This window comes from Salinisphaera sp. C84B14 (assembly GCF_040361435.1).
Taxonomy (GTDB): Bacteria; Pseudomonadota; Gammaproteobacteria; order Nevskiales; family Salinisphaeraceae; genus Salinisphaera.
The window spans coordinates 1-113,428 of record NZ_APNL01000008.1 but is presented as its reverse complement, the minus strand read 5'-3'; the positions used below and the strand labels follow the sequence as shown (position 1 = coordinate 113,428).

115 protein-coding genes and 3 tRNA genes (1 of these 118 cut by a window edge) are annotated in these 113,428 nt (G+C 62.8%); 26 read left to right on the top strand and 92 right to left on the bottom strand.

Annotation, left to right across the window (positions count from 1 at the left end):
* Positions 1–4,616, bottom strand: the beginning of a protein-coding gene (locus tag C84B14_RS08960; protein ID WP_353223473.1) for a non-ribosomal peptide synthetase/type I polyketide synthase. Its footprint begins 6,658 nt before the window's first position; only the first 4,616 of its 11,274 coding nucleotides appear in the window; its start codon is at positions 4,614–4,616; the stop codon falls past the left edge of the window.
* Between the two features lie 1,005 nt (positions 4,617–5,621).
* Here C84B14_RS08960 and C84B14_RS08955 point away from each other — a divergent pair.
* The 3 genes from C84B14_RS08955 to C84B14_RS08945 all read left to right on the top strand — a co-directional run bounded on the left by C84B14_RS08955 (position 5,622) and on the right by C84B14_RS08945 (position 7,221).
* Positions 5,622–6,008, top strand: a complete 387-nt coding sequence (locus C84B14_RS08955) for a hypothetical protein (protein ID WP_353223471.1) — start codon at positions 5,622–5,624, stop codon at positions 6,006–6,008.
* Between the two features lie 118 nt (positions 6,009–6,126).
* Positions 6,127–6,732, top strand: coding sequence for a type VI secretion system-associated protein TagO (locus C84B14_RS08950; protein WP_353223469.1), 606 nt, complete (start codon positions 6,127–6,129; stop codon positions 6,730–6,732).
* 75 nt (positions 6,733–6,807) lie between these two features.
* A complete protein-coding gene (locus C84B14_RS08945) occupies positions 6,808–7,221 on the top strand; it encodes a type II toxin-antitoxin system PemK/MazF family toxin (protein ID WP_353223467.1) in 414 nt (137 codons plus the stop codon).
* Between the two features lie 334 nt (positions 7,222–7,555).
* Here the strand turns inward: C84B14_RS08945 and C84B14_RS08940 are convergent, their stop codons facing one another.
* The 27 genes from C84B14_RS08940 to C84B14_RS08810 all read right to left on the bottom strand — a co-directional run bounded on the left by C84B14_RS08940 (position 7,556) and on the right by C84B14_RS08810 (position 26,387).
* Entirely contained in the window at positions 7,556–9,796 is a 2,241-nt protein-coding gene (locus C84B14_RS08940; protein WP_353223466.1) for a phage tail tape measure protein, read from the bottom strand.
* Complete coding sequence (locus C84B14_RS08935) at positions 9,796–10,029, bottom strand: phage tail assembly protein T (RefSeq protein ID WP_502949903.1); 234 nt, start codon at positions 10,027–10,029, stop codon at positions 9,796–9,798. The genes C84B14_RS08940 and C84B14_RS08935 overlap by 1 nt, the downstream gene beginning before the upstream one ends.
* Positions 10,026–10,448: a phage tail assembly chaperone family protein, TAC gene (locus tag C84B14_RS08930; RefSeq protein ID WP_353223462.1), complete on the bottom strand. Its 423-nt coding sequence runs from the start codon at positions 10,446–10,448 to the stop codon at positions 10,026–10,028. The genes C84B14_RS08935 and C84B14_RS08930 overlap by 4 nt, the downstream gene beginning before the upstream one ends.
* Positions 10,445–10,894, bottom strand: a complete 450-nt coding sequence (locus C84B14_RS08925) for a phage tail tube protein (RefSeq protein ID WP_353223460.1) — start codon at positions 10,892–10,894, stop codon at positions 10,445–10,447. Before C84B14_RS08925 ends, C84B14_RS08930 begins: the two co-directional genes overlap by 4 nt.
* A gap of 2 nt (positions 10,895–10,896) precedes the next feature.
* A complete protein-coding gene (locus C84B14_RS08920) occupies positions 10,897–11,337 on the bottom strand; it encodes an HK97-gp10 family putative phage morphogenesis protein (RefSeq protein ID WP_353223458.1) in 441 nt (146 codons plus the stop codon).
* Positions 11,337–11,741 carry a tail completion protein gp17 gene (gene gp17, locus C84B14_RS08915; RefSeq protein ID WP_353223456.1) on the bottom strand — a complete coding sequence of 135 codons (405 nt, stop codon included), beginning with the start codon at positions 11,739–11,741 and terminating at the stop codon, positions 11,337–11,339. The genes C84B14_RS08920 and gp17 overlap by 1 nt, the downstream gene beginning before the upstream one ends.
* Positions 11,738–12,067, bottom strand: coding sequence for a phage head closure protein (locus C84B14_RS08910; RefSeq protein WP_353223454.1), 330 nt, complete (start codon positions 12,065–12,067; stop codon positions 11,738–11,740). Before C84B14_RS08910 ends, gp17 begins: the two co-directional genes overlap by 4 nt.
* Positions 12,067–12,387: a head-tail connector protein gene (locus C84B14_RS08905; RefSeq protein ID WP_353223452.1), complete on the bottom strand. Its 321-nt coding sequence runs from the start codon at positions 12,385–12,387 to the stop codon at positions 12,067–12,069. Before C84B14_RS08905 ends, C84B14_RS08910 begins: the two co-directional genes overlap by 1 nt.
* Positions 12,380–13,582, bottom strand: coding sequence for a phage portal protein (locus tag C84B14_RS08900; protein WP_353223450.1), 1,203 nt, complete (start codon positions 13,580–13,582; stop codon positions 12,380–12,382). The genes C84B14_RS08905 and C84B14_RS08900 overlap by 8 nt, the downstream gene beginning before the upstream one ends.
* 2 nt (positions 13,583–13,584) lie before the next feature.
* Positions 13,585–14,958 carry a phage major capsid protein gene (locus C84B14_RS08895; protein WP_353223448.1) on the bottom strand — a complete coding sequence of 458 codons (1,374 nt, stop codon included), beginning with the start codon at positions 14,956–14,958 and terminating at the stop codon, positions 13,585–13,587.
* A gap of 32 nt (positions 14,959–14,990) precedes the next feature.
* Entirely contained in the window at positions 14,991–15,539 is a 549-nt protein-coding gene (locus tag C84B14_RS08890; RefSeq protein WP_353223446.1) for an HK97 family phage prohead protease, read from the bottom strand.
* A 17-nt stretch (positions 15,540–15,556) separates the two neighbouring features.
* On the bottom strand, positions 15,557–17,140 hold the full coding sequence (locus tag C84B14_RS08885; protein ID WP_353223444.1) for a terminase large subunit: 1,584 nt from the start codon (positions 17,138–17,140) through the stop codon (positions 15,557–15,559).
* The gene (locus tag C84B14_RS08880; RefSeq protein ID WP_353223442.1) at positions 17,140–17,349 is read right to left on the bottom strand and encodes a hypothetical protein; all 210 of its coding nucleotides are present in this window, start codon (positions 17,347–17,349) and stop codon (positions 17,140–17,142) included. The genes C84B14_RS08885 and C84B14_RS08880 overlap by 1 nt, the downstream gene beginning before the upstream one ends.
* Before the next feature lie 73 nt (positions 17,350–17,422).
* Positions 17,423–17,638, bottom strand: a complete 216-nt coding sequence (locus C84B14_RS08875) for an HNH endonuclease signature motif containing protein (RefSeq protein WP_353223569.1) — start codon at positions 17,636–17,638, stop codon at positions 17,423–17,425.
* A 232-nt stretch (positions 17,639–17,870) separates the two neighbouring features.
* Positions 17,871–18,095, bottom strand: coding sequence for a hypothetical protein (locus tag C84B14_RS08870; RefSeq protein ID WP_353223441.1), 225 nt, complete (start codon positions 18,093–18,095; stop codon positions 17,871–17,873).
* A gap of 45 nt (positions 18,096–18,140) precedes the next feature.
* Positions 18,141–18,887 carry a hypothetical protein gene (locus tag C84B14_RS08865; protein ID WP_353223439.1) on the bottom strand — a complete coding sequence of 249 codons (747 nt, stop codon included), beginning with the start codon at positions 18,885–18,887 and terminating at the stop codon, positions 18,141–18,143.
* Between the two features lie 113 nt (positions 18,888–19,000).
* On the bottom strand, positions 19,001–19,294 hold the full coding sequence (locus tag C84B14_RS08860; protein ID WP_353223437.1) for a hypothetical protein: 294 nt from the start codon (positions 19,292–19,294) through the stop codon (positions 19,001–19,003).
* A complete protein-coding gene (locus tag C84B14_RS08855) occupies positions 19,291–19,488 on the bottom strand; it encodes a helix-turn-helix transcriptional regulator (RefSeq protein WP_353223435.1) in 198 nt (65 codons plus the stop codon). Before C84B14_RS08855 ends, C84B14_RS08860 begins: the two co-directional genes overlap by 4 nt.
* 83 nt (positions 19,489–19,571) lie before the next feature.
* On the bottom strand, positions 19,572–20,144 hold the full coding sequence (locus C84B14_RS08850) for a hypothetical protein (protein ID WP_353223433.1): 573 nt from the start codon (positions 20,142–20,144) through the stop codon (positions 19,572–19,574).
* A complete protein-coding gene (locus C84B14_RS08845; protein WP_353223431.1) occupies positions 20,141–21,355 on the bottom strand; it encodes a tyrosine-type recombinase/integrase in 1,215 nt (404 codons plus the stop codon). The genes C84B14_RS08850 and C84B14_RS08845 overlap by 4 nt, the downstream gene beginning before the upstream one ends.
* Positions 21,356–21,518: 163 nt before the next feature.
* Positions 21,519–21,592, bottom strand: a tRNA-Cys gene (locus C84B14_RS08840).
* 78 nt (positions 21,593–21,670) lie between these two features.
* Positions 21,671–21,745, bottom strand: a tRNA-Gly gene (locus C84B14_RS08835).
* A gap of 235 nt (positions 21,746–21,980) precedes the next feature.
* Positions 21,981–22,532, bottom strand: a complete 552-nt coding sequence (gene pgsA / locus C84B14_RS08830; protein WP_348767868.1) for a CDP-diacylglycerol--glycerol-3-phosphate 3-phosphatidyltransferase — start codon at positions 22,530–22,532, stop codon at positions 21,981–21,983.
* Between the two features lie 42 nt (positions 22,533–22,574).
* Positions 22,575–24,422 carry an excinuclease ABC subunit UvrC gene (uvrC, locus tag C84B14_RS08825; protein WP_353223429.1) on the bottom strand — a complete coding sequence of 616 codons (1,848 nt, stop codon included), beginning with the start codon at positions 24,420–24,422 and terminating at the stop codon, positions 22,575–22,577.
* Positions 24,423–24,429: 7 nt separating this feature from the next.
* Complete coding sequence (locus C84B14_RS08820) at positions 24,430–25,077, bottom strand: uracil-DNA glycosylase (protein WP_353223427.1); 648 nt, start codon at positions 25,075–25,077, stop codon at positions 24,430–24,432.
* Positions 25,078–25,182: 105 nt separating this feature from the next.
* A complete protein-coding gene (gene rraA / locus C84B14_RS08815; RefSeq protein ID WP_353223426.1) occupies positions 25,183–25,665 on the bottom strand; it encodes a ribonuclease E activity regulator RraA in 483 nt (160 codons plus the stop codon).
* Positions 25,666–25,883: 218 nt separating this feature from the next.
* Positions 25,884–26,387 carry a disulfide bond formation protein B gene (locus C84B14_RS08810; RefSeq protein ID WP_353223424.1) on the bottom strand — a complete coding sequence of 168 codons (504 nt, stop codon included), beginning with the start codon at positions 26,385–26,387 and terminating at the stop codon, positions 25,884–25,886.
* Positions 26,388–26,533: 146 nt separating this feature from the next.
* Between C84B14_RS08810 and C84B14_RS08805 the strand changes: the two genes are divergently transcribed.
* Positions 26,534–28,207, top strand: a complete 1,674-nt coding sequence (locus C84B14_RS08805; RefSeq protein ID WP_353223422.1) for a methyl-accepting chemotaxis protein — start codon at positions 26,534–26,536, stop codon at positions 28,205–28,207.
* A gap of 108 nt (positions 28,208–28,315) precedes the next feature.
* On the opposite strand, the gene C84B14_RS08800 is transcribed toward C84B14_RS08805, so the two are convergent.
* Positions 28,316–29,329: a DNA topoisomerase IB gene (locus tag C84B14_RS08800; RefSeq protein ID WP_353223420.1), complete on the bottom strand. Its 1,014-nt coding sequence runs from the start codon at positions 29,327–29,329 to the stop codon at positions 28,316–28,318.
* A 202-nt stretch (positions 29,330–29,531) separates the two neighbouring features.
* On the opposite strand from C84B14_RS08800, the gene mltF reads away from it, so the two are divergent.
* Positions 29,532–30,896 (top strand): membrane-bound lytic murein transglycosylase MltF, encoded by a 1,365-nt coding sequence (mltF, locus tag C84B14_RS08795; RefSeq protein ID WP_353223418.1) that lies wholly within the window; start codon positions 29,532–29,534, stop codon positions 30,894–30,896.
* A 71-nt stretch (positions 30,897–30,967) separates the two neighbouring features.
* Here mltF and C84B14_RS08790 read toward each other — a convergent pair whose 3' ends face one another.
* From C84B14_RS08790 to C84B14_RS08675, 24 genes are all read right to left on the bottom strand, one after another.
* Positions 30,968–31,174: a hypervirulence associated TUDOR domain-containing protein gene (locus C84B14_RS08790; RefSeq protein ID WP_353223417.1), complete on the bottom strand. Its 207-nt coding sequence runs from the start codon at positions 31,172–31,174 to the stop codon at positions 30,968–30,970.
* Positions 31,175–31,247: 73 nt separating this feature from the next.
* Positions 31,248–31,514, bottom strand: coding sequence for a hypothetical protein (locus C84B14_RS08785; RefSeq protein ID WP_353223415.1), 267 nt, complete (start codon positions 31,512–31,514; stop codon positions 31,248–31,250).
* A 7-nt stretch (positions 31,515–31,521) separates the two neighbouring features.
* A complete protein-coding gene (locus C84B14_RS08780; protein WP_353223413.1) occupies positions 31,522–32,013 on the bottom strand; it encodes a GNAT family N-acetyltransferase in 492 nt (163 codons plus the stop codon).
* Positions 32,014–32,093: 80 nt separating this feature from the next.
* On the bottom strand, positions 32,094–32,426 hold the full coding sequence (locus C84B14_RS08775; protein ID WP_353223411.1) for an AzlD domain-containing protein: 333 nt from the start codon (positions 32,424–32,426) through the stop codon (positions 32,094–32,096).
* A complete protein-coding gene (locus tag C84B14_RS08770) occupies positions 32,419–33,135 on the bottom strand; it encodes an AzlC family ABC transporter permease (protein ID WP_353223410.1) in 717 nt (238 codons plus the stop codon). The genes C84B14_RS08775 and C84B14_RS08770 overlap by 8 nt, the downstream gene beginning before the upstream one ends.
* 99 nt (positions 33,136–33,234) lie before the next feature.
* Positions 33,235–33,678, bottom strand: coding sequence for a thiol-disulfide oxidoreductase DCC family protein (locus C84B14_RS08765; protein WP_353223408.1), 444 nt, complete (start codon positions 33,676–33,678; stop codon positions 33,235–33,237).
* 75 nt (positions 33,679–33,753) lie between these two features.
* On the bottom strand, positions 33,754–34,320 hold the full coding sequence (locus C84B14_RS08760; protein WP_353223406.1) for a hypothetical protein: 567 nt from the start codon (positions 34,318–34,320) through the stop codon (positions 33,754–33,756).
* Positions 34,321–34,368: 48 nt separating this feature from the next.
* Complete coding sequence (locus C84B14_RS08755; protein WP_353223404.1) at positions 34,369–35,739, bottom strand: GntP family permease; 1,371 nt, start codon at positions 35,737–35,739, stop codon at positions 34,369–34,371.
* A gap of 185 nt (positions 35,740–35,924) precedes the next feature.
* The gene (locus C84B14_RS08750) at positions 35,925–37,886 is read right to left on the bottom strand and encodes an EAL domain-containing protein (protein ID WP_353223402.1); all 1,962 of its coding nucleotides are present in this window, start codon (positions 37,884–37,886) and stop codon (positions 35,925–35,927) included.
* Between the two features lie 182 nt (positions 37,887–38,068).
* A complete protein-coding gene (locus C84B14_RS08745) occupies positions 38,069–38,653 on the bottom strand; it encodes a GNAT family N-acetyltransferase (protein WP_353223401.1) in 585 nt (194 codons plus the stop codon).
* Positions 38,654–38,718: 65 nt separating this feature from the next.
* Positions 38,719–39,063: a hypothetical protein gene (locus tag C84B14_RS08740; protein ID WP_353223399.1), complete on the bottom strand. Its 345-nt coding sequence runs from the start codon at positions 39,061–39,063 to the stop codon at positions 38,719–38,721.
* A gap of 314 nt (positions 39,064–39,377) precedes the next feature.
* Positions 39,378–40,142, bottom strand: a complete 765-nt coding sequence (locus tag C84B14_RS08735) for an anti-sigma factor (protein WP_353223397.1) — start codon at positions 40,140–40,142, stop codon at positions 39,378–39,380.
* Complete coding sequence (locus C84B14_RS08730) at positions 40,139–40,705, bottom strand: sigma-70 family RNA polymerase sigma factor (protein ID WP_353223395.1); 567 nt, start codon at positions 40,703–40,705, stop codon at positions 40,139–40,141. Before C84B14_RS08730 ends, C84B14_RS08735 begins: the two co-directional genes overlap by 4 nt.
* Before the next feature lie 421 nt (positions 40,706–41,126).
* Entirely contained in the window at positions 41,127–41,780 is a 654-nt protein-coding gene (locus C84B14_RS08725; protein ID WP_353223393.1) for a hypothetical protein, read from the bottom strand.
* A gap of 291 nt (positions 41,781–42,071) precedes the next feature.
* Positions 42,072–42,407, bottom strand: a complete 336-nt coding sequence (locus C84B14_RS08720) for a zinc ribbon domain-containing protein YjdM (protein WP_353223391.1) — start codon at positions 42,405–42,407, stop codon at positions 42,072–42,074.
* A gap of 180 nt (positions 42,408–42,587) precedes the next feature.
* A complete protein-coding gene (locus tag C84B14_RS08715) occupies positions 42,588–43,229 on the bottom strand; it encodes a Vat family streptogramin A O-acetyltransferase (protein WP_353223389.1) in 642 nt (213 codons plus the stop codon).
* A gap of 87 nt (positions 43,230–43,316) precedes the next feature.
* On the bottom strand, positions 43,317–43,628 hold the full coding sequence (locus C84B14_RS08710; protein WP_353223387.1) for a hypothetical protein: 312 nt from the start codon (positions 43,626–43,628) through the stop codon (positions 43,317–43,319).
* Between the two features lie 98 nt (positions 43,629–43,726).
* The gene (locus C84B14_RS08705) at positions 43,727–44,089 is read right to left on the bottom strand and encodes an HNH endonuclease (RefSeq protein WP_353223385.1); all 363 of its coding nucleotides are present in this window, start codon (positions 44,087–44,089) and stop codon (positions 43,727–43,729) included.
* A gap of 361 nt (positions 44,090–44,450) precedes the next feature.
* Positions 44,451–44,783 (bottom strand): YceK/YidQ family lipoprotein, encoded by a 333-nt coding sequence (locus tag C84B14_RS08700; RefSeq protein WP_353223383.1) that lies wholly within the window; start codon positions 44,781–44,783, stop codon positions 44,451–44,453.
* A 273-nt stretch (positions 44,784–45,056) separates the two neighbouring features.
* On the bottom strand, positions 45,057–45,461 hold the full coding sequence (locus C84B14_RS08695; protein WP_353223381.1) for a hypothetical protein: 405 nt from the start codon (positions 45,459–45,461) through the stop codon (positions 45,057–45,059).
* 72 nt (positions 45,462–45,533) lie between these two features.
* Positions 45,534–45,821, bottom strand: coding sequence for a hypothetical protein (locus tag C84B14_RS08690; RefSeq protein WP_353223379.1), 288 nt, complete (start codon positions 45,819–45,821; stop codon positions 45,534–45,536).
* 99 nt (positions 45,822–45,920) lie between these two features.
* The gene (locus tag C84B14_RS08685) at positions 45,921–46,322 is read right to left on the bottom strand and encodes a GNAT family N-acetyltransferase (protein WP_353223377.1); all 402 of its coding nucleotides are present in this window, start codon (positions 46,320–46,322) and stop codon (positions 45,921–45,923) included.
* A 115-nt stretch (positions 46,323–46,437) separates the two neighbouring features.
* Positions 46,438–46,683, bottom strand: coding sequence for a VOC family protein (locus C84B14_RS08680; protein ID WP_353223375.1), 246 nt, complete (start codon positions 46,681–46,683; stop codon positions 46,438–46,440).
* A 62-nt stretch (positions 46,684–46,745) separates the two neighbouring features.
* A complete protein-coding gene (locus C84B14_RS08675; protein WP_353223373.1) occupies positions 46,746–46,859 on the bottom strand; it encodes a VOC family protein in 114 nt (37 codons plus the stop codon).
* 1,135 nt (positions 46,860–47,994) lie between these two features.
* Here C84B14_RS08675 and C84B14_RS08670 point away from each other — a divergent pair.
* The gene (locus C84B14_RS08670; protein ID WP_353223371.1) at positions 47,995–48,969 is read left to right on the top strand and encodes an integron integrase; all 975 of its coding nucleotides are present in this window, start codon (positions 47,995–47,997) and stop codon (positions 48,967–48,969) included.
* A 48-nt stretch (positions 48,970–49,017) separates the two neighbouring features.
* Here C84B14_RS08670 and C84B14_RS08665 read toward each other — a convergent pair whose 3' ends face one another.
* Positions 49,018–49,521: a hypothetical protein gene (locus C84B14_RS08665; protein WP_353223369.1), complete on the bottom strand. Its 504-nt coding sequence runs from the start codon at positions 49,519–49,521 to the stop codon at positions 49,018–49,020.
* Positions 49,522–49,808: 287 nt separating this feature from the next.
* Entirely contained in the window at positions 49,809–51,200 is a 1,392-nt protein-coding gene (locus tag C84B14_RS08660) for a class II fumarate hydratase (RefSeq protein WP_348765535.1), read from the bottom strand.
* A gap of 270 nt (positions 51,201–51,470) precedes the next feature.
* Between C84B14_RS08660 and purB the strand changes: the two genes are divergently transcribed.
* Positions 51,471–52,853, top strand: coding sequence for an adenylosuccinate lyase (purB, locus tag C84B14_RS08655; RefSeq protein WP_348765565.1), 1,383 nt, complete (start codon positions 51,471–51,473; stop codon positions 52,851–52,853).
* Between the two features lie 17 nt (positions 52,854–52,870).
* Complete coding sequence (locus C84B14_RS08650) at positions 52,871–53,497, top strand: nitroreductase family protein (protein ID WP_353223367.1); 627 nt, start codon at positions 52,871–52,873, stop codon at positions 53,495–53,497.
* A 16-nt stretch (positions 53,498–53,513) separates the two neighbouring features.
* On the opposite strand, the gene C84B14_RS08645 is transcribed toward C84B14_RS08650, so the two are convergent.
* Positions 53,514–53,954 (bottom strand): acyl-CoA thioesterase, encoded by a 441-nt coding sequence (locus C84B14_RS08645; protein WP_348765537.1) that lies wholly within the window; start codon positions 53,952–53,954, stop codon positions 53,514–53,516.
* Between the two features lie 300 nt (positions 53,955–54,254).
* On the opposite strand from C84B14_RS08645, the gene C84B14_RS08640 reads away from it, so the two are divergent.
* From C84B14_RS08640 to C84B14_RS08630, 3 genes are all read left to right on the top strand, one after another.
* Positions 54,255–54,905, top strand: coding sequence for a TetR/AcrR family transcriptional regulator (locus C84B14_RS08640; RefSeq protein ID WP_353223365.1), 651 nt, complete (start codon positions 54,255–54,257; stop codon positions 54,903–54,905).
* Positions 54,906–54,918: 13 nt separating this feature from the next.
* Entirely contained in the window at positions 54,919–57,384 is a 2,466-nt protein-coding gene (locus tag C84B14_RS08635; protein WP_353223363.1) for an acyl-CoA dehydrogenase, read from the top strand.
* A 72-nt stretch (positions 57,385–57,456) separates the two neighbouring features.
* A complete protein-coding gene (locus tag C84B14_RS08630; protein WP_353223361.1) occupies positions 57,457–57,879 on the top strand; it encodes a DUF3293 domain-containing protein in 423 nt (140 codons plus the stop codon).
* Positions 57,880–58,168: 289 nt separating this feature from the next.
* Here C84B14_RS08630 and C84B14_RS08625 read toward each other — a convergent pair whose 3' ends face one another.
* From C84B14_RS08625 to C84B14_RS08615, 3 genes are all read right to left on the bottom strand, one after another.
* The gene (locus C84B14_RS08625; protein WP_348765541.1) at positions 58,169–58,444 is read right to left on the bottom strand and encodes an Rdx family protein; all 276 of its coding nucleotides are present in this window, start codon (positions 58,442–58,444) and stop codon (positions 58,169–58,171) included.
* Positions 58,445–58,446: 2 nt separating this feature from the next.
* Complete coding sequence (locus tag C84B14_RS08620) at positions 58,447–58,890, bottom strand: acyl-CoA thioesterase (RefSeq protein ID WP_353223359.1); 444 nt, start codon at positions 58,888–58,890, stop codon at positions 58,447–58,449.
* 125 nt (positions 58,891–59,015) lie between these two features.
* Positions 59,016–59,456, bottom strand: a complete 441-nt coding sequence (locus tag C84B14_RS08615; RefSeq protein ID WP_348765543.1) for a DUF3015 family protein — start codon at positions 59,454–59,456, stop codon at positions 59,016–59,018.
* A 200-nt stretch (positions 59,457–59,656) separates the two neighbouring features.
* Here C84B14_RS08615 and sufB point away from each other — a divergent pair, with 200 nt between their 5' ends.
* The 6 genes from sufB to C84B14_RS08585 all read left to right on the top strand — a co-directional run bounded on the left by sufB (position 59,657) and on the right by C84B14_RS08585 (position 65,297).
* A complete protein-coding gene (gene sufB / locus C84B14_RS08610) occupies positions 59,657–61,144 on the top strand; it encodes a Fe-S cluster assembly protein SufB (protein WP_348765544.1) in 1,488 nt (495 codons plus the stop codon).
* Between the two features lie 82 nt (positions 61,145–61,226).
* On the top strand, positions 61,227–61,988 hold the full coding sequence (sufC, locus tag C84B14_RS08605) for a Fe-S cluster assembly ATPase SufC (protein WP_348765545.1): 762 nt from the start codon (positions 61,227–61,229) through the stop codon (positions 61,986–61,988).
* Positions 61,985–63,313 carry a Fe-S cluster assembly protein SufD gene (sufD, locus tag C84B14_RS08600; protein WP_353223356.1) on the top strand — a complete coding sequence of 443 codons (1,329 nt, stop codon included), beginning with the start codon at positions 61,985–61,987 and terminating at the stop codon, positions 63,311–63,313. The genes sufC and sufD overlap by 4 nt, the downstream gene beginning before the upstream one ends.
* A gap of 26 nt (positions 63,314–63,339) precedes the next feature.
* Entirely contained in the window at positions 63,340–64,590 is a 1,251-nt protein-coding gene (locus tag C84B14_RS08595; protein ID WP_353223354.1) for a cysteine desulfurase, read from the top strand.
* A 40-nt stretch (positions 64,591–64,630) separates the two neighbouring features.
* Positions 64,631–64,951 (top strand): non-heme iron oxygenase ferredoxin subunit, encoded by a 321-nt coding sequence (locus C84B14_RS08590; protein ID WP_353223352.1) that lies wholly within the window; start codon positions 64,631–64,633, stop codon positions 64,949–64,951.
* Between the two features lie 58 nt (positions 64,952–65,009).
* Positions 65,010–65,297, top strand: a complete 288-nt coding sequence (locus C84B14_RS08585; protein ID WP_353223350.1) for a hypothetical protein — start codon at positions 65,010–65,012, stop codon at positions 65,295–65,297.
* 25 nt (positions 65,298–65,322) lie between these two features.
* Here C84B14_RS08585 and recJ read toward each other — a convergent pair whose 3' ends face one another.
* From recJ to surE, 8 genes are all read right to left on the bottom strand, one after another.
* A complete protein-coding gene (gene recJ / locus C84B14_RS08580; RefSeq protein ID WP_353223348.1) occupies positions 65,323–67,062 on the bottom strand; it encodes a single-stranded-DNA-specific exonuclease RecJ in 1,740 nt (579 codons plus the stop codon).
* A gap of 47 nt (positions 67,063–67,109) precedes the next feature.
* The gene (gene thrC / locus C84B14_RS08575; protein ID WP_353223346.1) at positions 67,110–68,498 is read right to left on the bottom strand and encodes a threonine synthase; all 1,389 of its coding nucleotides are present in this window, start codon (positions 68,496–68,498) and stop codon (positions 67,110–67,112) included.
* A 16-nt stretch (positions 68,499–68,514) separates the two neighbouring features.
* Entirely contained in the window at positions 68,515–69,828 is a 1,314-nt protein-coding gene (locus C84B14_RS08570) for a homoserine dehydrogenase (protein WP_353223345.1), read from the bottom strand.
* A gap of 34 nt (positions 69,829–69,862) precedes the next feature.
* Positions 69,863–71,074 (bottom strand): alanine transaminase, encoded by a 1,212-nt coding sequence (gene alaC / locus C84B14_RS08565; protein ID WP_348765553.1) that lies wholly within the window; start codon positions 71,072–71,074, stop codon positions 69,863–69,865.
* 208 nt (positions 71,075–71,282) lie between these two features.
* Positions 71,283–72,203, bottom strand: coding sequence for a peptidoglycan DD-metalloendopeptidase family protein (locus tag C84B14_RS08560; protein ID WP_353223342.1), 921 nt, complete (start codon positions 72,201–72,203; stop codon positions 71,283–71,285).
* A complete protein-coding gene (locus C84B14_RS08555) occupies positions 72,200–72,775 on the bottom strand; it encodes a YqaA family protein (RefSeq protein WP_353223341.1) in 576 nt (191 codons plus the stop codon). Before C84B14_RS08555 ends, C84B14_RS08560 begins: the two co-directional genes overlap by 4 nt.
* Before the next feature lie 25 nt (positions 72,776–72,800).
* The gene (locus C84B14_RS08550; protein ID WP_353223339.1) at positions 72,801–73,451 is read right to left on the bottom strand and encodes a protein-L-isoaspartate(D-aspartate) O-methyltransferase; all 651 of its coding nucleotides are present in this window, start codon (positions 73,449–73,451) and stop codon (positions 72,801–72,803) included.
* A 178-nt stretch (positions 73,452–73,629) separates the two neighbouring features.
* Positions 73,630–74,379, bottom strand: coding sequence for a 5'/3'-nucleotidase SurE (surE, locus tag C84B14_RS08545; protein ID WP_353223337.1), 750 nt, complete (start codon positions 74,377–74,379; stop codon positions 73,630–73,632).
* 103 nt (positions 74,380–74,482) lie between these two features.
* Between surE and C84B14_RS08540 the strand changes: the two genes are divergently transcribed.
* Complete coding sequence (locus C84B14_RS08540; protein WP_353223335.1) at positions 74,483–75,061, top strand: Smr/MutS family protein; 579 nt, start codon at positions 74,483–74,485, stop codon at positions 75,059–75,061.
* Between the two features lie 5 nt (positions 75,062–75,066).
* A complete protein-coding gene (locus C84B14_RS08535; RefSeq protein ID WP_502949902.1) occupies positions 75,067–75,648 on the top strand; it encodes a DJ-1/PfpI family protein in 582 nt (193 codons plus the stop codon).
* 91 nt (positions 75,649–75,739) lie between these two features.
* Here the strand turns inward: C84B14_RS08535 and truD are convergent, their stop codons facing one another.
* The 22 genes from truD to rpsB all read right to left on the bottom strand — a co-directional run bounded on the left by truD (position 75,740) and on the right by rpsB (position 100,642).
* Entirely contained in the window at positions 75,740–76,801 is a 1,062-nt protein-coding gene (truD, locus tag C84B14_RS08530; protein WP_353223332.1) for a tRNA pseudouridine(13) synthase TruD, read from the bottom strand.
* A complete protein-coding gene (locus C84B14_RS08525) occupies positions 76,798–77,268 on the bottom strand; it encodes a septum formation initiator family protein (RefSeq protein WP_353223330.1) in 471 nt (156 codons plus the stop codon). The genes truD and C84B14_RS08525 overlap by 4 nt, the downstream gene beginning before the upstream one ends.
* A gap of 27 nt (positions 77,269–77,295) precedes the next feature.
* On the bottom strand, positions 77,296–78,579 hold the full coding sequence (gene eno / locus C84B14_RS08520; protein ID WP_353223328.1) for a phosphopyruvate hydratase: 1,284 nt from the start codon (positions 78,577–78,579) through the stop codon (positions 77,296–77,298).
* Positions 78,580–78,603: 24 nt separating this feature from the next.
* Positions 78,604–79,446: a 3-deoxy-8-phosphooctulonate synthase gene (gene kdsA, locus C84B14_RS08515; protein WP_353223567.1), complete on the bottom strand. Its 843-nt coding sequence runs from the start codon at positions 79,444–79,446 to the stop codon at positions 78,604–78,606.
* Between the two features lie 5 nt (positions 79,447–79,451).
* Positions 79,452–81,107 (bottom strand): CTP synthase, encoded by a 1,656-nt coding sequence (gene pyrG / locus C84B14_RS08510; protein ID WP_348765563.1) that lies wholly within the window; start codon positions 81,105–81,107, stop codon positions 79,452–79,454.
* A 78-nt stretch (positions 81,108–81,185) separates the two neighbouring features.
* A complete protein-coding gene (gene tilS / locus C84B14_RS08505; protein ID WP_353223326.1) occupies positions 81,186–82,481 on the bottom strand; it encodes a tRNA lysidine(34) synthetase TilS in 1,296 nt (431 codons plus the stop codon).
* Entirely contained in the window at positions 82,478–83,449 is a 972-nt protein-coding gene (locus C84B14_RS08500) for an acetyl-CoA carboxylase carboxyltransferase subunit alpha (RefSeq protein WP_348765431.1), read from the bottom strand. The genes tilS and C84B14_RS08500 overlap by 4 nt, the downstream gene beginning before the upstream one ends.
* 30 nt (positions 83,450–83,479) lie before the next feature.
* Complete coding sequence (gene dnaE / locus C84B14_RS08495) at positions 83,480–86,980, bottom strand: DNA polymerase III subunit alpha (protein WP_353223324.1); 3,501 nt, start codon at positions 86,978–86,980, stop codon at positions 83,480–83,482.
* Between the two features lie 298 nt (positions 86,981–87,278).
* Positions 87,279–87,902 (bottom strand): ribonuclease HII, encoded by a 624-nt coding sequence (gene rnhB / locus C84B14_RS08490; RefSeq protein WP_353223322.1) that lies wholly within the window; start codon positions 87,900–87,902, stop codon positions 87,279–87,281.
* Entirely contained in the window at positions 87,899–89,059 is a 1,161-nt protein-coding gene (gene lpxB / locus C84B14_RS08485; protein ID WP_353223320.1) for a lipid-A-disaccharide synthase, read from the bottom strand. Before lpxB ends, rnhB begins: the two co-directional genes overlap by 4 nt.
* A gap of 3 nt (positions 89,060–89,062) precedes the next feature.
* On the bottom strand, positions 89,063–89,836 hold the full coding sequence (gene lpxA, locus C84B14_RS08480; protein WP_348765427.1) for an acyl-ACP--UDP-N-acetylglucosamine O-acyltransferase: 774 nt from the start codon (positions 89,834–89,836) through the stop codon (positions 89,063–89,065).
* Complete coding sequence (fabZ, locus tag C84B14_RS08475) at positions 89,826–90,275, bottom strand: 3-hydroxyacyl-ACP dehydratase FabZ (RefSeq protein WP_348765426.1); 450 nt, start codon at positions 90,273–90,275, stop codon at positions 89,826–89,828. The genes lpxA and fabZ overlap by 11 nt, the downstream gene beginning before the upstream one ends.
* Positions 90,272–91,321, bottom strand: a complete 1,050-nt coding sequence (gene lpxD / locus C84B14_RS08470; RefSeq protein WP_353223319.1) for a UDP-3-O-(3-hydroxymyristoyl)glucosamine N-acyltransferase — start codon at positions 91,319–91,321, stop codon at positions 90,272–90,274. Before lpxD ends, fabZ begins: the two co-directional genes overlap by 4 nt.
* Positions 91,322–91,324: 3 nt before the next feature.
* Positions 91,325–91,864 carry an OmpH/Skp family outer membrane protein gene (locus C84B14_RS08465; protein WP_348765424.1) on the bottom strand — a complete coding sequence of 180 codons (540 nt, stop codon included), beginning with the start codon at positions 91,862–91,864 and terminating at the stop codon, positions 91,325–91,327.
* A gap of 22 nt (positions 91,865–91,886) precedes the next feature.
* Positions 91,887–94,250, bottom strand: a complete 2,364-nt coding sequence (bamA, locus tag C84B14_RS08460) for an outer membrane protein assembly factor BamA (RefSeq protein ID WP_348765423.1) — start codon at positions 94,248–94,250, stop codon at positions 91,887–91,889.
* A 16-nt stretch (positions 94,251–94,266) separates the two neighbouring features.
* Positions 94,267–95,628 carry an RIP metalloprotease RseP gene (rseP, locus tag C84B14_RS08455; protein ID WP_353223317.1) on the bottom strand — a complete coding sequence of 454 codons (1,362 nt, stop codon included), beginning with the start codon at positions 95,626–95,628 and terminating at the stop codon, positions 94,267–94,269.
* Positions 95,629–95,757: 129 nt separating this feature from the next.
* Complete coding sequence (locus C84B14_RS08450) at positions 95,758–96,588, bottom strand: phosphatidate cytidylyltransferase (protein WP_353223315.1); 831 nt, start codon at positions 96,586–96,588, stop codon at positions 95,758–95,760.
* Positions 96,589–96,593: 5 nt separating this feature from the next.
* Entirely contained in the window at positions 96,594–97,316 is a 723-nt protein-coding gene (uppS, locus tag C84B14_RS08445) for a polyprenyl diphosphate synthase (RefSeq protein WP_353223313.1), read from the bottom strand.
* Positions 97,317–97,353: 37 nt separating this feature from the next.
* Entirely contained in the window at positions 97,354–97,911 is a 558-nt protein-coding gene (gene frr, locus C84B14_RS08440; protein ID WP_348765419.1) for a ribosome recycling factor, read from the bottom strand.
* Positions 97,908–98,651 carry a UMP kinase gene (gene pyrH / locus C84B14_RS08435; protein ID WP_348765418.1) on the bottom strand — a complete coding sequence of 248 codons (744 nt, stop codon included), beginning with the start codon at positions 98,649–98,651 and terminating at the stop codon, positions 97,908–97,910. The genes frr and pyrH overlap by 4 nt, the downstream gene beginning before the upstream one ends.
* Positions 98,652–98,776: 125 nt before the next feature.
* A complete protein-coding gene (gene tsf, locus C84B14_RS08430) occupies positions 98,777–99,658 on the bottom strand; it encodes a translation elongation factor Ts (RefSeq protein ID WP_353223310.1) in 882 nt (293 codons plus the stop codon).
* Between the two features lie 69 nt (positions 99,659–99,727).
* Entirely contained in the window at positions 99,728–100,642 is a 915-nt protein-coding gene (gene rpsB, locus C84B14_RS08425; protein WP_348765416.1) for a 30S ribosomal protein S2, read from the bottom strand.
* 257 nt (positions 100,643–100,899) lie between these two features.
* Between rpsB and map the strand changes: the two genes are divergently transcribed.
* The 6 genes from map to dapE all read left to right on the top strand — a co-directional run bounded on the left by map (position 100,900) and on the right by dapE (position 107,915).
* Positions 100,900–101,664: a type I methionyl aminopeptidase gene (map, locus tag C84B14_RS08420; RefSeq protein ID WP_353223308.1), complete on the top strand. Its 765-nt coding sequence runs from the start codon at positions 100,900–100,902 to the stop codon at positions 101,662–101,664.
* Complete coding sequence (gene glnD, locus C84B14_RS08415) at positions 101,664–104,336, top strand: [protein-PII] uridylyltransferase (protein ID WP_353223306.1); 2,673 nt, start codon at positions 101,664–101,666, stop codon at positions 104,334–104,336. The genes map and glnD overlap by 1 nt, the downstream gene beginning before the upstream one ends.
* Positions 104,333–105,538, top strand: coding sequence for a succinyldiaminopimelate transaminase (gene dapC / locus C84B14_RS08410; protein WP_353223304.1), 1,206 nt, complete (start codon positions 104,333–104,335; stop codon positions 105,536–105,538). Before glnD ends, dapC begins: the two co-directional genes overlap by 4 nt.
* A gap of 66 nt (positions 105,539–105,604) precedes the next feature.
* On the top strand, positions 105,605–106,426 hold the full coding sequence (dapD, locus tag C84B14_RS08405) for a 2,3,4,5-tetrahydropyridine-2,6-dicarboxylate N-succinyltransferase (RefSeq protein WP_348765412.1): 822 nt from the start codon (positions 105,605–105,607) through the stop codon (positions 106,424–106,426).
* 5 nt (positions 106,427–106,431) lie between these two features.
* Entirely contained in the window at positions 106,432–106,782 is a 351-nt protein-coding gene (locus C84B14_RS08400) for an arsenate reductase family protein (RefSeq protein ID WP_353223303.1), read from the top strand.
* Positions 106,782–107,915 (top strand): succinyl-diaminopimelate desuccinylase, encoded by a 1,134-nt coding sequence (dapE, locus tag C84B14_RS08395; protein WP_353223301.1) that lies wholly within the window; start codon positions 106,782–106,784, stop codon positions 107,913–107,915. The genes C84B14_RS08400 and dapE overlap by 1 nt, the downstream gene beginning before the upstream one ends.
* A 281-nt stretch (positions 107,916–108,196) precedes the next feature.
* Here dapE and C84B14_RS08390 read toward each other — a convergent pair whose 3' ends face one another.
* The 3 genes from C84B14_RS08390 to C84B14_RS08380 form a co-directional block, all read right to left on the bottom strand.
* Positions 108,197–110,017 carry a patatin-like phospholipase family protein gene (locus tag C84B14_RS08390; protein WP_353223299.1) on the bottom strand — a complete coding sequence of 607 codons (1,821 nt, stop codon included), beginning with the start codon at positions 110,015–110,017 and terminating at the stop codon, positions 108,197–108,199.
* A gap of 78 nt (positions 110,018–110,095) precedes the next feature.
* Complete coding sequence (locus C84B14_RS08385) at positions 110,096–111,115, bottom strand: class I fructose-bisphosphate aldolase (RefSeq protein ID WP_353223297.1); 1,020 nt, start codon at positions 111,113–111,115, stop codon at positions 110,096–110,098.
* Between the two features lie 203 nt (positions 111,116–111,318).
* A tRNA-Ser gene (locus C84B14_RS08380) sits at positions 111,319–111,408 on the bottom strand.
* A 221-nt stretch (positions 111,409–111,629) separates the two neighbouring features.
* On the opposite strand from C84B14_RS08380, the gene C84B14_RS08375 reads away from it, so the two are divergent.
* On the top strand, positions 111,630–113,402 hold the full coding sequence (locus C84B14_RS08375; RefSeq protein WP_353223295.1) for an amidase family protein: 1,773 nt from the start codon (positions 111,630–111,632) through the stop codon (positions 113,400–113,402).
* The last annotated feature ends 26 nt before the right edge of the window (positions 113,403–113,428 follow it).

Sequence of the window (113,428 nt, the reverse complement as noted above, 5' to 3'; positions counted from 1 at the left end):
TCGGCCAGCGCGGTGCAGCGCGCCGCCAGTGCCGTGGGCGTACGTGCGGAAAGCACCAGCAGCTGCGGCTCGCGTGGCGGCGCGTGGCTGGCCGCACGCGGCGGGGCTTCGGCAACGATCACGTGGGCGTTGGTGCCGCCGACGCCGAACGACGACACGCCGGCAACACGCGGGCGCTCGGGCTGCGATGGCCAGGGCGTGAGCTGTTCGACCACCTTGAACGCGGTCGATGCGAAATCGATACGCGGATTGGGCCGCCTGTAGTGCAGCGTCGCGGGCAGTCGGCCTTCGCGAACGGCATGCACGGTTTTAACCAGGCCAGCGACGCCGGCCGCGGAATCGAGATGGCCGACGTTGGGCTTGACCGAGCCCAGCCATACCGGCGCGCCCTTGGCGCCGCCGCTGCGCCAGGCCATGGCCAGCCCTTCCACCTCGATCGGATCGCCCAGCGGCGTGCCCGTGCCATGCGCCTCGATATAGCCGATGTCGTCGGGGCTGACCCCGGCCGCCCGCTGTGCCGCATGCACCACCGCCGCCTGGCCGGCCGGGCTCGGCGCGGTGAAACTCATCTTGGCGGCGCCGTCGTTGTTGATGGCGCTGCCACGAATCACGGCCAGAATTTCGCTGCCATCGGCGACGGCATCGTCATAGCGCTTGAGCACCAGTGCGCCCAGGCCGCTGGAGAACACCGTCCCGCAGGCGCCCTCGTCGAAGGTGCGTACATGTCCGTCCTGGGAGGCCATGCCGCCTTCCTGGGCGAAATAGCCCTGCGCCTGCGGCAGACCAATGGACACGCCGCCGGCGATGGCCAGGCGCGATTCACCCGCCAAAAGGCTCATGCAGGCCTGATGAACTGCGACCAGACCGGTAGAACAGGCAGTCTGAATATTGAGCGCCGGGCCGGTCAGGCCGAATTTGTAGGCGGTACGGGTGGGCAGGTAGTCCTTGTCGTTGGACACCATGGCGGTAAAGCTTTCCACCCCGCGAATGCGCACCTGATCCTCGATCGCGGCGCGGTCGTGCAGGATGTTATGGAGCAGATACGGTTCCAGATAGCCGGCGCCGGCGAACACGCCGGCATGCGCGCCGTCGCGGGTCGGGTCGACGCCGGCCTGTTCGAGCGCCGTCCACGCGGTTTCGAGCCACAGCCGTTGCTGCGGATCGATCAACGAGGCTTCGCGCGGGGTGATGCCGAAAAACGCCGCGTCGAAGTATTCGATATCGTCGAGCACGCCACGGGCGGCAACGAAACCGGGCTGCGAGAACAACGCGTCGATATCGGGCTCGTGGGGGCGAAGCGCATCGGCGTCGAAATGGGTGATCGATTCCACACCGGCCACAAGATTCGCCCAGAACGTATCGGTATCGCCCGCGCCGGGAAAACGTCCGGCCATGCCCACGATCGCGATACGCCGGTCCGCGGTCGGCAGCTGCTCGTGAACGGCCGTCTTGGCGGGCGCCTCGGCAGCGGCCGGGGGTGTCGTGGCGCTGGCCAGGCGCTCGCCGAGCTTGCGGATGGTCGCGTACTGGAACAGTTCGGCAATCGACGGCGCCTCGCCGTAGGTCTGGGCGATACGACCGCGGGCAACCACCAAGGACAGCGAATCGCCGCCGATATCGAAGAAGCTGTCGTCGATGCCGGGGCGCGGCACGCCGGTGACCTCGGTCCAGATTTCGGCGAGCGTCTTTTCGATCTCGCTACGCGGCGCGATATAGCTGCGCGCGCTGGCCGAATCCAGGGCCAGATCCGGCAACGGCAGGCTGCGCCGGTCGACCTTGCCGTTCGCGGTCAATGGAAACGAATCCATCGGCATATAAACGTTCGGACACATCACCGACGGCAGGCGCGCGCTCACGTGCGCGCGCAGTGCGTCTTCGTCGAAGGCCGTTTTCAAGCGAACGTAGGCAACCAGCCGCGGGGCCGGGTCGCCCACCAATCGCACCACTGCCTGGGCAACGCTGGCATGTGCGGTAAGCGCGGTCTCGATTTCGCCGGGCTCGATACGGTGGCCGCGGATCTTGATCTGGTCGTCGCTACGCCCCAGACATTTCAGCCGCCCCCGGCCGTCGGCGTCTACGTCCCAGCGCGCCAGATCGCCGGTTCGATAGGTGCGTTCGGGGGCGATGCCGTCGCCGGGCGACCAATTGATGAACGCGGCCGCAGTCCGCTCGGGATCGTCGAGATAGCCCGCGGCCACCCCTGTTCCGCCGATGTAGAGCTCGCCGACGACGCCCGGCGCGACCAGCGCGCCCCGGGCATCGACGACGTGACAGCGCGTATTGGCGATGGGCCGGCCGATACCGATGTCCTCGCTGTCCAGAACACGTTCGCAGGTCGACCACACGGTTGTCTCCGTCGGTCCGTACATGTTCCATAGCGCGAACTCGCCGGTCGCACTGGTCAGCAGATCGCGCGCCAGCACCGCATCCATGGGCTCGCCGCCCACCATCGCGGTAAATCCGTCTGGCGCCGCCCAGTCCGCCAGGCGCAACAGTCGCCATGTCGAGGGCGTGGCCTGCAGTCGATTCACGCCGTTGGTCTCGATCAGCCGTGCCAGGCGCAGACCGTCGAATATGTCCGGATCACGCGCAATCACCACGCGCGCGCCCACCAGCAGCGGGGCGAACAGTTCGAGCACCGCGATATCGAAGGACAGCGTCGTCACCGCGAGCAGGCAATCATCGCGAAAGATGCCCGGACGCTCGATCATCGACTGCAGGAAGTTCATGACGTTGGCGTGGGTGAGCACCACGCCCTTGGGCTGGCCGCTCGAGCCGGAGGTGAAGATCACATAGGCGGTGTCATCGGGCTTGACCGCCACCCGCGCCGGTGTCGGATTCGGCGCGCTGCCCTGCGCCTCGACGTCGATATCGACGCGCGCCGGCGCGTTGTCCGGCAACGCCCCGGCGACCGCGCCCTGGGTGATTACGCACACCGGTCGCGCCACATCGAACACCCGTGCCAGGCGTGAGCTGGGATGGGTCGGATCGCAGGGTACATAAGCCGCGCCCAGGCGTTGTACCGCCAGAGCCGCGATCACCAGGTGCTCGGAGCGCGGCAGAAAGATGGCGACATGATCGCGTGGCTTGACCCCGCGCTGAACCAGCCGCGCCACGAGCGCATCGATGCCGGCGTCGAGCGCGGCGTAACTCAGCTCGCGGTCTTCGCAGCAAAGCGCGATACGCTGAGGCTCTGCCCGGGCCCGCCCGGCCACGGCTTCGTCGATACTGCGTTCGGCCGGCAATGGCGTGGGTTGCGGCTGCCAGTGGGTAACCAGTCGCTCCCGATCGCCGGGCGCGAGCCAGTCCAGCGCGGCCAGCGGGGCATCGCCGCCCTGCTCGCCGGCAGCCTCGGCCAGTCGCACGAGACGCTCGACCAGTCGGTTGGCGGTGTCCGCGTCGAAATGGGCCGGGTCGTAGCTCAGGTCGAGGGTAAGGCGCTCACCACCATAGGCAAACAATGCAAGCGGATAGCCGGTATGGCCGCGTAGGTCGAACTGCCAGTGGTGACCCCGCTTGTACCGCGCGACGGCGGCGTCGATGGTTTGATGATCGTAGATGACGATCGAGTCCATCGACCCGCGGCCGGTGCCCGAGGCGCGCTGAATGCCCAGCAGGCCCAGATGCTGATGCGCATGCGTTAAACGCTGATCCTGGCGGCGCGCGCGCAGAAAATCCCGCAATGTCACGTCCGCGCCCAGGCTTGCGCGCGTAGGCGTGGTATTGATTAACAGCGCGATCATGCGCTTGGGGTCAGGCAGACCGCCCTGGCGGCCGGAGCGGGTCACGCCGAAAGTCAGATCGGTGGCGCCCGTATGACGCCACAACAGAATCGCCCAGAGCGATTCCACCAGCGCCGACCAGCCGATGCCGCGTTCGCCCACCAGCGCGCTCAGGCGCGCCGTCGTCTCGCGACTCAAATAAGCCACGGCCCGTTCTGAACGCGGCGCAATCGCGGCATTCGGCGGCGCCTTGCTATAGAGACTGGTTAACAGCGGTGCATTGGGCACCCCGTTCAGATACTCGCGCCAGAACTGTCGATCGGCCTCGCCATTACGGGCGGCATGCCATTCGAACAGGCGGCGCGGCGGCTGCGGCAGCTCCAGCGTCGGCGCCTCGTCACCGCGCGAAAACGCATCGTAATAGGCGAAGAACTCGTCGATGGCAAGCACAACGCTGCGACCATCCATCACCAGATGATGAAAGGACCACAGCAACCGCCATTCGCCGTCGCCCAGGTTCAGGCAGGCAAAGCGAAACATCGGCGCCGCCGACAGATCGATCGGCGTATGGAAATCGGTTTCCACGAACGCGTCGATTTCAGCCGCCGACCAGTCGCGCGCGTCGTGTACCTGCACCGACAGCGTGGCACTGTCCTGAATGATACAGCGGGCGCTGCCGTCTACCTGCCAGCTGTAGCGGGCACGCAGGGTTTCGTGACGCTCGATGAGCCGACGCCAGGCCGCCGCGAACCGATCCGGATCGAAGCCGCCCTGCACGCGAACGACGAACTGTTCGACGTTGACCGGCGAGTCCGGCGCGGCGATCGCCTGCAGGATCATACCCTGCTGCGTGGGTGTCGGCGCGTATTCGGCAATATCGCGCGGCGCGCTCATGAACGTGCAGCCATGCGTTGGCGTACATCGTCGAACGATGCGCAGTGCGCGCTCGTCAGTGTGGTCATGCCCCCGTCTCCAATGCCCCGCAACAAGCCTGCCAAAACGGCAGACGCAGTCACCAATATCGTTGCAGTGTGCCTGTAGGATATCGACTTACCCAGGCAAGCCTGAAGCCCCGTCTTTCTAACGCCGCATTGCGGTTGTGGCGCGGTGCCTATCCTAGGACATTTTCATACGGACTGGATCGGCCGACGTATTTTTATCGTCAGACCGGTGGCATTCGCACCGTAAAACGCCGTGGCCACGCCTCGCGGCGAAAACGCCGGGCACAAAAAAGCCCGCGTAAACGGGCTTTCGATCGGTATGGGGTACCGCAGACGATATGGAGGCCAGGCCCGGAATCATTGTGGTCTATACAGGGCTGATTATGCGCAGCTTCTACCTGCGGCAATTACCGATGCCCCCACTCGTGCCCCCAGCCAAGTCGGGGTTCGAAATTGACGGCGGTTCGATTACTGCACGATCCGTGGCATTCTTAACTCGCAGTCAATTATAGAGAAGTAAGGAGATGAAATGGCTGACGAAAAACCCGTTCGGGCTGGCGATATTAAAGAGCGTGTCGCGTACGATCTAATGGATAAGATCGCTAGCTCGCTCGGTTATAGCGGTGACGAAACCCTTCGCACGCGCGACGACTACTTTGAGCTCTATAGTCAATGCTTACGTGTGGTTAGAGGCTCAACGCCGCGTCCGCCTGGCAAGTGATGCGATATACCGGCGGTGTAGCGAGGCGATGGTCTAGCGAGTTGGCTCGCGCTTGACGCCAACGATAAGCGGGGGCATCTTCGGTCCTGGCCTTCAACAGCCAGACACGAAGTTATGAAGCATCCAAGTTCTATGGTCGAGGGTCCGCCGGAATACCCAATACGGCGGGGCGCGACTTCGTGTGCGCTGTTGAAGCCCTCGACCACCTACTATTCAACGAAACACGGAGCATGAGCGATGAGTGACGAAACCATCTCGAACATGGATCACGACGAGTTCACTGATTTCATTTTCGACGAAATCGAGAACGCCCCTGCCGCGCTCACACGCGAGTTGGTCGACAGGATCGAGAAGAACGCTCAAGGAATGGGACTAAACAGGCGGATTGCGCTGCTCACCATGACTATATCCGGTAGCGAATTTCTACGCAGTATTCGTGAGGACCGGGAATTGGCGGTCGCATATGCGAGCGCTGCTGAATGCGCAAAGGATGATCCGCAAAACCTGCGCCATTTAGCCGACTTGATAGAGACCTTCAACACGCGAACGATGGTCGCTCTATGTCAGCGCGAGGACATGGAAGAAATCGAAACAGAAGCTAAACGTGACCTGGTGACAGCCTAGGTTGTTGACCTACACGGCCCCGCATAGCGCGGGGCTTTTTGTTGACGCCCGCTTCAGCCCTGTGCAAATTCTTCGCTAGCTATAACGCTAGCGCTTAGGGGGGAATATGCGCAGGGGCATGAGTACGATCGTTTGGAGCGCATTCTTAGCGCTCGCTATTCCTGCTTTTGCGGAGCCAACTAAAGACATCGCGGCATGCGCAGCAGAGAGTGCCGACGCGGAGCGCTTGATCTGCTACGACAATCTAGCCAAGTCGCTAGGAGTCGACGCTCCGAAGCAGACCGTAGAAAATAGCGAAGGGGATTGGCGGGTACACACCGAAACGTCGCCCATAGATGATTCGACAAACGTTTACCTGACCGTTGCCGCCACCGAAGCCGTGCCAGGGCGCTTTGGACAAACACGGCCTACGCTATGGGTGCGATGCCTGAGAAACACGACCGAAGTAATCGTTTCGTGGCAGCTATACCTTGGTCTCGATGAGACGCAAATGCTGACTAGGCTAGATAAAGAGAAAGCCGAAACGCGCACTTGGTCGATATCGACGAACAATCAATCCGTTTTCTATCGCGGTAACGATATCCAATTCACGAAAAAGTTGTTCCAGCACAAGAAGCTCTTGGTGCAGATCACGCCCTACGGCGAAAACCCAGTGATGACCACCTTCAATATCGGCGGACTAGAGGAGTCGATCAAACCGCTTCGCAAAGCGTGCCACTGGTAGCGCGACGGGCCGGGTATAGCGCTTGGTCTAATCAGCAATTGCGGGCTGCGAAGTCTCGTCTTAAGCTTCGTCGCCATGACATTAATGTTTCACCCAGACCAAGGCACGGTCTTAATCTGCGACTTCAGTACGGGCTTCAAGGCTCCCGAGATGGTGAAAAAACGGCCAGTCGTTATTGTGTCGCCGCGCCGTCGCCAAGGGTCACCCTTGTACACAGTGGTCCCGCTCAGCACAACGCCTCCGACCCCGGTAGAGCCGTATCACCATCAGATCGACCCTAAGTCACTGCCGGGACAACTTGGACGCAAGCAAACGTGGGCTAAGTGCGACATGTTGAATACTGTTTCGCTTGATCGGTTAGACAGAGTTTTGATTAGACAGGCAAACGGGAAACGTCTCTACACGAGCGGGATGTTGACTCGCGATGATTGGCAATCGATCCGCCAATGTCTTCGCTATGCGCTTGATCTTGACGCCAGTGCTAGTTAGCGCGATCATGTCGATGTTCCCGGTAAATCGGGCAAGAGAGACTGCCGGAGACGGCAGCAGACCCCGGAAGGCGACAGCAAGCCAACCGGGGTTTTTATTGCGCGACTGAAAGACGAACTGGCCCCTACACGCCTTAAATCCGCCGGTAAGTAAAAAAAGCCCGGGGCCTTGCCCCAGGCTTAGTGCTGGCCACGCGGTCAGGAGGATCGCCCGCAGGCTAAAACCGCTGCCAGCCGTCGGGGTTTTGCTTATGCGCGGCACTCTCCGACTAATCCGCGTCCGTCCTAGAGCTTGCGCTCGGGCGACGGCAGCCCTCTAAACACGCTGAAACTTGCTAACTGCCTCTGTGCTGTAGCGCTGGGAAAGTTCGCTTAAGTCCCTGACTTTGCTTGCCGCGCACTTCTAGATCGTGCAGAAAGTTCGTTTCGACAGCTTTGATGATGAAGTTGATATCCATACCGCCGGTCTGGTTCGGCTGATTCTGTGTCTGTACAGCTTCCAAGCCCGGCGCTGTCTCGATGGTGATGTTGTTCTGCGGCGCCTGGCTTTGGCCCAGCGCATGATTCGGGATAACCGTTGTCGGCGTGCGCGGTACGATCAGCTCCGGGCCGTTCTCGCCGACGATCGAACCTTTCCCGATAGGCGGATTGCCGCCCTTGGCAAAGAATCCGCCGAACGATGGAACGCCGAAGCTCGAACCGCCGATACCCGCATCCGCTAGCGACTGGCCGGCGCTGGCCGAACTGACGCCACCACCGCCAAACATGCCACCGATGGTCTTGATACCGGCGCCAATGAGGCCGCCGAACTTGCCGTCTTTCTCGAAGTTATTGCCTAGTAGCGCACGCGAGAGCTGGGCGGCCTGAGCCTGCGCCACCATCTCCATGAGCATGTCGCCCCAGCTCGCGAGGATGCCGTCGAACTCACCCCGTAGCGTCTGGCTTACCGTGCGTCCAAGCTGATCCTGAATGTTCTCTCCCGCGCGAGTAGCGAACACGCTCATCCGATCGGTATCAGCGTTCATGCGCTCGACCATCTGTGCATGCGCGTTGGCGATCATTTCGTCAGCGAGCTGGTTCTCACCAACAAGGCTTCGAATCCGTGTCACCTGTGCCTGATACCAGCTCTGTGCTGCCTGCTCTCGGCTTCCGAACTGCTGGATCAGGTCGTCAACGCCTTGCTTGCGCTGCTCCTGCAAATCGAGCCATTCGCGGTATTTGTCCTGCGACTTCTGCATCGCCTCAAGATGGCGCTGCTCGGCTTCGGTAATGCCCGCCGGCACAGTGCGATCTGGGACGTTTCTTTGAGTCGACTTGCTGGCCGTTTCGTCCTGCGTGCCGGGCTCATTGGCCGATCGAGTGATATCGATCTTCAACGGGCCTTTGTTCATGGCCCGGTCGATCATCATCGCGGCCTGCCAATATTTATCGGCAGCCTTTTGGTTCGCTTCGTTCAGGTCTGACCCAAGCGGGTACTGCGTCGCGCGCTGTGTGCTGGCCCGTCCGCGTTCTTCATACATCTGCCTGAGAGCGGCTAAGCGCTCCTTGGAGAGACTAGCGAGGTCTTCGTCGGTCGGGTTGCCGCTTTGCAGCCTGCGGCCCATACCGGACGTTGAGCCGGCCATCTGTGCCGTTCCGGTGACGGTGGCCGTCGTGATACCGAACAGCCGGGCAATCAGCGCGTTGCTGCCGAACTTGGCGATATCGCCTAGGGTGTTTTTGATATCGGCAAGCCGTTCGCGCAGGGAATCGAAAAAGCTCTTGATCTTGCCTGTTTCGCCCGAGCGCTTGATGAACCGCTGCATCTCGTCGGCGGCATCTGACAATGCCGGCGCAAGCTCGATCGTGGCCGTGCGGGCCAGACCTTTGATGGCGTCCGCAACGCGATCCCATGCCTGCCAGAACTGGAGAATTTTCTGAACGTCGATCTCGCTGTTGGCAAGATTCAGCTCGCGTGCCCGTTGGGTATAGAGCCGGAGCAACTCGGCGTTGTCCTTCAACAGCGGCCGGAGACGTGACCCTTCGTCGGCCATTGATTCGAGGATGTTGACCTGTGCGGCTGCGGGTAGGCCGCTGATCGCGTTACCGATCTCGGTCAGCATCTCGACCGGCTTCAGCTTGATGAGGTTGTCAGCGGACAGGCCGAGCTTTTCCAGCGGATCGGCTAGTTCACCGCCGCCCGTCAGCGCTACGTCGCCGATCTTGTCGCTCAGATCCTTGAGAATATCGGCAGCCTTATCCGACTCGATGCCGACCTTGCCCGTGGCGAACTGGAACGCCTGAAGCTGTCCGGTCGCGATATCTAGCGCCTGCGCGGATTCGTTCGCCCGCTTGACCATATCCGCCTGGCTTTTCATCACTGCGCCGACAGCGACACTTACGCCCGTTAGACCGGCTGCAAGCTGTGTGGCCGACCGTGCAATATCGCTGAAGTGCCGGTTCATGTTGCGCGAGAAACGCCGCATCTTGCGGTCGAACGTCTCCGTGCGCTTCTGCGCTTGGTCGAGGTTCCGGTCGAAGCCACCGGTTTTGGCGACCAGATCGACGCTCAGCGTGCCGAGAGAGCCGCTCGGCATTACAGCTCACCGATCGATTGGAATGCCGCGATTACTTGCTTCATGTCGATGCCTTCCTCGCTCTGCTCAGGCTCGGCGCCGTATAGGAAGTCCGCCGGCTGCGACTTGCCACCCATGGCCTGCACGATCAGCGCTTGCACGGTGGCTAGATGGCCCTCCAGCTTGCTGCCCGCGTCCAGCGGTCCGGTCTTGGTGCGATACGCCATCCATTGCAGTGCCTCGCGGTACGTCAGACGTTGCTTGGCTTCTGCGATCGGGCAGCCGAAGACCTTCGCGATTTCGAACCAGAATTCGCCGGACGGGGTGATGCTTTTGGGTCGGTGCTGGCCTCTTCATCGCCGACGCCATTAACTCGCATCACATGGTCGGAAAACAGCATCGCCAAACCGGCGTTCAGCTGGTATGCCTGTTCATAGGTCAAGGCTTCGTCGCCGTCATCGCCGAGCCGGATCGCCATGCTGATTAGCTCGGCGGACTGGCTGGCATCCGGGTTGTCGCGGTTGTACACGCGATCGATATCGCCAAAAGCCAGACGCCGGACATAGAACTCGACTTCGTGCTCGTCGCCGCCGTGATGCCACGTACCGGAGCGCTTGACCAGATCAGCGCTGATAATCCCGCCCGATTCGGTGATCTCGCGAATGCTCTTCATGCCTTGGCCTCGACCTGCGGCCGGCCGCTGACCTGAACGCCGACCGATGCGGTCACCACGTCATTCATGGAGAAGTCGAACTCCAGCGACGTGACAAAGCCCTCGAAGGTGATATTCGAGCGATCGGTGAACGCCCAGCCTTCGCTGAACGTCGGCGCATCCGTACCGTCGGAGAAACCAATCGCCCACTGCTTGGTGTCGCCGGTCTTCTGGAGATCCCGAAGCGTGATGTGGCTGGCGTCACTCGGGTCGAAGCGCACGTCGAAGGTGATCTCGCTGGGCGTGGAGAGACCCTTCACATAGGTGCGATCGGTGTCGTCGAGGCTCGTGGTCTCAATCGATTCATTGGTGGCGCCGCCGCCCGAGATGGACGTTGGATGACCGATCTTGGTCACGGTGCCGTCCACGTTCACGAACAGTGCGGTTTTCTGTGCTGCAATGGCCATGCTTACTTACCTTTGGCTGATACTTGCTTGGTGATGCCGTCCCATAAGTCGGCAGAAACGGCAGTGAAAACTTCGGTCCGGGTGTTATCCGCGCTGTTGCGGATAAAAGGCTGCGCCCGCATATGGGCCGTGCCACGCTCCAGAAAGAGCCCGTAGTGATATGGCTGGCCGGGTTTGGAGTCCTTCACGCCTGTGCTTACGCCTTCGTCGAAGTCGAACCGTTTCAATGTCCGCTTCGGAATAGAGCGCGTGGCGATCTGCTTGTAGACGGCCTCGCTGGTTGCCGGATCATCGAACTTGCGCGCGTTACGCTTCATCTCGTTACGCAAGGGCTTCGCACCGGCACGCAGGCTGTGGCGCACGATCTTCTTGGCCGCCTTGCCTTCCAGGCTTTTGAGCTTGGCCAGCACGCCGTCCAATCCTTCTATGCGTTCCCTGGCCATCAGTTCAGTACCCCGTTGGATACGATCGCCACGGCAGGCGCATGCGGCGCCCGTCGGTGGAAGACGCTGCAATCCATGCTGTAACGCGACAGGAACGTATCGGGGTCGCGGCCCATCGCCAGCGGGCCGTCGATAACGCTGTGATAGCGCTCCACGTAGTTGCGGGCCGTCCACATGGCCTCGCGGGCAATCACGGGATCAGCGGCGTACACGTCGATCTGTATGCGCTGCTGGTCGCTGTCGGGCGCGTCGGAAAGCGAGTTGTAAGCCACATTGCTGATCGGCTGCCAAACGACAAACGGCTCGGCGGCGTTCTGGGGCGCGGTCATCATGTAGATGCGGTCGTCGATATACATCGCGAGTGCCGCATCGGCCTGCAAAAGTGCGGTGATGTTCTCGATCACGTCTTCACCTCGGCGCACATGAGCGTGAGATGATCGAAACCCGATCCATCGTCGGGCAGCACCGCCTCGATGTCGTAGGTCTTGCCGCGATGCGTGACTCGCATGGTGGCGTCCACGTCGTCGCGATAGCGGATCGTTACTCGCGTGGAGACCTCGGACTGCACCTGCTGTGCGGCGAAGTATTCACGGCCGGACTGAGGCGCTACGTGCGCCCATACGCTCGCAACTTCGGCCCAGTCGAGCGTGACCTCGCCGTAGTCGCTGCGCGTCTCCTGGCGGGCCTGCAAGGTGATCTTGTGGCGTAGTTGGCCGGCCGATACCTGCATCACGCGATCCTCGGGCAGCGCAACGGCTGGAGTAGCGCCGTGGCGCCGGGACCAAGCGAATAGCCGTTCATGAACCAGTCGATCTGATTCTTCTGTTGCGGGCCTTCACGCTGGATGTACTGACGCGCCAGCTCGACCAGCACGGCCAGCCGAACGCATTCGTGCAGTTCGCCGTTGGCGTCATAGAGTCGGGATTCGGCGCCGCACCAGAGAATGACGGCGTTCTCCACGGTTGGGATCGCCATGTTCAGCCAGGGCATATCCGCATCGTCGAGGCGCAGATGCTCTTTGGCTTCATCGGCCGTGATGAGGCTAGGCATCGTTCACCCCCACGCGGGACAGCGGCACGTCCTGCTGCTGAACGAGTAGCTGGTCACCACCTTTCACCGGAGGCAAGTCGAACTGCGCACGAGCTTCGTTGCGGCTATAGATCCCATCCGTGACCAGACGCCCGTAGACCTCAGCACGGCGGCCCTGATCCATGCGTAGCAGCTGATCGGTGTCGAGCTGGATGTATTGCCCGCGTGGCAGGTTCAGTGCCCGTGTCAGCAGCGTCTCCATGGCGTTGACGTGCTGCTGCAGGCCGAGCACGAAATAGCTGCGCATGTACTCGGCGGGCTTCTGACCGGACGGCAGAGATTCAGCGCCGACGATGAACGGCGGAATGCCGAACGGCTGGCAGATCGATTTATCCGATAGCTGAAGCTGCTCGACTACCTGCGAATCGACCGCTTTGCTGCCGAAGGGCGTGTATTTCGCATCGGCACCGACCACTCGCGTATCGGTGGGCTTGGTGTTTTGCCAATAATCCTTGAGCGCCTTGGCGTCTTCGTCGGACAAGCCGGCGGGCACGGTCAACAGGCCGCCCAGCACCGAGCCGTTGCTGAATAGCTCCGCGTTGTTCCGGGTGATGTGATAGGACTTGAGTGCCGTCCAGTAGGCCGCTGTAACCGGCGGTACGCCAATCAGTTGGTGATACAGGCATGGCCCGCGATCGTGGATCACATCGCTTGCGGGGATGGTGATCTGGCCATCGCCAAAGGCTTCGGGCAGAAGGTTCTGCTTGCTGCCCAGGCTGAGCCGATAGAACACGCTGCCCGACTCGCTGATAAGCGGCTGGACGTTCGCCCAATCAAGAACGAACATCTGGCCGGCGGCTTTCAGGATCAGCGCATTGCCGTGCTGGAGCTTCGACAGAATCCACGCCCGGCGGAAAGCATCGGGCGTCTGGTAGTCGTTGGGGTACTCTAGGGCCTTGGCGTTCGCCGGAATATCGACCGTTCGCGGAATGCCGTGGCTGTCGTTCTGCTTGACGCGCCACGGGAGCTTGCCCACGTCGGAGCTGATCCGATCAAGGCAGGCGAACAGCGTCGGGCTGGACGTAACCAGCGCGTCCTGCTGCACCTCGACATTGCGCTGCCAGGCGCCGCTGAACGGCTCCAGGATGCGACGCCAGCCCCCGGAGTTGAACCCCGAAGGCTGATCGGTCGCGGCCTTGGTGCGAAAAATCCGCATCATTAGCCGCCGTAGGTTGCACCCTTGATGCGAGCCACGACGTTATCGCGCCGCTTGGCCCAGTTCACCGTCTGCTCGACCCGGAAGCCGACAAGGTTCTGCTGCCACAGGCTGACCAGCGATCCGCTGCCCGTCGGGGCGTCGTCCATCTCGAGGCTGGCCTCGGTGCTCATGGACACGTCCACGCCGCCTTCGGTCGCGTAGTAGATGTCCGATGCATTCACCAGAAAGATCTGGTGCTCGACCGGTGCAGTCGTCTTGCTCAGCGGGACATAGTTGGAAACGATCGCCGGCAAGCCCGAAAGAATGCCGCCCTGCATGGTCATGCCGGGGAAAGCGGGCTGATCGTAGGCATTGAGCATCAGGCTCAGCGCCAGCGCCGTGGTGCCGTCCATGATGAACACGCCCGAAGTCGGCGCGTTGTTGGCCGCAATGAAGGTCTGATACATGGCCTTCAGATCCGCGAGCACACCATTTACATCGGTGCCGCTTGCAGTCGTGCCTGTTACGCCGTTGGTGATCGAGGCCGGCTTCACGTCGGCGGTGCCGGCATTGGCCGGATCGATGAAGTCACGGTCGAGGCGTTCAGCCAGTGCGTCGGCCAGGCTGTCGCGAATCAGCGCATCGGCAGCCGGGCTGGAATCGCGCACGACTTCCATCGAAGCCACAGCGATCGATGCGGCTTTCAGCGGTGCCAGAGTCGTGCGGGAGAATCCGAAACTCGTCACCGGCTTGGCTTTCGCTTCGCCGACCCAGCCCGCCGAACCGCCGTTCGTCTGACCGACCAGCGGGGCGCGGAACGGGACATTGCGCAGTGCCGGCCGTCCGTCCGTGCCGAACTGGCCGATGATCGTGCGGGGGCGCAGATAATCGATGAAGTCGGCAAACGCCGCGCCTTCGTCGGATACCAGATTGCCCGCCCAAGTCGCGTTGCCGGTCGTGGCCGGTTCGACCGCCGCCTTGGTCATAAGACTCTTGGTCGTGGCGAGCACGTCGTCGCGGTCGTTGTAACGCTCGCGTGCGATCTCCAGCGCGCTACGGTGCTCCATGCTGCCGAGTGCCAGACAGCGGGCCGCACGAGCGAACACGATGCCCTTGTCGAGCTTCTGTGTGTTTCGGGCAGTACGGAACTGCGTACCCGGCTGCGTCTTGTCTACCGGCTCGGCGTTGGCCTGTTCAGTGGCCAGCATCTTTTCGAGTCGTGCCACGTCGGAATCGATCTGCTCGATCTCGGTCTGTAGCTCGTCAACGCTTTCCTGTTCGTCCGACGAAAGGCTGCGCTCTTCATTCGCCGCCTTGTCGGTCAGCTCGACCTGCTTCTTGAACGCGGCCTTACGAGAATCTCGGTACTGATTGATCTGCTCGGCTAAACCCATGGTCTGTTACCTGTGAAGTTGTGAACAACTCTTCAACTGTTACGCAAAATAAAATGCGTCTTTCGGAGAGAGAAGCCGCGATGCGGCGTTGTGATAGGCGTCGGCGTTGACGCCGAAAGGGTCTTGATCGTCTGGATCGAGGCGTCTTGGTTCGCCGGGATCGTCACGGCTGAGAGCTCAAGCCAGTCCCAAGCGGAAATAGCCATGCCGCCACCCTCGCGAGGCTGCCATTCCTTCGGCACGAAACCGATCGACAAGCCACGGACAAGGCCGCTCTTGATGCTCGCCCAGGCTTCCTGCAAGCGGCCGGTTAGGCCGTTCGGCATGTCGTCGGTGGGTCGCTGGATGCTGGCGCTGATCTCGATACCGGAGTCGGTAAACGTTGCCGTATCAACGTGACCTATCGGTGCGCCGTGATCGTGCTGCCACAACAACGGGATTGGCAATGTGAACTGCGCGCCCTTGGGGTCAACGGTATCTCGCATCCGGTCAGGCGTCGGCGTCGAGGCGATGCCGGTAAAGCTCCAGCTATCGCCGTCAACGGCCTTAACGTGAATCGTCGAATACAGACGGTTGTACATGCTTACAGTTTACCACGTTACAAAGTAAAAAGGGCAAGCGTTTTTGACATTGATTCGGGATTCAGGGCCATTATTGCAGTCGCGTCGAATAGAGCCATTAAAGGATCGATCTTTCCGCGTCCGCTGGCCTGCTTTGTTATCAAGATTGAGTTGGCCCTCGGCTCAACACGGGCGTTACTGACCGCCCAGCGCATAAGCCCCTGATCGGCTGGTATGAATGACCCATCGGCCAGCCATCTTTCAGCCGTGCTGATTGCACTGCCTAACTTCCAGCCCTGACTGATTCCGATGATCTTGTCGCTCGGCACGCCGGCATTCTGGATTGCTTCAACGATCTGTCCGATACCGGCCGGATCACAGCCGATTTGATATAACTTATTCGACGCCTGAACCTTCGCGCACATCGCCGCGAGCTGCTCGATATCCGGCCCGACACTCGGCACGATGGTTAGATCGCCTTCGGACTCGAAGCCCCGCAAGGTCGGTGCGATCTGTTCGCGGCGCTGTAGGGCTATCTCGGCGCACCACGCATGGCCCCATCCGAGTTTGCGCCCCGTGCCGCTCTCGCGGCCGATGGCGTACAAGCCCAGCAGATCATCCAAGCCACCGCCGTCGATACCGACTGTGACGACCTCGCAGCGGTCTATCAGCGCATCCAGCGCCAACGGGGTCTCGTTGTCTTGCCAGTAGTCCGCGCCGGCCCAGCGGTCAGTTCGCAGCGCGAGCCCGATCTCGACGTTCAGATGCTTCGCGAGAAAGCGCTGGAGGCTACCGTCTTGCCGATCCTTTACTTTCCTGTACTCGGCTTGCAGCCAGCGGTGCGATACCGAAGCGTCTAGGTTCGGATTGGTGATCTCGAACGCCTTGTCGATATTGCGGCGCCAGTCGAAGCCATCGGGTAGTTCGTACAAAACGGGCATGAAGGCCGCGTCGTCGATACGGCCGTCGCGTACTTGGCGGGCATACGTGAGCTTGTCGCGGAATACGCCAGCCGGCGGTTCATCGCTCTGCGTCGATAGATAGAGCGCCCAGCCCTCCTTTCGGCTCGCCATGCCGCCCATGGCCTCTTGTAGCGCGCTCTCGGCGCGTGCGATGCCGCCCAATAGCCAAAGCTCGTCTACCAGCACGTAGCTGGCGCGTTTGCCTGCAAGGCTGTTGCTGTCGAGGCTGACGACCTTCAACACGTTGTCGTTGACGCGGTGCTCGATCGACTTGATGTGATCGCGAACATGAAAGACCGCCGACAGGTCGGGATCGGCTCGAACCATGCCCGCCGCGATGCTGAAAGTTGTGTTTGCCGTTTCGCGTGTAGCGGATAGCAACAGAAGTTCGTCGTTCTGGCGTTCATGGAGGATCAGCGCCGTGAGCATGATTCCGGCTGAGATAGTGCTCTTGCTGTTCTTTTTCGGGATCAACAACAGGTACTCGCGGATTTCCTGCTCGCCTGTTTCGGGGTTCAGGCCACCGAACACGGAGCGCACGAAGTCGAACACCCAAGGGCGGCACACTTCGCCCATCGTCGGTTGGCCCGGCATGTCCGGTATGTGCAGCCGTGAGAACAGATCTACGGCGCGTTCGGCCGACTCCGGGTACAAGGCCATCACTTCACGCGAGTCAGGCGCTCAGCAGCCGCTACAGCACTCTTCTGCTTGTCGGTCTTCGCGGTGCTTTCGTACGTCCGTTTTGATTCCTTGTGATACGTCAGCACGATTCGTGCGGCCGATTGCCGATCCTTCGGGTCGAGATTGGTGTCGGCGATCTGCGCGGTTAGCAGTTCGAGCGCCTGGCGTACATCGGTTGCCTTGCTCATGGCGGTTTCTCAGTTGACCGGGGAAGGGGAAAAAATCTCCATGCGATGCTCGGGTGCTGCACAGCGAATGGCCCTAGACATATATCGAAGACCCCGCCCGTCGCTTGGCACGCTCTGTCAGCTCGCTGTTGGTCTTTTCTCGGTGGCAGGGGATGCACAGCGCCTGTGTATTGCTGTCGTCCGTCGAGCCGCCATCTGACAGCGGTGTGATGTGATCCAGCTCGAAGGCTTCGTACGCCACGACAGCGCCACAGCCTGCACAGCGTGGGTCTTGCTGCCATACCCGCATCCGTTGCGAGTTGCGCTCTTTCGTCTTCAGGCGTCGTGCCGTGTTCGCCCGTTGCCCCAGGGTGGGCAGGCGGTGTGGGCTTAGTGTGCTAAGGGCATGAGCGCGCAGCATCTTCATTGTTACATTATAACACTTGAATGGATGTTCAAGTAGCGTGCTCGACTAAGCGCTGCGGCCAAAGATGTGGAAGCGGCCAAGCCCATCGGACGTAAGCAAAGCGTCGGTGGCTGCCTTAGTCTTCGAAAACCGTCTCGCGCATTCCAGCAAACGCCTCCTGAAGCAATGCTTCAGCCTCTTGATCGGTAAGCTCGCCTCGCTGCCTCTTGGAGCGCATATCTGTTGCCGCCGCCATGCAACAAACCATGACCAACTCTTTGAGACTAAAGTCCTGGTTACGCAAAGATTCCGAAACCCTTTTTACTTTCTGACTGAGCAAAGCTTGTGTGAATTCGTCCATATCGATAATCCTATTCGGCTTGGTTTGTAATCGACCGCCCGGGTTTCAGGCGGCTAGCTGTTCGTCTTTCGCCTGCCGCAATCGCTCTTGGTATTTCGCCCGGCTCACTGGATCGCATGAGTGCTTGCCACTATCGAACTCGTAACCGCTAGCAGTGATCCAAACACCACAAATGAGGCAGCAGGCGTTCAGCACGCTCCCATTCCTGCATCGCCATCCCATGTGTTCGGATAGCCAATCAGCACCCCCTACCGTTGGTAACTTATCTGTGTACTGGTCATCCGTACCGTGGGAGTCGTCATTTGAGGGTTCACGGTATTGGTCATCCGTACCGTGAGCGGCTTTTAGGGCTTTTGGGCCGCTGCCTCGGTACTGGTCATCCGTACCGTCGGTATCGGTCATCCGTACCGTGTTTTTTTGGCGCCACCGCATGAAGTCTTTCGGCGCGACCGATCCCATGCCGTTATCTAGCGGTTCGTGAGTCAGCGCATACTCGGTAGCGTGCCGAGCCTTGCGGCTGAAACTGCCGAGCTTCAATTGCCGGATGAAGCCACGCTCAAGTAATTCATCGCGTGCGCGCTCAGCGACTACCTGGCCAACATTCAGCCGGCGCCGCATTTCTCGAACGCTCATCGGGATGCGGTTATCTCTGCCGTTGTAAAGCGCCCGGAACTCCACCAGCAGGGCGCGTCCATCCGTTGACAGCGTGCGGTAGGCTTCCGACTCTAGTTCGTGCCGATACAGCCTGACGTGGGCCTCATGCTTCGTTTTACGCCTCGCCACGCCGCTCACCGTTGCGGCCGCTCTGGGGCGCGTATAGAATCAAGTTTCTGCATAAGCTCTTTCTCTGGTTTCGTCTGCCGAGATTTAGCGAGGCCCCGGGCCACTAACCCGGGGCTTTTCAGTTACGCCACCTGTTCGTCGCGCTGGGCTCGACGTTCCTGCATCGCCACCTCGCACCAAACGCCCGCCATGAAGGCGTCCCTCGGCTCCATGCCCTCGATCAGCGGATCAATCAGCTTGAGCTTGTGCAGGTCGATAGCTCGCACGTACTCGTCGCCGGCTTCGTGGTAGTGCAGGCGCTTATCCTCCACGTCGATCGATACAACGGCGATGCGAGGTTCTGCATCTGCGTCGCGTCGATTAGCGTGACCTTCGCGGGTAAATGGAAAGCGGCCGACGATATGATGATCGTTCATGCCGCCTCCGAACGCCGATCAATCTGACGCTCGATGTAGGCGTCGATTTCGCTTTCTACCCACGCAACGGCTCTAGGGCCGATAGGTACGGATTGCGGGAACTCACCGCGCTGCATAGCGGCATAGATCGCACTACGCGATTGCCCGGTACGGGCTTTTACGGCTGGAAGCCGGATAAGGCTCTGCTTGGCCATGTCTGCACCCCTTTGGCGTGCTGTGGAACATGGCTACTTATTTAATAGCTGTTTTTCACATTGAACGAGGACTCAATACCGCCCTATTCAGTCCGCTTTTTCTGGAGCCGTAGCTTTTGAAACGGGGTATCCCTAACCATTCTCAAAACGCTTTCTGGATCAATTTGCAAGTTCCAGCGCTCTACTAGATCTGTGGCGGCCTGTATGCGGCTTATACCCTCTTTCTCCACTGCGCGAGCTATTTCGCCTGCCCATGCATACGGCTGCATTCCTTTAATTTCTCGCCGCGCGTAGTTACCGGTGCGTCGACGCAACGGCCCGATCATCGCGGTTTCCAAATCCTTCTCACCGACCGATCGCATGTACTCATCCCATCGGCTGAGTAGGGCCAGCATCACTTCTGGGGGCGGATAGAACCCCATTTCAACTGCGTAAATAATTGCAGTTATTGGGCTTTCGAAGTCGTAAAAAGATTCCCGTGTTTTCTCATCGGTCCAAGGAAAATCATAAAGGTCGGACAGCTCTTGCCACGCCGTCTCCAAGCCATCCAGCACCGGGTAGTCTTCACTATCCCTCAATCTTTCGCGCCAGTGCTCGAACTGCTTCCGTGTTTTATCGCGGCCGTACCCGCCTGGGCAGCGTTTACCTTTGCTCATACGGCGCTCGCTGATTTAATTGGTGTGACGTTCGCCCCACGCTTCAGTCCCGCCAAATAGTCGGCCCACGCCTGCATCATCCGCCGGCGTTCGTCCAAGTGCTCGGCGTAGTTGTACGCAGCCCGCACGTTATCGCGCTCAGCGTGCGCCAGTTGCCGCTCGATAGCATCGCGGTTCCAGCCCTGCTCATTCAGCAGCGTCGATGCCATGCTTCGGAATCCGTGGCCGGTCATTTGATCCTTGTCGTATCCCAAGCGCCTCAGCGCGGCGTTGAGCGTGTTTTCGCTCATAGGCCGGTCATCAGATCGCGCACCGGGGAAAACGTAGCGCCCGCACCCTGTCAGCGGGTCTAGCTCTCGCAGCACCTCGATTGCCTGTTCCGACAGCGGCACGATATGCGGCGCGTCCATCTTCATGCGCTCGGCCGGTATCCGCCATTCGGCCTTATCAAGATCGAACTCGATCCACTCCGCCTTGCGTAGCTCTCCGGGCCGCACGAATACCAGCGGCGCAAGTTGCAGCGCGCACCGGGTCACGAACTGACCTTCGTAGCCGTCAATATCGCGCAACAGCGGGCCAATCGCTGCGGGCGTCGTCAGGCTCGCATGATGTTTGGCGCGCTTGGTCTTGAGCGCCCCGGCCAGATCGGGGGTCGGGTCACGCTGCGCCCTACCCGTCGCCACCGCATAGCGCATGACCTGCCCCACCAGATTCTTGACACGGTGCGCCGTCTCGATCGCGCCCCGGCTTTCAGTACGCCGTAGCATCCGCAGCACTTCGGGCGGCTCCAGTTCGTGAACCTTGGTTGTGCCAATCCACGGAAACGCATCGCGTTCTAGTCGCCGGGTAACTTGGTGGCGGTTACTTTCGCCCCATTCACCGCTGCGAGCCTTGATCCATTCGCGGGCGACCGCCTCAAACGTGTCTGCCGCGTTCTGTGCGCGCTTCTCGGCCTGTTTCTGCGCGCTCGGGTCGATACCCGCCGCAATCGCTTTGCGAGCGTCTGCACGGCGCTCTCGGGCTAGTTTCAGCGATACCTCGGGATACGTGCCGAGTGCTAGCTGCTTTTCCTTGCCATGAATGCGGTACTTGAGTCGCCATGCTTTACCGCCCTTCGGCGATACCAGCAAAAACATGCCGTCGCCATCGCTTAGCTTGAACGCGTTATCGCGTGGCTTGGCTTTATCGACCTTAGTGGCGGTTAGCTTCATTGGGGGCATCCGGTCGGCGTTGGGGGAAGATGCCCCCATATATGCCCCCAAGTGCCCCCGGATTGCAACGGATGCCCCCGGACGTAATGGGACATTCCAGACACAAAAAAGCCCGTAAATACGGGCCGATAAAGACTTAATTGGATTTTCTAGGATGCTTAGATGGAGGCCAGGCCCGGAATCGAACCGAGGTACGCGGCTTTGCAGGCCGCTGCATCACCACTCTGCCACCTGGCCGGTCGCATACATCCAAACAGGCGGATGCTGATAAAGAAAAACCCCGACCGGCGGGCCGAGGTTTCGGCAATGTCTATTTGGAGCGGGAAACGAGATTCGAACTCGCGACCCCAACCTTGGCAAGGTTGTGCTCTACCACTGAGCTATTCCCGCGCCGTTGAGAGTGCGTATTCTAGGCGTAAAAGATCGGGTGTCAACCCATATCGACAAAGGTTTTTCATCAAGTCGGTTCTGCTGCCGCCAGCGTCGCTTCACAGGCCGGGTTCAAGCCCGGCTTGAAGGCGATGAAGCACCCTGCCCGGTCTGTCTTGCGACCTTGTTCGACCTGGGCCGGAACCGGACCGGCGCGCAACCGCGGGCCGAGTCCGCGGCCGCCGTACCGTGTTAACTAGCGTTCCATGCTCAGGCGCGGCCATGCCTGGCGCAAGTAGACCACCATCGACCAGAGCGTGAGCACCGCCGAAACGATCAGCAGCGCGACACCGAACAGATAAACGCCGGTGCGCTGGGCCAGGTCGAACAACATGCAGAAAATGGCGGCCATCTGGATGGCGGTCTTGTACTTGCCCAACGAGCCGACCGCGACCACGCCGCGCTCGCCCAGCTCCGCCATCCATTCGCGCAGCGCTGACACGGTCAGTTCGCGGCCGACGATGACGGTGGCCGACAGGGCAATGTAATAGTGCGGATCGCGGTAGACGAGCATGACCAGCACCGCGCACACGATCAGCTTGTCGGCGACCGGGTCGAGAAACGCCCCGAACGCCGAGGTCTGGTTCCAGCGCCGTGCGAGATGGCCGTCGAGCCAGTCGGTGGCCAGGGCCACGCCGAACAGGATGGCGGCCACGATATTGGCACTGGGCAGGGGCACGAACATGAGCCCCACCACGAAGGGTATGAGAATCAGGCGAAACAGGGTCAGCCAAATGGGCAGGTTCAAGCGCTTCTCCTCGCGGGCCGCGCGGATCGGATGACACCGACGTCAGGCCGTGTTGTGGAAATGATCGTAAATCCGTTGTGCCATGGTCGCACTGATGCCTTCCACCCGTGCAAGTTCCGACACCCCGGCCCTGGCTACCTGCTTTGGCCCGCCAAAGGTTTGAAGCAGCTTCTTGCGACGTTTCGGCCCCAGCCCGTCAACCCCGTCGAGCATGGACCCCTGGCGTGCCTTGCCGCGCTGGCCGCGGTGGCCGGCGATCGCGAAACGATGCGCCTCGTCGCGAATCTGCTGGATGAGATGCAGCCCCGGGGAGTCTGCCGGCAGTATAAGAGGCGATTTCTCGCCCGGCAAAAAGATCTGCTCGAGCCCGGGCTTGCGCGTCGAGCCCTTGGCCACGCCGATGACGTTGACGCCGGTTACTTCAAGCTCTTCGAGCGCTTCCACGGCAACGCCGAGCTGACCCTTGCCGCCGTCGATGAGCAGCAGGTCGGGCATGTAGTCCTCGCCGTTTTTAACCCGCTTGAAGCGCCGGGTCAGGGCCTGTCGCATCGCTGCATAGTCGTCGCCGGGTTCGATACCGTCGATATTGAAGCGCCGATACTTCGACTTGTTCGCCACGCCCGCCTCGAACACCACGCAGGAGGCCACGGTGCGTTCACCGCGCGTATGGCTGATGTCGAAACAGGCCATATGCATCGGCGGCGCCTCCAGCCCCAGGCCCTTCGCCAGCGAAGACAGGCGTTTTTCCACCCCGGCCCGGCTCGCCAACTGTGCCGAAAGCGTTTGTGAGAGCGTCGCCCGCGTGTTGTCCAGCCAGCGCTTGCGTTCCGCGCGTACGTTGGTCTTGAACGCCACCTTGCGCTGTGCGCGGCGGCCCAGACTTTCGGCCAGCCACTTATCGTCGGCTGGCAGCGGGTCGACCAGCAGTTCGGGCGGCGGCCGGCGTTCCAGGTAGTACTGGCTCATGAAGGCGGCCACGAGATCGGCTACGTCGGTGCCCGGCGGCGCATGCGGGAAGAAACTACGGTGGCCGAGGTTGATGCCGCCGCGCACGGTGACCACCACGACCGCGCCGATACCACCATCGATCGCGGCACAAACGATATCGAAATCGCTCTGCCCGCCTACTTTATGGCTCTGCGACTGCAATCGACGCAATGCCGCAATCTTTTCCCGCAGGCGGGCGGCGGTTTCGAAATCCAGCGCCTTGGCCGCGGCCTCCATCTCGCCGACCAGACGGTCGATGAGTTTTTCGTTGCGCCCTTCCAGCAGCTCGACCGCGTCGTTCACGTCGCGGGCATAGTCATCCTTGCTGATATAACCCACGCAGGGCGCGGTACAGCGCTTGATCTGATACTGCAGACAGGGCCGCGAGCGGTTTTCGAAGAAGCTGTCGCGACAGTTGCGCAGCTTGAACAGCCGGGTCAGCGTGTCCTGGGTCTGTTTGACCGCGCCGGAGCTTGGGAACGGGCCGAAATAATGCCCCTTTCGTTTCTGTGCGCCGCGGTGATAGACCACCCGTGGATAGTCGTTGTCCCCGGTGATCATGAGGTAGGGGTAGCTCTTGTCGTCGCGCAGATAGACGTTGTATCGCGGCCGATGCTTTTTGATCAGCGTGGACTCGAGCAGCAGCGCTTCGTCTTCGGTATGCGTGATCGTGACCTGGATATCGGCCACCTGATCGAGCATCGCCTCGGTCTTGGCGTTGCCCGATGCGCGCAGGAAATAGCTGGACACGCGTTTTTTCAGGTTCTTGGCCTTGCCCACATACAGCACGTCGCCCTGGGCGTTGTACATGCGGTACACGCCCGGCGCCTGGGTGAGCTGGCGCAGGTAGCTGCGCGGGTCGAAGCCGGTCGCGTCGGTCTGCGGGGTCGTCTCGTCGGTCATCGCATCATCATGGCGGCGCGTCGTTCACAGGCAAGCCCAAGGCATCGACGAGTTGCCGTACGCGTACGAACACCCGGGCGAACATGGCCTCGGTCAGGCGGCGGGTATTCAGGTTGTAGCGGCTGCAGTGGTAGGAATCGACCAGCACCCGCCCGCCGGGCAGCGCATGCTCGGCGCCATGGGCAAACACGCGATCGCGTTGGCGCATTCCCAGCGCGCGTACCACTGCCTTGTGTGCCACCCCGCCGAGCACCAGCAGTATCCGCGCCGGCGCAAGCTCGCTGGCCAGAAACGGATTACAGGCATTGATCTCCTGGGCTACCGGCTTGTTCTGGGGCGGCAGGCGTTTGACCACGTTGGTGATGCGACAGTCCCGCAATTCGGGCCCGGCATCGGGTCCCTGGGCGCGCGAGGCAAAGCCGTAGTCGTAAAGCATGCGATAGATCAGCGCCCCCGACTGTTCATCGCTGAACGGCCGGCCGCTCGCGTTGGCACCGTGCAGCGCCGGCGCCAGCCCCACCACGAGCAGACGCGCGGTGGCTGGCCCGAAGGAGCGCACCGGGGCCGCATGGTAGCGCGGATACGCGGCACGAACGTCGTGGCGCAGCGCAACCAGACGCGGGCAGCGCCTGCACTCGGTCGGTGGATCGATCAAGTTCTAATGCTATTTCTAGGCTTAAACAATACGGGCAGGCTATTGTTTTACGATAACTTTACGCCCCAGCGAAGCACGCCGGGGCGTTGTTGCAAGCGTCGTCGATCAGGATAGCGACAGTTCGGAAGCACTCACGACCACGCCGTCGAGATCGGCATAGATCCAGTCGCCGGGCATGAAGGACACGCCGGCAAAACGGACCGGTACGTCGCGCTCGCCCTGATTCTTCTTGTTCGATTTCTTGGGGTGGGTATTGAGCGCTTTAACGGTCACGCCCATCTGGGAGATTTCGGCCGAATCGCGAATGCAGCCATAGACCAGAATGCCGCCCCATTCGTTGTCGATCGCCAGCTGGGCGAGATTGTCGCCGAGCAACGCGCAGCGATCGGAGGCACCGCCATCAACCACCAGTACGCGTCCCTCACCCGGTTCTTCCAGCGCGGCACGCACCAGCGAGTTGTCTTCAAAGCATTTCACCGTGCTGATCGGGCCGGCGAAATCGAGGGTACCGCCGAAATCGGTAAACATCGGTTCGGCGATCTGCAGCTTGTCGCTGAATTCATCGCAAAGATCGGTTACGGGAGTCATGACAGCCCTTCTGGATGGAATGAATACGTTGTATCGACACGAGTATGCGTGAGCCGGCTCGCCGCGGCCAGCGTTCGGGGCGCCGCCAAAACCGGAGCATCGGGCCGCCATTCGGCCCACGCCGGCGACAGGCCCAGCGCAGAAAACCGAGTTTGGGGCCCGGGAACATCTCTCTGCGCCAGCGACGCGGGCTTACGAAATCGCTGCGGCCTATTGACTCAGTCGCGCTGTCGGTCCGCCGCGCCGAAACCGAACATCCCGGCCAGCGCACCGAATGCGAGCAGCACGAAATACACGCCGGTCCAGGCCGGCAGACTGATGCCCAGAAACGCGCCCTTGACCTCCGCACAGCTGGCATCGCCGCGCAGCACCGTGGCCAACACTTCCGTCAACGGCATGATATCGACCAGATAGCCCAGTCCGGGCCCGCACGCAGGGACCTGATCCGGCGGCAGATGCATCAGCCATACGTGGCGTGCCGCGATGGCAGCACCGGCAACGGCCGACAGGCAGGCCAGGCCCGCGTAGATCCTGTGGGCGACGCCCTGCGCGCCGTGCAGCCAGCCAATCAGGCAGAAAACGCCAACGCCCGCCATCGCCACGCGCTGGAAAATACACAGCGGGCACGGCTCCAACCCGTGGACGTACTGAAGATAATAGGCGAACCCCAGTGCGCCCCCCGCGGCCAGAAAGCCGACCAGGAAATAGATGCGTGTGCTCATGGCGCGGATGATTCCACACCGTCTGCCGGGCCGCAATCGAAAGTCGCCCGCTTTTGTTCAAGCGCGCATGCGCAGCGCCGATAGTGATTCGAATCGTTCATTCCGGACGATCGGGCCGTGCCCATGGGGCATCTAAGGGGATCAACATGCTCAAGCTCCTAAATCAGATCAACGTGAAATACGCCATCGCATTCATTACCGTCGCGCTGGCCATGTTCGCGGTGGTCGCAGTCGACCTCATGCTGGTACACACCCTGAAGGAGCGAATGCGCGAATTCGGCGGGCCGTTCATCGATTCCACCGCGGCCGTCCTGAACGCCGATCGCGATCTCTATCAGGCCCATGTGGCCACGCTCGAATACATGCGCATGGACCCGGGCAGCGAAACCGCCGCCGGCTGGCTCGCAGAGTTCGACGAGAACGCAGCGCAGGCCAAACAGCGCCTCGCAAAGTTCGAAAACAATCTGGCCGCTTATCCGGAAGTCCTGGCCTCGCTGGCAGGCTTCGATGCGTTGTACGACACCTGGCTGAACGCCTCCCGACGCGTGCTCCAACTGCGCCGCGATGGCAACTACGAAGGTGCACGGGAGGTACTGGACAACGAAGTCGAGCACGCCTTCGTGGAGCTGCGCGAGGTCTACGACCGGGCCAGCATGGCCGCCGAAGAAAAGATCCACGCGCTGGAGTCGGCCGCGCTGGCACGGGCCAACACCCAGGAATACGCGGTCATCGGCTTTTCGATTCTGATCGGCCTGATCACTGTCATCGTGGCCCTGGTGGGCCCGCTGATGATGTCGCGAGCGATTCGTGCGGTGACCCACCGCATCAAGGAAATCACCGAAGGCGACGGCGACCTCACCGCGCGTATCGACACGCGGCGTACCGACGAGCTCGGCGATCTTGCGATCAACTTCAACGCCTTCGTCGGCCGCATGGATACAACGCTCCAGACGGTGCGCACGTCGGTATTCGGCGTACACGGCGCGGCCAACGAAATCGCCCAGGGCAGCCAGGCGCTGGCCAGCCGAACCGAGCAGTCCGCGGCCAGCCTGGAACAGACGTCGGCATCCATGGAAGAAATCACCGCCACGGTCGCGAACACGGCAGAAGCCGCCGATCAGGCCAACGAGCTCACCCGCTCGACCGTGGACGCCGCGCATCAGGGCCAACAGGCAATGCGCGACATGGCCACCACGATGAGCGATATCGCGACCTCGGCCAGCGAAATCAATACGATCACCACGTTGATGGACGGCATCGCCTTTCAGACCAACCTGCTCGCGCTGAACGCCTCGGTCGAGGCCGCACGAGCCGGCGAACACGGGCGCGGGTTCTCGGTCGTAGCCCAGGAAGTACGCAACCTGGCCAGCCGCGCCGCCGACGCCTCCCGCCAGATTCGCGCACTCAGCGATTCATCGGTCACCCATACCGAATCCGGCACGCGCCTGGTACGCGAAACCGGCGTCACCATGGAAGATATCGTCTCGCGTATCGAACGGGTCACCGAAGTGGTCGCCCAGATCCGTAACGGTGCTCGTGAACAAAGCGAAGGCGTCAGCCAGATCAATACGGCAGTCACGGAGCTCGACGGCGCCACCCAGCACAACGCGGCAATGGTGGAACAGACCAGCGCCGCTGCCGTGCAGATGCGCGAACAGGCCGACCAGCTCCAGGCGCTGCTCGCTTCATTCCGGCTAAGTTCCGATGTTGGCTCGTCATCCGGCGCCGCCGCTGCAGTCGCTCGGCCAGACGCTTCGGGCCGCTCCGGCAACACCGCCTACCACGGCTATGGCCACGAGGCCGGCGGCGCGGCGGCATAAGCCACACCGCGGCGGGCATGACGCCGCCCCGGCCGCGCTGCTTGCGCGCGCCGGGGCGCAATTCTCGGCGCCAGCAATGCCAGGCGATTCCGACAACCCCGCGCCTGGCTACTGCTCGCGCCTGACCCGGCTCTCCAGCATTTTCATCACCGCCCGCTCTTCCGGGCCGGTCAGATCGCCGGCCTCGAGCTCTGCTTCGATCAGGGCCTGGAAATGGCTGAGGGTGCGACCGTCGAGATAGGTTTCGATCACCCGCGGGTCAATATAGCTTGAGCGCGCGATCGCCGGCGTGTTGCCCAGGCGTTTGGCGACTCGGTCCACGGCTTCGCGAATGTTCTTCTGGCTGATCTTGTCGTCGTCGCCCGGGCCGATCTCATCCAGGGCGAGCGCGGCGAGCGACGTACCGGCCCAGGTCCGGAAATCCTTGGCGCTGTAGTCGTCGCCCATGATCTCGTGGATGTATTCGTTGAGGTCAGCGCTGTCGACGTACACCTTGGCGCCGTCGTCGTCGTAATACTTGAAGATTTCGTAGCCGGGCTGGTCATCGAGTTCGGCCACTACCTCCGCAAGCCGTTCGTCCTCGACCACGCGGTGCTGATGCTGGCCGCTCTTGCCGGCATAGTCGAAGATCAGTTCGTCGCCCTCGATGGTCAGATGCTTGGAGCGCATCGTGGTCAAGCCATAGGACTCGTTCTCGCGCGAATAGCTTTCGCTGCCGGGTCGAAAATAGGCGCTGTCGATCAGGCGCACCATGCAGGCGAGCACCTTCTCCCGCGTCATCTGCTCATGGGTAAGATGCTGGCCCGTGGCACGACGCATGGTCGACAGCTGCCCCGCGAAGGCGAGAATACGATCGTATTTGGCCTGCTCGCGGCGCTCGCGCCAGCGCGGGTTGTAGATGTATTGCTTGCGTCCCGCGGCATCGCGCCCGGTTGCGTGGACATGGGCATCGTCGTCCAGCGAAATCTCCACCTGCTGCCACGCGGGCGGGATAGCCAGCGAATCAATCCAACGCCGGCGGCGCTTGTCGCGCAGCGTCCGGCCATTACGGTAGCGGTAGGTAAACCCCTTGCCGCAGCGATGCCGGGTTACAACAGCAGAATGGGACGTATCTTCGCTCATCGCCTTCAGCGTGGAGTGGCGTCTGCCAGGAATGGGATGCTGCGCTTACGCGGGGTGCTTGCCCGGCGATGCATCGCTCGATTCGCCAGCGTCGCCCAATGGTTTCGCGGGCGCCATCCGGTTTTGTTCGGAAGTGGGCAGGCCAGCGGGCGCGATCGTCTTGTCTGCTAGTGTGAACGCGGGGCGCACCGTTGGGGGATGCATGAGCCGAACAATCGTAGGGATGATTGTGGCTATCGGCACGGCCGTATTGCTCGGCTGCACTGGCAATACGCCGGATAACGCAGACGCCGGCCGGCTCGAACGGATTCGTGAACAGGGCGTATTGCGCGTGGTCACACGCAACGCCCCTACCACCTATTTTCTGAATCGCCACAAGCAGCGAGCCGGCCCGGAATGGGCGTTGACCCAGGCCTTTGCCCGGCACCTGGGCGTTGAGGTGAAGTATCGGGTCGAAAACTCCGTCCACGGCGTATTGGACGCGCTTGATAACGGCAAGGCGGACATGGCGGCAGCCGGCCTGAGCGTTACCCCGGCACGGCAAGAGCGCTTTCGCTTTTCCGCGCCGTATCAGACCGTGCAACAACAAGTGGTGTGCAATCCGCAGCGCGCTCGGCCGCAAAACGTGCAGGAGCTAAGCGACGTGTCGCTGCGGGTGATCGCGGACAGCAGCTACGTGGAACGCCTGCAGACCCTGCAGGCCGAGTATCCGGCGCTGCGCTGGCGACAGGACAAGCGGCGCGGCACCGAGCAGCTGCTGCGGCGCGTTTGGGAGAGTCGGCTCGACTGCACCGTGGCCGACTCCAATATCGTCGACATCAACCGCCGCTACTATCCGCAGCTGAAGGTGATGTTCGATCTACACGATGGCGAGTCCCTCGCCTGGGCCATGCCGTTGCATGCCGAGGCACTCGCACAAAGCGCAACTCGGTGGTTGACGAGCGCGCAAGGCAAGCAGGCCCGCGAGGCGATGGAAGCACGCTACTACGCCTATCTGCCGGCATTCGATTTCGTCGATCGGCGTGCCCTGGTGCGGCGGATCGACAAGGTACTGCCCGACTATGATTCGCTATTCCAGCGCGCTGGCGAAGACCATGCCCTGCCACCGCTGTTGCTCGCCGCGCAGGCCTATCAGGAGTCCAAATGGGATCCGACGGCTAAAAGTCCGACCGGGGTACGCGGGCTGATGATGCTCACCGGGCGCACCGCCCGGGCAATGGGCGTGGACGATCGGCTGGACCCGGCCGAAAGCATTCACGGCGGTGCCAAGTACCTCGCCCGCATGCGTTCGCGCATCGACGAAACGGTTCCGTCACCGGATCGCTTGCTCATGGCGCTGGCGGCCTACAACATCGGCCTCGCACATCTACGCGACGCCCAACGACTCGCCGAGCGTCTGGACAAGAACCCGCACTCCTGGCGTGATCTCAAGAAGGTGCTCCCCTTGCTGGCCGACAAGCGCTACTACCCGTCGCTGAAATACGGCTATGCGCGCGGCCACGAGCCGGTGCGCTATATCCACCGTATTCGCGACTACGAAGACGTGATCCGGCGCCACGTCGATTAGCGCTTGCCCCAGCGCTGGCGCCGCCGCCGTGCTGCGCGCCCGTCGCGCCGCGGGATTGTAATCGCCGCGGTTCAGTCCAGCTCGGACTCCAGCTTGAGCACCTGGTCGCCGTCGCTCTGTTCGATAAGATAGGCCGGGTTGTCGTCATCGCCGTCGCGCACGATCTCCGAGCCCTTGAGCGTCTTGGTCACGCGCTGCTTGTAGATCTGCGTGATCTGACCTTCGGCCGTGCCCTGGCCCCAGTTCCACTTGACGGTATCGCCGATCGAACGCGCCATGATCGCTTCCTTTCCGGTTCGTTGTGCGTGAATGAACTGCCCTACGCCCCGGGGCATCTAAGGGTTGCGGTGGTCAAGCGTTGCTGCGCTGCTTGAGCCACTTGAGCGCGCCGGCATCCATGCCGCGAAACTTGGGATGGGCGGCCAGCGGTGCCGCCATGAGCGCGCCCGGTGCGGTGAGATCGCGCACGGCATGATAGACCTCGGAGCGCGTCATGGCAGCGTAGACGATAAACAGATCTTCGCGCAGGCGTACGGCATCGAAGTTCGCGTGCAATGCCGCACTATCCGCGCCCTCGGCGAAGACCAGATAGAAGCCTGGCGTGTCGGCATCAACCATCCTGCTTTCAGGCCTCGGGCAGCTCGAACCAGTCAGCCCAGCTGATACGCCGGCCCGGCCAGGCCACCCGGTCGAACCACCATTCGCGGCTCAGCCAGGACTCGAGATCGCGCTCGAGCGCCGCTTCGAGCCCCGTATGGCTTTCGCTGTCGCGCACCCAGAAGAACAGCTGTGCGTCATAGCCTTCGCGGGTCGATGGTTCGACATAAGCGCAGCCCAGGCACTGCGACTCGTCCGGTCGCTTCACCGTGTAGGCAAACGACCTGCGGCGCTGGAATTCGCCCTGGTGCCAGCCGAGGTCGATTAAATCCTGCTCGAGAGACAGATCGTCCGCCGGCCACGGATCGTGCGGGCCGAACAGGCCCTGCAGGCGTTGCCGGCTGGACATCACGGCATCGTAGTCCTTGACCACGTCGTGGATGGTCAACGGCCGCAGGCAATAGCCTGTGGTGGCAAATCCCTGTGGGATCTCGACATCGTCGGGGGCGAATCGCTTCATGCCCCAAGCATAACCGGTAACAAGGCACTGCCTAGCCGATCCCGCGAGGCCACGGCTCGTGCAACCACCCGCGGTGGGGTTCAGAGCATCGCCCGCAGCGCCTGCAACACCCACAGCACCAGCATGCCGGTCGCGATGGTGTAGAGCATATTGCGGGTGCGCCAGGCCACCACCGCGGCCGCGACGGCGGCGAACAGGCGCAGGTTGTCCGGCGTGAGCGCGATATGGCCTTCGTCCACGACAATCGCCGGCAACAGAATGGCAGCCAGCACCGCCGCCGGCACGAAGCGCAGCGCGCGTTGCACGCCGGCCGGCATCGCCAGCGAATCGGCCAGCGCGATGAACGACCAGCGCAAGGCAAACGTCAGCGCACCCACCGCGAGCACGGCGATCCACACCTCAGTGTCAGCCATCATCGGCCTCCGTGTCGCCCATCAGCAGGGAGACGACCACACCGCTGGCGATACCCGTCAACGCCCCGCCGATCAGGCCGAGATTCCACGGCAGCCCATGGCCCGCTACGGCGACGATGCCGCCAGCCACCGCAGCCGCGATGCTTGCCTTGTCCCGGATCGCGGGCACGATCATGGCCAGAAAAACCAGCGGAATGGCGAATTCCAGGTTCCATGCCTCGGGCAGCCGCGCGCCGGCCTGGGCGCCGACAATCGTGCCGAGCTGCCAGCAGCACCACAGCGGCAGCGCCACGCCCAGATAGAATGCGATACGGCTGGCCAGCATCGGACGCTCGGCAAAGCCGTACACGCCGAATACATACGGTTGATCCGTCAGGAAATACGCCAGCCCGGCACGCGTTCCCGCAGATGCGCCGCGAAAATGGGGCGCAATCGACGCGCTGTACATCATGAAACGCAGGTTGATGAAAAATACGGTGATCAAAATGATCAGCAGCGGCGCGCCGTCGAAAAGCAGCTGCATCGTCGCCAGCTGGGCCGCGCCGGCAAACACGAGCACCGACAGCGCGCTTGCCAGCCACGGGGAAAAGCCGAGGCGTACGGCCACCACGCCTGCGATCAACGCAAACGGCAGAATGCCGATCAAAACCGGCAACACGGTTTGTGCCCCGGCCCGGAAGTCCGCGGCCAGCCGCGGCCTGTTCGTCATGCCCGATTCCATTTAGCCACGCGCCGAGCCCAAAACACGGGATGATGACGCATCTACTCGGCCGATGAAACGCGCGCCGCGGTATCGGCAGACTGACGCTTAGTCCCGGCTGTCGAGAAAACGCTTGGCATTATCTGACGGCGGCAGCTCGCACTGGTCGTAGCGCCCGAAAAGCCGGTAGCGGTGACGCGCGATACGGTCGTAGACGAAATCCCGTACCCGACGCGGGCACAGCCACAGAACGGCGGCAAGCCGCCAGGGCCCGCCGAGTTGCGTGACGACGCGCAGCACGGCGTCGGAGCGTTCATGGGCCTGGTAGCCCTCGACGTACAACATGGTATCGAAGCGATCCGTGGGCAAACCGAAGTGCGCCAGAATCGCCTGGCCGGCACGGGACTGCACCGGAGCCATGCGAAAACGCTGCCGGGTATCGTATTTAAGAATGAACCGACACCAGGCATTGCATAGCCGGCATACGCCGTCGAAAAGGATGACGCGGTCGCCGGCGTCGAGGTAAGGCGGTCGAGACTGCGTGCGGTGCATGAACCCGAGCCTACGCGGCTTCGGCCGGGTACGCGATACCAGCGCCCAGCCCCCACCGTTGGCCACGGACCCCGGCTATTGGGTCAATGCCGCGTTATGTTGCTCGATCTGCGCCACGACATGTTTCGCGTCGGCATCATCCAGGCCGACGCCGAATCGATGCGTGCTGCGGCCGTAGTCGAAGCGGATACTGCCGCCGGTCAGGCCCCAGAATTCGAGCGATCGAGACGGGTCGAACACCGACGCTGTCGTGCCGCCGGAAGCACTCAGACTGCGGATATGCGTAATGTCGTATTCGCGCCGCCACGTATATATCGGCACCCGTTTGTCGTGGCAGAGCGTTTGCCGGCCGATCGTCACGACCTCCTTGCCAGCCATACCCCACAGCAAAGCCGCGATCGCGAAGGCACCGCCAATACACCAGAGCAGCAGCCACACCAGGGTGAATACCTGTGCGCCGGCTTGCTCGAACGACAGATCCATGCTCGTCAACGCCGAAACCACGCCGAACAACCATGCACACAGCCAAACCGCTAGAAAAGTCAGCAGAAGATAATTCTTCTTGCTGGGAATCGTGATGACCAGATTGGGACCTGAGTGGTCGATGCGTGCCCGCCCGCGCCCCGGTGCGACTGAAACCATAATTTCCACCTTTCGCAGCAAACACGCCGTCGATACACGGGCGCGATTCTAGAGCAGTACCAGCGACATCAGCCAGACCACCAGAATACCGACCGTGCCCTGGATGAGCGTGGCCAGTGTCTGTGCCCGATAGGCCAGCGCGACCGGCATACGGCTGAACTGAGACACCACCCAGAAGAAGCTGTCGTTTGCGTGCGAAACCGTCATCGCACCGGCACCGATGGCCAGCACGCACAGCGCCCGGCCCATTTCGCTGTCGAGGCCGATATCGCCCAGCAACGGCGCCACCAGCGCCGAGGTGGTGACCAGCGCGACCGTGGAGGAGCCCTGGGCGGTCTTGAGTGCGGCCGCGACCACGAACGGCATGAAGATACCGATGCCGAGCGTCGACAATGTTTCGCCGATGAATTCCGCCAGCGGCGTGGCCTTGAGCACCTGGCCAAACGCGCCGCCCGCGCCGGTAATCATCAGAATGGGCGCGGCCGCGATAATACCCGCACTCACCCGTTCTTCGAGTGCGTCACGTCGTTTGGAGGCCGGCAGCAATGGCAACGCGGCAATCAGGCCGAGCGCCAGCGCAACCAGCGGGTTGCCCAGGAATGTCAGCACGCTCGCCAGACCGCCCTCGCCCAGCGGCGCCGACGGGAACGCGGCGATCGATCCAAGACAGATCAGCACAATGGGCAACAGAATCGGCGCGAACGACGAAAACGCGCCCGGCAGCGCGCCGTGTTTTTCGCGAAAGGCAGCAAACGCGTCTTCGGCGTTGAGCGCGTCGGCTTCTTCGGTAAGCAAACCGGCATCGGCATCGTCACGGCCGAGAAACCGATTCGCCCAGAGCATCCCGGCCAGGGCGGTAATCAGCGCCACGATCGCGCCCAGGCCGATCACCAGACCAAGATTGCTGCCGATGCCCAGATTGCCGGCCGCCGCAATCGGCCCGGGCGTGGGCGGCACGAACGTATGGGTGGCATAAAGGCCCGTCGCCAGCGCCACGCTCATGGCGGTCACGGATACGTTCATGCGTGCAGCAACTGCGTTCTTCAACGAGTTGAGAATCACGTAGCCGGAATCGCAAAACACGGGGATCGATACCAGATAGCCAATCAACGACATCGTGAGCGTGGGAAAACGCTGGCCGAGCGCACGGATGATCGTTTCTGCCATGGTCAGGGCGGCACCGCTCTTTTCCAGAATCACGCCGATGATGGTGCCGAACACAATCACCAGCCCGATACTGCCGAGAATATTGCCAAAGCCGGTTCCGATCGCGTCCACGACCTCGAGCGCCGGCACGCCGTAGGCCAGCCCGCCGATGAGCGCGGCGAGCAGCAGCACGATAAACGGATGCAGCTTCAAGCCGGAGGTCGCGAATACGATAAAAGCGATCAGGGCGAGCAGGATCAGCGCGTAGAGCATGGACAGCAGCCGGCGACGGACGGGGGTCGAGGGCGCTATTGAAACAGAAGCATCAGGCAGGAAACCAGCCCCGCGGCAGGCATACCGGTCGGTCGTACGGAACTGGGACTCAATGCGCGCAACGGCTTGTCCGGCTGGCCGGCATGCGCGGCGGTGGCCTGCGTCATGCAAGCGCGCCGTCGCGCCTATTCTGGCGCCGTCTGCGGGTCGGCCTGCTCGGTCGCATTACTGCGCTGCTCGGCGATCAGGGCAAGCAGCGCGTCTTCCGACTGCGGGCGGCCCAGCAGAAACCCCTGCGTATATTCGCAGCCCATGGCACGCACCGTTTCCCACTGCGCCTGCGTTTCCACCCCCTCGGCCACGATTGCGAGCTGCTGGCCATGGGCCAGCGCGACGATCCCCTGGGCCAATTCCTCGGCCGGTCCCTGCGCGTCAATCTGCTGAACGACGCGCTTGTCCAACTTCACGATCGAAATCGGCAGGCGGGTGAGATAGGCAATCGACGAATACCCGCTGCCGAAATCGTCGAGGGCAATACGGGCACCGGTATCGGTCAGGCGGCGCAGCGAGCGCGCCATCAGCTCGAAATCGCGAATCACGCTGCGCTCGGTCAGCTCGAATACGAGATGCTCTGCCGACACGCCGTGGTGTGCCAGCCTGTCCTCCACCAGCTCGTGAAAATCCTGTCGGAAAAGCTCGGCGCCGGATACGTTGATGGTGATGTACGGCACGAACTGCGACCGGGCCTGCCAGGCCGCGACATACCGGCAGGCGGTGTCGAGCGCCGCCGCCACGAGCGCGCGGCGCGGGCCCTTTTCCGGATCGATGACCGGCACGAACTCGTTCGGCGACACCTCGCCCAGCTCCGGGTCCTGCCAGCGCGCCAGCAGTTCGATGCCGACCAGGGCGCCGTCCGCATTCGCGAAAATCGGCTGGCCGTGAAAATGCACCGAGCCGTCTTCAACCGCGGCCTCGAAGCGTGTGCGTAACGCCGAGCGGCGACGAAACCGCTTGGCAATCGCGGCGTTGAACAACGACGTTTCGTTGTTCCAGCTCTGGTTTTCGTGGGCAAGCTGTGCCCGGCCAATAAGCGCCACCCCGGAATCACCGTGGTCCGGGGAGACACACAGCCCGGCGCTGGCCTCGAATGAAAACCGCAGTTCCTCGTGCTCGACTTCCTGCTGGGCATGGACCCGCAGCTGCTCGCAGAGCCGGCGTCCGGCACGTACGTCCCCCTCGAACTCGAACGCGCCCACGAAGCCGCGCTCCGACAGGCGGCCAATATAAATCAGGTTCTCGCTGTGGTTTCTAAGCCCGTCCATCCAGCGGTTGATCATCGCCTGAATCCGCCCCGGCCCATAGGCGAGCGACATGTCGTAGAGGTTATCCAGGCTCAGATAAAAGATACCCAGCTTGCGACCGGCGTTGCCGGCCTGCTCCACCAACAGCTCGATCTTTTCGTAGGCGATGATATGGGTGGCCGAAGGCAGCGCCGCGTCCCGATCCAGCAGCTCGGCCATGCCCGCCCGTGTCGACGCCATCGCCGCGTTGAGGTTGAACTCTTCTTCCACCAGAAGCGCGAGCTCGACGAGCGTATGCCGGGCATTGACGTCGAAGCCCCGTGCCTTGAAGTCCATCAACGCCACGCAGCCCACCACCTCGCCGTTATCGGCGCACAGCGCCTGCCCGGCGAAAAACCGGATATTACGCGGCTGGGAAACCGCAGTGTCTGCGCTGCTATCGACGCCCGGCGCCAGGTCTTCGATCACGACGGGCGTGCCCTGTGCGCCGGCCTGGCGACAGAGTTCAAGCTCCTGGCTCTCGCGACCCAGCTGAAAGCCGAAACGGGATTTAAACAGATGCCGATGCGCGTCGAACAACAGAATCAGGGCCGCGGGGGCATCGAATATACGCGCGGCAAGCCGGGTGAAACGATCGTAGCGTTCCTCCTGCGCGTCGTCCCACAGCTCGGAGCGAAGCAGTTCGCCGACCCGGGCGTCGAGCGATTTCAACTCGGGCGGGTCGGATGCGTCCGAAGCGGGTCGGCCGTCGCCGGCATGCGCTCGCGCCTCGCCGTCGAGCCCGGCCGTAGTGGGCGCCCCGCTTTCGGGCCGATCCCGTGTGCCTGCGTTCTTGCGCTTTGTCACCACTGCCCCTGCCCTTGGTCCGCTTTTGCCGCACGCTGCGACCTTCCCTGTCGGCGCCCCGATGCGACGGCGCGAAAGCGTATTCGCTATGCCCCAACCCCTGCGCGCCCGAGCAGCAAGCAGGTTTCTACCAATGACTCTACGCGACTAGATGTCTGTTATCGGCCGCCCCGGCGCGGCGTTTAGGAAACCGCGTTCAGCCAATCCGCCCGGCGCAGTCGATAAAGCCGGACCGAACGACCGTGGAACGTGATCGAATGGAACTGGCGAAAGCCCGCGTTTTCGGCCACTTTCAACGATGCGACGTGGTCTGGTTCGATAATGACTATAACCGACCCCATGCCCCGGCCTCGGAATGCGTGTGCCAGCACAGCCTTAGCCGCCTCGGTGGCCAACCCCTTGTTCCAATAGCGGGTCGCCAGCCGATAGCCCAGGTTCATCTCCTCGACGCCGTTCACGAGTTCCGGCCCCACACCGCAAAATCCGATCAGCGACGAATCGTTTTTATCCACGAGCGCCCATGACCCGACGCCATGGGCCGCATACGACTCTCGACACCAGTTAATAAAATCCCGCGTCGCCAACTCGTCGCAAACGCCACCGACCGAGTGTTTCATCACCGCCGGATCCGCGAGGATCGCGGCCAACGCCGGCACGTCATCCATCGACAGCGGTTGCAGGCGCAGTCGCGGTGTTTCGAGCAGCATCGATGAGGCCCCATCGCGCGAAAACGAGGACTCGGGCTCATCGTAGATATTCTGTTTCATCGGCTTCTGGGGCGGGAACTGGGCCAGCGGGCAGGTTTTCGATGGCGCCATGGCGCCTGCCGGGGCTAGCGCAGCCACCGGCCCTGTTCGTTGACAAGCACCTCGTCCCGGTCACGAACCACCCGCAGCCGGCCTTGTTCGTGAACGTAGTAGGTGACGTCGCCGTTCTCGAAACGGTAGCCGAGGAAACGACAGGGGGTGACACCGTCCCCGCAGCGCGAATGCCAGCTGTGACCCTGAAGCGTGATCGCATGGCCGCTGCGCTTGCTCTTGCCGCGGTAAACGACGCGATCGCAGGAGACGTTACCTTCCTCGCACTGCGGGCTGATATCGACCACGTAGTGCGGCGTGTCCAGAACGGCTGCCGAGGCGCTGGCAGAAAATAGTGCGATCGCAAGTAGCAGTTTCATCGTGACTGACTCCGCTCCATGAGCTGCCGCCCCGCCGCCGGTATCAGTCATAGTTTACGCGACGAACAATCTTCGCCCGTGGACAACGCCTGAGTGCTCGCCGTCCAGCATGCCCACATCGGTAGAACGCCAGGCCGGCCCGAGCGCCAGGCCGTGGCACGCGGCTCGCGAGATTTTTTGAAGCCGGGCTGGCGGCCGCGAAGCCCTGCTCAGCCGCGTTCTGGCGTATCCGCATCGAACAGACGCTGGGCCGGATGCACGGCTCGGGCACGCGACAGCGAACCCGGCCGCGCCTGAGCCGCGGGCCGGCGGAGCTAGCTCGTGCGGCTGAGTATGGGGGCACTCCACATGACTTTACCGGGCAGCGTCGAACCTGCCTGGTCGGTTGCCCCCGCATCCTCCATCGACACCATCAGCTTCGCCTTCGATGCCATCTTTTGCACCGTGGACCGGCTCAGCGACACGTTATAACCGCCCTTCTCGTGCGGCCAGGCGCCCAACGGTATGGGCTCGCCGTTCTCCGGCTTGAGCCAGGCACGCAATTCCTTGCCTTCAGGAACGTTGTAGTCGCCCAGGGCGACCACCTGCATTTCATCATCGCCTGCCCAGGCGGTCACGAGCCAGCCTGTGCCGGTCGGGTCGTCGTAGACGATGCTGGTATACGCATGCGGCGGATCGGGCTCGCCGTAGCCATGTTGATAGTCCGGCTGGGTCAGCAGCATGGCACCCAGCACCATCGCCACAATGGAGGCGGCGATCGCCGCGCCCCGCCAGAACCGCACTTGATTCGCCGCCGGGGCCTGGACGCGGCTAGGCACAGCTTCAGGCGAAGCCGGCGTCGACTGCTTGAGCGATAACGTGCCGGCCAGCTGTTCCCATACGTCAGCCGGCGGCTCGACAGGGTCCAGGTCGAGGCCCAGGCTGCCAAGCCGATGCTCCCAGTACGCAAGCTCGCGGCGCGCGGCCGGGTCGGTTTCCAGGCGCCGCTCGAAGTCCGCTCGCGCGTCCGGTGCCAACGTACCCAACACGTATTCGCCGGCCTCGAGCACGAGGTTGTCGTCCCGTTCTTGAGATGTCACGACGCACGCTCCGCAAGGCATTCACGCAGCCGCATCAAGCCGCGCCGGATCCAGCTCTTGACCGTGCCCAGGGGGGCATCCAACCGCTGAGACAATTCCTGATGCGTAAGTCCCTCGTAGTAGGCCAACAGCACGCTGTCGCGCTGCTGCGCGGGCAGCGTCTTGAGACACTCCTGAATGGCATCAAGCGACTGCTGGTTTTCGTTCTCTTCCAACGGCGAGAGCGCCTGCTCATCTTCGAGCAGTGTAGCCATCATGTCCGGTTCCTCCGGCATCGCCACTTCAGGGCGCTTGCGTCTGAGTACATCCAGTGCGCGATAGCGGGCAATCGACAAAAGCCACGTCAGAGGCGCCCCCCGATCCGGAGCATAGGTATCCGCTTTTTGCCAGACCCTTACATAGGCATCCTGCAGCGCATCCCGTGCCTGCTCCGGGTTACGCAGGATACGCAGCAACAGCGCATAAAGTTGCGCGGAGGTCGCAGCGTAGAGTTCCTGGAAGGCGCGTTCGTCGCCCTCTGCCGTGCGCGCCAACAGCGCGGCCAATTGCTCCCGGTCGGCCACCTGCTAGTGGGCCGGCTCGCGCACAACCACGCGTACGGCGAGCAAAGTGCTGTAAAAACAACGGCTTGGTATCAAAACTTTACCTTCGTAATAACACTAGAGCGGGCGCTGACGGGCGCGACTCGGGCATACCGGCGCGGCGCAATTTAGCTGCGAAGCCTCTTGCACGCAAGGGCTTCGCGGGCCGCGTATTGTAGACCAATAGAGCTGTCCACCCCCAAGGCGGATGCCAAGGCTACCCCTCCCGGACGATCGTCGCCACCCGGCAGTCTTGATGTCGTCTAACCGCGATGGGCCTTCGCTACGGCGATATGCGACATCCCGGCCTTGCGAGCCAACGAGCATCGCCACCCCGGAACGGCGACGACAATACTGCTCTTACTTATTTTGATCGCTTCACAGGCGACGTGGCGACGCACGGCTAAAGCGCTTCGCAGTTCTCTTGGTCGCCGAATGCCTCGACCATCGAGGGAAAATCCTTGAAGTGCGGGCCGATGGGGAGCGGGGTGTTTGCAAACTCTTCGCGCGCGGATTCGTACGTATCCAACGACGTGGCATATCGTTCGCAGGTCTTGTCGTGGTTCTCGTCGATCGAGTAGGCCACGCCCTGATTGAACTGGTCCAACGCCATGCCTACGTGGTTATCGATCGACGCCCAGGTCTGCTCGGCTTTCTCGAAGTGAGAGATCGACAACCCACTCGTCGGGTCGTAACGCCCCTGCTCGGCGAACCACTGCGCATGCTCACGGTACAGGCCACTTTTATAGAAGTTGCCCAGGTAGCGATGCGCATTCGCGATCGCCACCGGGTCGCCCGACTTTTCACCCAGAACCAGGGCCTCCCTGCCCAATCCCTCGGCCGGGACCCATCGCCCGACGCTCCACATTTGATACGCCTGATCGATCTTCCGGAGCGGGTCGCTGGTTTCTGGAACCAGCGCGTAGGCGCAGCCTTGCAGAACGGGAATTACGGCGAGGAGCAAGGACAGACTTTTCAAGGTTGGCATGGTCAGATGAGTTAAACCGCACGGTTGAAAAACGATCGAAGCCGGACAGGCGCCCTCGACGCCGAGCACCGGAGAAAATCATATCGAGTTACATGTCTTGGCGAGCAGTATTTCGTCGTGAAATCATCAGGCTGAACGAACCGCCCATCAACGCCTTGATCACTATGCCCGGGCCCATGTGAAACGGTGTGAACGGCACTTGGTTTCCTGCTTGCGCTTACAAGACACGTATGGGTAGTTCCAGCTCAACCGCGATTTGCTCTGCCACTGGTCCTGGACACAAACCGCCGATCGGCGTTGGCCGAGACGTCCGCTGCGACGCGTAGGCGGTAGCGTACTCCTGAACCAGCAACCTGGCGCTCAAGCCTTCTTGACGAACGCCGCCGTCACCATCATGTCCCCCGCGCCGTCTACCTTGCAGTCCAGCTGGTGATCTTTGGCATCGAGAATTCGCCTGACCAACGCTTTCGTGCCGATCTTCAGCACCATCGAACTGCCTTTTACTTTCACGTCCTTCGCCAGCGTGACCTTGTCGCCTTCGGCCAACGCCGTGCCATTCGCGTCCTTGGCCCCCGTCTTGTCTTCTACGGCCAACTCGTCCGGATTCCATTCGTGCGCACATTCAGGACAAACCAGAAACGCCTGATCACGATAGGCAAACTGCGACTGACATTCGGGGCACGGCGGCAACGACATACGATTTATTCCGGGTGATTCGAGGCGCCATGATAAGCGCAGGACATGGCCCGAGCGAGCGCTAGGACGCTTCGCCAGACACAGTCATACACACTCGGTGGCGCGCCGGCTTCGGCCACATGACGGGCTGCGCCCAGAAGCGCTTGGGCCAAAACCGTTCCAGCCGCCTAGAGTGCGCCGTCAGGACGCCTTTGTAAGTGCCGCCAGGGACTCGACGTCACCCCCTACGATCTGATCCAGATGCTTCGTGATCTTTTCGATGGGCCAGTCCCACCATGCGACCTTGTTGAGCGTTTCAACCTCTTCCGGCCCAAAGCGCTGCTTTATCGGCTTGGCCGGGTTGCCGCCCACGATCGTGTACGCCGGCACGTCGGATACGACGACAGAACGAGAAGAAACAATCGCCCCATTGCCAATATGGACACCCGGCATCACCAGAGCGTCGTAGCCGATCCAGACATCGTTGCCGATAACCGTATCGCCTTTGTATGGCAGATCGTCCGGCGCGGGCATGACCTTCTCCCAACCATTCCCGAAAATCTGGAACGGATAGGTGGATATGCCTGACATCCTGTGATTCGCCCCGTTCATGATGAACTTCACGCCGCGAGCAATGGCGCAGAACTTGCCGATAATCAGCTTGTCGCCGATGAACGGGAAGTGATACAGCACGTTGCGCTCGAAATTCTCCGAATACTCGGGGTCGTCGTAGTAGGTGTAATCGCCAACCACGATATTGGGATTACGCACCGTGTTCTTGATGAAGCACACCTGCGGAAATCCTACCATTGGGTGCTTGGTTTCGGGGTCGGGACCGTTCAATCCTTCTCCAGCGTTTTACGCCGCCTCCAGGTTCAAGCGAAACGGGCCGCCGCAAGGCAGAGCCGAATCACGGCAGCACGGTGGGCTTCAACCTGCAGCGCTCTGTGATGTGGCCGCCACATCAAGTACGGCAACAGCTACGCCGACTAACAGCACAAAAGCCGATACAAGCCCGTAGACAACGAAATCCGACGTGCGTTGCTCACGCTTCGCCCTCATGCCTTCCCGTAGCGCTAGCACATTGATTCCCGTCCCGACCGTGCCCAGCCATAAATGCGGCGACCCAAACCCTTCCGATATGCCAAAACTGATAAACAGTGGTCCGAACAACCCGCCGAGCCAGCCCCAGAAAACGGCTTGCGCGTTCAAAAAGGATACGTGGGAATCAGCGTTTTTCATCTCTTGGTTAGCGCATAACGCCTAGGCTCAGTTGCCGACCGAAGCGTGGCGATGGTTTGGGCGGGGAACTGCAGCGGCCGGTTATGTAAAACCCTCTACTACTTAAAACGCTCGAGCCCATCCCACCATGAATGGCGAGGTGGTCGGCCCCGTGGATCGAGCAATCCAATCTCCGAGACGTGATAGCTCCACTTCGCGTAATTGCAGGGGGCGCATGTTATGACCAAATTATCCAGACTATTATCGCCACCGCGCGAATGAGGTAAAACGTGGTCATATTGGAGCCACAGCGCTTGGAACGCCGCGTGCTGGCTAAGATTAGCTCTGCCCCAAGTGACCGCCGCGGGATACAGGCGCTTCACTTTCTCTCTAATCTCCTTTCGAATGACCGGGATGCCGCAGAACCGACAGTGGTACCCGTCCCGCTCACGAAGTACGCGACGTTCTTCAGCCGTCGGCATTCGTACCGGAATTCGCTGATCTTGGACTAGCGCTGGCGGGAGGCCGGACACTTCTCTGACTTTTACGTAAGGGCTTGCCTTCCCCCATAAGGATTCGGTCCAATTGCGAACGGACGGATCGTCAGCGAGTTGGAACAGGTGACCTGCAAGTTCACCGTGCCCTCTTAGGCATGCTGTAACAGCTGCATCAAGAAGGCGAGCCGCATCAAATAGTTCTGGGACTGGCTCACGAACGCACTCTTTTAACTCCAAAATTCCACCTCGTACCTAACGCGTAGCGATGCCGCCGCCGGAGCAGCCGGAGGCTGCGTAGGGAATCCATAGCGGCGCGGTGCTTTGGGCGGTCAAATGCAGCGATTCGTTAGGCATCAATCGCCTTCTCCTCACCGCGGACCTGGCAAGTATGGTTACCGTGCCGAATCTGACCATAGAGGGTATAAGGAAGAATTACCGTATCCGCCACGAGGCTAAACGGTATATCCCAGAATAAAAAAGCACCAATTTGGCCGCCGCGCGGTAAATCTTTACCCACTGCGTACAAATCTAGAGCCGTGCCGCTATACACACGTGGTAGAGACACACGCTCGTCCTGAGCACAATCTTGTTCCCAAAGTTCAGCGTTCTTTGACATCATCGTGCCGCAGCCGGCAGCCAGCGAGCACGTAATAAGAACAAGTGCAAAATTTTTATTCATTATCTAACGCCTAAGCTCAGTTGCCGCCGCAGCAGACGAAGGCTGCGGAGGGAACCCGAAACGCGGTAGCGTTTTGGGCGGTCGACTGCAGCGTATCGTTAGAGCTGCTAATCGGCCGCGATCTCAATTTGAAATTTTTCTTCATTCAAGAGAGCGTGTTTGAAAGCTATGCTTGGATCGTGACGGACGGCATGACGAATCATCGTGATGTGGCCTGGAGGCATCCGAAATCCAAAGCAAACGGCATTGAACCACTTGTTAGAAAGTGCTTCTTTAATGCTGAATTATTTGTGCATAGGAGAATTTCCCTCGCTCGTCGAAATAAACATGCAAAATGTCATAATCAATTCCGAAACCGCTGCACATGCCAAGCGCGTATTGGTATTCCTGTTCGGTAACGTTTCCGCTGGGCTGTCCAAGCAAAGCAATAACATCTGCTCTTGTCATCTGCCTCAATAGCACATTGTCTCGAACATCCTTTGCCATTCCACCTCTATAGCAAGTTGCTTGCTCTTCATTGCTGATACTGGCGGCCCAGCTTCTCTTGTCAAAGGGTGCGGTACCAAAGATTCCCGAACTCATGTACGAAAAAGCCAGGACGGATAGCACCAAAAGCAATGTAGCCAGTGACCCTACGGCGACAATGAACCGCTTAAAAGCTTCCGATGCAAACGACATTGCAGCCTCTAACGCCCGTGGTAACGGGCGCCAACGGAGCGCAGCGTAGTTGGCGTCCCGTTGACCACTTTGTTAGTGCTTTTTGCGCCGAAGATACTCTCCATAACACGCTGGAAAGTTGTTCTCGCACCAGTCAGCCAACTCGTCTTCTGTATTGGGCTGAAACATCAATTTGTCCTTACAGTACAACCAAAGCGATCTGCCTTGACGGTATGCCTGCCATACTTTGTCGATGCTGACGCTGCCCGAACCGACAGAGGATGCGGCTCCGTAGCCCTCGGCATCATCTAACGCTGCATAGCCGGATTCCGTTACCGTGCCCGCCTCAAACTCTTCTTCGTGTGACTGCAATGTATTCATAGCTCTAACGCCTAAGCGCAGTTGCCGCGGGACCGGCCGCAGGCCGTGGAGGGAACCCAAAGCGCGGCAGCGCTTTGGGCGGTCAACTGCACCGATCCGTTAGGTTCGCTCAACATACTGGAACATAAGCTCTTCATCGTAGTACCGACCTTCGACTGACAGAGCTTCTGGCTCGGTGCCATAAGATTGAAACCCAGCGGTCTCATACAATGACCGCGCGGCCACATCGTCTACTACTACACAAAGCGTCACTTGACGTACACCGTCACGTGACGATGCAAAATCCATGGCGCGATCCAAAAGCGCCCTTCCAACGCCTTTGCTTCGCGCTGCTGGCGAAACATACATCCCCCAAATAAACGCTTTGTGCTGCATCTTATAGTTGGCTTCACGCTGCAAACCAACTACCCCGGCCAGTTTGCCTTCGTCGAAATGGCCGAAAAGTGCGGAAGCATCGGTCGGTTTTAGGCGATCTTGTAAATCAGAAATGCCTATCGCCACTTCCTCTTCCTAACTCGAACCGAATGCGGTGGGACATTCGACGAGGCCCGATAACCTTAGCTCCTTAAACGCTACTGCATCACTTTGAGTTAGCTTCCGAATAGTCATCTCTTACCTAACGCTTTAGTTCAGCGGCATTTGAGGCGCCGCCGTATGTCTTACGATCGAAACTTATAAGGCAAAAGCCATGGCCAAATGGGTCGGAGAAGGTTATGCAACGCGACCCGTTCCATTGATTGCACTCACTTTCACGAACTGCGCCGCAAGCGACGACTCTCGCGGCTTCGACATCAAGATTATCGACGACAAAATCGATAGGCGCTGGAGTCCAGTGACGAGAATACGCCCGTGATACATCCATTTTTTGAGTTGGCGCGGATCCTGCTGCGGTGATAAGTAGGTAGATTGGCGCTGCAGCGCCACTCAGTTCTGCAACGAATTATTCATGGTGCGAACGTGTACGAGCCCGAAGGCCTCGGTATAGAAGCTGATTGCCTCTTGAAGATCGGGCACGTCGATATTGACAAGTAAGTTCATTGATCGAGTTCTTCCACTTGCCGCCTAACGCCGAAGCTCAGTTGTCGCCCGAAGCGCGGCAGCGCTTTGGGCGGTCAACTGCAGCGACTTGTTAGGAGCCATGATCGAGCAATGCTTTCCTGGCGTCTATTAACATCCCGGCGATTTTGATATTACTCGTATTATCCGGGGTTCCACCCATACGTTGGGACTCAACTCGCGTCAGGTATGCGGCGATCTCACTTTCATTTTTAGCCGCTAGCAAAAGCCCAAACACCTCTGGTAGATAGGCGTAATACTCGTCCCTCGCCTCAGCAATTCCTGCCACTCCGATGGGATCCCAAAGGTAGTGAAGAATTTCGTCTGTTAGGCGATAGAGCCTCATTTGTTCGGGCGGAAATTTTTCCCCATTCTCGCGGTAGCTCCTAACGCCGAAGCTCAGTTGTCGCCGGAGCAGCCGAAGGCTGCGGAGGGAACCCGAAGCGCGGCAGCGCTTTGGGCGGTCAACTGCAGCGCATTCTTATGCACGTCTCGATACCCGAAGGCGATATATGTCTCTAACAATGTGGTCTTCATAGGCTTGCTCACATATCCAACCATACTTTTTCGACCACCACCCTTGCTTATTTTCGACGCAAGCAGCAATTGTTTCCCAAGTGAAAAGACAATGGATATGAGTACCATCGTCGGGGTAGGTCCTATGTTTCCAAGAAGTTTCCTCGTCTAGCGCAGCTTCCATGACCTCCGGCATCCACCAACCTCTATACGAAAATACCTCTCCCGCTGAGGGCGGCGTCTGGATAGGATGGTAGGTCTCAAACTGGAAGGTCAATCTGAATTGATTTACGACCTTGTGGAGTTGAAACCTTTCTTCTCCCGATCCCGGATCAACATATAACCCTGCTGGTGCGACCGGCCCAACGTCCATCCGGTCGAATGTGATCGTGAGGAAGGCCACGTCATTTATCAGACGTGACTCGACGACTCGGCCTGTAGGTTCTACATACGACATGGCTTTTGAAATGCATAACGCCAAGTATACGACTGTTGATAGGTATAGCATGCTGCCTAAAATTCGCATAGCAATACGAACATCTTAGCTATCGCTTTTGTTTACTGCTATTCTGAAACGCTATACCCCGCAGGGTGTGAAGCAATGACGGATTTAGCAAAGCGCCCTCGCAAGCTGATGGATCAGGTTAGCGATCGACTGCGTCTGGGCCATTACAGCCTGCGGACCGAGAGAACTTACCTTGCCTGGATCAAGCGCTTCATTCTGTTCCATGACAAGCGTCATCCGAAGGATATGGGCAAGCCCGAGATTGAGGCTTATCTGACCCATCTGGCGGTCGATCGTCACGTGGCTGCCTCGACGCAGAATCAGGCGCTGAATGCGATTCTGTATCTCTACCGGCAAGTGCTCGAAATCGACCTGCCGTGGATGGACGATGTCGTGCGTGCAAAACGCCCTGAGCGTATCCCCGAGGTATTAAGCCCCCAGGAAGTGGGCCAGCTGCTCGCCCAGCTCGAGGGCACCTACAAGCTGATGGCGTCGCTGCTCTACGGCTCGGGCCTGCGGTTGATGGAGGTTATTCGTCTTCGCGTGAAGGACGTGGACTTCGGTTACCAGCAGATCGTGGTGCGCGACGGTAAGGGCGCCAAGGATCGGGTGACACCCCTGCCCACGTCGGTGACCGCCGAGTTGAAGGCGCAGCTCGATTACGTGGCCTGCCTGCATCGGGACGATCTCAAGGCCGGTTATGGCGCGGTGTATCTACCCACCGCGTTGGCAACGAAGTATGCCAACGCAGAGCACGAGCTGGCCTGGCAGTACGTATTCCCGTCTTCGCGGTTGTCTACAGACCCGCGTTCGGGCGCAACGCGGCGGCATCACGTGAATGAAAAAGGCCTGCAACAGTCGGTGAAGCGTGCGGTTCGCCGGGCGGGCATCGACAAGAAGGCGAGTTGCCATACATTGCGACATTCCTTCGCAACGCATTTGCTGGAACGCGGCAGCGATATTCGTACGGTCCAGGAACTACTCGGGCATAAGAACGTGCAGACGACCATGCTTTATACCTACGTGCTCAAGCGCGGCGGCCGCGGCGTAGTCAGCCCCTTGGACGCCTAACCGTACACCGTCCGAGGGGCGCGTCGGTATGGAATGCGCACGCGCGCTTCAGTTAGCGACGCCATGACGCGCCACGACGTCCATGCGATCGAGCACGGCATGGGCCTGGCGTACGTGGCCGACGCGCCAGCAGTCGCTGGTGCGTGCCTGCGCGTCGGTCATCGGCCCGGCAACGTCGTGGCGGGCGGCGCGGGCTTTGAGCGCGCTGACGCGCTCGGGCGTTGTCGGGCAGCAGTCGAGATACTGCACCAGGCGTTTGCTGACCAGGTTCACAACGGATAACAGGGCCAGCACGATGCCGGGCATGAGTACCCAGACATCGACGCCGGCGTTGGCATGGCTCAGGCCCGCCATCACGCAGATCACGCTATAGGCGAAGCCGGCCATGAAGACGCCGAGCGATGGCAGCCGCCGTAGAGCGACCAGCAGCACGAGTGCGCCACGGGGTTCGTGATTCTCTAGGACGAAGGGCGCTTGATCCGGCCAGTCGTCCATATCGCCGCTGGTGGGCGGCGGCGACAGGTCGCCGACGAGCATACGTTCGTTGTACATGTTCTATTCCTCTTGGCCGCGCGGCGCCACGGCCGCTGCGGTATGGGTGTTCGTTGGAAGCCGGCACGGGCGCGGCGCACAAGGGTGCAGGGCTGGCCGGGGCTGGCAATACCGCAGGCTGCGGTTTACTCAGCGAGTGCGAAGGGTGAAGCCCGAATTGCGCGGGTTCCATCCGTATAAAGTGGGATATTTGGTTCGAATGGCGGTCGATTTCGCCCCACGGCAACTATTGCGCGCATAAAAAAGGCCCGCCGAAGCGGGCCTTCCCATAGCGAGCGTAAACCGCCCTATTTCTTGATGCCGCCCTTGGTGAGGTCGGCCGGGTCAAGCAGACGGTCGATCTCTTCTTCGCTGAGGTCGGTCTGCTCCAGGGTGAGTTCCTTGATGGGCTTGCCTTCCTTGTACGCCTGCTTGGCGATGGCCGCGCCCTTGTCGTAGCCAATCACCGAGTTGAGCGCGGTGACCAGGATCGGATTCTTGGACAGCGCATCGTCCAGGTTCGCCTGATTGACGGTGAAGCTGGCAATCGCCTTGTCGGCCATGACCTGGCTGGTGTTGGCCAGCAGCTCGATGCTCTGCAGCAGGTTGTAGGCGATCACCGGCAGCATGACGTTGAGCTGGAAGTTGCCGGACTGGCCGGCGACGGTAATCGTGCTGTCGTTGCCGATGACCTGGGCGCTGACCATGGCCGCGGCTTCCGGAATCACCGGGTTGACCTTGCCAGGCATGATGCTGGAGCCGGGCTGCAGCGCTTCCAGCTGGATTTCGCCAAGACCGGCGAGCGGGCCGGAGTTCATCCAGCGCAGGTCGTTGGCGATCTTCATCATGGAGACGGCGATGGTCTTGAGCTGGCCGGACAGTTCGACCGCCGCGTCCTGCGACGACAGGCTCTCGAAGTAGTTGCCGCTGGTTTCAAAGCGGCAGCCGCTGGCCTTGCCGATGGCCTTGGCGAAACGCTCGCCGAATTCGGGATGGGCGTTGATGCCCGTGCCCACGGCGGTGCCGCCCTGGGCCAGCCGGCGCATGCGCGGCAGCGCCGCTTCCACGCGGGCGATGCCGGAATCGATCTGTGCTGCCCAGCCGCCCAGCTCCTGATCAAAGCGTACCGGCATGGCATCCATAAGGTGCGTGCGCCCGGTCTTGACGACCTCCGAGAGCTCTTCGCCCTTCTTGCGCAGCGTGTCGCGCATGTGGGTGAGTGCCGGCAGCAGCTTGCGTTCGCATTCGATGACGGCCGCCACGTGAATGGCGGTCGGAATCACGTCGTTGGACGACTGACCCATGTTGACGTGGTCGTTCGGGTGCACGGTCTGGCCGGCGGCTTCGGTGGCCAGATGGGCGACCACCTCGTTGGTGTTCATGTTGGTCGAGGTGCCCGACCCGGTCTGGAAAATATCCACCGGGAAATGATCGTCGTACTGGCCTTCGGCCACGGCCGTGGCGCTGTCGATGATGGCCTGGGCGATATCGCCGTCGAGCAGTTCCAGGTCGCGGTTCACGTCGGCCGCACTCGCCTTGATCAGGCCCAGGGCGTTGATCATGGCGCGCGGCGCACGCAGATCCGAGATCGGAAAATTGTCGACCGCACGCTGCGACTGCGCGCCCCAGAGCGCATCGGTGGGCACCTTGAGTTCGCCCATGCTGTCTTTTTCGATCCGGTAATCGTTATCTGCGGCCATCGAGTGCTCCTTCGTTTTCAAGGCTTGGCGGCCGGGCGTGGCCCGGACCGGGATGAAATCGCTCATGCGTGAACGAGGCCACGCACCACGAATGAATTCGGTAGAATCCGCGATTCTATCACCGACTATTGCAACCTCCGATCGCCCGGCGGCCCACCTGCCAAGGCACGGCGGCGGCTGCGGCGTTTGCACGCTGGCAGCCTGCCCCGGCCCGGTGCTACGCAGCCGCTGCGATCGACGGTTACACAACGGAAACACCTGCTCATGGCCATGCAACTCACCGCACTCTCCGCGATTTCGCCGATCGACGGCCGCTATGCGGATAAAACCTGGGATCTGCGCTCGATCTGCAGCGAATACGGTTTGATCCGGTATCGCCTGATCGTGGAGGTTCGCTGGCTGCAGGCCCTGGCAGCGGAACCCGAGGTCGGCGATATCGAGCCGTTCTCGGCCGAGGCGACCGAATTTCTGGACAGCCTCGTCAACGAATTCGATATCAACGAAGGCCAGCAGGTGAAGTCCATCGAGGACACCACCAACCACGACGTCAAAGCCGTGGAGTACTACCTGCGCAACAAGATCAAGAACGTCGAGGAAATCGCGCACGTCAACGAGTTCATCCACTTCGGCTGCACCTCGGAAGACATCAACAACCTCGCCTATGCGCAGATGCTGCGCGATGCCCGCGACGACAACCTGCTGCCGGCCATCGATCGCGTGATCGAGGCGATTTCGGCCTTGGCCGAAGCCCATGCCGATACGCCCATGCTCTCGCGCACGCATGGCCAGTCCGCCTCGCCCACCACGCTGGGCAAGGAAATGGCGGTGTTCGTGCAGCGGCTCACGCGCCAGCGCGCCCTGCTGGCGGAAGTGACCATCTTCGGCAAGATGAATGGCGCGGTGGGCAACTACAACGCCCACTTCGCGGCCTACCCGAACGCGGACTGGCCGGGCATCGCCACCCGCTTCATTCGCGGCATGAATCTGGAAGTCAGCCCGGCGACCACGCAGATCGAGCCGCACGATTTCATCGCCGAGTTCTTCCATGCGCTCATGCGCGTGAACACGGTGCTGCTGGATTTCGCCAAGGATATCTGGGGCTATATTTCGCTGGGCTATTTCAAGCAGGCCACGGTCGAGGGCGAGGTGGGCTCGTCGACCATGCCGCACAAGGTGAACCCCATCGATTTCGAGAACGCCGAGGGCAATCTGGGCCTGGCGAACGCGATCATGGATCATCTGGCCGCCAAGCTGCCCATTTCGCGCTGGCAGCGCGACCTGACCGATTCCACCGTCCTGCGCAATCTGGGCGTGGGCCTGGCCCACGGCGGCGTGGCTTACGCCTCGCTGCTCAAGGGCATCAACAAGCTCGAAGCCAACCCGGCCCGTCTCGACGCCGATCTGGAAGACAACTGGATCGTGCTCGCCGAAGCCGTACAGACGGTGATGCGGATTCGCGGCATCAGCGGCGCCTACGAACAGCTCAAGGCACTCACCCGGGGCAAGGTGATCGACGCCACCGCCATGCGCGACTTCATCGAATCGTTGGATATTCCGGCCGACGACAAGGCGCGGCTCAAGGCCATGCGTCCGCACGACTACGTGGGCAATGCGCCCGAACAGGCGCGCGCCATTCGCGGCACGCAGGGCTAACCTCGCAGGGCTGATTTATGGATGTATTCGAAGCCATCGCCACGCGCCGCTCGGTGCGCCATTTCGATCCGGACCATCGTATGGCCGAAGACGAAGTGCGCGAGCTCATGGAGCACGTGCTGCTCTCGCCCACGGCGTTCAATATCCAGAACTGGCGTTTCGTCGCCGTCGAGGATGACGCCTTGCGAGCCGAAATCCGCAAGGCCGCCTGGGATCAGGCCCAGGTGACGGAATGCTCGCTGCTGCTGGTGCTCTGCCTGGACCTGAAAAGCTGGGCCAAGTCACCGGAGCGCTACTGGCGCAACGCCCCCACGGCGGTGGCCGAAAGCATGGTCCGCGAGATCAAGCACTTCTATCGCGACGACGAATGCCTGCAGCGCGATGAAGGCATGCGCTCCTGCGGCATGGCCGCCCAGACCGCCATGCTCGTCGCCCGTGCCATGGGCTACGACTCCTGCCCCATGGACGGCTTCGACTTCAAGCGCGTGGGGCATCTGATCAACCTGCCGCCGGACCATCGCATCTGCATGATGATCTGCATCGGCAAGACGTTGAAAGGCGCGCATCCGCGCAGCGGCCAGCTCGCGCTCGACGACGTACTCATGCGCGATCGCTTCCCCGAAAGCGAGCACGACGCCGACTAGGCGTCGCAGCGCCGGCTTATTCCTCCGGCGGCACGGCTTCGTATTCGCGAATGCGCTCCCGAATGGTTTCGGGCACGCGCATGCTGGTCTGGGCGCCGAAGTCGAACCACACCACCACCGTGTTGTAGACTGCGATCACGTCCTCGGTTTCGGCAAAAAACAGGCACTGTTCCAGCTCGAAACTACTGCGGCCAATGCGCTTGACGCGGGTGCCGATCTCTACGTCCGCCGGGAAGCGCAGCTGCTGGCGAAAGCTGCAGCGCAGGTCGGCGAGGATGGGGCCGTCGCTGGTCTGCGTATCCCCGCCGTCGGAAATCATGTGGATATAGTCGATCCGACCGTCTTCCGAGTAGCGGTAGAACACGGTGTTGTTCACGTGGCCGAGGCTGTCCATTTCGCCCCACTTCACGCGGATCGGCACGTAGTGAACGAAATCGGAACGGGTGGGTTGACGCATGCAGGCTCCGCAAAAACTTCAGATCGGTCGCTAACGGGCCATCGGCCCGCCCGACTCCAACACGAACGCTGCCGCGTCTGCACTCGCCAGACCACGGCCACATCCCGCGCCCGCCTTGAGCGGGGCGCTATCGTCGCCCAGCGGCCCTGCTGACGACAACCATTGCTTGTGTACGGCCTTCCCTGTATCGGCCGCATTCTGTATCGGCCGCACGATGAAATTCTTTTCCATACGCTGGCGTATTGACACGCCGCCGCATATGCGCGAAGTTATACGCAAGTCTTATTGGTGCAGCGCCGCATGACGAAATCGCAGAAAGTGATGCTCACCGCAAACGATTGGGCCGAAGCCGCGCTCGACGCGATCGGTCGCCGCGGCGTCGAAGGCGTCGCGGTCGAACCGATCGCGCGCGATCTCGGCGTGACCAAGGGCAGCTTCTACTGGCACTTCCCCAATCGGGAAGCATTGCTCGTGGCCGCCCTGCAACGCTGGGAAGCGCGTGAAACCGACGAAGTGCTGGACCGCGTACAACAGGAGACAGACCCTCGTGCGCGGGTGAAGCGGTTGATCACGGAAGTGAATACGTCGAAGAAGGCCAGCCGTATCTATAGCGCGCTATCCAGCGCGACCAAGCCGGCTTTCGTGCGCGATTACGTGGAGCGCGTTTCCAAGCGGCGGCTCGATTTCATCATCGACAGCTACGCCGCATTGGGCCTGTCGGCCGAGAACGCGCGCCGCTGGGCGCTGATGACGTTCTCGGTATTTCTGGGCTCACTGCAGATCCGCCGGGATCTGCCGGATGAATGGCCGAACGCCGACGAGCCCGCGTTCGCTGAATATGTGCGGTTTCTGATGGTGAGTTTGATGCCTTCAGAGCTCGACGCCGCCAATAACACGCCGGCGCCGGATGTGCCGGAATGGCCTGCCAGCAGCGGCGGCCAAGGTTTTTAAACGGGAGGTTGTTATGACAGCTTTGATATCGATACTGGTCGCGATCGCGGCCGTCTGGACGCTGGCGTATGTCGGCGCGTCACTGGCGGTCTGGAGTGCTGCGGTCGTTGTTTATTTCGTGGCCCTGGCCGCGGTCGGCGCCATTGGCTGGCCCGGGGTTATCGCCGCGGCGGTGATCTTCGTGCCAATTCTGGCCATCTTCAATACCAAGAGCCTGCGCAAGAAGCTGGTAACCAAGCCGGTCTTCAAGGGCTTCAAGGCGGTACTGCCGCCGATGTCGGACACCGAGCGCGAAGCGCTGGAAGCCGGCAGCACCTGGTGGGAAGCCGAGATGTTTCGCGGCAAGCCCGACTGGCAGTACCTGCTGGACTTCAAGCGCACCCAGCTGACCGCGGAAGAACAGTCGTTTCTGGATAACGAAACCGAAACGCTGTGCGCCATGCTGGACGAGTGGGAAATCATGTCCGAGCTCAAGGACATTCCCGAAGAAGGCTGGAAGTATATTCGCGACAACAAGTTCTTCGCGATGCTCATCCCGAAGGAGCACGGCGGCCTTGGTTTCTCGGCAGTCGCCCAGTCCACGATCGTGGCCAAGATCGCCTCGAGCTCGCTGACCACGGCCGTGACCGTGATGGTGCCGAACTCGCTCGGCCCGGGCGAACTGCTCGTGCACTACGGCACCAAGGAACAGCAGCAGAAGTGGCTGCCCGGCCTGGCCGACGGCAGCGAAATCCCCTGCTTCGGCCTGACCGGTCCGGAAGTCGGCTCCGACGCGGGCGCACTCCCGGATACCGGCATCGTCTGCAAGGGCGAGTACAACGGCAAGGAAGTGCTGGGCATGAAGCTCACCTTCTCCAAGCGCTGGATCACCCTGGCCCCGGTGGCCACGGTCATCGGTCTGGCGTTCAAGCTGTATGACCCGGAAGGCCTGCTCGGCGACGAGAACAAGACCGAATACGGCATTACCTGTGCCCTGATCTCGGCCGACGAGCCGGGCGTGGAAATCGGTACCCGCCATGCGCCGGGTGCCTTCATGAACGGCCCGATCTTCGGCAAGGACGTGTTCGTGCCGCTGGATGCCATCATCGGCGGAAAGGAAAAGGCCGGCGGTGGCTGGCGCATGCTGGTCGAGTGCCTGTCGGCCGGTCGCGGCATTTCGCTGCCGGCGCTGTCCTCGGCTGCGTCGAAGACCGCCTATCGCATGACGGGTGCCTTCGGCCGCATCCGTCGCCAGTTCAAGGTGCCGGTCGGCAAGTTCGAAGGTGTGCAGGAAGCCACCGCCCGTATCGGCGGCCTGAACTACAAGATGGAAGCCGCACGTATCTTCACCGCGTCCGGTGTGGATCAGTGCACCCCGTCGGTGGTCACGGCCATGGCCAAGTACCACATGACCGAGTGGATGCGTCAGATCGTCAACGACTCCATGGACGTCCACGGCGGTCGTGGCATTCAGCAGGGTCCGCGCAACTACCTGTTCGGCTCCTATCAGTCGGTGCCGATCGCGATCACGGTCGAGGGTGCGAATATTCTCACCCGCAGCCTGATGATCTTCGGCCAGGGCGCGATCCGCTGCCATCCGTTCGTCTTCCCGGAAATGGAAGCCGCACGCAACGACGATCTGGACGAGTTCGATCACCTGCTGTGGTCGCATGTGGGCCATTCGGTCAACCGTGCTGCACGCACGCTGACCTTCGGCCTGTCCGGTTCGATCACCGCCAAGGCGCCCGTGGACGGCGTAGCTGCGCCCTACTATCGCAAGCTCGAGCGGTTCTCCTCGGCGCTGGCGATCTGTTCGGACATCACCATGGGCATGCTCGGCGGCGAGCTGAAGAAGAAGGAACTGCTCTCGGCGCGTCTCGGTGACGTGCTCTCCGAGCTCTACTTCGGTTCGGCCACGCTCAAGTACTTCTACGACGAAGGCAAGGAAGAGCCGGAAGATATCGCCCATCTGCAGTACGTGATGGACGAATGCCTGCACAAGATCGAAGAGTCCTTCGACGGCTTCTTCCGCAACTTCCCGAACAAGTTCGTGGGCGGTGCCATGCGGGTGCTGGTGTTCCCGACCGGTCGTCGCCACAAGGGCGCGAGCGACAAGCTCATCAACGCCCTGGGCAACGCCATTCTGGAACCCTCGGCCTTCCGCGATCGCATGACCGCGAACATCTATCTGGGCACGAGCGCCAACAGCGCCACCGGCCGGATGGAGCGGGCCTTCAACAAGCTCGTGGAGGTCGAATCGGTCTACGACAAGTTCGCCAAGGCCGTGGCCAAGGGCGAGGCCGAAGGCTTCACCGTGGATGCACAGCTCAAGTCGGCCGTCGCCAACGGCGTGCTCACGGATACCGAAGCCCGCAAGGTCAAGGAATACGACGACCTGCGCTACGACGCCATCCTCACCGATGCGTTCACCAAGGAATACCTGCGGGATCCGGTGAACCACAAGCACGAGGACAAGCGTCTGGAATCGCGCGTCGCCTAGTCGGCAATCCCGGCTGACACGCGCACCGCTTCTGCGGTACAAGGCCCGGGTGATTTCACCCGGGCCTTTTTCATGTCCGACGATCTGAGCGCCGCGTTCGAAGCGACCCACTATCGCGTTTTTCTCGATGGCCACAGCCACGTGATTCGAATCGGCTCCGCCTGCCCGCCCGCCGTGGCCGAGTGGTTGTCGCAACGCGCGCTCGTCCGTTGCGCCTGGCTGATCACCGCCTATAACCCCAACGCCCGGAAAGCCGAGCCCGCCGAGAACCGGGCCCGCGATGGCCTGCTACGCGACTGGGCTCAACGCCGCGCGCCGGCGTGGCTGGACACCGTCAACCAAGACCCGACCGGCCAGTGGCCGGACGAACCCGGCGTGCTCGTCGCCGGCGTCGAGGAACATGAAGTCCGCGCCATGGCATGCCGACTTGAACAAGCGGCGATGGTGCAGATCACAGCGAATGAACCCGCGGCGCTGGTCTGGCTGCGTGGCTGACAGGTCGTTCGCCCGGCTAGCGACTCCCCCGGTCCAGAAATAGATTATTCAATCGATGATTTTGCGGCTTATAACCGCGCCTGTGCGAAAGCACGCGCGCCACGTCCAGCCGTCGTGAAGCCATAGGATTAGGCGACGGACACCTGCCGGCGTTTGTCTTGATCGCGTTGAAAACAGCTGGCGCAGTCGGCTGTTCGGATGCCGGATCAATAGTCCGGCGCGGGTGCGCAGCGCGAGCTATGCCAGCGGTTTGGCGTTTTTGGTCCGGCGTGCTGCGCGCCTGGCCGCCTCAACGATCGGTGTGGCCCAGTCCGCGCGCCGGATCGATACGATCACGGATCATCTGCTTGATCGGCTTGGTTTCGGGGAAACCGCCGTCGCGCTTGCGCGAGTGCAGCAGTTCGCCGTCGAGATGGATTTCGAACACGCCCGAGGCGGCCGGCACGATGGCGACTTCGCCCAGTGCCTCGCCGAAGGTGGTGAGCAGTTCCTGAGCCATCCAGGCCGCGCGTGCCTGCCAGCGACAGCCCGGACAGAAATGGATTTCCACACGCGGCGCGGCCATGGCTAGGCGTCGGCCGCGGGTCGGTAGGCGTCGACGAACAGCTGCGGCATGCGTCGGGCGCGCCCGTTCGACAGCTTGACCGTAACGTAATGGGTGCGGGCCCGGAATACCGTCCGCCCGTCGCCTACGCGCCGAAACTGAAACGCACGCCACATGGTGAGCCGGCCGTCGTTTTCGGCAATCCAGGTGGCCACCTCGAGTTCGTCGCCCAGGTGGGCGGGCATGAGGTAGTCCAGCTCGTGGCGATGCACCACACAGGCCGCGTCCAGATCGACATAGCTCTGCCAGCCGATGCCCAGGGCTTCCGTGTGCTGCCAGGCCGCCTGTTCCATGAAGGTCAGGTAGACGGCGTTGTTCATATGCTCGAGCCGGTCGATATGCGACGCATCGACTTCGAAGCGGGCCACGAACGGCGTGGCAATGTCCCAGTTGTCCGTGCGCGCCATCGCGCCAACCTCGCGGCAGTGGTTTTAAATCGCCCGCTAGCCTAGCTCGTGATGGCCTTGCAGGCCACACGCGCATAAAAAAAGCCGGCATGCGTACATGCCGGCCGCCGTGTCGCGCAGTGCGCTTAGCCTGCGGAAGCGAGCGCCATATCGGGCGGCGTGCCCATGACGTCGTAAAGACGGGTCAGCCACTGGTCGGCATCGGCATCGGATGCAAACAGCGCCTGGTAGTTGGCCTGCACCTGCTGCTCGAAGGCCTGGGTGTCTTCGGCGTGCATCATGTACGCCAGCGTTTCCAGGTTCTCGCCCTGGCCGCGCGCCGCTTCACGCTTGATCATGGCCATTTGCGAGCCCACGAATTCGCGCCGTGCGGCATGGGTGCGCGCATCCACGTCGTTGGCCGTGTTCGTAGTGACGTTGCTGGTGCCCTGCACTGCGTTGGTCGTGGCATCGGCGATACGGGCCGTGCCGTCGACGATGGTGTCGGACGTAATCGTGATCTGCGAGCAGCCGGCCAGCGCCGTGCCCGCCAGTGCCAATGCCCCCAGACGAATCATAGGCCGCATATGGAACTCCCTTGTATAGATGGTGAGCGACCATTAAATCGATAAACCCGGTCGTCCGCAATATGTTGGCGCTGCCAATGTCTTGAAGACTTTCAATAGACCCCCACTATCATCGGTATCGGTATGGATGCCGCCGGGCGACCGCCGATTCACGTTATACTTGCGTCATTAAACGCGTAATTTCGAACGATCCAATCGCTATGGCCGCACATCAGGAAGACGTCGAAACACTGGTCGCCGAGCGCGAGTACGAAGCCGGCTTCGTTACCGACCTGGAGTCCGATACCGTCGCTCCGGGCCTCAACGAAGACGTGATTCGCTTCATCTCGGCCAAGAAGGACGAGCCGGAGTGGATGCTGGAATGGCGCCTCGAAGCCTTTCGGCAGTGGAAACAGATGCGTGCCCCCACGTGGCCGCACCTGCACTATCCGGAAATCGACTACCAGAAGATTTCCTACTACTCCGCGCCCAAGAGCGCCAAGGACAAGCCCAAGAGCCTGGACGAGGTCGACCCCAAGCTGCTCGAGACCTACGAAAAGCTGGGCATTCCGCTGCACGAGCAGGAAATGCTGGCCGGCGTGGAAGGCGCGCAGTATCCGACCAAGAGGAGCAACGTCGCGGTCGACGCTGTCTTCGACAGCGTGTCGGTGGCGACCACCTTCAAGGACAAGCTCGCCGAGGCCGGCGTGATCTTCTGCTCCATCTCGGAAGCCATCCGCGAACATCCCGAGCTGGTCAAGAAACATCTGGGCACGGTGGTGCCGCGCGGCGATAACTTCTTCGCCGGCCTGAACGCGGCGGTGTTTACCGACGGCTCGTTCGTCTACATCCCCGAAGGCGTGCGCTGCCCGATGGAGTTGTCGACCTACTTCCGTATCAACGCGGAGAACACCGGCCAGTTCGAGCGCACGCTCATCATCGCCGAGAAAGGCAGCCATGTGAGCTACCTGGAAGGCTGCACCGCGCCCCAGCGTGACGAAAACCAGCTGCACGCAGCCGTGGTCGAGCTCGTTGCCGAAGACGATGCCGAGATCAAGTACTCGACGGTACAGAACTGGTACCCGGGCGACGAGAACGGCAAGGGCGGCATCTACAACTTCGTGACCAAGCGCGGCGAATGCCGCGGCGAGCGCTCCAAGATCTCCTGGACCCAGGTAGAAACCGGCTCGGCGATTACCTGGAAGTACCCGAGCTGTGTACTCACCGGCGACAACTCGGTGGGTGAGTTCTACTCGGTGGCGGTGACTCGCGGCATGCAGCAGGCCGATACCGGCACCAAGATGATCCACGTGGGCAAGAACACCAAGTCCACGATCATCGCCAAGGGTATTTCTGCCGCGCGCGGCGAGCAGTCCTATCGGGGACTGGTCAAGATCCTGCCGAGCGCCGACAACGCCCGTAACTTCACGCAGTGTGATTCGCTGTTGATTGGCGACAAGTGCGGGGCACACACCTTCCCGTACGTGGAAACCAAGAACTCGACCGCCAAGCTTGAACACGAGGCCACCACCTCCAAGATTGGCGAAGACCAGATGTTCTATTGCCAGCAGCGAGGCCTGTCGGAAGAAGACGCCGTCAACCTCATCGTCAACGGCTTCTGCAAGGACGTCTTCAAGGAGCTGCCGATGGAATTCGCCGTCGAGGCCCAGAAGCTGCTCAACGTCACGCTCGAGAACGCCGTCGGCTAGTCGTTACCGACAGCCCGGCACAAGAATATCGGGCCCGCGCCATGTGCGCGGGCCTGCCACGTTCAACCGCTAAAAACACTCTATGCTTTCCATCAAGAACCTACAGGCCGAGGTCGAGGGCAAGCCGATCCTGCGCGGCATCGATCTCGAGATTCCCGCCGGCGAAGTCCATGCCATCATGGGCCCGAACGGCTCGGGCAAATCCACCCTGGCCAGCATTCTCGCCGGCCGCGAGGACTACGAGATCACCGGCGGCAGCGTGACTTACAAGGGTAAGGACCTGCTCGACCTCGAAGCCGACGAGCGCGCCTGCGAAGGCGTATTCCTGGGCTTCCAGTACCCGGTGGAGATTCCCGGTGTGTCGAATCTTTACCTGCTGCGCGCGGCCCTGAACGCGCGCCGCAAGTACCGCGGCGAGCCCGAGATCGAAGCGATGGAGTTCATGCAGCTGGTCAACGAAAAGATCGGCCATGTCGGCATGAGCATGGATATGGCCAAGCGCGGCGTGAACGAGGATTTCTCGGGCGGCGAGAAGAAGCGCAACGAGATCTTTCAGATGCTCATGCTCGAGCCGAGCCTGGCCATTCTCGACGAAACGGACTCCGGGCTCGATATCGACGCGCTGAAGATCGTCGCCGACGGTATCAACCGGCTGCGCTCGCCCGAGCATTCCACCATTCTCGTGACCCATTACAAGCGCCTGCTCGAGCACGTGGTGCCCGACCGGGTGCACGTTCTGGCCAACGGACGCATCGTGCGTTCGGGCGGGCCGGAACTGGCCGACACGCTCGAAGAGCAAGGCTACGTGAACCTGGAAACCGATAGCGAGACCGCCTCGTCATGAGCAATATCGCGCCGCTTATCGACCATTATCTGGCCGAGTACGCCCGTCTCGAGCGTGATCTGCCGGGCAGCGACGCGAACCAGCGGGCCCGCAAGGACGCGCTCAAGGCCTTCGCCGATGCCGGCTTTCCGGATACGCGCCAGGAAGACTGGAAGTACACCAGTCTGCGCCCGGTGGAAAAACGCCGTTTCGAAGCCAGCTCCGAGGCCGGCGACGTATCCCAGGACGCCCTCGCCGCCTTCCTGCCGGCCGATCTGGACGCCTATCGCATCGTGATCGTGGACGGCCACTTCAACCCGCGGCTGTCGTCGCTCGACGGCCTGCCGCAGGGCGTGCAGGTGCAGTCGTTTGCGCAGTATCTCAACGACAACGACGACGCCCGCGTGAAATCGGCCGCCATCGACGCGCAGCCGGGCAGCCTCTCCGACATGAACGCCGCGTTCGCTACCGATGGCGCCTATGTACACGTCGCGGCCAATGCGGCCGCAGACAAGCCGATCCACGTGATCACGCTCTCCAGCGGCGGCCACGAAGACCGCATGTCGCAGGTGCGTCATCGCTACGTGATGGAGCGCGGCAGCCAGGCCACGGTCATCGAACATTACGTGGGCCTGGGTGAAAAAGCCTACTTCACCAACGTGGTGACCGAGGCCGAGATGGGCCAGAACGCCCAGCTCACCCGCTGTCGCGTACAGCAGGAATCCGACCGCGGTTATCACACGGCGAGCTTCTTCGCCCACCAGACGCGCGACAGCCGCGTGTTCAACCATGGCTTCGACCTGGGCGGTCGCCTGGCGCGTACCGATACCCACACGCATCTGGTGGATCCCAACGCGGAAGTACATTTCTACGGTGTTTACGTGCCGACCGGGCGTCAGCATATGGACAACCACACCTGCGTGGATCACGACACCGAACACAGCGTATCGCGCGAGATTTACAAGGGCGTGCTGGCCGACCACGGCCGCGGCGTGTTCAACGGGAAAATCCTGATTCGCAAGGATGCCCAGAAGACCGACTCGGATCTGAGCTGCGATGCCCTGCTGCTGTCCAACAAGGCCGAGGTGGATGCCAAGCCCGAACTGGAAATCTATGCCGACGACGTGGTGGCCGCGCACGGCTCCACCGTGGGGCAGCTCGACGAGGACGCCGTGTTCTATCTCAAGAGCCGCGGCGTGGCCGATGACGGCGCCCGGGCGATCCTGACCTACAGCTTCGCCAACGCGCTGGTACAGAAAGTCGGCATCGCGCCGGTCGAGCGGTTCGTGGAAGCCGCGCTGCTGTCCAAGCTACCCGGCGGACAGGGCTACGCCGACCTCGCCTGAATACATCGGGTCAACCCGGAGGACTCATGGCCATTGCAAACGCTGCCGGACATAGCACATTCGATGCCGCCCGTTTTCGCGCCGATTTTCCGATTCTTTCGGAAGCGCTCGACGGCGGCATGCGGCTGTCGTATCTGGACAACGCGGCGACCACGCAGAAACCGATGGCCGTGATCAAGGCGAGCGACGACTACTATCGCCACGCCAACGCGAACGTGCATCGCGCCATCCATGCCCTGTCCCAGCGGGCCACGCGCCAGTACGAAGGCGCTCGTGATCGGCTCATGCGCTTCATCAATGCACGCGCCCGTTCGGAGCTGGTGTATACGCGGGGCACGACCGACGGCATCAACCTGGTCGCCCAGTGCTTTGCCCGGCCGCGCCTGAAGGCCGGCGACGAAATCCTGCTCACCGAGCTCGAGCACCATTCGAACATCGTGCCCTGGCAGATGGTCGCCGAACAAACCGGTGCGAAGATCGTGGTGGTCCCGGTCGAGGACGACGGCAGCATCACGCTCGAGGCCTTCAAGAACAATCTGTCCGAGCGTACCGCGATCGCCGCGTTTGCGCATGTGTCCAACGCGCTGGGCACGGTGCTGCCGGCGGCCGACATGGTCGAGGCGGCGCATGCGGTCGACGCCGTCACCCTCATCGACGGTGCCCAGGCCGTCGCCCATATGCCCGTCGACGTGCAAGCGATTGGCACGGATTTCTACGTGTTTTCCGGCCATAAGCTGTTCGGCCCGACCGGTATCGGCGTGCTCTACGGCCGCGAGGCCCTGCTCGATGCCATGCCGCCCTACCAGGGCGGCGGCGACATGATCGAAACGGTGTCGTTCGAGGGTACGACCTGGAACGAGTTGCCCTACAAGTTCGAAGCCGGCACCCCCAATATCGCCGGTGCGGCCGCGCTCGGCGCCGCCATCGAATACCTCGAAGACGTGGATCTCGATGCCGTGGCCACCTACGAACACGGCCTGCTGGAACGCGCCACCGCCGGCATGCAGGCCATCGACGGGCTGCGCATCATCGGCAACGCCCCCGGCAAGGCCGCCACCATCTCCTTCGTGATGGAGGGCGTGCATGCCCACGATATCGGCACCCTGCTGGACGAATCGGGCGTGGCCATTCGGACCGGACATCACTGCGCCATGCCTTTGATGACCCGCTTCGGCGTGCCGGCCACAGCCCGGGCATCGTTCGCCGGCTACAATAACGACGACGACGTCGATGCCCTGATCAAGGGTCTGGAGAGCGTGCAGCGTATCTTCGGCTGATACATACGACCGACCGAACAAGCAGTAACGAGAGCGAACCATGACCGATTGGGTGAATGTCGCCAAGGACGGCGAACTCAAGGAAGGCCAGTGTCGTGTCGTCGACGTGGACGACGTGATGGTGGCCGTGTTTTATCGCGAAGGCAGCTATTACGCCATCGAGGACATGTGTACCCACGACGGCGGCGAGCTCGCCAGCGGCGAGGTCGAGGGCTATGAAATCATCTGCCCGCGCCACGGTGCCCGGTTCTGTATCAAGAACGGCAAGGCGCTCACACCGCCCGCCTACGAGGATGTTCACGCCTTTCCGGTGCGCATAGAAGACGGTATGGTCCAGGTCTGCGACGATCGTTTCGACTGAGAGCGGCCGCTGGCGCCCGGCGCCGGCATCTGGCCGAGCTTACCGGGGGCAACAGGTCATGGGCGTACTCGTACTGATCTTTCTCGGCTGGACGGCCAGCCAGTTCGGGCGGCCCTTCTTGTTCGCCGGGCTATGGGGCCTTTTCGCCTTCGTTACCGGCATCGCTCTACAGGATGCCGGGCTGATCGCAGCCCTTATCCAGAGTGTGGTCGCCTTCATCTTGGCTGCGGCCTACTTCTGGCTTCTTGATCGCTTTTCGGACCAGATACTCATCTGGCTCGCCATCCTCATCGGCGTGCCCGCGCTCATGTTCGTTTTCCAACTGCAGCTGCTGGCGCGTCTCTAGGCCCGCGGCTAGCGCGTGGCGCCGGTCAATCCGCACGAATCGCGTTGACGATCAGATTGGCGCTCATGCGCTCGCGGAAGACGTTGACCGCCAACCGATACACCAGTCGATAGATCGTCCCCGTTTCCAGTAGATCGGCCTGATTGAAGACCATCGCTTCGATGCTGTGGTCGGCCTGTGGATGCCGCACTTCGAGCTTGAGATGGCGTTCGCCGACAATGCGCTGCGATACGACTTCGAACAGGCCGTGAAAGAGCGGTTCCTCGAAACCGTTGCCCCAGGGACCGCTCGCCTCCAGCAGCTTCGCGGTTTCCAGATCGAGTTCTGCTGCGCCTAGCGATCCATCGGTAACGATATCGGGGCTGAGCATGTCCGGCGTCAGCCGCTGTGCCACGGTCGCTTCGAGCGCCTGCTCGAACGCGTCCACCGCGTCCGGCGAAAGCACCAGCCCGGCGGCCTGGGCATGGCCGCCGAACTGGTCGATCAGACCCGGGTGGCGGGCATCGACGGCCGCCAACGTATCGCGAATATGCAGTCCGGTAATCGAGCGCGCCGAGCCCTTGAGCCGGCCGTTCGCACCCGGCGCAAATGCGACCACCGGCCGGCCGTGGCGCTCGCGCAGCCTGGATGCGATCAATCCGACGATGCCTTCATGCCAATCGTCGCTGTGTACCACCAGCGCCGCACGCTCTGCCGGACTGCGCTCGAGCGCTTCCAGGGCGGCGTCGGCCTCGCCCTGCATACGCCGCTGCACGCTCTGACGCTGACGGTTGATGGCGGCCAGCTCCCCCGCGGTCGCACGGGCACTGGCGGCGTCCCTCGCCCGCAGACAGGCCACCCCGATCGACATGTCTTCGAGTCGACCCGCCGCGTTCAGGCGCGGGCCCACCGCAAAGCCGATATCGGCCGCGTTCAGGCGGGTGGCATCACGCCCGGCGACCTCGATCAGCGCCGCGATGCCGGGCCGGGCCAGGCCACTACGAATGCGCCGCAGCCCCTGGCTGACCAGCATGCGGTTGAGATGATCCAGGCGTACAACGTCGGCGACGGTGCCGATCGCCACCAGATCCAGATAATCGCTCAGCCGCGGCAATGCGCGCTCCGGTTCGTTACGCGCCACGCGCGCACGTACCGCGGCCATCAGGTAAAAAGCCACGCCCACGCCGGCGAGTGCCTTGCCGACGAATTCGCAGCCCGGCTGATTGGGATTCACGATCGCCTCGGCGTCGGGCAACGTGTCGCCCGGCAGATGATGATCGCAGACGAGTACCCGCCACCCGGTCCGCTGGGCCGCCGCCACACCGGCGATGCTGGCAATGCCGTTATCGACGGTAATGATCAAATCGCCCGGCGCGCCCGCGCCGATGGCTTCCACGACCGCGGGCGACAGCCCGTAGCCGTGGCGCGCGCGATGCGGCAGAAAATAGGATACGCGTGACGCACCCATCGCTTCGAGGGCGTCGCAGACCAGCGCCGTGCTGGTGGCCCCGTCGGCATCGAAATCGCCCACCACCACAATGCGATGGCCGCCCTGCATGGTCATGTCGACCAGTTCGCTCGCCGTATCGATACCGCGCAGGCCGGAAAAATGCGGCAGGCCTTTCAGGCCGTAGTCGAGTTCGTCCGCCGTGCGTACGCCGCGGCCTGCGTACAGGCGCTGCAACAGCGGCGGGCCAACGCCGGCCAGTTCCGGCGCGATATCGGCCCGGCGTTCGACGATACGCGCCGATGAGGGTTCGTCGCGATTTATGATTTTTTTAAGCACGGCCGCGCACCCACACGACATGCAGCGCACTGCGCTGCCGCCGCTGGCTAGTGCCGATGTTCGGCCACGTAGCGCTGTACTGCCTTCAGCTCGGCCGGCAGCACGTCGTAACGCTCTTCGCGCGTCATCAGGTCGTGCATATTGTCCGGCAGCGGCGCGCCCTTGAAACCGGCCTTGACCACGGCCTCCTCGAACTTCGCAGGATGCGCGGTGGCCAGGGTGATCATGGGCGTGGTTTCGTCGGCGCGGGCACGCTGGGCCGCGCGATAGCCGGTGGCGGTATGCGGGTCCAGCAGCTCGCCGGTATGCTCAAAGGCCTCACGAATGACTTCCAGAATGGTGTCGTCGTCCACGCTATGGCTGGCGAACAGCTTGCGCAGTTCGGCCAGCGGCGCCTCGTGCAGCGACGTCGGGGAATCGGCAAAACGGGCCATCAGATCGGCCACCGCCTGTCCGTCACGACCATAGGCCTCGAACAACAGCCGTTCGAAGTTAGAAGACACGACGATATCCATGGACGGGGCCAGCGTGGGCTTGAGCTCGGTCTTGGAGAAGTCGTTGTCGGTGAGGGTGCGATGCAGGATGTCGTTGGCGTTGGTCGCGATCACGAACTGCTTGACCGGCAGGCCCATGCGTTTGGCCATGTAACCGGCAAACAGGTTGCCGAAGTTGGCCGAAGGCACACAGAAGCTGACTTCGCGGTGCGGCGCGCCCACAGCCACCGCCGAGGCCACGTAGTACACGATCTGGGCCATGATCCGGGCCCAGTTGATGGAATTGACCGCGATCAGCTGGGTGCCCTGCAAAAAGCCCTGATCGGCGAAGCTTGCCTTGACCATGGCCTGGGCATCGTCGAAGTTGCCTTCGATGGCGATGTTGTGGACGTTATCGGCCAGCACCGTGGTCATCTGCCGCCGCTGTACCGCGGACACGCGCTCGTGCGGATGCAGAATGAATATGTCCAGATTGTCGCAGTGGCGACAGCCCTCGATCGCGGCCGAGCCGGTATCGCCCGAGGTCGCCCCCATGATCACGCCTTTCTGGTCGCGCTTGGCCAGGAAGTGATCGAGCAGCCGGCCCAGCAGCTGCAGGGCCACATCCTTGAAAGCGAGCGTCGGCCCATGAAACAGCTCGAGCAGATAGTGGTTGTGCGACAGCTGCTTGAGCGGCACGACCGCGTCGTGCTTGAAGGTGGCATAGGTTTCGTCGATCAGGCGACGAAAAGTCTCGTCGTCGACTTCGCCGCCGACGAACGGCTTCATCACCCGAAAGGCGATTTCGCTGTACGGCAGCCCAGCCATGGCCGCCAGCTCGTCGTGCGAAAAGGTGGGCATATGCTCGGGCACATACAGGCCGCCGTCGCTCGCGAGGCCGGTGAGCACGACCTCTTCGAAACTCAGCGCAGGCGCCTTGCCCCGGGTGCTGATATATCTCATGTGCTGGCTCGGCCCGTTAATCTTCGAACTGGGCCACGCGCATGTGCACGATGCCCTCGCGCACATACGGCAACGACCGGATATGGTCGAGCACCTTCAACAGATTGCTCTCGCGCGCTGCCTTGGTGACGATCATCACGTGGGCGTCGTCTTCCTCGGTGGGCGGATCTTTCTGCAGGATCGCTTCGATGCCGATCTGCTGATCGGCCAGCGCACGGGTGATTTCGGCCATGACGCCGATCTGGTCGGCGACCTGAACCCGGAAATAATGCCCGCAGACGAAGTCGTCGCTGCCCACGATCGGCTCTTCGGTGAGCTGGTCGGGCTGGAAGGCCAGATGCGGCACCCGCCCTTTCGGGTCGATGCTCATGATCCGTACGGTGTCGATCAGGTCGGCGACCACCGACGACGCGGTCGGCCCGGCGCCGGCGCCCGCGCCGTAGTACACGGTCGGGCCCACGGAGTCGCCATAGACCATGATCGCGTTCTTTTCGCCTTCGACGTTGGCCAGCAACGCCTTTTGCGACACCAGCGTCGGGTGTACACGAAGCTCCACGCCCTTCTCCGCGCGCCGTGCAATGCCGAGATGCTTGATGCGGTAGCCCAGCTCCGCGCAATACTCGATATCCATGCTGTCGATATCGCGAATGCCCTGGGTAAAGATCTTGTCGAACGACAGCGGGATGCCGAACGCGATGGCGCCGATGATGGCCAGCTTGTGGGCCGCGTCGATGCCTTCCACGTCGAAGGTGGGATCAGCCTCGGCAAAACCCAGGCGCTGGGCGTCGGCCAGCGCATCCTCGAAGCTCTGATCTTCGAAGATCATCTGGCTGAGAATGAAGTTGCCGGTGCCGTTGATGATGCCGGCCACCCATTCGATATGGTTGGCCGCCAGGCTTTCGCGCATGGCCTTGATGATGGGTATGCCGCCGGCCACCGCGGCTTCGAAGGACACCACCACCCCGGCTTCGTCGGCCGCGGCGAAGATCTCGTTGCCGTGCAGCGCGATCAGATGCTTGTTGGCGGTGACCACGTGCTTGCCGTTGGCAATCGCGGCCATGACCAGATCGTAGGCCTCGGTATCGCCGCCGATCAGTTCGATGACCACGTCGATATTCGGATCGGTGACCACCGCGTTGCAGTCGGTGCCGATCTCGATGCCGGTGGTCGCGCACTCGCGCGGCTTGTCGGGGTTGCGTACCGCGGCGCGCACCACGCGAATCTCGCGCCCGGCACGACGGGTGATTTCCACGCCGTTGCGTTCGAGCAGATTGACCGCGCCCGCACCCACGGTGCCGAGCCCGAGTAGTCCCACGTTGACCGGTTGCACTGTCGTCTCCTGGTTGTATTCGCGCGCAGCGCGGCTACAGGCTGTCGATCAGCCCGTCGCGCTTGAACATGCGCTTGATGTTGCGCAGCGCCTGACGCGTGCGCTGTTCGTTTTCGATCAGACCGAAGCGCACATGCGTATCGCCGTATTCGCCAAAGCCGATGCCCGGCGAGACTGCAACCTCGGCATCGGCCAGCAGCTTCTTGGTGAACTCCAGCGACCCCATTTCCAGATACGGCTCGGGGATCGGCGCCCAGACGAACATCGTCGCCTTGGGCCGATCGACCTGCCAGCCAATATCGTTGAGGCCGTCGCAGAGCACGTCGCGGCGCTTCTGATACATGTCGCGGATTTCGGTCACGCAATCCTGCGGGCCGTTGAGCGCGGCGATCGCGGCGACCTGCACCGGCGTGAACATGCCGTAGTCGAGATACGACTTCATGCGTGCCAGTGCGGCGATCAGGGTCGGGTTGCCGCACATGAAGCCCACGCGCCAGCCCGGCATGTTGTAGCTCTTGGAGAGCGTATAGCACTCCACGGCCACGTCCTTGGCCCCCGGCACCTGCAGAATCGACGGCGCTTCGTAGCCGTCGAAGCATAGGTCGGCGTATGCCAGATCCTGCACGATCCACAGATCGTATTCGCGCGCCATCTCCACGCAGCGCTCGAAGAACTCGAGTTCCACGCACTGGGTGGTCGGATTGGCCGGGAAATTGAGCAGCATCATCTTCGGCCGCGGCCAGGACTCCTTGATCGCGCGCTCGAGTTCGGCGAAGAAATCGGAGTCGGGCATCATGCGTACGTGGCGCACGTCGGCGCCGGCAATCACCGCGCCGTAAGGATGGATCGGATAGGCCGGATTGGGCACCAGCACCTGATCGCCATGCTCGAGAATGGCGAGCATGAGATGCGCCAGCCCCTCTTTCGAGCCCATGGTCACAATCGCTTCGCTGGCCGGGTCCAGATCGACATCGAACTTGCGCTTGTACCAGTCGCAGATGGCCAGCCGCAGGCGCGGCACGCCCTTCGAGACGGAATAGCGATGCGTGTCGGGTCGCTGGGCCGCGTCCGTGAGCTTTTTGACGATGTGCTCCGGCGTGGGCTGATCGGGATTGCCCATGCCGAAGTCGATGATGTCCTCACCCCGCGCTCGTGCCGCCTGCTTGAGTTCGCCGATGATGCCGAACACATACGGCGGCAAGCGCTTGATTCGCGCGAATTCAGATTTGGGCGACGGATTTGACATGATCGATCGGGTTCGGGAGCCGTGTCGGACTCGGTGACTCATACAGAGGAACAAGACAAGACGCGGCAGTTTGCCAGAATCGCGGTAAGGCGACTACCGATCGGCCGGCCCTGGCGGCGGCTTCTACCACGCTCCGCGGACATATTGCCGCACCCGCGGTTCGACACACGCTACGAGCCCGGTGCATCGGGCGCTGCCGGTCGCCGCGCTAGTCGGCGTTCGGCAACACGCTTGCGGGGTCGATCGGGCGGCCATCGCGGCGGATTTCGAAATGCAGCATCGGCCGATTCTGCGGACCCAGGCCCATGTCGGCGATATGCATGCCTGCGGCTACGTCCTGGCCCTGGGATACCCGCGTGTTGCGGGTGAAACCGTAGGCCGACAGATACTCTTCATCGTGCTTGATGATGATGAGCTTGCCGTAGCCCTTCAGGCCGGTCCCGTTATAGACAACCCGGCCGCTGGACGCCGCGTATACCGGCGAGCCCTCGCGACCGCCGATATCGATGCCCTGGCGCGTACGCTGGGCCGCATAGCCGCGGATGATCGACCCGCTGGCCGGCCACTGCCAGCCGTCCTCGGTCGGCCCGCCGGTACGCGTGGGCTGGGCGGCGGATTCACGGCTTGCCTCGTTGATTTCGGCCTCGGCGGCCACGTTGGCTTCCTCGGCGACCGTTTCGGCCGGCGCGGGCGCAGGTCTAGGCGGCGCGCTCGGTGTCGTACCGCGGGACGGCGAACCGGAAGGCTCGATCGTACGCGTGAGCTGCGGTGTCGAAGCCTGGATGGCTGCCTCCTGGGCGGCACGGGAGTCCTGCGGCGCGCGCGCGACCCGGGGCTGTCTCGGCGCCGGCGGTGCGGCTGCCTGCGGGCCGCGCGTGGGCCGGCTCGCACGCGAATAATCCAGCGGCGGATACGGGTCGAGCGACAGCTGCTGGCCTACTTCGATTATGTAAGGCGAACGCAGGTTGTTCCAGCGCGCGAGGTCGCGCCAGTCCATGCCGTAAGTGGCCGCGATCTTCGAGAGGGTATCGCCACGGCGTACGGTATACGTATCCGGGCGCATCGCCGTGCGCAAAGAGCAGCCGGCGAGCGCGACCGCGACCAGCAGCACCAGTGCCAGGCGCTTCATCGCAGCTGCAGTACGGCGATTACGACAACGATGACGGCGACGATAGCCCATCCGATCCAATCGATATATTTGAGCAGGCGCTGCTCGAAAACCGGTCCGAGAGAGCGTACCAGCCCGGCCACCAGAAAAAAGCGAACGCCGCGGCCGACGATGGAGCCGGCCATGAACGGCAGGAACGGCATCGCCACGGCGCCCGCGGCCACGGTGAACACCTTGTACGGTATCGGCGAAACGCCCGCCAGCAATACCGCCCAGAAGCCGTAGGTTTCGAACCAGTCGCGCGCGGTGCTATAGGCCGAATAATAGCCCAGCTCCTTGAGCCAGGGCAGCAACGCGTCCAGAAACAACGCCCCGATCCAGTAGCCGAGCATACCGCCGAGCACCGAGGCGACGGTGGTGATCGCGGCAAAGCGCCAGGCGCGTTCGGGGCGTGCCAGCGTCATCGGCGCCAGCATCACGTCCGGCGGGATCGGAAAGAACGAAGATTCCGCGAACGCAAGCAGTGCCAGAATCGACGGTGCCCGGCGGTGGCCGGAGGCACGTACGACCCAGTCGTAAAGACGGCGAAACATCGGTGGGAACGTCCCCTAACGGCTATTAATGGCTGGGTTCATCGCTGCGCTGCTCGATCAGCGGTACGAAACTGACCGCATCCAGCGCCTGCTGTTCAAAATAGCCGCCATCGCGACGGACCACGATCAGACGCTGATCGCCGCTCGGGCCGACCGGCACGATCATGCGCCCGCCGTCGGCAAGCTGTTCGTAGAGCGAGGTGGGCAGCGTCTCGGCGCCGGCGGTGACCACGATCGCCGCGAAGGGCCCGTAATCGGGCAGTCCCAGCATGCCCTCGCGTGCCAGGCGTGCGCGCACGTTGCGATAGCCAAGCTCGGCGAAGCGTCGCCGTGCGCGCTCATACAGCGGCTCGATGCGTTCGACGGTATAGACCGCGGGCAGAATCTCGGCCAGCACGGCGGCCTGATAGCCGCTGCCGGTGCCGATCTCGAGCACGTTGTCGGGCACCCCGCCGGCGATCAGCAGCGAGGTCATCTGGGCGACGATATAGGGTTGCGAAATCGTCTGGCCGTAGCCGATCGGCAAGGCCGTATCGTCGTAGGCACGACTGCTCATGGCCTCGTCGACAAACTGGTGACGCGGCACGGTTTCCATCGCCGTCAACACGCTTTCGTTATCGATCCCCAACTCGCGCAGGCGTTCGATAAGGCGCGCGCGGCTACGCCCCGAGGCCATACCGAAGCCACGAACGTGGGGATGTTTTGGAAGCCCGAATCTAGTCATGCAAGCGCTGCGTGTGAACCCCGACAAGCGTCCCCGACGAACGCCTGCACGCCGGTCCGGCTGCGCGTCGGTCGCTGTTCGCCCCCGCCGCGCCGAGCCCGGACTGAAGGCTTCGATGATACCGGTCCGGTCAAAGCCGCCCCACCCAGTCACCCAGGGCGCCGAGCGCGTCGTGGCGGGTCAGATCGATCTGTATCGGCGTGATCGACACCTGGCCGCAGCTGATGGCATGAAAATCGGTGCCCGGGCCGGCATCGGCCTCGCCGCCGGCACGGCCGATCCAGAATATCGGACGCCCGCGCGGATCGCTGTCCTCGACCAGTCGCTCGGCGCGATGCCGGTTGCCCAGTCGGGTCGCGGCAAAGCCGGCCAGCTCTTCGTAGGCCAGATCGGGCACGTTCACGTTGAGGATCGTGTCGTTGGGCAACGGCTGGTCGATAAGCAGTTTGACCACCGATACCGCCACCCTTGCCGCGGTATCGAAATGGCGCGGGTTTTCGCCCACGAGCGAGATCGCCACCGCCGGCAAACCAAGAGAACGCCCTTCGGTGGCCGCCGCCACGGTACCCGAGTAGAGCACGTCGTCGCCGAGATTGGCGCCGTGGTTGATGCCGGAAACCACCATGTCCGCTTCTTGCTCGAACAGGCCGGTCGTTGCCAGGTGTACGCAGTCGGTCGGGGTGCCGTCGACGGCATACACGTTTTCGGCCACCTGGTTCACGCGCAGCGGACGTTCCAGCGTGAGCGAGTTGCTCGCCCCGCTGCGGTTGCGGTCCGGCGCGACCGTAACCATGTCGTCACAGATCTTGGCGAGGGCGCCGCGCAGGGCAGTCAGCCCAGGCGCGTGACAGCCGTCATCGTTACTCAGCAGTAATCGCATGCAAGGATTCGATGGAAAGCGAGGTTATCGACGCGTGCAAGCGCGCCGCAGGCTCGCTAGCATAGCCTAAATCGAGGCTTTCCTGCTTGAGTGAATCGCCGGTATGGCCGACCGCTCCCGTTCTCAAAACCGCGCATCCGCCGATCGCGATACGCAGATCAGCGACGACGACAGCGCCCTGTTTCGCGACGCGGTCGGCCCGGTGACCGAAGTGGCGAAGGGGCAACGACGTCGCCCCTGGCGGCATATGCCTTCGGCCCGGCCTGCCATGCGCGAAGCCGACGACCAGGCCGTGATCGGCGAACTGCTCGATTTCTCGCCCGGCGACGATATCGAAACCGGCGACGATCTGTTTCACCGCCGCGAAGGCGTACAGCTTGCGGTGATGCGCAAGCTGCGGCGCGGCCAGTATCGCTGCCAGGCAGAACTCGACCTGCACGGCATGATCGTGGACGTCGCCCGCCAGTGCCTGGCGGTCTTCCTGCGTGAAGCGCTCGATCGTGGCTATCGCTGTGTGCGCGTGGTCCACGGCAAGGGACTGCGCTCCGGCAACCGCGGCCCGGTGCTCAAGGTCAAGGTCGCGCACTGGCTGCGCCAGCGCAACGAGGTACTGGCCTATTGCTCGGCACGCGAGAACGACGGCGGCACCGGCGCGGTCTACGTGCTTCTGCGGCGCGCATGACTCGCATGCAGATCGGTATCTATATCTACGACGGCGCCGAAGTGCTCGATTTCAGCGGGCCGTACGAGGTGTTCTCCACCGCTAGTCGAATCGGCCCTATGGACCTGCAGCCGCGCCTGCTGGCGTCCGGCCCGGGCGTGGTCACGGCACGCGGCGGCTTGCGCGTACTGCCCGACGAGGTCATCGGCGTGACCAGCGCGCTGGATGTGCTGATCGTAGCCGGCGGTGAACACGAGCGCGCCCTGTCCTGCTCGGACACCCTGTTGGCGCTGCGCGCCGCCGCCGAGCCCGCACAGATTGTGGCGAGCGTGTGCACCGGCGTGTTTCTGCTGGCCGGCGCCGGGTTGCTCGACGGACGCCGGGTGACCACGCATTGGGAAGATCAAAGCGCCCTCGCCGCGCGCTTTGACACCCTCACGGTCGAACGCCATCGGCGCTGGGTGCGCGACGGCCGCTATGTGAGTTCTGGCGGCATATCGGCGGGTATCGACATGAGCCTTTATCTGCTGGCCGAACTGGCTGGCCGCGAGCTGGCCGAGCGGACCGCAGAGCAGATGGAATACCGCTGGATCGACGACCCCGGTTAGCAAGCAGTCACTCCGCCGTGCTTTGACGGTCGTCGCTGAATGCGATCGGACATGGCCACGATGATCGCGACGGCGTCGCTCCGGGTCCGCGTCAGCCCTCTTCGGTGGTTTCCACGAACTCGCGCAGCACGCTGGTCGCGAACGCACCGGGCGGCAACCAGAACGACAGCACCAGCGTTGCGTCATCCTCGAACTGCCAATCGAACGACGGTACCGCAAGGCGCAGCGCGCGGCGCCCCGCATCGACATCGCAGCGTTCGAGCCCGGCCACCAGATCGGCGTATTCCGCGAGCACCGCCTGCTCGAGCGCTTGCGCCCGGCCGCTGATGACGTCGTTGCCGCCCCGTCCGGCCATCGGCCCGCTGGGATGGATATCAAACCGTGCCAGCCGTTGTTCGAGCGCATCGTCGTGCTGATCGGTGTCGGCCAGAGAGAACACGCTGTGACTGCCGTCGAGCATCACCGCTTCGCCGTCGATCAGCGTATTCCAGCTGCCCTCGCGAACGCGCGCATCGACGACCGCATTGAACAGCAGCGAACGCGCGGCCGAGAGCGCAAAACCGCGGCGGTTGCGCGACAAGCGCTTGCCCGCGAACAGCGCCCGCGACAGGCCGAGGTTGTGACCGCCGTGGCCGAAACGCTGGGCACCGAAGTAGTTGGGTACGCCGCGGGCACGAATATCGGCGAGATCGGCCTCGAGGCTGTCACGATCACCTTCAAGCCCGCGCAGGCGCAGCACGAAATAATTGCCGCGATGGGCGCCGCGTTTGAGCTTGCGCTCGTGCCGGCCCATTTCGAGCACCTCGATACCGTCGATACCGCCCAGCTCGGGCAGATCGCGGGCGATCGGCCAGGCGATGGACAGCCACTGGCGCGTGACCGCGACCCGGTCCTTCATGCCGGCAAATCCGATCTGGCGCGGATGCACGCCCGTGGCACGCGACAGCGCCTGCACGGCGTCCTGGGTGTTCAGCCCGGTCTTCTCGATACGACACCACAGATGTTCGCCGCTGCCCGACAGCGCGATATCGCAGTCTTCGTCGACGAAAAAATCGGCCGGAGATGAGCGCAGGCGGGCCCGTACATCGGGCGCAGCACCCCGCGCGTAGGCGAACGCGGACATATCGACCGCGTCGCCGTGGATCAACGTCATTGGTCGTCGGATCCGTCGTCGTTCTGGGCGTTGCCCTGCTGCTTATCCCGCGTCTTGGGCGGCGTCGGGCCCGGCGGCGCGATGGTCAGAAAGAACTCCTCGTCGCGTCGAATCATGCCCATATCGGAACGCGCTCGCCCTTCGGTGGCGCTCTCGCCGGACTTGAGATCGTCCACCTCGGCCTGCAGGGCGTCGTTACGAACCTGGTTGCGCTCGTTGGCGGCGGCCAGCTCCTGCTTCATTTCGCTGAGCCGATGCACTTCCGCCCAGCCGCCGTCGGCCACCCACAGCCGGTATTGCAGCGCGGCGAGCACGAGCACAAGCACGATAATGACGGCGCGGTACATACGCCGATTGTAGCGCGGGGGGCGGGCCTGTCTAGCGCCCGACAGATCGGTACTCAGGCGCGCCAGACGACTGCCGATCTCAGCGCGCATCGTGCTCACGTCGCGACGCCAGTCATGCATGGCCGGATAACTCGTAGCGCCGCGCGCCTAGAATCCGACATTGAATGCGCGGCGCCCGGGATATACCGCCCGTGCGCCCAGCTCGGCCTCGATCATGAGCAGGCGGTTGTACTTGGCGACACGGTCGGAACGCGACAACGAGCCGGTCTTGATCTGGGTCGCCGAGGTGGCCACGGCCAGATCGGCGATGGTGGAATCCTCGGTTTCGCCGGAGCGATGCGACACGACGGCCGTGTACTCTGCGCGGGTGGCCACGTCGATGGCGCGCAGCGTTTCGGTGAGCGTGCCGATCTGGTTGGGCTTGATCAGAATCGAGTTGGCAATGCCTTCCTCGATGCCTTTCTGCAGGATGCGCGTGTTGGTCACGAACAGGTCGTCGCCGACCAGCTGCACCCGGTCGCCCAGGCGCTCGGTCAGCAGTGCCCAACCGTCCCAGTCGTCCTCGGCCATGCCGTCTTCGATGGTGATGATCGGGTACTTGTCGACCAGGCCGGCCAGATAATCCACGAAGCCGGCGGCGTCGTAGTCGGCGTTTTCCGAGGCCAGCTTGTAGCGCCCGTTTTCGCAGAACTCGGTGCTGGCCGCGTCGAGGCCGAGCCAGACATCGCCGCCGGGCTGGTAGCCGGCGCGTTCGATGGCTTCGACGAGCGTATCCAGCGCTGCCGCATTCGAGGGCAGGTCGGGCGCAAAACCGCCTTCGTCGCCCACGGCCGTGGCCAGACCCCGTTCGCCCAGCAGCTTCTTGAGATGCTGGAAGATCTCGGCACCGCAGCGCATGGCTTCTGAAAAACTCGGCGCGCCGGCAGGCACGATCATGAATTCCTGCATGTCGACGTTGTTGTTGGCATGCGCGCCGCCGTTGATGACGTTCATCATCGGCACCGGCAGGTTCACGGCGTCGTCGTGGCCAAGAAAGTCGTACAGGCCCTGTTTGTTGTCGTTGGCCGCGGCATGGGCCACGGCAAGCGACACGCCCAGCAGCGCGTTCGCGCCAAGCCGACCCTTGTTGTCGGTGCCGTCGAGTTCGATCAGCGTCTTGTCGAGGCCGGCCTGGTCATCGGCTTCGAAGCCCTTGAGCTTCTTGGCGATCTCACCGTTGATATTCGCCACGGCCCGGGTCACGCCCTTGCCCAGGAAGCGATCACCGTCGCCGTCGCGCAATTCGACCGCCTCGAGGCTGCCGGTGGACGCGCCCGAGGGCACCATCGCGGTACCCACGGCACCGGTTTCCAGCGTCACACGGGCGGCGACCGTCGGGTTGCCGCGCGAATCGATGACCTGATATCCACGAATCTGCTTGATCTTCGACATAGGAATACTGCTTTCGCGTTTCGTTTAAGGTTGGACGAGCGTCGACTCGATCGTGCCGCGGCGTTTGACCACGCCGTCGAGCTCGACCAGCGTCTCCAGCAGCTCGCGCATATGCGCCAGCGGCCAAGAATTGGGCCCATCGCACAGGGCGTTGTCGGGGTCCGGATGCGTTTCCATGAACAAACCGGAAATTCCGGCGGCCACGGCAGAGCGCGACAATACCGGAATCTGTTCGCGGGCGCCGCCCGAGCGGCTGCCCTGGCCGCCCGGTAGCTGTACCGAATGGGTGGCATCGAACACCACCGGGCAGTTCGTAGCGCGCATGATGGCAAGGCTGCGCATATCCGCAACCAAGTTGTTGTAGCCAAATGCATAGCCGCGCTCGCAGACCATGATCTGCTCGCCGCCGGCCGCGCGCGCCTTGGCCACTACACCGTTCATTTCGGCCGGAGAAAGAAACTGGCCCTTCTTGATATTCACCGGCGTGCCGCTGGCCGCGACCGCTTGGATAAAGTCGGTCTGGCGACAGAGAAAGGCCGGCGTCTGCAGCAAATCCACCACCGCCGCCACCTGCTCGATCTGGTCTTCGACGTGCACATCGGTGGTCACCGGCACGCCGATCTCGCGCTTGACCGCGGCCAGCATGTCCAGCCCGGCCTCGATGCCCGGGCCGCGATAGCTGTCGCCGGAACTGCGGTTGGCCTTGTCGAACGAACCCTTGAAGATATAGCCGATGCCCAGCTCACGGCACAGCTCGGCCAGATGGCCGGCCACGTCCATGACCATGCCGGGCGATTCCAGGCTGTCCGGCCCGGCAATCAGGAACAGCGGCCGGTCCATGCCGACCTCGAAACCGCAAAGCTGCATTGCCATCAGGCGTCGGCGCCCGCCGTGCTATGGGCGCGGGCGGCGGCGATGAAGCCAATGAACAACGGGTGCCCGGCACGCGGCGTGGAGGTGAACTCGGGATGGAACTGGCAGCCGAGAAACCAGGGATGATCGGGCAGCTCCACGATCTCGACCAGATTGTCTTCGGCGGATATGCCGGAAAACACCAGCCCTTTCTCGGCCAGCACGTCCCGGTAGCGGTTGTTGAACTCGTAGCGATGGCGATGACGCTCGAATACCTCGGTCGCGTCGTAGCAGCGCGCGGCCAGCGTGTCGGCAACCAGATCGCAGCGCTGTTCGCCCAGGCGCATGGTGCCGCCGAGATCGACGTTGGCGTGGCGCTTTTGCACCTCGCCAGCCAGATCGTGCCATTCGGTCACCAGGGCTATTACCGGATGCGCCGGCTCGGCCATGAACTCGGTGCTGTGCGCGCCTTCAAGGCCCGCGATTTCGCGCGCGAACTCGATACAGGCCACCTGCATGCCCAGGCAGATACCGAAATACGGAATTCCGTGGGTTCGGGCATAGCGCGCGGCGGTTATCTTGCCTTCGATGCCGCGTTCGCCGAAGCCGCCGGGCACCAGGATCGCATCCATGCCGGCCAGGCAGTCGCCGCCATCGCGTTCGACCGTCTCCGAGTCCAGATAGTGGATATCCACCCGGGTGCTGGTATGCAGCCCGGCATGGGAGAGCGCCTCGTTGACCGACTTGTAGGCATCGGCCAGATCGACGTACTTGCCGACCATGGCCACCTTGACGGTGACATCCTGGGTGCGGCGGGCCTCGACCAGCTTGGCCCAGTTCGACAGATCCGCGCTCGGTGCGGAAATATCGAAGTGTTCCAGCACCAGCGCGTCCAGCGACTGCGCCTGCAGCAGGCCGGGCATCTTGTAGATGTCGTCCACGTCGATACAGGCAATGACAGCGCGCTCGGAGACGTTGGTGAACAACGCGATCTTGCGGCGCTCGTTCTCCGGCAGCGGGCGGTCCACGCGACACAGCAGGATATCCGGCTGGATACCGATCGAACGCAGTTCCTTGGCCGAATGCTGGGTGGGCTTGGTCTTCATCTCGCCGCTGGAGGCGATATAGGGCACCAGTGTGAGATGCATGAACAGCACCCGGTCATGGCCCAATTCGACAGCGAACTGGCGGATCGCCTCGAGAAACGGCAGCGATTCGATATCGCCGACCGTACCGCCGATCTCCACCAGGCAGATGTCCGCGCCCTCGCCGCCTTCGAGAATGCAGCGCTTGATCTCGTCGGTGATGTGCGGGATGACCTGAACCGTGCCACCCAGGTAGTCGCCGCGGCGCTCCTTGTTGATGACGTTGTTGTAGATCTGGCCCGTGGTGAAATTCGACAGCCGCGAGGTGCGCGTCTTCAGAAAGCGCTCGTAGTGGCCCAGATCGAGGTCGGTTTCGGCCCCGTCGCGGGTGACATAGACCTCGCCGTGCTGGAACGGGCTCATGGTGCCCGCGTCCACGTTGAGATACGGATCGAGCTTGATCACCGAGACGCGCTGGCCCCTTGATTCAAGCAGTGCGCCGAGCGACGCTGCCGCGATGCCTTTACCGAGCGAGGACACCACCCCGCCGGTCACGAAAATATAGCGGGTGCCCGCCGCGTCGCCTGCCATCGCGATCCAAGACTCATGCCGGGGAATAACAGCGCGCATGCTAGCCGAAAGGTCGGCGACCGACAACGCGCGTACGCGTTACGGCCGCGATTTGTGCCAGATGAACGCGCCGATTTCGCTAGCCGTGAGTTGATGAATATGCGGATGGCGCCAGAGATCGCCGATCGCAATCAATGTATCGTCCCGGTATACCAGCGGAATACGCTCGCGCAGCCAGGGCGGCAGGCGCGCCTCGCGCAGTACGTCCTTGACGCGCCGATGCCCGCCCGACCGCGCGGGCACGCGCTCACCGCCGCGCCGCAGGGCGACGGTCAGAGCCAGACCCACGCGCGGCGCCGGCGCCAGGGCAAGCGTCCCGCAGCCCGCTGGCAGCGACAGTGGCGTGCGCCCATCCCAGCCTTGCTCGTAGTCGGCGTGCACGGCCGGCAAGCGCGCCATCGCATACAGCCGGCCGTCGAAAAGCCGTACTTCGGTATCCGCGAACGCCACCACCGGACTGGCGACCAGGCGCGATGCCCCCAGTTCTATGATCTGCGCGACGTGGCGGTGGTCGGGTCGATCGTGTCCACCCTGTACCAGCCAGCGGCGAACGACCTGCTTGGCACGCGCTGGCCCCAGCCCGTCGAGCACCTGCGTCTTAAGCGTGTCGTCTTGTGACAGCGACTGTTCCAGGTCGATCGCGGCCAGGGTGTCGATCGCGGCGGCGGCCTCTTGGGCATGCGCCGCACTACGGGCCAGCAGCCGGTCGGCCTGTGCCCAGCGGCGTCTGAGCTGCGGCATGATCGATTCGCGCAGGAAGCTGCGTGCGATCGCGGGGTCGTGATTGCTGGGGTCGTCGATCCACTGCAGACCCTGTGCTTCGGCATAGGCCGCGATGGTGTCATGGTCGATATCGAGCCAGGGCCGCCAGTGCCGATGCTCGCCCAGGCGCGCGCGATGCGGCATGCCGGCCAGGCCTTGCGGGCCGGCACCCCGCAGCGCCTGCAGCAGGAAGGTTTCGGCCTGATCACGGGCGTGGTGCGCGGTGATCAGCGTTTCGCCGCTCTCAAGCGCCGCGCATAACGCCTCGTAGCGGGCCTCGCGTGCGGCCGCCTCGAGGCCGCGGCCGGCCGTGGCCACGTGAATATCGACACGGGTGTATGCCACGTTCCAGGCGGCCGCCCGGCGCGCACAGTCCGCGGCCCAGCGTTGTGCTTCGGGCTGCAGGTGATGGCAGACATGAATGGCACGCACGGGCCACGCCGGCGCGGATTCGACCAGGGCATGCAACAGCGCGGTGGAATCCAGGCCGCCACTGAATGCCAGCACGAGCCCGCGCGTGCCCGCCGGCGGGCGCTCGAGCGCGGCCTGCAGGCAGGCGAAGCGCTGCTTCACCCCACGAGCTTGAAGTCGCCGAAGGCCATCCAGCGGTTGTAGCGGGCTTCCAGCAGCTCGTCGACGCCCATGCGCTTGAGCCGCGTCATGTTCGCCAGCAGGCGTTCACGCATCTGCTTCATCAGCTGCTTGGGGTCGCGATGGGCACCGCCGAGCGGCTCTTCGACCACTTCGTCGACCAGCTTGAGCCGGTGCAGATCCTCGGAACCGACCTTCATCGCCTCCGCCGCTTCCTCGGCCCGTTCGGCCGACTTCCACAGAATCGAGGCACAGCCTTCAGGCGAGATGACCGAGTAGATGCTGTACTGGAGCATCATCAGGTGATCGCCCACGCCCACCGCCAGCGCGCCGCCGGAGCCGCCCTCGCCGACCACGGTACACAGGATCGGCACGCGTAGACGGGCCATTTCGAAAAGATTGCGGGCGATGGCCTCGGACTGATTGCGCTCTTCCGCGCCAATGCCCGGATAGGCGCCCGGTGTATCGATGAAGGTGAGCACCGGCATGTTGAAGCGCTCGGCGAGCTTCATCAGGCGCAGCGCCTTGCGATAGCCCTCCGGGCGCGGCATGCCGAAGTTGCGATAGATCTTTTCCTTGGTGTCCCGGCCTTTCTGGTGGCCGATCACCATCACCGACTGCCCGCCCAGGCGGGCCGTACCGCCGATGATGGCCGGGTCGTCGGCATAGGCGCGATCACCGTGCAGCTCGACGAAGTCGGTGAACATGCCGTCGATATAGTCCTGCATGTACGGACGCAGGGGATGACGCGCCATCTGCGCGACCTGCCAGGTCGACAGCTTGGAAAAAATCTGCTCGGTCAGGCTACGGCGCTTGCCTTCGAGCTTGGTGATCTCTTCGCTGAGATTGACCTCGCTGCCGTCGGCGACGAAGCGCAGCTCCTCGATCTTTTCCTGTAACTCGGCAATCGGCTGTTCGAAATCGAGGTAGTCGAGGTTTTTCTGCGCCATCGTGTATTGCTGCTTCGCCCGCTGCGCGGCTTATTGGGTAATTGACTGTTCGCGACGATAACGTACTTGCACGTGATCCGCACCCACAAGCTGGCGCAGATCGCTTAGCAGTTCGTCGCATAGACGCACCCGCGTTTCCCCCAGAGTAAGCACCGCGCGGGCCTGATCGTTGCTGTAGCGCACGACCACGTCGCAGCCGGCTTCCTCGGCTCGGTGGCGGTCCACGCAGCCGACCAGCGCATCGACATCCACCTTGGGCGTGGCCCGCAGCAGCACGCGATGGGCGAAGCGCGCCTGGGCGGTATCGAAGTCCATGACCGTTTCTGCATTCAGCCGGAAGCCGTCGCTGAAATCGTCGTACTGCAGCTTGCCCTCGACCACCACCAGCTTGTCCGCCGCGAGCAGATGACCGTATTCGGCGGCCTTTTCCTCGAACAGCGGACATTCGATACGTGCGCTGCCGTCGTCCAGCACCACGATGATGCGGCGGCCCTTTTTCATCCGGCGTACTTCCACCACCAGGCCGGCCACCACCGCGCTGCGCTTGTTGCCGCCGCGCCGCCCGCGACCGCCCTCTTCCGGGCGCGGCATCGCCGCGACCTGCTCGGCGATCTTGCCCTGGGTCATAAGCGCGAGCTCGTCTTCCCAGGCCTTGATCGGGTGACCGGTCAGATACAGACCCAGCGTGTCGCGCTCGGCGCGCAGGCGTTCGTCCTCCGGCCATTCCGGGCGTTCTTCCAACGGCGGGCCGACGTTGTCGGTGGCATCTTCGGCCAGCCCGAACATGTCGTTCTGGCCGGCGCTGGCCGCGCTGCGGTCCTGCTCGGCGGCCGCCAGCGCCCGCGTAAGCCCCTGCATGAGGCTGGCCCGGTTCGGGCCCAGCTGGTCCAGCGCGCCCGCGTTGATCAGCGCTTCGAGAGCGCGACGGTTTGCCTTGGAGGTATCGATACGCCGACAGAAGTCGTAGAGGTTGGCGTATGTTCCGTTCTCACGGCGCTCCTCGATCACGGTTTCGATCGCGCCGCGGCCCAGGCCCTTGATCGCCCCCAGGCCGTAGCGGATCGCGCTGTCGTCGACCACGGAAAAATTGTATTCGGAAGAATTCACGTCCGGTGGCAGCACATCGATATTCAATCGATGGCACTCGTCGATCATGATCACGACCTTGTCGGTGTGATCCATATCCGCCGACAACACCGCCGACATGAAATCGGCCGGGTAATAGGCCTTGAGCCAGGCGGTCTGGTACGACACCAGCGCATAGGCGGCCGAATGCGACTTGTTGAAGCCGTAGCCGGCGAACTTCTCCACCAGATCGAAGATATACGCTGCGGTGTTCTCTTCGATACCGTTCGCCACCGCGCCCTGGACGAAGCCCTCGCGCTGCTTGGCCATCTCCTCGGGCTTTTTCTTGCCCATGGCACGCCGCAGCAGGTCGGCGTTGCCCAGACTGTAGCCGGCCAGCACCTGGGCGATCTGCATCACCTGTTCCTGATACAGGATCACGCCGTAGGTGGGCTCGAGCACCTCGGCGAGACTGTCGTGCGGATACACGACCCGGGCCTTGCCGTGCTTGCGATCGATGAAGTCCTCAACCATGCCGGATTCGAGCGGGCCCGGACGATAGAGGGCGACGAGAGCGACGATATCTTCCAGCTCGTCGGGCTTGAGCTGTTTGACCAGCCGGCGCATACCGGAGGATTCGAGCTGGAACACGGCCGTGGTATCGCCGGCCTTGAGCAGTTCGTAGGGCTTCTTGTCGTCGAGCGGGATAGAGCGGATATCGATCGGATCCTTGCCCGATTTCGCCAGCCGTGCGTTGGCCACCTGCACCGCCCGATCGATGATGGTGAGCGTACGCAGGCCCAGAAAGTCGAACTTCACCAGGCCGACGGCTTCGACATCGTCCTTGTCGAACTGGGTCACACGGTTGCCGCCCCCGGCTTCGCAGTAGAGCGGCGTGAAATCGATGAGGTTGGACGGCGCGATCACCACGCCGCCGGCATGCTTGCCGGGGTTGCGCGACAGCCCCTCCAGCGCCAGCGCCAGATCGAGCAGATAGCCGACCTCTTCATCCTCGCGCGACTGGCGCAGCTCTTCCGACTCCTCCAGCGCACGCGTGAGCGTCATGTCGGGCGCGAACGGCACCTGCTTGGCGATGCGGTCGACCATGCCGTAGGGATGGCCGAGCACACGGCCGACGTCGCGCACCACCGCCTTCGCGGCCATGGTGCCGTAGGTGATGATCTGGCTGACCTTTTCCTGTCCGTAGCGCTGGGCGACGTATTCGATGACCCGGTCGCGACCGTCCATGCAGAAGTCGACGTCGAAGTCGGGCATGGATACACGTTCGGGGTTGAGAAACCGCTCGAACAACAGGTCGTAAGCCAATGGATCCAGGTCGGTAATACCCAGCACATAGGCGACCAGCGAGCCGGCCCCCGAACCACGGCCCGGGCCCACCGGCACGCCGTTCTCGCGCGCCCAGCGGATAAAGTCGGCGACGATGAGAAAGTAGCCGGGAAAGCCCATGGTCTTGATCACGTCGAGTTCGTGATCGAGGCGGGCATCGTATTCCGGCTTGCGGCGTTCGCGCTCGTCTTCGTCCGGGTACAGCAGCTCGAGGCGTTCGGCCAGGCCGGATTCGGACTCTGCGCGCAGGAACGTGGCAGCGTCGTGCCCTTCCGGCACCGGGAACTCGGGCAGTACGTTCTCGCCCAGGGTGAGTTCGAGATTGCAGCGGCGTGCGATCTCGACGCTGTTCTCCAACGCTTCCGGCAGGTCCGCGAACAACTCGGCCATCTGTTCCGGGGTTTTCAGATACTGCTCGGGGGTATAGTTCTTCGGCCGGCGCGGATCGGCGAGCGTGTAGCCGCCGTGGATGGCCACGCGGGCTTCGTGGGCATCGAAGTCGTCGGCTTGGGGAAAGCGCACGTCGTTGGTGGCAACGATCGGAATGTCGTCGCGCAGGGCCAGCCCCACGGTCTCCGAAAGCCAGGCCGCCTCGCCGCTGCGCTCGCAGCGGGTGACTTCCAGATAGTAGCGATCGCCGAATATCTGCTGCCAGGCCAGCGCGCGCGAATCGGCTATTTCCGGCTTGCCCGCCATCAGCGCCATGCCGGTATCGCCGACCATGCCGCCGGAGAGAGCGATCAGCCCCTCGGCCTTTTCGGCCACCCATTCGCGCTGGCACAACACCTGCCCACGATGCTGGCCGTGCAGATAGGCCTGGGTGAGCAGATCGCAGAGGTTGCGATAGCCGACCCGGTTCTGGGCCAGCAGCGTCAGCCGCGACGGCGTTTCCTGCGGGCCTTCGTCGATATGCAGGTCGACGCCCACGATCGGCTTAATGCCAGCGCCAAGTGCGGCCTTGTAGAACTTGACCATGCCGAACAGGTTGACGTTGTCGGTGATCGCCACCGCCGGCATGTTCGCCTCCCGCGTCTGCGCCAGCAGCGGCTTGATCCGCACGATGCCGTCGGACAGGGAGTATTCGGTATGGACACGCAGATGGACGAATTCAGCGGGCATAGGCTTTTCTATCGGTCGAGCGCCTCGAAGCAGGCGCCGGCATGGGCAAACGTGGCGCCGGGCAGGCACGCCCAGCAGGGGGCGCGGCCGGCGTCGCTCATCATTCTAACGAGCTATGCGGCGCGATTGTCGCAACGCTCGGGCACTAACCATTCGTCTGGGTCGGCAAGGCATGCCACGCGGGCGTTCGGCGTCGTCGCGTCAACGCGACGCTGCGCTGGAGCGGCCGTGTTTCTACGGCCCTGCGCGCGAGCGCGAACCGCCATACTACGGTCGGTGGTCGTCAGGGCGCTCGGCCCTAGCCGGGCTGATCGATGAAGTCGATCTGATGCGGCTGCAGGGCTCGGGCAACGGGCGCGAAGCTGCGCCGATGTATCGGCGTCACCCCGTAGGCGTCGATGGCATCGCGATGGGCACGCGTGCCATAGCCCTTGTGCTGGCCGAAGCCGTAGCCGGGATAGCGGGCATCGAACTCGCTCATCTGCCGATCGCGGGCTACCTTGGCGATGATGGAAGCAGCGCTGATCGCCGGTACGCTGCCGTCACCGCCGACCACCGTACGCAGCGGCATGTTCAACGGCGGCGGCTGGTTGCCGTCCACCCAGGCCACAAACGGTGTCAGCGAAAGCGCCGCCACCGCACGCTGCATGGCCAGCAGGCTCGCCTGCAGAATATTGAGGCTATCGATCTCGGCCGCGGAGGCTTCGGCGATGGCATAAGCGAGGGCGCGCTGGCGAATCCGTTCATCCAGGCGTTCGCGCTCGGCCGCCCCGATCGCCTTCGAATCGGTCAGGCCACGGAGCAGCGGCCGCGCCGGCAGAATGACCGCGGCCGCCACGACCGGTCCGGCGAGCGGGCCCCGCCCCACTTCGTCCACGCCGGCGACCAACGGACAGGCAAAGCGACGCGTTCGACGCCTCATCGGCGCGCCTCGATCAGGGCCGCGACCGCGTTCGCAGCGCGCTCATCGGCGTCGCAGGCCAGCTGCTGGTGGATCGCGTCAAAGGCCTCGGTCTGGGCCGCGCGTGCCGGGCCGGATTCCAGCAGTCGTTCGACCTCGGGGCCCAGTACCGACACCCGGGCCTGCTGCTGGAGGCATTCCGGCACCAGCGTTCGCTGGGCCAGCAGATTGGGCATGCTCACATGCTCGGTCTTGATCAGGTTGAACACACGGGCGATCGCATAGTTCATCGCCGACAGCTTGTAGGCCACCACCATCGGCGTTTTTGCCAGCAGCGCCTCCAGCGTGGCCGTGCCCGAGGCCAGCAGCAGCACGTCGGCCGCGCGCATGACTTCCCGCGACCGGCCGTCGATGAGCCGGATATCCAGATCCGCACCCGCCTCGGCGATCTGGGCTTCGAAGAGTTCGCGCACCGCGGGTGTCGCCATCGGTGCCACAAACCGAAGTTGCGGGTGGCGCGCCTGCAGCCAGCGCGCGGTTTCGATGAACACCGGCCCGAGCCGGCTGACCTCGGAGCGACGGCTGCCGGGCAGCAGACCCAGAAGCGGCGCATCGGTCTCCAGCTCCAAGGCACGCCGGGCGCTGGTGCTGTCGGGGTGCAGGGGCAATTCGTTGGCCAGGGGATGGCCGACGAACGTCACCGGGATATCGAAACGGCGAAAGAACGCTTCTTCGAACGGAAATATCGCCAGCAAAAGGTCGACGGCCTTGCGAATGCTCTTGGTGCGCCCCTGTCGCCAGGCCCAGGCGGTCGGACAGACATAGTGCACGGTGGCGATACCGCGCTGGCGTACCCGCATTTCCAGGCCGGTATTGAACGCCGGCGCGTCGATACCGATGAACGCATCCGGCCGGGTAGCGACGACGCGCTCGAACAGGCGCCGTCGCAGACGCAGCAGCCGCGGAATCTGCCCGATCACTTCGCTGATGCCGAACAGCGATAGCGCTTCGATATCGGCCAGCGTCTCACAGCCGGCCTCGCGCATGAGCGGCCCGGTCACGCCTTCGAAGCGGGCGCCGGGGTAGCGTTGTCGCAGCGCGCGGATCAGCCCCGCGCCAAGCACGTCGCCGGACTGTTCGCCGGCCACGATGAAAAAACGGGGCTGCGCATCGACCACGTGCTAGCGAATGATGCCGCGCTCGGCCAACTCGATCGATTCCAGCATCAGGCGTACAGCCTCGCTCGACTCGGCCGGTTCACGCAGCGCTTCGCGCGCCTGCTCCAGACGCAGCTTGGAGCGGTAGATGGTGCGATAGGCGCGCTTGGCGGCAGTGACCTCTTCTTCGCTATAGCCACGACGACGCATGCCCACGGAGTTGACCCCGTGCGGTACGGCCGGCGCGCCGGCGCTGCGAACGAAGGCCGGTACATCCTGTTGTACGCCGCTGCAATAGGCCAAAAACGCCATCGTGCCCACGCGCCGGAACTGATACACCAGCGCGAACCCGGCCAGAATACAGAAGTCGCCGATACGCACATGCCCTGCGAGGCTGGCCCCGTTCGCCATGGTGATGCCGTTGCCAAGCACGCAGTCGTGGGCGATATGGGTATAGGCCATCAGCAGGTTGTCGTCGCCGATGATGGTCTCGCTCTGGTCGATCACGGTGCCGCGATGCACGCTGCAGTATTCGCGAAAGGTGTTGCGATCGCCGATGGTCAGCCGCGTGGGCTCGCCGGCATATATACGATGCTGCGGTTCGGCGCCCAGCGATACGAACTGGAAGATCTGGTTTTCGCGGCCGATGGTGGTATGGCCGGAAATGACCACATGCGGACCGACGCGCGTGCCGGCACCGATCTTGACGTGCGGGCCGATGACGCTGAACGGGCCGATATCGACATCGTCGGCGATCTCGGCTTCGGGATGAACTTGTGCGCTGGGATCAATTGGCATCGGGCTTCCCCGGTACCGCCATCATCTGAGCACGGCAGGCGAGCTCGTCGCCAACCCAGGCTTCGGCATCGAAACGCCAGATCCGCTTCTTGGCCGAACCCACCACGAGCTTGAGCAACAGCTGATCACCCGGCACAACGCGGCGCTTGAAGCGTGCCTTGTCGATGCCCGCGAAATAGACGATGGTGCCCTCTTCCGACTCCACCGTACGCATACCCAGAATCAGCCCGGCCTGGGCCAGCGCTTCAAGAATGAGCACGCCCGGCATGACCGGCTCGCTCGGGAAATGGCCCGGAAAGAACGGCTCGTTGATGGTGACGTTCTTGATTGCGGTGATCGACTTGCCCGGCTCGCAGGCAAGCACCCGGTCTACCAGCAAAAACGGAAACCGATGCGGTAATTGCCGCATGATTGCCTTGATATCGTCTTGGTCGCTCATTCGTTATTCTCCGAGGAAGGGGCCGCGCGCTCCACCCGGCGCAGGCGCCGCTCGATCTTGTCGAGCTGTCTAAACAGGGCAAGGCGCTTGCGCCAGCCAGTAGCCGGCATGGCGCGAAAAGTCGACGAGTATACGCCGCTTCGGTCGATGTTCTTGGGGACCTGGCTGGCGGCGGTCACGATGACGCCATCCGCGATGGTGACGTGATCACCGATGCCTACGCCACCGCCGATCATGCAGTTCGAGCCGATCGTGCAGGAACCCGCGATACCGGTACAACCAGCCACGACCGTATGCGCGCCGATGCGGCAGTTGTGCGCGATATGCACCTGGTTGTCGATCTTCACGCCGCGTTCGATCACGGTGTCGTCCAACGCGCCGCGGTCGATGGTGCTGCCGGCGCCGATTTCCACGTCGTCGCCCACGCGCACGCCACCCATCTGGGGGATCGGCTCCCAGCCGGCGCCGTTATGAACGAGCCCGAACCCGCGCCCGCCGATCACGGCATTGGCTTCGATCGTGGTACGCGCGCCGATGTGAACCCGGTCGCCGATGCTGCAATTGCTGGCGATACGGGTATCCGCGCCGATATACACGTCCGCGCCGATCACCGTATTCGCGCCGATGACCGCGCCGGCCTCGATGACGCTGTTCGCGCCAATAACCACATTGGCGGCGATGCTGGCCTGCTCGTCGACGCGGGCACTTTCGGCGACCACGGCACGGGCATGAATGCCGGCCGAGGCCGGCCCACGCTCGAACAGCGCGGCGACACGCGCGAACGCCAGCCGCGGCTGTTTGGCAACCAGGGCCGGTATATCGACGGCTTCGGCCACCGCCGGCGGGCAGATAACGGCCGCGGCCGCGCTGCGGCGCACCGTTTCGATCTGGGACGGGTTTTCGGCAAAGCCTATACAGTCGGGCTTGCCCGGCTGGAGGGCGCATACGCCATGAATAGCCGTCTGTGCCGCCTCCGGCGGCACGACCAGATCGAATCGCTCGGCCAGCACCGCGAGCGTGAGCGCGGGCGACGTGTTCGTCGCCATGGCTTAACCGTCCCCGAGTTCGGCCAGGATCTCGTCGGTCACATCGACTGCATCACTGCTGTAGATCACGCCTTCGCCCAGAATCAGGTCGTAGCCGTTGTCCTCGGCATACTGGTTGATGATATCCAGTATATCGCCGCGCATCTGCTCGAATTCCTTCTGCTCCGCGTCGGAGACATCGTCGTTGTACTTGCTGCGTTCGAGCTGCAGTTCCCGCTGCCGATCGCGGATATCGCTCTGCAGCCTGTCGCGATCCTCATCGCTCATCACGCTGCCGTCCTGGGCAAGGCGATCCATATCCTGGCGTAGCGCGTTCGCTTTCGCCTCGAGGGCATTCTTTCGCTTGGCGAACTGTGTGGCCATGCTCGACTTGGCCCGTGCCGCCTGGGGCGACTCGTTAACCACCCGCGACACGTCCACCACGCCGATACGCAGAACCTTGTTCGCGCCGTCGCTGGCCGCCGGCGCCGCCTGCAGCGCCCCCGTAAACGCGAGCATGAACGTCAGGGCAAGCGCGAGCGGAATGCGTCGTATCGAATACATGTCGCTGTCGAACCCTGCCCGGCTAGAGCCCGACGCCGAAGGAGAACTGGAAGCGATCGACGTCGTCGTTGTCCGGATCGTCCACGTAGGCCGCATAGCTCACGCGCAGCAGGCCGAAGAACGGCGTGAACCAGTAGAAAGCCACGCCTGCGGACTTGCGCAGGTCCGAGGCTTCGAATGCGCTCGCGTCCTCGTAGACGTTACCGATGTCGTAGAAGGCCGTCAGGCGCGTGGACTTGTTGTCGGACTCGAGGAACGTCGGAATCACGAGTTCGCTTTGCAGCGTGGTCAGAAACTGACCGCCGAACGGATTGTCTAGCGAATCCCGAGGGCCGAGACCACCGTTCGAGTAGCCGCGCACCGACCGGGCACCGCCCGCGAAGAAGTTATCGTAGGGCGGCACATCCTCGCCGTCGCCCCAAACATCGGTCTGGGCAACACGACCATCCACGGAAAGCACCATCTTGTCCGACAGCCCGGGAACCCAGGCGCCGACGCGGAAGTAACGCTCGTGCTCGAGGCTTGTGTCGTAATACTCGAGGTCCGAGCCCGGGCCCTTGATGTTGAACTGGAACTCGGTGTTGCTGCCGCGGGTGGCGAAGAAAGTGCGATTACGCGTATCCCGCGACCAGCCGGTCTGCAGTTCGTAGGTGGTGGCTTCCTTGCCGTTTTCGTCGATGAACTCGGCCAACTCGTCGGAAAGACGCTGTTCGCCGTTGCGGTTGACGGCCGAGTTGATTTCGTTGCGCTCGACGCCGAGACCGGCGCGCAGCTGCGAGTATTCGGTGATCGGCAAACCAAAGGTCACCGCGCCGCCGACCGAGTTCAGGTCGAAGCCGGAGCCGATACGGATCAGCTGGTCGGTATTGCGGTAGAACGCCGAGATGGTGCGCGATACGCCCTCGTCGGTGAAATACGGGTCGGTCCAGCTCGCGCCCACGCTCTTGGCATAGTCGTTGGTTTCCGCACGCAGGCTCAGACGGTTGCCGGTGCCACGAAAGTTGCTGTGCGAGACGCTGCCGTTGATGAGAAAGCCCTGGGCATCCGAGAAGCCCACACCGAATTGCAGCGTGCCTGCGGCGCGTTCGGTCACGTCGTAATCGACATCGACCAGATCTTCGCTGCCGGCGACCTTTTCGGTGTTGACCTGCACGTCCTGCACGTAAGGCAGCCGCGCCAGGCGGGTGCGCGAACGCTCCACGCCACGGCGCGAGAACGGCGCCCCTTCGAACTGGCGCATTTCCCGACGCAGGGTTTCGTCGTTGGTCTTGTCGTTGCCGTTGAAGGTGATCTGACGGACGTAGGCACGCTTGCCCGGGTCGATGAAGAAGGTCAGGTCGACCGTCTTGTCTTCGTCGTTGATCCGGGTGAGCGGGTCGACGTCGGCGAAGGCATAGCCGAAATCCGCCAGGCCGGAGCTGATGCTGTTGGCCGAGGCGTCGACATCGCCGCGCGAGAACGTCTGGCCCGGCTCGACCGTGACCAACCGCTGAAGGCTGGTCTGCGGCACGATCATGTCACCGGCGAATTCGTAGTCGTTGATGGTGTATTGATCGCCCTCGTCCACGTTGATGGTGAGGAAGATGTTGCGGTTATCCGGCGACAGCGACACCTGGATCGACGACACGTTGAAACGCACGTAGCCGCGGTTCTGATAGAAGGAGTTCAGCGACTCCAGGTCACCGAGCAGCTTCTCGCGCGAATAGCGGTCCCGGCTGCGCCAGAACGTCAACGGATGGGTATAGGCCGGCGAACTGGCCTTTAGCTCGAACACGTCGCGCAGCTCATCGTCGCTGAAGTGTTCGTTGCCGATGATGTTGATGTCCTTGATCGAGGCGACCTCGCCTTCGGTCACGTCGATATCGACGGCCACGCGATTGTTGTCGAGCTCCTTGACCTCGGTATCGATCGCAACGCTGTAATAGCCGTTGGCGTAGTACTGGCGGCGCAGCTCCTGTTCGAGCTGGTCGACGAGCGAGCGCTTGTAAAGCTCGCCCTTCGCCAGCCCCTGCTGTGCAAGCGCATCCTTGAGCTGCTCGCCGCCGATGTTCTTGTTGCCCTCGATTGAAAAGCTCGCGATCTCGGGGCGCTCGGTGACGTCAACAACGAGGGTGTTGCCTTCACGCTGAAGCGCGACGTTCTCGAACAGTCCGGTGTCGTATAGCGCACGAATCGACTGCTGGGCACGGGCCTCGCTCAGACGATCGCCCACCGACAGGGGCAGATAGGTCAGAACGGTGCCGGGCTCGAGGCGTTGTACGCCGACCACGCGCACGTCGTCCACGCGGAAGTCGTAACCCGAATCCGACGATTGAGTCTGCGCCCAGGCGCTTGCAGCAAAAAGACACAGGAGCACGGCAAGCGCGCGCGACACACATACAGGCATATTTCAAGAACCTTACTTACCCGAGCAAGCGCAGGATATCGTTGTAGAAAGCCAGGGTCATCAGCATCAGGAGAGCGACCATGCCGACCTGCTGACCTGCGACCTGTACCGCCTCCGAAAGAGGTCGGCCCCTGATCCATTCGATCGAATAATACAGAAGATGCCCCCCGTCTAACACCGGAATCGGCAACAGGTTGAGCACCGCTAGACTGACGCTAACCAGGGCAAGAAAGCCAACAAACGCTTCCAGACCGATACTCGCGGTCTGTCCCGCATAGTTGGCAATCTGGATTGGACCGCTGACGTTACGCAGCGAAACCTCGCCCGTCACCATCCGCGCCATAAGGCGTACGGTCAGCGCCGAGACTTCCCATGTCTTCGCGACCGCCGCCGGAACCGCGGCCAGAGGACCGAGCTGGCGCGTAGTGCGCATGCTCTGCCAGGCTGCCGCATCCACGCCGATCTGCGCGCCCAGGCGCCCCTCTTCCGCGCCGTCATCGCCTTGTACCGAAGCGAGCGTCACCGGGATATCGAGCGTCTGTCCATCGCGTGTCACCGTTAACTGCACGCGCTCGCCCGGGCTTGACTGGATTCGCTCGACCAGCGCCTGCGGCGTGTCCATGGCGTCGCCGTCCACGGCCTGGATCTGATCGCCTTTTTGCAGGCCGGCACGACTGGCCGCGCTATCGGCCACCACGTCGGCGATCAGCGGCGTTGCGGGCGGCTGGTACGGCATCAGCCCGAGCCGGTCGAACAGCTGCTCCGGATCGGCAGGAACGTTGCTCAAATCCAGCCCGACGCGGCGTACCGAGCCTTCGTCGGTACGTACCTGCAAGTCCACCGCATCGCCATCGAGGCCGCGCTCGATCAGGCCGAGCCGCAGATCTTCCCAGTTTTCGATGCGGCGATCGTCGATGGCCACGATTTCGTCGCCCGCGCGCAGACCGGCCTGGGCAGCAAGGCTGTCCGCAGGCGCGGCGCCGATCATCGGTTTGATGCCAGCCACACCGATCATGAACACCAGCCAGTAGGCCGCGATCGCAAACAGGAAATTGACCCCCGGACCCGCGGCCACGATCGCGATCCGGCGTGCCGGATGCTGGCGGTTGAAGGCATAGGGCTTGTCGGCCTCGGCAACGGGGCCCTCGCGCTCGTCGAGCATCTTGACGTAGCCGCCCAGCGGGATCGCCGACAACCAGTATTCGATGCCGCTGCGTCGGCCGGTAAAACCCCAGACGCGGTTGCCGAAGCCGATCGAATAGCGCAGCACCTTCACGCCCATACGACGCGCGACCCAGAAATGGCCATATTCGTGCACCGCCACGAGCAGACCGATGGCCACGATGAACGCCGGAACCGACATCAGCCAGTCAGACATGTAATTCGTTTCTCCCGAACGGCGGCACATACCGCCGGCGTGGATTGGATCACCGGATCGCGCGCAAGGCGCCGATCCGCGGATGCGCTGCCAGTTTACCTGGGTCGCCGCTCAATACGGCGAACGCGCCTAGATGCTGCTGGGAAGCCAGTGCAGCCCCGCCACGAACCAGGGCGCGGCCGCCAGCACGCTATCGAGCCGGTCAAGCACCCCGCCATGCCCGGGAAAGAGCGTGCCGCTGTCCTTGATGCCGGCATGACGCTTGAACATGCTGATGGTCAGATCCCCCACGATCGAGATCACCGCGACCCAGGCCCCGAGCACAACGAACCCCACCAGCCGGGCTTCGCCGAAGCCGAGCACCCAGGCACCCAGGCCTGCAAAAACCATCGCCGCGATCACGCCGCCGACGGCGCCCTCGCGTGTTTTGCCCGGGCTGACGGCGGGCGCCAGCTTGTGCCGCCCGAGCGTACGCCCGGCGATATAAGCGCCCGTATCCGCGGCCCAGACAAGAAAGAAGAACGCGAGCAGCAGCAGCGCGCCCTGATCGCTCTGGTGCAGATAGGTCACCGCTGCCACGGCCGCCACCAGCGTCAGCAGACCGGTCGCGACGCCGATATCGGTGCGCCCCATCACCCGTGCCCAGCCGTTGGGATAACGCACGATCCAACCAATCGCGATCAGCCACCAGAGACAGGCCGCACCAATCAGAAGATTGTCGGCGCCCACCACCCAGAGCTGGCTGCGTACCAGTGCGAACAAGAAAATCAGCAGCGCAGTGGCGAGCACGAGCAGCACATGCCCGGTATCGCCCATACGTAACAGGCCCGCCCATTCCCAGGCACCGAGCAACATGAGCACCGCGAACAATAAGGTAATGGCGAACGTGGGCAGATACAGCATGCCCAGTACCGCCAGCGGTACGAGGACCAGCGCTGTTGCGATGCGGGTGGCTAGCATGCGTCTCAGACGCCCGTGGCCGCGGCCTGCGGCAGTCGACCGAAGCGGCGCTGACGCTGACCAAACCATTCGATGGCGCAGGCCAGACTGTTACCGTCGAAATCCGGCCACAGCTCGTCGGAGAAATAAAGCTCGCTATAGGCAAGATCCCAGAGCAGGAAGTTGCTGATCCGGCGCTCGCCGCCGGTGCGAATGAACAGATCCGGCGGCGCGTGCTCGGCCAGTGCCATGCGCACGCCGAGGCTGTGCTCATCGATGTCGTCGGGCCCGAGGCGACCCTCGCAGCAATCGCGGGCCAGTTGCCGCGCAGCCTGCACCAGATCCCAACGCCCGCCGTAGTCGATCGCGATAATCAGATTCAGGCCGTTATTGTCGCGGGTACGCTGTTCGGCCTGAGCCATTTCCTGCTGTAGCGCCTGCGAGAAATGCTCGCGCTCGCCGATGAAACTCAGGCGCACACCCGAGTCGTGCATGGAGTCGATCTCACGCCGGATGGTGCGCCGGAACAAATCGAGGAGCACGCGCACCTCGGTTTTGGGGCGCTGCCAGTTCTCACTGGAAAACGCGAACAAAGTCAGCGTCTTGACCGACTGTTCTCGCGCGCTTTCTACGATCGAGCGAACGGCCTGCGCGCCCGAGCGATGACCCGCCGCGCGCGGCAGCCCACGCCGGTTCGCCCAGCGGCCGTTGCCGTCCATGATGATTGCGACGTGGTCGGGCACAGTCATATTCGCACCTGGCGCTCGAGTCCGATCGACGGTTTGTTCAAACCGTCATGATCTCCTTTTCCTTGTCCTCGAGCAGACTGTCGATCCGGTCGATATGCTGGTCGGTCAGCTTCTGGATCCGCGCTTCGCCGCCATGCTGGTCGTCGGCGCTGATTTCCTTTTCGTTGACCAGTTCCTTGAGCGTGGAGTTGGCATCGCGACGGATATTGCGAATCGCCACGCGGCCGTCCTCGGCCTCGGCACGAATGACCTTGACCAGATCCTTGCGGCGGTCCTCGGTCAGCGGCGGCAGCACCACGCGAATGACCTGGCCTGCCGTCGACGGATTCAAGCCGAGATCGGCTTTCATGATCGCCTTTTCGACCGGCTGAACCATGCTCTTTTCCCACGGCTGGATGGTGATCGTACGCGCATCCTCCAGCGAAATATTCGCGGCCTGGTTGAGCGGAACCTCGGAACCGTAATAGTCGACCGTCACATGATCGAGCAGGGTCGTGCTCGCCCGCCCGGTGCGGATCTTGCCGAAGTTCTCGCGCATGACGTTGATCGTCTTGTCCATGCGCTGCTGTGCGTCACTGTATATCTCGTCAATCATCCGTTGCTTCTCGTCGTGTCGTTGTCGACCAGCGTGCCCACGTCATCGCCCGCGACGATGCGTGCCAGATCGCCGGCCCGGTTGATATCGAACACCCGTAGCGGCATGCCGTTGTCGCGGCAGAGCACGATCGCTGTGGTATCCATCACGCTCAGGCGCTGATCGATCACCTCGTCGTAGGTGAGATGCGTGTACCGTTTCGCGCTGCTGTCGCGCATCGGATCGGCACTGTAAATGCCGTCGACCTTGGTCGCCTTGAGCATGAGATCGGCGTTTATTTCCACCGCGCGCAGGCTGGCCGCGGAATCGGTGGTGAAAAACGGGTTGCCGGTGCCGGCCGCGAAGATAACCACGCGCCCTTTTTCCAGATGGCGAATCGCGCGACGACGGATATAGTCCTCACAGACCTGATTGATCCGGATCGCCGACATCACCCGTGCGGTCATGCCGGCATGCTCGATTGCATCCTGCAGACCCAGGGCGTTGATGACGGTCGCCAGCATGCCCATCTGATCGCCGGTAACCCGATCCATGCCGCGTCCAGCGAGCCCGACGCCGCGAAAGATGTTGCCACCGCCCACCACAAGCGCGACTTGAACGCCCGACTCGATCAGCGCCTTGATTTCGGCGGCAAGTCGTTCGACCACCTCGGCGGAAATACCGTAATCGGCTTGCCCCATGAGGGCCTCACCGCTGAGTTTCAGCAGAATGCGTTTGGTGGTCGGCTTGTTCTTGCTCATCGAGTGGCGCTGCAGTACGACAACATGAAGCGGCTCCTGGCCGGCAACGATAACTTACCGCCCGATCATGCGATACGGGCAGGTCAAAAAAAAGCCGGCTGCCTGGGCAGCCGGCCGATTTGCCCTCAGGCTCTTTTTTCGGCTTGCGCCTTGACCTCGGCAGCGAAGTCTTCCTGCTTCTTCTCGATGCCTTCGCCGACTTCCAGACGGGCGTAGTCGGTGACGGTCGCATTCTGCTGCTTGCACAGCTTTTCGACCGTGGTATCGGGGTCTTTCACGAACGGCTGACCCATGAGCGTGATTTCGCCCAGATACTTGCGCAGGCGACCTTCCACCATCTTCTCGATGATGTCTTCGGGCTTGCCGCTATCGCGGGCCTGGGCCATCAGCAGCTCTTTCTCTGCGTCGCGACGTTCCTGCGGCACATCTTCGGCCGACAGGTGAGCCGGCGCCGTGGCCGCCACATGCATGGCCAGATCGCGGGCCAGTTCGCTTTCACCGCCGACCACCGCGACGGCGCTGCCGATACGCGCGCCGTGCATGTAGACGTCGAGCTTGCCTTCACCGGCTTCGATACGACGGAAGCGGCGGATGGTGATGTTTTCGCCCAGCTTGGCCACAAGCGCACGGCGCTTGGCGTCGAGGCTTTCGCCGTCGACCTCAATCGCGGCCAGCGCTTCGGCGTCGGCCGGGGCGTTGTCGAGCGCCGCGCGGGCGGCCAGTTCGGCGAAATTCACAAAATCGTCGTTCTTGCCGACGAAATCGGTTTCGCAGTTGGCTTCCAGCAGGATCGCGACCGTCTTGTCATCAGACACGGCCGTTGCGATACGGCCTTCGGCGGCGACGCGGCCGGCCTTCTTGTCGGCCTTGGCCAGGCCTTCACGCCGCATGTTGTCGGCTGCGGCATCGATATCGCCATCGGTGGCGGTGAGCGCCTTCTTGCACTCCATCATGCCGGCACCGGTGCGTTCACGTAGCTCTTTAACCAGAGCAGCACTAATTGCCATGATTCGTTCTCCGCAAAGTTTGGATAGCGGCCGGGCCGGCGCGTCGATCACGCACCGGCCCGGACGAGATTACTTGTCGGCCTGCTTCGGGTCGGCCTGTTCGGGATTTTCCGACGGCACCGAGGCAACGTCGCCCAGGGAGGCGGTAGCGGTCGGCTCGGCTTCACCCTGCGACTCCTGAATGACGGAGTTCTGGGTGGCTTCGCTCGCAGCCTGGGCCGCAGCGGGCTTGCCCGGCTCGTGTTCGGCGCCTTGCGCCTGAACGTCCACCGTGCCGTCGTCCTGACCGGTGAAGTCGCCCTTGCTGCCGCGTCCCGTGAGAACGGCGTCGGCCACCATCTCGGTGTAGATACGAATCGCGCGGATGGCGTCGTCGTTACCCGGGATCACCACATCGATGTTTTCCGGCGAGCAGTTGGTATCCACCACCGCAATGACCGGAATACCCAGCTTGCGCGCTTCGTCGACGGCAATCTTTTCGAAGCCGACGTCGATGATGAACAGCGCATCGGGCAGGCTGGTCATTTCCTTGATGCCGCCGATGCCGCGTTCGAGCTTGTCGCGCTCACGATAGAGATCGAGCGCTTCGCGCTTGTTGAGCTTGCGAATCGAACCGTCTTCGATCATCTGCTCCAGATCGTGCAAACGCTGGATCGAGTTCTTGACCGTCTTGAAGTTGGTGAGCATGCCGCCGAGCCAACGATGGTTGACGAACGGCATGCCGCAGCGCTGCGCCTGCTTGCCCACGGCTTCGCGCGCGGCGCGCTTGGTGCCCACGAACATCACGTTGCCGCCATTGGCCGACAGACGACTGATGTAGTTGTAGGCATCCTTGAAGAGCGGCAGAGTCTCTTCGAGGTTGATGATATGAATTTTGTTGCGCTGGCCAAAGATGTAGGGGGCCATCTTGGGGTTCCAGTAGCGGGTACGGTGGCCGAAATGGACACCCGCCTCGAGCAACTGGCGCATGCTGATCTGACTCATGGATTGTCTCCGGGTTGTGGCTTACGCGCATCCCATGAAACAACCGGCCTGCTATTGCAGACAGGCACCCCGTTTCATGTGCCGACACGCGTGCGGATTTTCGATATCGAATACGGTCGCAATCGACCGATTTTTAGCGCGTTCTGGGCCTCTGATTGCCGCGAACGCGAGCGGTTTATACCATAGCGACCGTTTCCAGGCTAGCGCCGGTCACGATTCGACCGGCATTTCACGACGACTTTCAAGGATCGAAACGCATGAGCGTGACCATCAAGACCCCCGAAGAACAGGACAAGATGCGCGAAGCCGGCCGCCTGGCCGCGCAGGTTCTGGACATGATCACGCCGCACGTACAGCCCGGGGTGACCACGGACGAACTCAATACGCTCTGTCACGACTATATGGTGAACGAGCTGGGCACCACGCCGGCCCCGCTGAATTACCACGGCTTCCCCAAATCCATCTGTACGTCGATCAACCACGTGGTCTGCCACGGCATACCGGGCGACAAGGCGCTCAAGAAAGGCGACGCGATGAATATCGACGTCACCCTGATCAAGGACGGCTACCACGGCGACAGCTCGCGCATGTATTTCGCCGGCGAGCCCTCCATCAAGGCCCGGCGCCTGTCGGATATTGCCGAAGCCGCGCTCTACAAGGGCATCGATGCAGTACGCCCTGGCGCGACGCTGGGCGATATCGGCGCCACGATTCAGACCTATGTGGAGTCACAGCGTGCGTCGGTGGTACGTGAATACTGCGGCCACGGTATCGGCCTGGGCTTTCATGAAGAGCCGCAGGTGCTGCATTACGGCAAGCCCGGTCAGGGGCTGCGCCTGGAAGCGGGCATGACCTTCACCATCGAACCCATGGTCAACGCCGGCAAACGCCACGTGAAAGTACTGCCCGACGGCTGGACCGTGGTCACCAAAGACCACTCACTCTCGGCTCAGTGGGAACACACGATTCTGGTCACCGAAGACGGCGCTGAAATCCTTACCCCCAGCCAGCCGAGCGCTTGATGGGACAGTCCGTTGATGCCCGTCGCCGCGCACACCCCGATCTCGGCGACTGGGAGGCGTTCATCGCCCGGGCGGCCAATGCCGAGGGCGCATCGATCGCGCAGGCGCGCGAGTATCTGGACGACGGGCGCCAACGCATCGAACAGGCGTTTCGTGCCGGCGCTCACGTGGATGTACTGGTCGATGCACGCAGCACCCTGGTCGATGCCGTGCTGGGCAGCGCATGGCGCGCCCTGGCCGATTCGTCGAGCGCCTGCCTGGTCGCGGTCGGCGGCTACGGCCGAGCCGAACTGTTGCCGCATTCGGATATCGACGTACTGATTCTATATCGCCAAGGCACGCTCGACGCCGTGGGCCCGGCGCTTGAGCGGTTTCTGACCCATCTCTGGGACATCGGCCTGGAAGTCGGCCATAGCGTGCGTTCGCCGGCCGAGTGCGCCGAACAGGCCGAGGCGGATATCACCATCATGACCAACCTCATGGAGTCGCGCGCGCTCGCCGGTGATACGGCGCTCTTCGCGGCCATGCGCGCGGCAACCTCGGTGGAACATATCTGGCCGTCCGCCGAATTCTTCAAGGCCAAGATCGAAGAACAGCAGGCCCGTCACGCACGCTACGACGAAACCGCCTACAAGCTGGAACCGAACACCAAGGAGTCGCCGGGCGGGCTGCGCGATATCCAGACCATCGCCTGGGTCGCCAAGCGCCAGTTTGCTGCCCAGACCCTGGACGGCCTCGTCGACTACGGCTTTCTCAGCGAACGCGAGTTCACCGAACTCAAGCGCGGCCAGGCCTTTCTTTGGCGGGTTCGCTTTGCGCTGCACACCCTGACCGATCGTCCCGAAGACCGGCTGCTGTTCGACCACCAGATCCAGATCGCCAAACTGCTCGGCTACACAGACGAGGAAAACAACCTCGCGGTCGAGCAGTTCATGCAGAAATATTATCGTAATATCAAGGCGTTGACTGCCTTAAATGATATTTTGCTTCAGCTTTTCTCCGAGGCGATTCTGCATTTCGGCGACGACGAACGGCCGCGCTCGATCAACGAACGCTTTCAGTCGCGACACGGTTTCATCGAAGTTACCGCCGATGACGTGTTCGTCAAACATCCCAGCGCGCTGCTCGAGATATTCTATCTAATGCAGACCCGGCCGCGGCTGACGGGCATACGTGCCCATACCCTGCGACTGATGCGACGCGACCGCCACCTGATCGATAAAAGCTTTCGTAATTCAATCCACTGTCGCCGTCTTTTCACGGAAATACTGCGCCAGCGCAGCGGCGTGACCCGGGCCCTGCGCCGCATGAACCGCTACGGCATCCTGGGCCGCTACCTGCCGAATTTCGGCAAGATCATCGGGCGGATGCAGTACGACCTCTTCCATACGCTCACCGTCGACGAACACACCCTTTTCGTAATCCGCAATCTGCGCCGCCTGGTGCTGCCGCGCTTTCAGCACGAGCTGCCGTTTGCCAGCGAGCTGATGCAGTCGCTCAACAAGCCGCAGATTCTTTATATCGCCGGCTTGATGCACGATATCGCCAAGGGCCGTGGCGGCGATCATTCCGAACTCGGCGCCGCGGACGCTCGCAAATTCTGTGCGGACCACGGCATCTCCTCGGACGATACCGAACTCGTCTGCTGGCTCGTGCGCCAGCATCTGCTCATGTCGATGACCGCACAGCGTCGTGATATCAACGATGTACAGGTGGTCAATGAGTTCGCACGTGAAGTGGGCAGCCGCGAACGCCTGGACCGGCTTTTCCTGTTGACGGTCTGCGATATCCGCGCCACCAACCCGAATCTGTGGAACTCGTGGAAGGAAAGCCTGCTGCTGGACCTGTATACGAACACGCGGCGGGCACTCGAGCGCGGCCTCGACGATCCGCTCAGCGAAGCGGAACTGGTCGCCGAAACCCGTAGCGCGGCTGCCGCCATGCTCACGCGATCCCGAGTTAATACGCCTAAATTCAAGGCGGTATGGTCACGTTTTGATCCGGAATATTTCCTGCGTCACAGCCCGGAAGAAATTGCCCGCCAAACCCGCGCGATCGTGACCCACGACGGCGACGGCCCGCTGGTGTCGGTAGCCGAAATCTCCGACCAGGGCAGCACGCTGTTCGTGTATACCCGCGATCGCAACTATCTGTTCGGCGTGGCGACCGGCGTACTCGCACAGCTCGGGCTGTCGATTCTCGATGCGCGAATCAACACCACCAGCGACGATTACACCCTCGACACCTACGTAATCTGTGAAAGCGATGGCCAGCCCATCAAGGAAGCCTATCGGCGCCAGGAAATCGAGGAGACGCTACGCGCGGCCATCGCCAACCCCGAGGTCGAAAGCATCGAGGTCACAAGACGCGCCTCGCGACGCAGCCGTTATTTCAACGTCCCGACCCAGATCTATTTCAGCGAAACCCCCGAGCGGGCCTGTACGATCATGGAGGTCGTCACCGCCGACCGTCCGGGCCTGCTCTCGGTGATCGGCGATATGTTCTACCAGAACGGCATCCTGCTGGAGACCGCCAAGATCGCGACCATCGGCGAACGCGCCGAGGACGTGTTCTTCATTACCGATCGCGACCATGCTCCGATTCGCGATCGCGCCACCCGTGCACGCCTGCGCGAAACGCTGACCAACGAACTCGACAAGAACGGCCCATGAACCCTCGCCTAGACGTCCTGCAGCCGTACCCCTTCGAACGGCTGGCCGCGCTGTTACGTGACACGCCTGCCAACAGTGCTCGCGCACCCATTTCGCTAGCGATCGGCGAGCCCCAGCACCCGCCCGCCGAGGTGGCACGGGCTGCGCTGATCGAAGCAATGGACGGTATCGCCCACTACCCGCCCACGAAAGGCAGCGACACGTTACGTGCCGCGATCGGCGACTGGTTATCGTGGCGCTTTAACGTTGATCGCCAAGCAATTGACGATACGAGACATATTCTGCCCGCGGCGGGCACTCGAGAGGCGCTGTTCTCGTTTGCGCAGGCGGTCGTGGACCCGACCCGACCCGGCGCAGCAGTCGCCATGCCCAACCCTGGCTATCAGATCTACGAAGGCGCGGCTCTGCTCGCAGGCGCCGAACCCCTGTACCTGCCCTGCCTGCCGGACACCGGTTTTCTTGCCGACCTCGATGCACTCAGCCCGGCCGACTGGGATCGCGTTCAGCTGCTGTATCTGTGTTCGCCGGGCAACCCCACGGGCGCCGTGGCCGACCGCGCCTATTTCGAACGTGCCCTGGAATTGGCCGACAAGCACGACTTCATCATCGCCTCGGACGAGTGCTACAGCGAAATCTATGCGCACGAGGATGCCCCGCCGCCCGGCCTGCTGGACATCGCCCATGCGCAGGGACGCGAGGATTTCTCTCGCTGCGTGGTTTTTCACAGTCTGTCCAAGCGCTCCAACCTGCCGGGCCTGCGTTCCGGCTTTGTGGCCGGTGACGGCGCGGTGTTGGCGGACTATCTGCGCTATCGCACCTATCACGGCGCCACGCTCGGCCAGCACGTACAGGCGGCCAGCATTGCGGCGTGGCGCGACGAAACCCATGTTCGCGCCAACCGCGACCGTTATCGGGAAAAATACGCGGCGGTCATGCCGCTGCTTGAGCCGCTATGTGATGTGGTGCGGCCAGCGGGTTCGTTCTACCTGTGGCCGGCTTTCCGCGCCAGCGATGAAGATCTGACCCGCGCTGCCCTGCGCGAAGAAAACCTGCGCGTGGTGCCCGGACGCTATCTCGCGCGCGCGGCCGGCGGCGCCAACCCGGGCGTGGGCCGGCTGCGGCTGTCGCTGGTCGCCTCGACCGAGGACTGCGTCGAGGCCGCCACCCGGCTGGCGCGGGTGTGCGAAGCGTTGCCCCGCTGAGTTAAACTCTCGCGCCCCACACCCATTCAAACCGCGCGCTCGCCGACCGCGCAGCAAGGAGCCGCCATGGCCGATACGCAGCAGATCATCGAAGACGCTTTCGAAAACCGAGCCAATATTTCGCCCGAGAACGCCGACGATGCCGTGCGCGACGCGGTACAGAGCGCACTGGACCTGCTCGACTCCGGCGCCGCGCGGGTGGCCGAGCCCAGCGCCGATGGCTGGGTGGTCAACGAATGGCTCAAGAAAGCGGTACTGCTGTCGTTTCGTCTGCGCGATAACGCGCCCATCGACGGCGCGCACACGCGCTACTTCGACAAGGTGCCGTCGAAGTATGCCCATTACGACGCCGACGACTTCCAGAAACAGGGCGCGCGTATCGTGCCGCCGGCCATGGTTCGTCGCGGCGCCCATATCGCCGCCGGCGCGGTGATCATGCCCAGCTATGTGAATATCGGGGCCTATGTCGGCAGCGGCGCCATGATCGATACCTGGGCCACGGTCGGCTCCTGTGCACAGGTCGGCGAGAACGTGCACCTGTCCGGCGGTGCGGGCCTGGGTGGCGTACTCGAGCCGCTTCAGGCTGCCCCCACCATCATCGAAGACAACTGCTTCATCGGCGCCCGCTCGGAGATCGTCGAAGGCGTACGCGTCGGCAAGGGCTCGGTGATCTCGATGGGCGTATTCATCGGCGCCTCCACCCCGATCTACGACCGCGAAGCCGATCAGATCCTGCATGGCGAGGTCCCCGCCGGTTCGGTGGTGGTCGCCGGCAGCCTGCCGCGCGACAACGGCCGTTACAGCATCAACGCCGCCATCATCGTCAAGAAAGTCGACGAAGGCACGCGCGCCAAGGTCGGCATCAACGAACTGCTGCGCGGCGCCTGAGCGCGATGATTCGTATCTACGGCATCGCCAGCTGCGACAGCTGCCGCAAGGCACGCCAATGGCTGAGCGCTGCCGGCATCGAACACGCGTGGGTCGATCTGCGCGCCGACGGCGTGACCCGCGAGCGCCTGGAACAATGGCGCGACGCACTCGGGAACGCGGCGTTGATCAACAAGCGCAGCAAGACCTGGCGTGATTTCGATGCCGAGCAGAAACAGACCGCCGAAGCCGATCCGGTGCCGGTACTCGTCGACCACCCCACGCTGATCAAGCGCCCGATTCTGGAAACCCCGACCACCACCCTGGCCGGCTTTTCCGCAAGCCGCTACGAGGCAGCCCTGGCCGGGGCGGACTGATGGCCGACGCGCCACTTGAACTGGCCCGCACGCTGATTCGGCGCGAGTCGGTGACGCCGGCGGACGGCGGCTGCCAGAAACTCATCGGCGAACGTCTGGCCGCGGCCGGCTTCGCGATCGAGCACCTGCGCTTCGGCGAGGTGGACAACCTCTGGGCCGTGGCCGGCGATAGCGGCCCACTGCTGTGTTTTGCCGGGCATACCGACGTGGTCCCGCCCGGCCCGCTCGAGGACTGGTCGCAGGCGCCGTTCGACGCCGCGGTCGAACACGGCTGGCTGATCGGACGCGGCGCGGCCGATATGAAGTCGAGTGTGGCGGCCATGGTATGCGCCGCAGAGCGTTTTCGTAGCCGTTACCCGGCGCATTCTGGGCGGCTGGCCTTCCTGCTGACCAGCGACGAGGAAGGACCAGCGGTAGACGGCACCCGAGCGGTCATGGAATGGCTTGGGGAACGCGATATCGCGATCGACTACTGTCTGGTGGGCGAGCCGTCGTCGTCGGAGGCGCTCGGGGACACGGTCAAGAACGGCCGGCGCGGTAGCCTCAACGGACATGCGCGAGTCAGAGGCCGCCAGGGCCATGTGGCCTATCCACAGAAAGCCGATAACGCTCTGCACCGGCTGCTCGCCCTGCTGGCGGATCTGGCCTCGCATCACTGGGACGACGGCGACGAGTTCTTCCCGCCCACCTCTTTCCAGGTGTCTAATCTCGATGCCGGCACCGGCGCCGAAAACGTCATTCCCGGCGTCGCCGAGGCGCGCTTCAACTGGCGCTTCAACCCGCGCCAGAATCAAGACTCGATCCGCGCCCACGTGGAGCAACGCTGCGTGGCCCACGGCATCGATCCGGAATCAATTCAGTGGCGGCTGTCCGGTGCGCCCTTCATCACCCGAGAAGGGGCACTGATAGAGGCCACGCGCGCGGCGATTCGCAGCCAGGCGGGCATCGAGACGCAGCTGTCGACCGCCGGCGGCACGTCGGATGGACGCTTTATTGCGCCGACCGGCGCCCAGGTGCTGGAACTCGGCCCGCTCAACGACACGATCCACCAGGCCAATGAACGGATCGCAGCCGAAGACGTGGCGCGTTTAAGCCGTATCTACGAAGACATTGTCGCCCGTATTCTGAGCTAGCGCTGCGCGCCCACCCCGCTGGCGCTTTTCATGAAATGTCCGATCTGCCTACCCACCCGGCATAGGAACAGATGATTTCTCGGGCTGGATAACGGGCGTGTGCGAAAGCATGCGTACAACGTCCAGCGGCCATGAAGCCATAAACGGCCGCCCGGAGATTAGAGCGCTACTCTGCGCGTTGGCGCAACGGCATGCTTCCGCGATTATGCGCAGATCAACGCAGCCCGCGGCGTGGAACCATGCGCGCTGCACCGCCGGCACCGGCTGGGCGGGCCGTCGCGCTAATCCAAACGATTGGCCACCACCCGTGCACGAAACGCCTCGCGGTGGCTGCCGAGCCATTCGTCGAGTTTCTGGTCGGCATGGTGATAGGCGCGGAACACGATCTCGTCGAGTTCGTCCCAGTCGAACATGCTGATACCGCCCACCGGCATGTGCAGTACCAGATCGGCACGTGCGTCGATATCCCGGCTTTCGCGTTCGCTGGTGAGCGTGGCCGTATGGAACAAAATCTTGAACATGTTCAGGTGGCGCGCGCTCGACCCCAAGGACAGCAACGAGGCCGTTTCTGCATCTTCGGCCATTTCCACCCGCAGATCGGTGGCCCGGCTCACGTCGGATACGATCACCTGGCCGCGACCCATGGCGGCCATCACGTCGAAGGGAATGGCGTTGAGCAGACCGCCATCCACCAGCAGATCACCGCGGTGCACCAGCGGCGGCGCAATGCCGGGCACGGCCATACTCGCCCCCACCCAGGTCGCCACTTCGCCCTGATCGTGCACCACCGGCACGCCGCGCGTGAGGTTGGTGCTCAGACAATAGAACGGTATGTCGAGGTCTTCGATATGGCGATCGCCGTACAGCGTCTTCAGCTGGCGCCGAAACTTTTCCGCGCTAATCAGCGAAATGCGCGATAGCGAATAATCGTTGAGAAAACGCCCGGTCACGAACGTCTCGCGCATGCGGGCGAGCATTTGCTGGGCATCCATCCCCATGGCGACCATCGCAGCCACCATTGCGCCCATGCTGGTACCGCCCACGGCATCGATGGGCAGGCCTTTCTCCTGCATCGCCCGAATCAGGCCGATATGCGCAAAACCGCGGGCGCCACCTCCCCCCAGCACCAGACACACCGCCCGCCCCGAAATCATGCGCGCCAGGCGGGCCATCTGTGCGCCGGGCAGGTCGATCGCCACCCGGTGCTGGGCAATGGCGCCGGCGGCATCGCGCCATGCCCGTGCGGAGTAGCCGCCCTGTTCGGGCACGAGCACGACCATTTCCTGCGGCGCGCGCAGCGCCTGCTCGCGAATCCAGACCAGGTTTCGTGAGGCGAACGGGCGCTGGTCGCCGTGGGCAATCAGAATCACGCGGTCGGCCTGGCGCAGGCAACGCCGGGTCCAGGGGTCGGGCTCGGTGCTGGCCTCGTAGACGATATAGCGATACCGCTCTTCGAGCTGCGTAAGCCAGCCGGACACGGCACGGTTGCGCTCGCCGATACCCATGTCTACCGCGGCGGCGCCGCCGCCCAGCGCGGCGTCGACGCGGCCGGCATCCAGACGCAGTGTCGAGGCCGCCTGCCCCAGTTCAGCCGCCAGCGCCCGCGAAAACGTGGCCACATCAATACCCGGATGTGCCGGCACCACGGCATAGGTACGCGCGCTGCGCACGCTTTCGCGCTGCGGCGCCGGTTTGACCGCGCGCAGACGCTGTACGATCTGGCGCGTGACCCGCAGCATCGCTTTCGGATAACGCTCCACCAGGGTTTCGAATACGTCGCGGGAAACGCGTATCAGCGCGGTATCGCGCAGCGCGAAGGCATCGGAAGAATGCAGCTCGGCGGTAATCAACGTGATTTCGCCTACCGTCTCGCCGGCGCTGCTTTCGCCCAGCAGCAGCGGCGCTGCGTCGGCCTGGGGCTGGACCACCCGTATGCGCCCGGAGACGACCAGGTAGAGCGAGTCGCTGGTTTCGCCGACCCGGAACAGATATTGACCGCCGCCCAGCTCGAGCCACTGCGCGCTGGCAGCGACCGAGCGCAGCGCGCGCCGATCCAGCTCCCGGAACAGAGCGCTGGCCTTGAGTGCAGAAACGATATCCATGCGGCGCATCATGCACTTATTCGGCGCACAAAAAAGCCCGGCCGCGGCCGGGCTCTTTCGCTACGCCGACATCAGGGCTCAGGCCGCCTCTTCCATGTCCGCGCTGTACTCGCCGCGCGCGGCCGCACCGTTGTTGCGGGCGCGCTTGAGGTAGGCCTTCTGGGCCGCGGCGATGTTTTCATCCTTGCCGCCCCAGGCCGCCAGCGCCGGCGCCTGCAGCGCACGCCCGTAGGAGAAGGTCAGCTTCCACGGCTGCGGGCCCATGCGGTTCATCGCATCCAGATGCGCGGTCGCGAGTTCGTCGCTCTGCCCGCCGGACAGGAAAACGATGCCCGGCACGGCCGCCGGCACCCGACGCTTGAGACAGCGCAGCGTGGCCCGGGCCACCTGCTCGACCCCCGCCTGCTGCGGGCACTGCTTGCCGGCGATGACCATGTTGGGCTTGAGCAGCATGCCTTCGAGCATGACGTTCTGGGCCTTGAGCTCGGCGAACACGGCATCGAGCACGCGGTCGGTAACTTCTTCGCAGCGTTCGATCGAGTTCGCGCCGTCCATGAGCACTTCCGGCTCGACGATCGGCACGATGCCGGCTTCCTGACACAGGGCCGCATAGCGGGCCAGCGCATGGGCGTTGACGTGGATGCAGTAATCGCTCGGCCGATCGTCGGCGATATCGATCACGCCGCGCCATTTGGCAAAGCGCGCACCGGCCTCGGCGTAGTCGGCAAGGCGCTCGCGCAGGCCATCCAGGCCTTCGGTAACCTTTTCTTCCGGGCTGCCGACCAGCGGCTTGGCGCCCTTGTCGACCTTGATACCGGGGATGACGCCCTGATCGGCCAGCAGTTTGGGAAACGGCGTACCGTCGTCGGCCTTCTGGAACAGCGTTTCCTCGAACAGGATTACACCGCTGATGTAGTCCTGCGCGCCGTCCGCGGTGAACAGCAAATTGCGATACGTCTGCCGAGTCTTTTCGGTCGACTCCACCCCGATGCTATCGAGACGCTTCTTGATGGTGCCGGTCGATTCGTCGGCGGCGAGAATGCCTTTGCCGTCGACAACGAGTGCTTTCGCCGTATCGATAAGTGCTTGTTCGTGCATGCGCGAATCCTTGTTGGGCCAATTTGGCGCGATTTTACCGCAAATCGTCATCAATGGAGAAACGCTTCAATTGCCTCTCACGACCTCGCTCGCGCGTGGCTACCGCGGCGATGAACTGGCCCCGGCGCATGCCCCACTGCGACGCAATGGCACAGGCCAGCACGAAAAGCGCGGGCTGTCATTGCAGGTAGGCAGCACGGCGATGGCGGAGAGGGTGGGATTCGAACCCACGAGGGGCGTGAACCCCTGCCGGTTTTCAAGACCGGTGCATTCAACCGCTCTGCCACCTCTCCGCAGTGCTCGCGCGCTGCGCATTGTCCGAGACAGCACAGGCCCAGCGCAAGCCCGGCCGCCCATCCGGGCCTGCGCAATCTGTAGCTGCCATGCAATGGCATTGGTCTTGCTTACGCCCACCAGGCGCAACGCGGGCACAGGCCGACGCACTGCTTTGGTACAGCCCGTCGACCGCCATTCGCTCAATGTCGAGCAGATCCATACACCTGTTGGGGACACCATGAAATCAAGGCTCTCGTTCAGCCTGTTATTGCTGGGCGCACTACTGTCTGGCTGCAGCGATTCGGACAGCGATAACGTCAACGTCGACGATAAGGACACCGCGACCCCCTCCGAACCCGCCACTTTCAACTTCGTCGAAGGCACCATCGACCAGGCCCATGCCGCGATGCGGGCCGGCACATTGACCTGCGAGGCGCTGGTACAGGGCTATATCGACCGTATCGAGGCCTATGACGACACCGGGCCGAGCCTGCACGCGGTAATCAATCTCAATCCGCGCGCACTCGATCGTGCCCGTACGCTGGACCGCAACTATGCCGTCGATGGCCCGAGTGGGCCGCTGCATTGCGTGCCGGTTCTGCTCAAGGACAACTTCGACACCGCCGACGTCACCACAACCGCTGGCGGTACCGCCATGCAGTACAACCGCTCACCCGACGATGCCTTCTCGGTCACGGGTATCGTCGACGCGGGCGGCATCATCCTTGGCAAGGCGAATCTCGACGAATTCGCGTTTGGCTTTGTCGGCAGCAGCGCGATCGAGGGCCAGGTAAAGAACGCCTACGATCCGAGCAAAGGCCCCGGCGGTTCATCGTCGGGTACCGGTGCGGCCATCGCCGCCAGCTTTGCCATGGCCGGTACCGGCAGCGATACCGGCGGTTCCATTCGTGTGCCCTCCAGTCTTGAAGGCCTTGTGGGTATACGGCCCAGCCTGCGGCTGGTGAGTCAGGACGGCATCGTGCCGCTGGCGGCATCCCAGGATACCGGCGGGCCCATGTGCCGAACCGTTCAGGACTGCGCACTCATGCTCGACGCCATGGTGGGTTTCGACGACGGGCCCCATGCCAACCAACGCCAGGCCTTCGCCTACGACTCGGCCGCGATCGAGACCGCCGAAGCGTATCAAGTCATTACCAACGTTCCCGCCACCTACACCGACTACCTCGACCCGAACGGTCTCGAAGGCGTACGCATCGCAGCACTCCAACCGTTATTCGGCGATAACACCGGCGAGAATGCCCAAGTGCAGGCCAAGATCCGAGAGGCCATCGACGCCATGCGCGCGGCCGGCGCGACCGTGGACGTGCTCACGGCCGACGACCTGACCGCACGCAACGTTGCGCTCGACAATCTCACCGGCTTTGCCAGCAATTCGCGCTTCGAGTTCCGCAACGATCTCACCGCCTACCTGATGAGCTGGCCGTCGAATCTGGACGGGCATTTGCGCAGTTTCGATGCGGTCGAGGCCAGCGGCGGCTACGAGGCGCGTCATACCGGCACATTCGCATCCTATGGTCAGATCGGCCGCGCGATAGAAGACGAAAGCGATACCAGCGCCCAGGCCGTGGCGTATCGACAGGACTATCAGCGCAACCTCGAACAGCGCCCGACGATCGTACGTAGCGGCTTGATGCGCATCCTCGACAATCGCGACGGAGACGGCCCCAACGCCAATGCCCTCGGTGCCCCCTACGACGCCTTGCTCTACCCTTCGGTACTCAGCCTCGCACCCACTTTGGGCGCCTCGCCGACGACGGGTAGCAATAATCGACTGAGCCCCTTCTCAGGCTTTCCGGCGCTGAGCATGCCGGCTGGTATGGTGCAGCCCGCCGGTAACGACAGCGCCCCGGCGCTGCCGGTAGGTATGGAGCTTCTGGCCCGCGAGTTCGATGAGCCGATGCTCATTCGCATCGCTTACGGCTATCAGCAGACAGCGCGGCCGCGTAGTGCGCCGACGTTCACGCCGGAACTTGCGGCTAACGACGACTAGCACTGCCCCGTCCGGTAAAGACGGCC

Excerpts from the sequence above, each read along its gene's own strand:
- C84B14_RS08560 (WP_353223342.1), bottom strand. The coding sequence starts at position 72,203 with ATGAAGCGCCTGGCACTGGTGCTGCTGGTCGCGGTCGCGCTCGCCGGC.
- C84B14_RS08705 (WP_353223385.1), bottom strand. The coding sequence starts at position 44,089 with ATGCCGACGGCTGAAGAACGTCGCGTACTTCGTGAGCGGGACGGGTAC.
- C84B14_RS08500 (WP_348765431.1), bottom strand. The coding sequence starts at position 83,449 with ATGGCGCAGAAAAACCTCGACTACCTCGATTTCGAACAGCCGATTGCC.
- C84B14_RS08920 (WP_353223458.1), bottom strand. The coding sequence starts at position 11,337 with ATGGCCAGGGAACGCATAGAAGGATTGGACGGCGTGCTGGCCAAGCTC.
- thrC (WP_353223346.1), bottom strand. The coding sequence starts at position 68,498 with ATGAGATATATCAGCACCCGGGGCAAGGCGCCTGCGCTGAGTTTCGAA.
- C84B14_RS08855 (WP_353223435.1), bottom strand. The coding sequence starts at position 19,488 with ATGGCCAAGCAGAGCCTTATCCGGCTTCCAGCCGTAAAAGCCCGTACC.
- C84B14_RS08925 (WP_353223460.1), bottom strand. The coding sequence starts at position 10,894 with ATGGCCATTGCAGCACAGAAAACCGCACTGTTCGTGAACGTGGACGGC.
- C84B14_RS08585 (WP_353223350.1), top strand. The coding sequence starts at position 65,010 with ATGGGCGTACTCGTACTGATCTTTCTCGGCTGGACGGCCAGCCAGTTC.
- C84B14_RS08590 (WP_353223352.1), top strand. The coding sequence starts at position 64,631 with ATGACCGATTGGGTGAATGTCGCCAAGGACGGCGAACTCAAGGAAGGC.
- C84B14_RS08635 (WP_353223363.1), top strand. The coding sequence starts at position 54,919 with ATGACAGCTTTGATATCGATACTGGTCGCGATCGCGGCCGTCTGGACG.
- kdsA (WP_353223567.1), bottom strand. The coding sequence starts at position 79,446 with ATGCAGCTTTGCGGTTTCGAGGTCGGCATGGACCGGCCGCTGTTCCTG.
- C84B14_RS08880 (WP_353223442.1), bottom strand. The coding sequence starts at position 17,349 with ATGAGCAAGGCAACCGATGTACGCCAGGCGCTCGAACTGCTAACCGCG.
- pyrH (WP_348765418.1), bottom strand. The coding sequence starts at position 98,651 with ATGAGCAAGAACAAGCCGACCACCAAACGCATTCTGCTGAAACTCAGC.
- C84B14_RS08550 (WP_353223339.1), bottom strand. The coding sequence starts at position 73,451 with ATGGCCTCGGGGCGTAGCCGCGCGCGCCTTATCGAACGCCTGCGCGAG.
- C84B14_RS08785 (WP_353223415.1), bottom strand. The coding sequence starts at position 31,514 with ATGGTTGATGCCGACACGCCAGGCTTCTATCTGGTCTTCGCCGAGGGC.
- C84B14_RS08665 (WP_353223369.1), bottom strand. The coding sequence starts at position 49,521 with ATGTACAACGAACGTATGCTCGTCGGCGACCTGTCGCCGCCGCCCACC.
- dapC (WP_353223304.1), top strand. The coding sequence starts at position 104,333 with ATGAACCCTCGCCTAGACGTCCTGCAGCCGTACCCCTTCGAACGGCTG.
- C84B14_RS08905 (WP_353223452.1), bottom strand. The coding sequence starts at position 12,387 with ATGCCTAGCCTCATCACGGCCGATGAAGCCAAAGAGCATCTGCGCCTC.
- C84B14_RS08680 (WP_353223375.1), bottom strand. The coding sequence starts at position 46,683 with ATGGATGTATCACGGGCGTATTCTCGTCACTGGACTCCAGCGCCTATC.
- C84B14_RS08710 (WP_353223387.1), bottom strand. The coding sequence starts at position 43,628 with ATGAAAAACGCTGATTCCCACGTATCCTTTTTGAACGCGCAAGCCGTT.
- C84B14_RS08740 (WP_353223399.1), bottom strand. The coding sequence starts at position 39,063 with ATGAAACTGCTACTTGCGATCGCACTATTTTCTGCCAGCGCCTCGGCA.
- C84B14_RS08670 (WP_353223371.1), top strand. The coding sequence starts at position 47,995 with ATGACGGATTTAGCAAAGCGCCCTCGCAAGCTGATGGATCAGGTTAGC.
- C84B14_RS08770 (WP_353223410.1), bottom strand. The coding sequence starts at position 33,135 with ATGACGAACAGGCCGCGGCTGGCCGCGGACTTCCGGGCCGGGGCACAA.
- C84B14_RS08765 (WP_353223408.1), bottom strand. The coding sequence starts at position 33,678 with ATGCACCGCACGCAGTCTCGACCGCCTTACCTCGACGCCGGCGACCGC.
- C84B14_RS08375 (WP_353223295.1), top strand. The coding sequence starts at position 111,630 with ATGAAATCAAGGCTCTCGTTCAGCCTGTTATTGCTGGGCGCACTACTG.
- mltF (WP_353223418.1), top strand. The coding sequence starts at position 29,532 with ATGAGCCGAACAATCGTAGGGATGATTGTGGCTATCGGCACGGCCGTA.
- C84B14_RS08630 (WP_353223361.1), top strand. The coding sequence starts at position 57,457 with ATGTCCGACGATCTGAGCGCCGCGTTCGAAGCGACCCACTATCGCGTT.
- C84B14_RS08755 (WP_353223404.1), bottom strand. The coding sequence starts at position 35,739 with ATGCTCTACGCGCTGATCCTGCTCGCCCTGATCGCTTTTATCGTATTC.
- C84B14_RS08615 (WP_348765543.1), bottom strand. The coding sequence starts at position 59,456 with ATGCGGCCTATGATTCGTCTGGGGGCATTGGCACTGGCGGGCACGGCG.
- alaC (WP_348765553.1), bottom strand. The coding sequence starts at position 71,074 with ATGTCAAATCCGTCGCCCAAATCTGAATTCGCGCGAATCAAGCGCTTG.
- C84B14_RS08450 (WP_353223315.1), bottom strand. The coding sequence starts at position 96,588 with ATGCTAGCCACCCGCATCGCAACAGCGCTGGTCCTCGTACCGCTGGCG.
- purB (WP_348765565.1), top strand. The coding sequence starts at position 51,471 with ATGCAACTCACCGCACTCTCCGCGATTTCGCCGATCGACGGCCGCTAT.
- C84B14_RS08695 (WP_353223381.1), bottom strand. The coding sequence starts at position 45,461 with ATGTCGTTTGCATCGGAAGCTTTTAAGCGGTTCATTGTCGCCGTAGGG.
- surE (WP_353223337.1), bottom strand. The coding sequence starts at position 74,379 with ATGCGATTACTGCTGAGTAACGATGACGGCTGTCACGCGCCTGGGCTG.
- C84B14_RS08525 (WP_353223330.1), bottom strand. The coding sequence starts at position 77,268 with ATGCATGACTGGCGTCGCGACGTGAGCACGATGCGCGCTGAGATCGGC.
- C84B14_RS08640 (WP_353223365.1), top strand. The coding sequence starts at position 54,255 with ATGACGAAATCGCAGAAAGTGATGCTCACCGCAAACGATTGGGCCGAA.
- C84B14_RS08890 (WP_353223446.1), bottom strand. The coding sequence starts at position 15,539 with ATGTACAACCGTCTGTATTCGACGATTCACGTTAAGGCCGTTGACGGC.
- C84B14_RS08860 (WP_353223437.1), bottom strand. The coding sequence starts at position 19,294 with ATGAACGATCATCATATCGTCGGCCGCTTTCCATTTACCCGCGAAGGT.
- C84B14_RS08595 (WP_353223354.1), top strand. The coding sequence starts at position 63,340 with ATGGCCATTGCAAACGCTGCCGGACATAGCACATTCGATGCCGCCCGT.
- C84B14_RS08760 (WP_353223406.1), bottom strand. The coding sequence starts at position 34,320 with ATGGTTTCAGTCGCACCGGGGCGCGGGCGGGCACGCATCGACCACTCA.
- eno (WP_353223328.1), bottom strand. The coding sequence starts at position 78,579 with ATGTCGAAGATCAAGCAGATTCGTGGATATCAGGTCATCGATTCGCGC.
- C84B14_RS08800 (WP_353223420.1), bottom strand. The coding sequence starts at position 29,329 with ATGAGCGAAGATACGTCCCATTCTGCTGTTGTAACCCGGCATCGCTGC.
- sufC (WP_348765545.1), top strand. The coding sequence starts at position 61,227 with ATGCTTTCCATCAAGAACCTACAGGCCGAGGTCGAGGGCAAGCCGATC.
- uvrC (WP_353223429.1), bottom strand. The coding sequence starts at position 24,422 with ATGACCGACGAGACGACCCCGCAGACCGACGCGACCGGCTTCGACCCG.
- C84B14_RS08895 (WP_353223448.1), bottom strand. The coding sequence starts at position 14,958 with ATGGGTTTAGCCGAGCAGATCAATCAGTACCGAGATTCTCGTAAGGCC.
- C84B14_RS08385 (WP_353223297.1), bottom strand. The coding sequence starts at position 111,115 with ATGCACGAACAAGCACTTATCGATACGGCGAAAGCACTCGTTGTCGAC.
- rseP (WP_353223317.1), bottom strand. The coding sequence starts at position 95,628 with ATGTCTGACTGGCTGATGTCGGTTCCGGCGTTCATCGTGGCCATCGGT.
- C84B14_RS08650 (WP_353223367.1), top strand. The coding sequence starts at position 52,871 with ATGGATGTATTCGAAGCCATCGCCACGCGCCGCTCGGTGCGCCATTTC.
- sufD (WP_353223356.1), top strand. The coding sequence starts at position 61,985 with ATGAGCAATATCGCGCCGCTTATCGACCATTATCTGGCCGAGTACGCC.
- C84B14_RS08645 (WP_348765537.1), bottom strand. The coding sequence starts at position 53,954 with ATGCGTCAACCCACCCGTTCCGATTTCGTTCACTACGTGCCGATCCGC.
- C84B14_RS08660 (WP_348765535.1), bottom strand. The coding sequence starts at position 51,200 with ATGGCCGCAGATAACGATTACCGGATCGAAAAAGACAGCATGGGCGAA.
- C84B14_RS08810 (WP_353223424.1), bottom strand. The coding sequence starts at position 26,387 with ATGAGCACACGCATCTATTTCCTGGTCGGCTTTCTGGCCGCGGGGGGC.
- C84B14_RS08875 (WP_353223569.1), bottom strand. The coding sequence starts at position 17,638 with ATGCGGGTATGGCAGCAAGACCCACGCTGTGCAGGCTGTGGCGCTGTC.
- C84B14_RS08805 (WP_353223422.1), top strand. The coding sequence starts at position 26,534 with ATGCTCAAGCTCCTAAATCAGATCAACGTGAAATACGCCATCGCATTC.
- C84B14_RS08555 (WP_353223341.1), bottom strand. The coding sequence starts at position 72,775 with ATGTTTCGCCGTCTTTACGACTGGGTCGTACGTGCCTCCGGCCACCGC.
- C84B14_RS08885 (WP_353223444.1), bottom strand. The coding sequence starts at position 17,140 with ATGGCCTTGTACCCGGAGTCGGCCGAACGCGCCGTAGATCTGTTCTCA.
- C84B14_RS08690 (WP_353223379.1), bottom strand. The coding sequence starts at position 45,821 with ATGAATACATTGCAGTCACACGAAGAAGAGTTTGAGGCGGGCACGGTA.
- dapD (WP_348765412.1), top strand. The coding sequence starts at position 105,605 with ATGGCCGATACGCAGCAGATCATCGAAGACGCTTTCGAAAACCGAGCC.
- C84B14_RS08720 (WP_353223391.1), bottom strand. The coding sequence starts at position 42,407 with ATGTCGTTGCCGCCGTGCCCCGAATGTCAGTCGCAGTTTGCCTATCGT.
- C84B14_RS08745 (WP_353223401.1), bottom strand. The coding sequence starts at position 38,653 with ATGAAACAGAATATCTACGATGAGCCCGAGTCCTCGTTTTCGCGCGAT.
- frr (WP_348765419.1), bottom strand. The coding sequence starts at position 97,911 with ATGATTGACGAGATATACAGTGACGCACAGCAGCGCATGGACAAGACG.
- lpxD (WP_353223319.1), bottom strand. The coding sequence starts at position 91,321 with ATGGCGACGAACACGTCGCCCGCGCTCACGCTCGCGGTGCTGGCCGAG.
- C84B14_RS08780 (WP_353223413.1), bottom strand. The coding sequence starts at position 32,013 with ATGAAGCGATTCGCCCCCGACGATGTCGAGATCCCACAGGGATTTGCC.
- tsf (WP_353223310.1), bottom strand. The coding sequence starts at position 99,658 with ATGGCAATTAGTGCTGCTCTGGTTAAAGAGCTACGTGAACGCACCGGT.
- C84B14_RS08540 (WP_353223335.1), top strand. The coding sequence starts at position 74,483 with ATGGCCGACCGCTCCCGTTCTCAAAACCGCGCATCCGCCGATCGCGAT.
- C84B14_RS08465 (WP_348765424.1), bottom strand. The coding sequence starts at position 91,864 with ATGTATTCGATACGACGCATTCCGCTCGCGCTTGCCCTGACGTTCATG.
- rpsB (WP_348765416.1), bottom strand. The coding sequence starts at position 100,642 with ATGAGTCAGATCAGCATGCGCCAGTTGCTCGAGGCGGGTGTCCATTTC.
- C84B14_RS08940 (WP_353223466.1), bottom strand. The coding sequence starts at position 9,796 with ATGCCGAGCGGCTCTCTCGGCACGCTGAGCGTCGATCTGGTCGCCAAA.
- sufB (WP_348765544.1), top strand. The coding sequence starts at position 59,657 with ATGGCCGCACATCAGGAAGACGTCGAAACACTGGTCGCCGAGCGCGAG.
- fabZ (WP_348765426.1), bottom strand. The coding sequence starts at position 90,275 with ATGAGCGACCAAGACGATATCAAGGCAATCATGCGGCAATTACCGCAT.
- C84B14_RS08400 (WP_353223303.1), top strand. The coding sequence starts at position 106,432 with ATGATTCGTATCTACGGCATCGCCAGCTGCGACAGCTGCCGCAAGGCA.
- C84B14_RS08625 (WP_348765541.1), bottom strand. The coding sequence starts at position 58,444 with ATGGCCGCGCCGCGTGTGGAAATCCATTTCTGTCCGGGCTGTCGCTGG.
- glnD (WP_353223306.1), top strand. The coding sequence starts at position 101,664 with ATGGGACAGTCCGTTGATGCCCGTCGCCGCGCACACCCCGATCTCGGC.
- pyrG (WP_348765563.1), bottom strand. The coding sequence starts at position 81,107 with ATGGCAGGCGACGCGGCGGGCACCCGCTATATTTTCGTGACCGGCGGG.
- uppS (WP_353223313.1), bottom strand. The coding sequence starts at position 97,316 with ATGACTGTGCCCGACCACGTCGCAATCATCATGGACGGCAACGGCCGC.
- C84B14_RS08850 (WP_353223433.1), bottom strand. The coding sequence starts at position 20,144 with ATGAGCAAAGGTAAACGCTGCCCAGGCGGGTACGGCCGCGATAAAACA.
- truD (WP_353223332.1), bottom strand. The coding sequence starts at position 76,801 with ATGACGTTGATCCACGGCGACGCGGTCGATATGTCCGCGTTCGCCTAC.
- C84B14_RS08790 (WP_353223417.1), bottom strand. The coding sequence starts at position 31,174 with ATGGCGCGTTCGATCGGCGATACCGTCAAGTGGAACTGGGGCCAGGGC.
- C84B14_RS08955 (WP_353223471.1), top strand. The coding sequence starts at position 5,622 with ATGAGTGACGAAACCATCTCGAACATGGATCACGACGAGTTCACTGAT.
- C84B14_RS08870 (WP_353223441.1), bottom strand. The coding sequence starts at position 18,095 with ATGGACGAATTCACACAAGCTTTGCTCAGTCAGAAAGTAAAAAGGGTT.
- C84B14_RS08675 (WP_353223373.1), bottom strand. The coding sequence starts at position 46,859 with ATGAACTTACTTGTCAATATCGACGTGCCCGATCTTCAAGAGGCAATC.
- C84B14_RS08390 (WP_353223299.1), bottom strand. The coding sequence starts at position 110,017 with ATGGATATCGTTTCTGCACTCAAGGCCAGCGCTCTGTTCCGGGAGCTG.
- C84B14_RS08910 (WP_353223454.1), bottom strand. The coding sequence starts at position 12,067 with ATGCAGGTATCGGCCGGCCAACTACGCCACAAGATCACCTTGCAGGCC.
- C84B14_RS08620 (WP_353223359.1), bottom strand. The coding sequence starts at position 58,890 with ATGGCGCGCACGGACAACTGGGACATTGCCACGCCGTTCGTGGCCCGC.
- C84B14_RS08900 (WP_353223450.1), bottom strand. The coding sequence starts at position 13,582 with ATGCGGATTTTTCGCACCAAGGCCGCGACCGATCAGCCTTCGGGGTTC.
- dnaE (WP_353223324.1), bottom strand. The coding sequence starts at position 86,980 with ATGCCCGCTGAATTCGTCCATCTGCGTGTCCATACCGAATACTCCCTG.
- rraA (WP_353223426.1), bottom strand. The coding sequence starts at position 25,665 with ATGACTCCCGTAACCGATCTTTGCGATGAATTCAGCGACAAGCTGCAG.
- lpxA (WP_348765427.1), bottom strand. The coding sequence starts at position 89,836 with ATGCCAATTGATCCCAGCGCACAAGTTCATCCCGAAGCCGAGATCGCC.
- C84B14_RS08845 (WP_353223431.1), bottom strand. The coding sequence starts at position 21,355 with ATGAAGCTAACCGCCACTAAGGTCGATAAAGCCAAGCCACGCGATAAC.
- C84B14_RS08950 (WP_353223469.1), top strand. The coding sequence starts at position 6,127 with ATGAGTACGATCGTTTGGAGCGCATTCTTAGCGCTCGCTATTCCTGCT.
- dapE (WP_353223301.1), top strand. The coding sequence starts at position 106,782 with ATGGCCGACGCGCCACTTGAACTGGCCCGCACGCTGATTCGGCGCGAG.
- C84B14_RS08775 (WP_353223411.1), bottom strand. The coding sequence starts at position 32,426 with ATGGCTGACACTGAGGTGTGGATCGCCGTGCTCGCGGTGGGTGCGCTG.
- C84B14_RS08700 (WP_353223383.1), bottom strand. The coding sequence starts at position 44,783 with ATGAATAAAAATTTTGCACTTGTTCTTATTACGTGCTCGCTGGCTGCC.
- C84B14_RS08535 (WP_502949902.1), top strand. The coding sequence starts at position 75,067 with ATGCAGATCGGTATCTATATCTACGACGGCGCCGAAGTGCTCGATTTC.
- bamA (WP_348765423.1), bottom strand. The coding sequence starts at position 94,250 with ATGCCTGTATGTGTGTCGCGCGCGCTTGCCGTGCTCCTGTGTCTTTTT.
- C84B14_RS08930 (WP_353223462.1), bottom strand. The coding sequence starts at position 10,448 with ATGAAGAGCATTCGCGAGATCACCGAATCGGGCGGGATTATCAGCGCT.
- map (WP_353223308.1), top strand. The coding sequence starts at position 100,900 with ATGAGCGTGACCATCAAGACCCCCGAAGAACAGGACAAGATGCGCGAA.
- C84B14_RS08945 (WP_353223467.1), top strand. The coding sequence starts at position 6,808 with ATGACATTAATGTTTCACCCAGACCAAGGCACGGTCTTAATCTGCGAC.
- rnhB (WP_353223322.1), bottom strand. The coding sequence starts at position 87,902 with ATGAGGCGTCGAACGCGTCGCTTTGCCTGTCCGTTGGTCGCCGGCGTG.